The following is a 92841-nucleotide window of genomic DNA, read 5'->3' as shown; positions in this document are numbered from 1 at the left end:
GTTCACGAGTAGAGCGTGCCGCCGGCGTACCAGGCGCAGATCTTCTCTTCTTCGAGCTTGGTCACCTGGCCCGCTGTGCGGACCTGCGGCACGCCCTCGAAGCGCGACGAATGGAGCGAGGCCACCATGATCCAGCGCGGCTGAACCTTGGTCAGCTGGATCGGCACGAGGCGCTTGCCCGAGCCATGCTCGGCTTCCAGTTCGTATTCCAGATAGCGGACTTCCTGTTCGCCCTCGTCGATCCACATGTCGGTGCAATGCCCGACGACCTGATCGTCCTTCGAGAGGATCGGCATGCCGCGCGGGTCGCGCCCGGCCGAGATGAAGAAGCTCTCATGCCCCGCCATCGGCGTGATCTTGGGCTTGCCGTGGGCGTCGAGTTCCGGCGCGTCCTCGCGCGGGGCCCAAGAGGCCGGGCCGACACCGTCGGCCATCGCGTCGCCCGTGGGCATCTGCGGGAAGCCTTCCGAGACGGCCATCTTCTCGAGCGCCAGACCGTCGCGGCGATGCGCGGCCTCGTTCTCGGGCGAGGGCACGGTGATCGAACGGCCGTCGATGGTCTCGAAGGTCTTGGGCTTCGGCACCGGGAACGGTCCCTGGTTGGGCGACGGCGAGCCGTCTTCCATCTCGAGGGGGTAGCCCTCGCGCATGTTTTCGGTCTGGAGATAGAAGACCAGCCCCGCGAAGAAGAGCCAGAAGCCCCATATCGCGGCGCTTGCGAGATCGAAATCTCCGAAGAAAGTAACACCTACCATGTCGTATCCTTCCGTGGGTTAGGTCGGGAAATCGGCAAGCCCGATCCTGCCGTTTTCCGTGGTGGGTTGGTTTGGTTTCAGGAAAGCGAGGCGCACCAGCGGGCCGAGGACGACGAGCGTCCCGAAGAGAAGTGCGATCTCGATGTGATACACGACCGAATAGCCCGTGCCGGGCGTGTCGAGCGTGGGGCCGAGCGCCCCGGATTGTGCCAGCGCGCCGACCGCATCGCGGAGCGTGCCGCCGATGGCGATGGCGAGGCCGGCCGCCGTGGCCTGTGCGGCGCCCCATGCGCCGAGGGCCAGGCCCTGTCCGGCGCGCGCGCCCATGGGCAGCGTCATGGCGGCGGTGAGCGTAGATACGGCGAAGAGCCCGCCGCCGAGGCCGATACCGAAGGCGCCCGCGAAGAAGAGGGCAGGGGAGTTCATGGGATCGGCGAAGATCACCGCCGAGAAGGCGGCGAGGCCCACAAGGATGCCCCGGACGCACATGTGATAGGGGCTGAGCTGCCGGGCGAGCCAGCGCGCGGCGAGCGCGAAGCCCAGAAGCGCGCCGGTGGCCCAGATCGCCGTCAGAAGCGTTGTGGCCGAGACCGAGAGGCCAAGGATCTCGCCGCCGTATGGTTCGAGCAGGACGTCCTGCATGTTGAAGGCCATGGTGCCGAGGAAGACCACCGCCAGAAGCCGCCCGGCATCGCCGCCCGAGGTGAAGTCGGCCCATGCGTCGGCGAATCTGGGGCGCGGCTGGCTGCGCTCTTCGCGGCTCATGGGGCGGACGCTTTCCTGTTTCCAGAGCGCCACGATATTCAGAAGGATCGTCACGACGGCGGTGCCCTGCACCACCTGAATCAGGCGCAGGTTCGAGAAATCGCGCAGCAGGAACCCGACGATGACGGCCGAAATTCCCATTCCGATCAGGAACATGACGTAAAGGAGCGCCACGACGCGGGGGCGTGTCTCATCCGTGGCCCGGTCCGAGGCGAGCGCCAGACCGGCGGTCTGGGTCATGTGGATGCCGATGCCGGTCAGGAGGAAGGCGAGGCCCGCGCCGATCTCGCCCGCGAAGCTGGGGCCGAGCGTCTGGCTTCCGCCGAGGATGATCAGAGCGAAGGGCATGATGGCGAGGCCGCCGAACTGCCAGAGCGAGCCGAACCAGAGATAGGGGATGCGTTTCCAGCCGATGGCGCTTTTGTGGGTGTCCGAGCGGAAGCCCAGAAGCGCGCGGAACGGGGCCGACAGGACCGGGAGCGCGATCATCACCGCGACGATGGTGGCGGGGACCGAAAGCTCGACGATCATCACGCGGTTCAGCGTGCCGAGCAGCATCACCGTCGCCATGCCGACCGAGATCTGGAACAGCGACAGGCGCAGAAGCTGGCCGAGCGGCAGGTCATCGCTGGCCGCGTCCGCGAAGGGCAGGAAGCGGAGCGACAGGCGCTTGACGAGGCTCTGCGGGATGATCATGCGCGCGCCTCCATCGCCTGACTGATGTAGAAGCCGCGGGAGATGCGGGCGTGGACGGACAGGTCCGCCGAAGAGCCGAGTTTCGCGAGATGGTTCGAGATCGTGGCGGCCTTGTGCGGCTGGATCGCGGGGGATCTGTCGGAGCGGGGGAAGGCCTTGCCCGCCCACCACATCGCGGTGAGAAGCGCGGTCTTTGGCGCGACGGTGAAGGCGACCGGGCCGGATGACTGGCGAGTCAGACGGTCGAGCGCGCGCGCGATGTCGGCGGCGGTGTAATGGATCAGGCTGTCCATCGCGATGACGGCGTCGAAATGGCCCAGTTCGGGGTCGAGCATGTCGCCCGGACGATAGGAGATGCGGCCCTTCAGGTGCTCGGGCGTCCGCCGCTCGGCCACGGCCAGAAGAGAGGGCGAGATGTCGATGGCGGTGACCATCGCGCCGCGTTCGGCCAGTTCGATCGACATCTGGCCCGCGCCCGCGCCTGCGTCGAGCACATGGGCGCCGCGGAGGTCGGTCGGCAGGATCGACAGGAGTTCCGCCCGCATGGCGTCACGCCCCTCGCGCACGGTTTGCCGGATGCGGCTTACCGGTGCGTCCGAGGTCAGCGCCTCCCACGTGCGGGAAGCTGTCCGGTCGAAATAGGTTTCCAACCTGTCGCGGGTGTCCTGATAGGTCATCAATCGAATCCCAGGAGTTCGAAGATCTCGCGGTCAGGCAGCGGCGAGGGCGTCAGCGGGTCGTCGCCCACGGAGTTCCAGAGCTTTTCGGCCAGCGAGATGTATTCGGCGCGCGCGGCGAGGATGTCGTCCTCTTCGGGCATCTCGAAAAGCGTCTTCTTCTTCAGCCGCGAGCGGCGGATCGCGTCGTAATCGGGCATATGCGCGATCCGCTTGAAGCCCACGGCGTCGCAGTAGCGATCGACCTCGTCGGTGGCTTTCGAGCGGTTGGCGACGCAACCGGCGAGGCGCACGCCGTAGTTCTTCGACTTGGCCTCGACCGCTGCGATGATGCGGTTCATGGCGTAGATCGAGTCGAAGTCGTTCGCGGTGACGACGAGGGCGCGGTCGGCGTGCTGAAGGGGCGCGGCGAAGCCGCCGCAGACCACGTCACCCAAGACGTCGAAGATCACGACGTCGGTGTCTTCGAGCATATGATGCTGTTTCAGAAGCTTGACGGTCTGGCCCACGACATAGCCGCCGCAGCCGGTGCCGGCGGGCGGGCCGCCCGCCTCGACACACATGACGCCGCCGAAGCCTTCGAACATGAAATCCTCGGGGCGCAGTTCCTCGGCGTGGAAATCGACTTCCTTGAGGATGTCGATGACGGTCGGAACGAGGCTGCCGGTCAGGGTGAAGGTGCTGTCATGCTTCGGGTCGCAGCCGATCTGAAGCACGCGCTTGCCGAGCGTCGCGAAGGCGGCGGAAATGTTCGACGAGGTCGTGGATTTGCCGATACCGCCCTTGCCGTAGACGGAAAAGACCTTGGCCCCTTCGATCTTCATGGAGGCATCCATGTGGACCTGAACGGAGCCTTCCCCATCCTCGCCACGGCGGGTCTGTCCACTGGCCGCGCGAAGGCGGGGTACGTCGATTTCGTCACGGGGGCTCATACGGGCCCTCCTTTCGGGTTTTGTGTGTCGGTGGACGGGCGCCCAGCATTCGAACGGGGTGCGACCGCAATTGGCTTTGCCAATCGCTTTCCCGCACTGGGCCGATATTTCATATCGTCCCTCATTCTGCTGCTATCCCTTCCATCCGGTCTTCAAGGTCGTCGGCGGCATCCTGAAGCGCCGCGAGCGTCGCGTCGTCGGGTTGCCAGTAGTTGCGGTCGGAGGCTTCGATCAGGCGGTTCGCCATGCGGACGCTGGCCTCGGGGTTCAGGGCCGAAAGCCGGCGGCGCATGTCCTCGTCCAGAACGAAGGTCTCGGACAGGCGCTGATAGACCCACGGCTCGACCTGACCGGTCGTCGCCGACCAGCCGAGCGTATTGGTCACATGCGCCTCGATCTGACGGACGCCTTCATGGCCGTGCTGCAGGAGCGGCTCGAAGAATTTCGGGTTCAGGCTGCGCGACCGGGTTTCCAGCGCGATCTGGTCCTGAAGCGTGCGGACCTTGCCCGCGCCGCGCGTCTGGTCGCCGATATAGACGGGCGCATCGGTGCCCTTGGCGCGCTTCACCGCGCGGGCGATGCCGCCGAGCGTGTCGAAGTAGTGGTCGACCGAGGTGACGCCCAGTTCCACGGATTCGAGGTTCTGATAGGCGAGATCGACGTCCTTAAGCGTATTCTGCAGAAGCTCGGCGTTCTTGGCGGCCTTGCCGAAGCGGGAATAGGCAAAGCTCTTCCTTGCCTCGTAGGCGTCGGCCAGTTCTTCCTCGTCCCCGAAGGCCGAGCTGTCGACCAGTTGGTTGACGTTCGAGCCGTAGGCGCCCTCGGCATTCGAGAACACGCGGAGCGCGGCAGTTTCCATGTCGGCGCCGGTCTGTTCGATATAGGCAAGCGCATGGGCGCGGACGAAGTTCTGAGCGACGGGTTCGTCCGCCGTCGCGGCCTTCCACGCGGCTTCGGCCAGCATCCGGGTCTGCAAGGGCAGGAGATCGCGGAAGATACCGGAGAGCGTCATCACCACGTCGATCCGGGGGCGGCCGAGGGTTTCGAGCGGGATCAGGTCGGCGCCCGACAGGCGTCCGTAGCTGTCGAAGCGGGGTTCCGCGCCCATCAGCGCCAGTGCCTGCGCGATGGGGCCGCCGTCGGACTTGATGTTGTCCGAGCCCCAGAGGACCAGAGCCACCGAGCGGGGCAGGGTGGCGTGGGCTTCGAGCAGGCGGTCGGCCTGTGCCTTGCCATCGCTAAGGGCGAAGGCGGTCGGCATCCGGAAGGGATCGAACGCGTGGAGGTTGCGGCCCGTGGGCAGGATGCCCTGATTGCGGATCAGGTCGCCGCCGGGGACCGGCGCGATATAGCGCCCGTCTAGCGCGCGGAGAAGCGCGGGGATCTCGGTCTCGGCCTGAAGGGCGGTATCGAGGGCGGCGCGGGCCTCGGCGCTCAGGTCGGGGATCGCATCGAGCAGGTTGGCGCGCCGCGTATCGTCCATGGGTCGCCCGACCACGTGCAGCCCGTCGGGAATCAGCGCCTCTTCGGTTTCCAGAAGCGCCAGCCAGAGCGTGTCGGGGTCGGTGCCGTCGAGGTCCACCGCCTCGGCCTGGGCGCGGATCAGCTCGGCAAGATCGGGCCGCGCGGGGTCATCGGCACCGATCGAGCGCCACTTGGACACGCTGTCCTTGAGTTCCAGAAGACCCTTGTAGAGACCGGCGGAGGCCAGAGGCGGCGTCAGGTGGGTCACGGTGACCGCGTTCGCCCGGCGCTTGGCCAGCGTCGCCTCGGAGGGGTTGTTGGCGGCGTAGAGGTAGATGTTCGGCAGCTCGCCGATCAGGCGGTCGGGCCAGTCCCGCGCGCCCATGCCCGCCTGACGGCCCGGCATGAATTCGAGCGCGCCGTGCATTCCGAAATGCAGGACGGCATCGGCGGCGAAAGTGTTCCGGAGCCAGAGGTAGAACTGAACGAAAGCATGGGTGGGCGCGAAGCTCTTCTCGAAGAGCAGGCGCATCGGGTCGCCTTCGTAGCCAAAGGTGGGCTGGACACCGACGAAGACCTTGCCGAAGCGCTGGCCCAGGATGAAGACGCCGCGCCCGTCGCTGAGGTGCCGGCCGGGTGCGGGGCCCCAGACGGCTTCGATCTCGGACAGGTTGGGCGTTTTGCGCACGATCGTGTCGGCGTCGACGATGTCGGCGACATTCGCCTCCTGCCCGTGGAGTTTCGCGTTGCCGTTCAGGACCGCGTCGCGCAGAGCCTCGACGCTTGCGGGCGGATCGACGTCGTAACCCGCTGATTTCATTTCGTTCAGCGTGTTGAAGAGGCTCTCGAAGACCGACAGATAGGCCGCCGTCCCGATGGCCCCGGCATTGGGCGGAAAGCCGAAAAGTACGATGGCGACGTTCCGGTCCCCAAGCGCCTTTTTCCGAAGCGCGGCCAGCCGGGCCACTTTTTCGGTAAGCGAGGCGATCCGCTCGTGGCAGGGCGACATGGCACGGGCATCGGCGCCTGACCCCGTGCATCCCCGGTGGCATCCGGTGCACGCGCCGCCGCCATGGCGACCGGCGAAAACCGTGGGGTTCGTCGCGCCGTCGATCTCGGGGAGCGCCACGAGCATCGTGGTCTCGACCGGGCCGAGGCCGCCCTCAGAGGCGCCCCACTGCTCCAGCGTCTGGAATTCGAGCGGGTGCGCGGCCACGTAGGGCACATCCAGTTCGGAGAGGACGCCCACCGCGGCGTCGCTGTCGTTATAGGCCGGGCCGCCGACAAGGCTGAATCCGGTGAGCGAGACGAGGGTGTCCACCTTGCCCCTGAAATAGGCTTCGATCGCGGGCCGCCCGTCCAGCCCCGCCGCGAAGGCGGGCAGCACGTTCAGGCCCTCTGCCTCGAAGGCGCGGATGACCGCGTCGTAATGGGCCGTGTCGGAGGCCAGCACGTAGGACCGCATCAGCAGGAGGCCCACGGTGCCTTTCGCGTCGGATGCCGCAGGGAGTTTCGCCGCGTCAGTGGTGATGCGGCCTTTCAGGTCGGGGTGATAAAGGCCGACATCGGCGTAGTCGATGGGCGCATTCGCGGGGCGGCTTTTCCAGGTGCGGTCGCTGGCATAGCGGCCCACGAGGAAGCGCAGCATCTCTTCGACGTTGTCGTCGGACCCGCCCAGCCAGTACTGCATCGTCAGGAACCAGGCCCGCAGGTCCTGCGCCTTTCCCGGAATGAAGCGCAGGATGCGCGGGATCCGGCGGAGCATCCGCATCTGCTTTTCGCCCGACGCGCCCGAGGGCTTGGACGAGCCGCGGAGCTTTTTCATCAGGCGCACGGCGGCCGATTGCGGGCGGGACATGTCCAGGTCGCCCATCCTGGTCAGCTTGACGATCTGCCCATCCGCGATGACGCCGATAAAGGCGTCGGCCCGGTCGCGCGCGGCGCGCAGCTCGGGCAGGATCGCGGTGATGTGCTCTTCGATGAAAAGCAGGTTGGCGATCACGATATCGGCGGTGTTGACGGCGGCCTTGGCATCGTCGAGCGCGGCCTGATTTTCCGCCCATTCGGCGGCGGCGTGCACGGTGACGACAAGGCCGGGGAAGTCGCGGGCCAGCTTCTGCTCGACACGCGCTGCCGGCCCCGCCGCATGGGCGTCCAGCGTGACGATCGCCACGCGATAGGCGTCTATGCTGCCGTCATCGCGCATAATGGGCCTTTGCCTCGTAAAGCGTGTCGATGCTGATCTCGTTGACCCCGCGCTCGGCGGCGAAGGCCTCGGTGTTGCGGCGCGCCTTGCCGCGCACGAAGAAGGGTACCTTCTTCAGTTCGGTCTCGGCGTCGGCCAGCCAGATGACCTCGCCTGTCTTCGCCTGTTCCGAAATATCCCGGGGGGAGGCCGCAGGCCGGGGGGCAGAGCCCCCGTGATGCGACGGTCCCGCCTGATCGTGGAATTCGAAATCCTCGCGGAACATGGTCAGAAGGTGCTCTTCCAGCCCCATCACCAGCGGGTGCACCCATGTGTCGAAGATGACGTTCGCGCCTTCCCAACCGGCCTGCGGGCTGTAGCGCGCGGGGAAATCCTGAACATGGACCGGACTGGAGATCACGGCGCAGGGGATGCCGAGACGCTTGCCGATATGGCGCTCCATCTGGGTGCCGAGGATCAGTTCGGGCTGGAGCGCGGCGATCGCCTCTTCCACGTCGAGATAATCGTCCGAGATCACGGCCTCGACGCCGTAGTCCTTGGCGAGCGCGCGGATGGACCGGGCGAATTCGCGGTTGTAGCAGCCGAGGCCCGCCACCTCGAAGCCCATCTCGTCGCGGGCGATGCGGGCGGCGGCAGCCACATGGGTGGCGTCGCCGAAGACAAAGACGCGCTTGCCCGTCAGGTAGGTCGAATCGACCGAGGCGCTGTACCAGGGCTGGCGCAGGCGGGTCTCGTCAGCGCGCGCGGGTAGGCCCGCGAGAGAGGCGGCCTCTTCGATGAAGTCGCGGGTCGCGCCGACGCCGATTGGCACGGTTTTCGTAAAGGGCTGACCATGGGTCCGTTCGAGCCAGCGCGCCGCCGCTTCGCCCGTCTCGGGGTAAAGGAGCACGTTGAAATGCGCAGCGGCGAGGCGGGTCAGATCAGAGGGCGCGGCACCCATGGGGGCCACCACGTTCACGTCGATGCCGATCTCATTGAGAAGCGCGGTGACCTCGACGATATCGTCGCGGTGGCGGAAGCCGAGACCGGTGGGGCCGAGGATATTGGCCGACACGCGGTCCGTCCGCTCGGCCGGGCCGGCAAGGTGGCGGACAAGCTGGAAGAAGGTTTCGTCCGCGCCGAAATTCTCTTTCCGCTGGTAGGACGGCAGTTCGAGCGGGATGACCGGAATCGGCAGGCCGATGGCCTCGGCCAGCCCGCCGGGATCGTCCTGGATCAGTTCGGCGGTGCAGGAGGCTCCGACGATCAGGGCTTCCGGCCGATACCGCTCGTAGGCGTCGCGGCAGGCGCGGGCGAAAAGCTCGGCGGTGTCCGAGCCGAGGTCGCGGGCCTGAAAGGTGGTGTAGGTGACGGGCGGGCGGTGGTCGCGCCGCTCGATCATGGTGAAGAGCAGGTCGGCATAGGTGTCGCCCTGCGGCGCGTGGAGCACGTAATGCACGCCCTTCATGCCGGTCGCGACCCGCATCGCGCCCACATGGGGCGGGCCCTCATATGTCCAGAGCGACAGCTTCATGTGGCGACCTTCAGGGGGGCTGTCTGCCCCCCAGCCTCTTCGAGGCTTCCCCCCGAGGATTTTCCGGACCCAAAGAACGGATGGTTCTTCAGGAGTGACCGGCGGTTGAGGGGGCGGGCGAAGAGTTCCGCGAGGTCTCCGGCCTGTTCGTAGAAGTGGACCGGCGTGAAGACAAGCTCGATGGCCCATTTCGTGGCGAGGCCTTCCGCCTCGAGCGGGTTGGCAAGGCCGAGGCCGCAGACCGACAGGTCGGGCCGGTCGGCGCGGGCGCGGTCAAGCTGCAGGTCGACGTCCTGCCCTTCGGACAGGCGCGGACCCGGCGCGATCAGGGCGAGTTCGGGGGCCATCAGGTCGCGGTGGAGGAAAGGGGTTCCGATCTCGACGGCGGTCATCCCGCATTCGCGCGTGAGGAACCGTGCGAGCGGGATCTCGAGCTGACTGTCGGGGAAGAAGAAGACGCTTTTGCCGCAAAGCTGTTCGGCCCGGCGGGCGACGGCGGCTTTTGCGCGGGCGCGGGGCGCTTCGGTGACGCGGTCGAAATGCTCACGGGCCACGCCGAATTCCTGCGCGACGGCCCAGAGCCAGGCTGTCGTGCCTTCCTCGCCGAAGGGGAAGGGGGCCGCTATGCGGCGCGCGCCGCGCCGGTCCAGCGCCGCGGAGGTGTCACCGAGAAACGGCTGGGTCAGGGCGTATACCGTGTGCGTGCCGATGGCGGGCGTCTCGTCGACATGCCGCGCGGGGAGAACGCGGACAGTGTCGATGCCGAGCTGGCCGAGAAGCGACAGCGCCTGATCCTCGACCACGTCGGGCAGTGCGCCGACGACCAAAAGTTCTTTCGCCTCGGTGGCCGGCAGACCGGGGACCATCGCGGCAAGGCAGGCGTCTTCGCCCTGGGTAAACGTCGTCTCGATCCCCGAGCCGGAATAGTTGATGACGCGGATGCGGGGGCCGTGAAGAGCGGAAAGCCGCTCGGCCGCGCGGGCCAGATCGAGCTTGATCACCTCGGACGGGCAGGAGCCGACGAGGAAGACCTGCCGTATGTCAGGCCGCCTTGACAGTAGCTTTGCAACTTCGCGGTCGAGTTCCTCATGCGCGTCGGCCAGACCGGCGAGATCCTTCTCTTCGAGAATCGCCGTGCCGAAGCGCGGTTCCGCGAAGATCATGACACCGGCGGCGGACTGCAGAAGATGGGCGCAGGTGCGCGATCCGACCACGAGGAAAAACGCGTCCTGCATCTTGCGATGGAGCCAGATGATTCCGGTCAGCCCGCAGAACACCTCGTGCTGGCCGCGCTCCTTGAGAACGGGGGTGTCTGCGCAGCCTGACAGCGGTGCATTTCCGGGGCGCACATTCATGAGACAGCCGCCGCTTCCAGCCGCGCGAGGCGCAGCTTTCTGAGGAACTGTCCGGCGTTGACGACATAGGCCGCATAGGCCGCGAGCGCGACCGCCATCAACTGGTCGGGGGAGAGCGAACCTGTTGAAAGCGCCCATATATACAAGGTGTGGAGCGCAATGACGACGAAGCTGAACACGTCTTCCCAGAAGAACGGTTTCGCGAAGAGCCATTTGCCGAAGACGACCTTTTCCCAGATCGAGCCGGTCACCATGATTGCGTAGAGCACGAGTGTCTTCACGACGATAGACACCGTCGCCGCCTCGTAGCCGCTGCCGGTCAGAAGGTACCGGACAACAAGCGCCAGCGAGACGAGGAACACCACGAATTGAAGGGGCGCCAGCACGCCCTGAACAAGTGTCCAAGGAGAGGCATCCCGCCGCGCCCGCTCGGCCTCGGTATAGATCCGAAACCCATGCGGGGTTTGTTCGTCCAGAACGGACATCCGCAATCTCCCCATCAGGCGGTGTCCAGGAAGGTTAGTCCTCGCATGTGGAAAGTGTCAATCTAAACTTACACTTGAAATCTGACGTCAACGCCTACTTACACATTGGTCGGATTTGCGTCGGAGCGCCAAAAAATGTCCTATTTTAAAGCATTTTTGCAGATGGACGCCGGTTTGGCCCGAAACAGGCCCGCCAAAATGTCAATTCACTTTGACATTCTCCGCCCGGAGTCTGAAACTGGTCATGCTGTAGGCGCCGAGTCGTGCGGGCATCTGGTCCGCGCCGAGCAAGTCCGCAGCCTGGAAAGGTCTATGACCGACGGCCCCGAAACATCGCGCAAGGGCCAGAGAGTCGAAACCGAACGTCCGGTTGCGACTCTCGCGAGCGAAGCGCTCAGGGTTCTGGTCCGCCAACGCGGAGCCGGACCCAAAAGGCTGTCCGAAGACTGGATCGGGCTGCTTCGGACGGGCGTGCTTGGGCGGACGACAGAACAACGTGAGGATGCGATCTCGGACCTGATGGGATCCGGGCTCAAGCTGAATGAACTGATTGACCTGTATATTCCCGAGGTGGCCAGACGCCTTGGCGAGGAGTGGTGCACCGACCAGACCAGCTTTGCAGATGTCACGATCGGCGCGGCAAGGCTGCAGGGAATGCTTCGCGACCTTCTGCAGGACGTGTATCGAAAGCATCCGCCGAAAGACACGGGCGGAATAGCGGTTGCCGTGCTGGCGGGAGAAAGCCACACGCTTGGCGCGATGATCATAACGGCGCAGCTCAGACGGCTGGGCGTCTCGGTAAGGCTTGTTCTCAGCCTCGATCTTGAGGAGGCCGCGCTGAATCTCGCCGGCGAAGACCGTTTCGATGCGATAATGATTTCGGCATCGCATGTCGAAAGCCTTGTGCAAGTGGGAAAATTTGTCGAAAAGTTAAGGCAGAAAACGAACCGGAGTATCCCGATTGTCGTGGGTGGTCCGGTCATGGGAACTGGGAAGGACGTGAAGGCCGTCACAGGGGCGGACTTCGCGACATCGGATGTAGTTGAGGCACTTCGGTTATGCCAGCTGAAGATTTCCCCGCACGTCGCCGGCGTCAACGCGAAGGTGGGTTAGATGATGCAGACGGTCACTTCTCATGGAAGTTCGGGCCGATGAGTTCGCGGGGCACAAAATACTGGAGTTCGGGTTCTATTCCGCTGATAGGCCCCGATGTCCTTGGCGATATCATTGCCAAGGCGGCCGATATTTCAGTGGTGATTTCCGAAAGCGGCACTGTTCTGAGCGTGCTGATCAATCCCGACCATCCCAGTTTCGGCAAGCTCGACGGGTGGGAAGGCCGCGACATCCGCGAGTTCCTGACCATCGAGAGCGTTCCCAAGCTGGAAGCGCAGCTTGACCGTTTCATGGAAGAGCGGGCGCGTCCGTCCGCGATCGAGCTGAACCACGCGGACGACACCAATCTGGAATTCCCGATCCGCTACTCGTTCCACGGCATCGGCCCCGATGGCGCGATCCTGATGCTGGGGCGCGACCTGCGCCCGGTGGCCGAGATGCAGCGGCAGTTGATCAACGCGCAGATGGCGCTTGAGAAGGATTACGAGACACAGCGCGAATTCGACACGCGGTTCCGTGTGCTCATGGAAGAGTGCCGGGAAGCCTTCGTGTTCATCGCCCATGCCTCGGGACGAATCGTCGAGTTGAACAAGACGGCGGCAAGCCTTCTTGGCGGCTCGGTGGAAGAGCTTCAGGGCTCGGCTCTGGCGCAGGAATTCGACAGCCGCCGCAAGGGCGAGCTGATGTCGAGCCTGACGACGCAGGCCATGTCTGACGGGATGGCGCCGGTCGAGGTCGTGGCGCGCCGGTCGCGGAAGACGCTCGGGCTGTCGGCCACCGCGTTCCGCGCGGCGGGCGAACGTATGCTGCTTTGCCGTCTGTCGCCGCCGGATGACGACGATCACGTGTCCGATGAGCTGAGCGAGAACCTGTCGGCGCTTTATCAGGAAGGCGTGGAGGGCATCGTCTTCACCGATCAGGAAGGTGTCATTCAGGCCGCGAACGAGAGCTTCCTGAACTTCGTGGACGCCCCGCATCTTTCCCGTGTGAAGGGCCGGTCGCTTGGCGACTTCTTCTCGCGCGGTGCGGTCGACCTCAAGGTTATGACCGAGAATGCGCGGCGCGTCGGCCAGATGCGTCTTTACGCGACGAAGCTGACTTCGGAGTTCGGCAGCCAGGTCAGCGTCGAGATCTCTTCGGCATGGCTGAACGACCGCGCCAACCCGGCTGTCGTCTTCGTCATTCGTGATGCAAGCCGGGCGGAGGCCATCCGGAAGACGGGACCGTCCTCGAACGACGAGGGCATGCGCAGCGTGATGGAGCTGGTCGGTTCGGCCTCGCTCAAGGAAATCGTGAGCGAAACCAACGATGTCGTCGAAAAGATGTGCATCGAAACGGCCGTCGAGCTGACGCGGAACAACCGTGTTGCGGCGGCCGAGATGCTGGGGCTCAGCCGTCAGAGCCTTTATGTCAAGCTCAGGAAATACGGGCTGCTCGAACGCAGCGACTAAGCGGCCCGACCCTCAAGACTCTCCTTGCTAGATGGACAGTTGTAGTGTGTACTTTACACTATGACTGTAAGCCCAGATTTACACCTGCCTGACGCCTCGTCCCGCCGCTGGCCTGCGCCGCGCGGTTTGCTGCGGCTGACCAAGCCGGTCACGTGGTTCCCGCCGATGTGGGCCTATCTCTGCGGGATCGTATCGGCCGGGATTTCTCCGTGGGATCGCTGGCCGCTCGTCGTGTTGGGCGTCGTGCTTGCCGGGCCGGTCGTCTGCGGCATGAGCCAGGTGATCAACGACTGGGCCGACCGGGATGTGGATGCCATCAACGAACCGCACCGCCCGATCCCGAGCGGAATGGTGTCACCCGGATGGGCATTCGCTTTTGCCGTCCTACTGAGCGGGCTGTCGCTGTGGCTGGGGTCATTCCTGGGCATCTGGGGCCTCGGCGCGACGGCTGTCGCGGTTGTCGCCGCCTGGGTCTATTCGGTGCCGCCCTTCCGGCTGAAGCGGTCGGGATGGTGGGGGCCGGGGCTGGTCGGGCTGTCCTATGAAAGCCTGCCGTGGTTCACCGGCGCCGCCGTGCTGAGCGTCGGCGCGCCATCCTTTCCGGTGGTCATCGTCGCGCTGCTGTACGGCATCGGCGCGCATGGCATCATGACAATCAACGATTTCAAGGCCCTGGAGGGGGACCGCGCCACGGGTGTCCGGTCCTTGCCAGTGGTTGTCGGGCCTGATGTCGCCGCTCGAATCGCCTGTATGGTGATGACCCTGCCGCAGCTTCTGGTCATCTCGATGCTGGTCGTCTGGGGCCAGCCGGTCTTCGCGGCTGTTGTCGCGCTTGGCCTGATCGGCCAGTTCGCCGCCATGCGGGTCTGGATGCGCGACCCGGCTGGAAAAGCGCCATGGTATAACGGAACGGGCGTCACACTTTACGTGCTCGGCATGATGGTCAGCGCGGTGGCGATCCGCTCGCTCGGGGTGGCGCCATGACACTGTGCTGGTTCGCGATCGTCCGGCTTGGTCTTGTGCAGATGTGCCTTGGCGCGATTGTCGTCCTGACCACGTCGACGCTGAACCGTCTCATGGTTGTCGAGCTTGCCTTGCCGGCGGTGCTGCCCGGTCTTCTGGTGGCGCTGCATTACGGTATTCAGATCACCCGCCCGAACTGGGGGTTCCTGAGCGATCAGGGTGGGCATCGGTCGCGCTGGATCATCGGGGGCATGCTGGCGCTTGGGGCAGGAGCAATGGGCGCGGCGCTTGCCATTCCGCTGTTCGAGAGCAGTTTTCTCGCCGGGCTGGCGGCCAGTATCGTGGCCTATGCCCTGATCGGTCTGGGCGTCGGTGCCTCGGGCACATCGTTGCTGGCGCTGTTGGCAACCGCAACGGCACCCCGGCGGCGTGCGGCGGCGGCCACGATCACGTGGCTGATGATGATCTTCGGGATCGCCGTCACGGCGGCCACGGTGGGTGCGTTCCTTGATCCCTACAGCCATGCGCTGTTGCTGAAGATCGTAGCGACGGTCGTTCTGTCGGCGTTTCTGCTGACCTGCCTTGCTGTCGCTGGCATCGAGCGCGGCGTCATCGCACGGCCCGAGCCGGATGCGATGCCGTTCCGCGAAGGGCTTGCCGAGATCTGGGCCGAGCCCAAGGCGCGGCTCTTCACGCTCTTCGTCTTCCTGTCCATGACGGCTTATTTCATGCAGGAACTGATCCTCGAGCCCTATGCCGGTCTGGTCTTCGGCTTCGCGCCGGGACAATCCACGCAGCTTTCGGGCGCGCAGAATGGCGGCGTTTTCATAGGGATGCTGCTGGTAGGTATCGCGGCGACGGGTCTGCGCCTTGGCACGCTAAGGGCGTGGGTCATCGGCGGATGCCTGGGATCGGCGCTTTCGCTTACCATAATCTCTGTTATCGGCCCGATGCGGATTGACCTTTTGCTGCCCGCCACGGTGCTTCTGGGCTTTTTCAACGGGGTTTTCGCGGTGGCCGCCATCGGCTCGATGATGGCGCTGGCCGGCGAGGGCCGGAGTGCGCGCGAAGGCACGCGGATGGGCCTCTGGGGCGCTGCGCAAGCCATTGCCGCCGGTTTCGGCGGGCTCGTCGGCGCGGCCGCCGTCGATATCCTACGCCAGGTCACCGACACGCCCCTCGCCTTCGGCATGGTCTTCTTCTTCGAAGCCCTGCTTTTCGTCGCCGCCGCGCTCATGGCGCTTAGAATCATGGAGGGCCGTGCCATCGCGCCGGCCGCCGTTCCGGGAGAATGAACATGCGTTATGATGTTGTCGTCGTAGGCGGCGGCCCCGCCGGAACGGTCGCGGCCGAGGATCTGGCCCGCGCCGGGCGCAAGGTGGCATTTCTGGACCGGGCCGGACGGATCAAACCCTGCGGTGGCGCCATCCCGCCCCGTCTGATCGAGGATTTCGATATTCCCGACAGTCAGATCGTGGCCAAGATCTCGACCGCGCGGATGATCTCACCCACGCAGCGCGCCGTGGACATCCCCATTGAAAACGGGTTCGTCGGCATGGTCGACCGCGAGCATTTCGACGAGTTCCTGCGGCTCCGCGCCAAGGATGCCGGGGCCGAGCGGTTCACCGGGACATTCCTGAGGATCGAGCGGGACGAGAGCGGGCCGTCGGTCATCTACCGCGACAAGGAAACGCGCGAGGAGCGGCGACTGGAGACGACCCTGATCATCGGAGCCGATGGCGCGCGGTCCGACGTGGCCCGCGCCGAGGTGCCGGGTGGCGACACGATCCCCTACGTCATCGCGTATCACGAGATCATCAAGGCGCCCGGCAAGATCGGGACATACGACCCGATGCGGTGCGACGTGATCTATGACGGCACGATCAGCCCTGATTTCTACGGCTGGGTTTTCCCTCATGGCGCGAGCGCCAGCGTCGGCATGGGCACCGGCGTCGATGGCGTGGACCTGAAGAAGGCGACTGCGGATCTGCGCGTGGCCTCGGGCCTCGACGGGTGCGAGACGATCCGCAAAGAGGGCGCGCCGATCCCTCTGAAGCCTCTCGACAAGTGGGACAACGGCAAGGACGTGGTGCTTGCGGGCGATGCGGCGGGTGTCGTTGCGCCCTCGTCCGGCGAGGGGATCTATTACGCGATGGTCGGCGGGCGCGTGGCCGCGACGGCGGCGCAGGCGGCGCTGGTATCGGGGCGGGCGAAAGACCTGGCCCTGGCGCGGAAGCTCTTCATGAAAGAGCACAAGACCGTGTTCCGCGTCCTGCGGTCGATGCAGGATGCCTATTACAAGTCCGACGAGCGGCGCGAGCGTTTCGTCAGCCTGTGTCACGATGTCGACGTGCAAAGGCTGACCTTCGAAGCCTATATGAACAAGAAACTCGTCAAGGCGCGGCCCATGGCTCATATCAAGATCGGATTGAAGAACCTTGCGCATCTGACACGTCTCGTGCCGGAGACATATGCATGACAGAGCTTATTCCGGCATGGGTGGAGGGCGAGCTTCAGCCCGTCGAAAAGCTGGAGGTTCACCAGAAGGGGCTGCGGCACAAGGCGATCAGCGTCTTTGCGCTGGATGGCGACAGGGTCCTGATCCAGCAGCGCGCGCTGTCGAAATATCACACGCCCGGTCTCTGGGCGAATACCTGCTGCACGCATCCGCACTGGAACGAGTCCTCTGTGGAGTGCGCCATTCGCCGTCTTCGGGAAGAGCTTGGGATGACCGGTGTCTCGCCCGTCTTCCGCGATCAGGTTGAGTACCGCGCCCCGGTGGGTAATGGTCTGATCGAGCACGAGGTGGTCGACATTTTCGTCGTCCCGGATGCGGGCCGCATCGCCGTCGAGCCGAACCCCGACGAGGTCATGGCGACCCGTTGGGTAGATCTCTATGAACTGGCCGCGCATGTGAAGCGGAAGCCGGACGAATACACGCCCTGGCTGCGCATCTATCTCGACCGCTACATGGACCGCATTTTCGCCAGTCTCGTCCGCGCCTGACGCCTCAGGCGCGCGCCTCTCCGAATGCTGCGGGAACGACGCCGAGCGCTTCGAGCGCTGTGGCGGCGATATCGGATGCCGTGAGTTTCGCCTCCGCGTACATGTCCGCAGGGCTTGCCTGATCGATGAAGCGGTCGGGAAGCGTCATGGTCCGGATGCGCAGGCCGCGATCGAGCGCGCCCTTGTCCGCCAGATGGTGGAGCACCTGTGCGCCGAAGCCGCCGCGCGCGCCCTGCTCGACGGTGATCAGGGCGCGGTGCTGCTTGGCGAGCTGGCCGATCAGCGCGGTATCCAGCGGCTTGGCGAACCGCGCGTCTGCGACGGTGGTTGACAGACCGCGCGCCGCCAGCTCTTCCGCCGCCTTCAGGCATTCCGACAGATGCGCGCCGAAAGACAGGATCGCGACTGCGTCGCCTTCCTGCACGATCCGGCCCTTGCCGATCTCGATGGGCTGGCCCCGCTCGGGCATCTCGACGCCGGTCCCCTCGCCCCGCGGATAGCGGAACGCAATGGGCCCTTCGTCGTAATGGGCGGCGGTGGCGACCATGTGGACCAGTTCGGCCTCATCCGCGGCGGCCATCACGACCATGTTCGGAAGGCTCGCCATGTAGCCGATATCGAAGGCGCCGGCATGTGTGGGACCGTCTGCCCCCACCAGCCCGGCACGGTCGATTGCGAAGCGCACCGGCAGGTTCTGAAGCGCGACGTCATGGACCACCTGATCATATCCGCGCTGAAGGAAGGTCGAATAGATCGCGCAGAAGGGTTTCAGCCCGCCCGCCGCCATTGCGGCTGCAAAGGTGACGGCGTGCTGTTCGGCGATCCCCACGTCGAAGACGCGCGCCGGAAAGCGGTCGGCCATAATGTTCAGCCCGGTGCCCGAGGGCATGGCCGCCGTGACGGCGACGACCCGTGGATCGCGGGAGGCCTCGTCCGTCAGGGTCTTGCCAAAGACGCTGGTATAGCTGGGCGCGTTGGATTTCGCTTTCTTCTGGGTGCCGCTGACGACGTCGAACTTCGCGACGCCGTGATACTTGTCGGCCGAGCTCTCCGCGAAGGAATAGCCCTTGCCCTTGACGGTACAGGCATGGATCAGGACGGGGCCGTCGGCACGGGCGCGAGCGGCGCGCAGAACCGCCAGAAGCTGGTCCATGTCGTGGCCGTCGATGGGGCCGATATAGGTAAATCCCAGTTCCTCGAAAAGCGTCCCCTGCCCGCCCGGAAGGCCGGTCACGAGCTGACGCGCGCGGCGCGCACCGTCGCGGAACGGGCCGGGCAACGCCGCCTCGAACCCTTCGGCCATGCGGTGAAGCGGCGTGTTGGCGTAAAGGCCCGACAGATACGCCGACATGGCGCCGACGGGCGGCGCGATGGACATCTCGTTGTCGTTCAGGATGACGAAGAGCCGGCGCTTTTCGTGGCCTGCGTTGTTGAGCGCCTCATAGGCCATGCCGGCGCTGATCGAGCCGTCGCCGATGACGGCAATCGCGTCGCCCGTGGGCTGGCCCATGTCGCGCGCCACGGCGAAACCGAGCGCGGCGGAGATCGAGGTCGAGGAATGCGCCGCGCCGAAGGGGTCGAACTCGCTTTCCGCGCGCTTGGTGAAGCCCGAGAGGCCGTCGCGCTGGCGGAGCGTTCTGATCCGGTCGCGGCGGCCGGTCAGGATCTTGTGCGGATAGCACTGGTGGCCGACGTCCCAGACCAACTTGTCCACCGGCGTGTTGAAGACCGCATGGATCGCCACGGCCAGTTCGACCACGCCAAGCGACGAGCCGAGGTGGCCCCCGGTCTCGGACACGGCCGAAATCACCTCGGCCCGAAGCTCGTCCGCGATGCGCGAAAGGTCGTGATCGGAGAAGGCCTTGAGGTCGGACGGCCCGGCAATCCGGTCGAGAAGCGGGGTTTCAGGACGACTCATGGCGTGACCTCCGGAAGTATGATAAAAAAAGGCGTCGCGAGGGTTGAGCCCAAGCGACGCCAGTTCCCTGTAGCCAACAGGAAGGGAACCGGGGTGTGGAGGCCCCGAGGATCGGGCGCGGCTAGACGCCCGACTCCGTGGAGAGGGGCGGTGTGCTGCAAAGCCACACCGCCCCCGCTCAGACCAGGGCGCTGGCGAGAGCCGCGCCGCTTTCAAGGGCCGCGAACGGGTCCTCCGGCAAGATGCTGGAGATCGCGATCAGAGCGAAGATGAACAGCACCACTCCGAAGAAGACCAAGGCGCCCCAACCCGCTCCCGCCGCCATCTGGGTGAAGACCCACATCTTCAGCGACGGTTTCTGATCGTTTTCCAGATACCAGGGTTCGTTTCTGTCAGACATGTCAGATCACTCCGAAGGTGGCAGGTAGGGAACGAAGTCTTCAGGCGTCAGCGCCGGGACATAGTTCTCGGCGGCGCCGTAGCCATGCTCCTGAGCCCAGACGAACCAGTTGTCGACAACCGTACCCGTAAGCAGGATCCCGATGCCGCCCGTGAGCGTCGTCAGAACCGCAAACCACCAGGCCCAACGGTGGATACCTTCCATCGTGGCGTTGAAACCCATGGTCCAGCGCCAGAAGAGACCCGCCCGTTCGGACGCCGTTCCGCGGTCGTAGATCTGCTCCAGTTCGCGGTCCCCGCCCAGACGGGACACCGCCAGGATGGTGGCCCCGTGCATCGCGAAGAGAAGCGTGGAGCCGTAGAGGAACGCGATCGAGAGCGCGTGGAACGGGTTGTAGAACAGGTTGCCGTAGGTCAGCGAGAAGAGGTTCGTCCAGTCGAGGTGGGTGAACACCCCGTAAGGCACCGCCTCGGACCAGGACCCCATCAGAACCGGTCGGATCAGGCCAAGCACGAGGAACAGCCAGATAGCGCTGGCAAATGCCCAGGCCACGTGTTTGCCCATGCCAAGCTGATCGGCCAGCACGTAGGACCGGATCCACCAGCTGATGACCGCAATCAGAAGGAAGAAAGAGGAGATGATCCAGAGTCCCCCTTCCCAGAGCGGCACCGCAAGGCTGAGCCCGTATTCGGGGCCCGGCGGATCGAGCGACAGGTAGAACAGATCCCTGAAGAACACGCCCGGGCTGAACCCGGCCTGCACCCAGAAGCTGATGCCCACCATGAAGAACCACATGCCACCGGCAAAGAGCGACAGCACGCCCCACGGACCCAGATAGACGGGTCCGAGCTGCGCGTTGCCGAGCCAGCCGAAGAGCGGGCTGAAGCTGGTACCTTCGGTCCGGTCGCCAAGGTCGGCATCGCCGGCCATGCCCATTTCAGGCGGGCCTTGAACCTGCACCTGACTGAAGATGTTCATGTACTCAGCCATTGACGCCTCCTTCGAGATCGGCCCACCAGGGCAGTTCGATGTACCAATCCCACCAGACGATCCACTGGTCGAACCAGACGGTGCCCGAGATCACGATACAGATCGCGCTCCAGAAACCGGCGTTCAGCGCCAGCAGAAGACCGAGGCGGTGGATCCCGAGGGGCCCGATCGAGTAGCCGATGAAGTCACGGAAGAACGTGTCTTCGTACTCGGGCGTGCGGGACTTGTTGCCCTTGGCCGGATTGGCCGCCGACAGGATCAGAGCGCCGTGCAGAGCAAGGGCCAGCGTCGTCGTGAAGAACAGCGACACCGCGATCATATGGGCGGGGTTGTAGTGGAAGTTGCCGTACAGGTAGCCCGTGTAGCTGACCCAGTCGAGGTGGGACCAGATGCCATAGGGGAACGCATGCCCCCAGGCGCCCATCAGGACGGGACGGATCACGACAAGCGTGGTGTAGGCGAAGATGGCGAAGCCGAAGGCGATGGGGATGTGAAACCCGATGCCGAGCTTTCGGCAGATTTCAACTTCTCGTAACGCCCAACTGATGAATGCGCCATGCGCACAGATCGTAATGATCTGCCACAAGCCGCCCTCGGCCAGGGGCGCCGCTCCCAGGCCGTAACTGATCGGCGGGGGGTTCACCGAGATGAGCCACGGGTTCCAGGTGCCCTGAAGCGCCGCGCTGTAGAATATCAGAATGGTCCCGAGGCCTGCGAAAAAGACCGTCGTGACCCCGAAGAAGCCGACGAAGAAAGGTCCGACCCAGAAATCGAACATCTCGCCGCCGATAAGCGTGCCCCCCGGCACGCGATACTTCCGTTCGAAACTGAGCAAAGCCATGTCGCTACTCCGTTTTTTCAGGCTTGCCGCGGGCGACCGGAGGGGCCGCCCGCGACTGGTTTATGTGCGATCAGCCGTCCATCGATTCGGCTGCAAACGCCCGCTGGAACCAGTTGGTCTGCGGGTTGGAAAGCAGCACGAGATGGATCATCGCCGCCAACAGGAACAGGAAGACACCCTGGGCCACGAAGACGCGACGGGGATCGAAGATGAGCCAGATCTTGTAGAACTTCGACATCTTGCTTCCTTACCAGTTGAACCAGGGGAGCCAGATGTACGTGAGGATGTGGGCCACCAGCGCAATGCCGACAAATACCCACAGGCCGCTCATGTACACAGAATGTAGCTCCTGCGCCTGATCGTCGGTGAGACCTGTAAAAGACAGGTCGGTTCTATCAGCCATGTAATCCTCCGGATCTCAGACTGACGCCGCGTCCCCCGCGGCCGGGTTTCCCGTCCGGTCGAAACCTTCAGGGCATTTACCGGCTGACGTGCCGGCAAATCTCGAAGCCGCTGTTCAGGCGGCGAAGATCGTCGCACCAGAGGTGCGCTGCCGCGTCACGCGGCGAAGATCATGGGCGTGATGATCCGGGCCTGGGTCCAGGCGCGGGCCACGGGGCCCTTTTGTTTCAGATCGCCCGAGCGCAACACGCTGAGAGCCCAGGTGAAGATTGCCAGCGGCAGCGTCGCGATGAAGATGATCGCGAAGTAGACGGCGAACTCGGTCGTCGGCTTCTTGATCGCCTTCGTCTCGGCCACGGGGGCGAGGTCGATGGTCTGGTCGCTCATGGGCGCCCTCCCTCTTGGTTAACTGTCATGCCGCGGAGCGCTTCGACGGTCTCGCGCACCACACGCTCCTGGCCCCGTTCGAGGGCAGAGCGTTCGGCGGCGTCGCGCAGCGTCTTGGCGGCGGAAATTCGGGTGAGAACCGGGTGCTCGGCCACGATCCGGTCGAGAGCGGCCTGCGCGTCGGCGTCCCACGGGAAATCCCGGCGAAGCGTCGTCGGCGTGGCGTCGGCCGCATCCATGTCCGAGCCAAGCGGCAGGATGTGGAACAGCGCGTCGAACAGCCCGTTGCAGATCTCCTGCAGGAGATAGGTGGCACCGGCATAGCCCATGAACGGCGTGCCCGTGGCGCGGCGGATCGCGGCGCCGGGGAAACTTGCCGGTATGAAGGACGGGCTGGGTCCGTGTCCGGATTTCATCTCGGCCAGGTACATCTTCTCGTTGATCGACCCCATCACGACCAGGGGCCGCTTCTGGTGGATCAGCGCGCGCACTTCGTCGTTGTTGGTCTTCTTTCCGGCGGTCCGCGCGACGGCGAAGGCGCAGGGAAAGCCCAGATCGTCTTCGAGGAACAGACGGATGCCCCGCGCATAGGTCTCGTTCGCGACGATCCCGAAACTGGCGGTGGCGAAGAAATCCTGGGTGACCGAGCGCCATAGATCCCAGACCGGCTTGATGGTCGAATGCTTCTCGCGCTCGATGAACGGCTCGGGGTCGAGGCCCAGAAGCTCGCCGAGCTTTCTGAGGAACTTGGTCGTCGATTCCACGCCGACGGGCGCCTGCAGATAGGGCTTGTCCAGGACCTCGCAGAGGCCGCGCCCGAACTCGCGATACATGCAGACGTTCACATCCGCGTTCACGAGGTTCCGCATCTCGGCCAGATGGGCGCCAAGCGGCATCACCATGTTGACCTCGGCCCCGATCCCTTCGACCAGACGCCGGATCTCGGCCAGATCCGATGGCATGTTGAACGTGCCGTACATGGGTCCGAGGATGTTGACGCGGGGCGCTGCACCCTCTTCGCGCTTCTTCTCAGGCGGCATCCGCCCCTTGGTCATCCCGAACTCGGTGAAGATCCAGGTCATGGCGCGGTCGGCCGCTTCCCACTGATCCTCGTCGATGGTGCGCGGCAGGAAACGCTGGATATTCGTACCCTGAGGGGTCACGCCGCCGCCGATCATCTCGGCGATGGACCCCGTCACGACCACGGCAGGGAGTGCAGGGTCGAGCGTATCCCACGCGCGCTTCATTGCGCCCTCGGTGCCGTCGCGCCCGAGCTCTTCCTCGCCAAGCCCGGTCACCACGATGGGCAATTCGTGCGGCGGCAGCGCATCCGTGTAATGCAGAACCGACGTTACCGGCAGGTTCTCGCAGCCGACCGGACCGTCGATCACAACCTGAAGCCCCTTGACCGCGGTAAAGGCATAAACCGCGCCCCAATAGCCCCCTGCCCGGTCATGGTCCTGGATCAGCATGCCCGGGCCTCCCCGCACACTCTGTCCATTATCGGCCCGAAAATATCCCGGGGGTCTGGGGGCAGAGCCCCCAGCCGGTCGACGCCGAAGGCGGCGAAATTGGCCAAGGGCGTGCGACCGCAATCGGCTCCGCCGATCACTGCCTCGCACCATGGCGAATTATCGGGGTAATTCGCCATTATATCATCTCAGCGGCCTTGCGGGCGCGCTCCTGCTTGTCGATCTTCTTCTGATGCTGCGCCCGGAAATCGGGCCGGAGGTTCGGCGCGCCTTCCCAGACGCCTGCCGTGTCGCCCTCGCCCGTGCCTTCGAAGAACGCGCGCATCCGGCCCATCCGCTCCTTGTTCGCCATCGCCGCCGAGACGACCTCGGCCAGCGCCCCTGCCCCGGCCGGTCCCATCAGGGGTCGCGCCGAAATCAGGTTGGTGTAGTAGAGGCTCGGGATGCCCAGCTCCTTGGCGCGCTGGACGACGGGCGTGGTGCCGATGGCAAGGTCGGGCTTCACGCCCTCCATCGCCGACAGGTCGTCTTCGAGAGACGCGCGATATTTCACCTTGCAGCCATGCGCTTCCAACCAGTCGCGGTCCCATTCCGACCACGGCGTCTTCGGGCAGGCGGTGCCGACGTAAGGGACGGTCGCGCCCGACTCGATCAGAAGCCGCGCAACGAGAAGCTCGGAGCCCTCGTAGCCCGATACCGTGATGGTGCCGTCGATCGGACACGCTGCAAGCGCGCCCTTCGTGGCACCGACAAAGGCGTTCTGTGCCGCGGCCACCTTGGCGGCGGCCAAGCCGAACGCCTCGCCGATGGCGGACAGCCACTGTGCGACGCCATCCGCGCCCACCGGCGCCGAACCGACGACCGGGCGACCCGCCGCCTGAAATTCGCGGATGGACGCGGTGTAGAACGGGTGGATGGCCGCAACCGCGCCCGAATCCAGCGCCGCGTAAAGCTCGCGCCATTCGCGCGCCGGAACAACCGGACCCGCGGCAAGGCCAAGGGGCGCCAGCATCTGGCCGATCACCATCGGATCGGCTGGGAACATCTCGCCCAGAAGGCTCACGGTCGGGCGATCCTCGCGCCCGCCCGCGGGCGACTGTACCGGGCCGGCCTCGACCTCTTGCCGGGCATAGTTCAACATCGCACCGGCCAGAACGTCCTTTGCCTCCGCATGGGTCGGAATGCCGAAGCCCGGCACGTCGATGCCCACGATCCGGACGCCGTTGATCTCGTCGGGCAGAAGACGAAGCGGCACGCCCGACGCGGTCGGCACGCAGAGATTGGTGACGACGACCGCGTCGTAGCGGTCGGGATCGGCCAGGTCGTGGACCGCTTCCCGGATGTCTTCGAACAGCTTTCCCGTGACCAGAGTTTCCGAATTGAAGGGCACATACCCGACCGAGCGGCGCGCACCGTAGAAATGGCTGACGAAGGTCAGGCCGTAGACGCAGCAGGCCGAGCCGGACAGCACGGTCGCCACGCGGCGCATCCGAAGTCCAACGCGAAGCGACCCGAAGGCCGGACACATGGATTGCGGCTTGTCGTGGGGGCCTGTCGGATAGTCCTCGGCATAGCGGTCAAGCAGCTCGGACTGACCGGCGGCGCGGGCCGCGGCCTCCATCTTGTCGGCACCGGCGTGACAGCCCGTTCCGTCGCCCAAAGCCTCGGCTTCGGATGCAGGGACCGACGTTCCGGTCGACACCTCCGCCTCGTGGGCGGCGTCATATGTCACTTCGTCAGTCAGCGTTGAGCCTATTGATGTTTTCACGCACCCTGCGGCTGCGCTCCCGCAGGTCGGCGCTGGCGCCGCGGAGATGTTCGCTTGTGTGCCGAAGCACGTCGGTCTGTTCGCCGAGACGCTTCAGGCGTTGATCCATCGCCTTGAAGGCGTTCGAAACGGTCGCTGCTTTGGGATCATGCGTCGTCATAGATCACCTCGAGCGATGGTCTTGGTGCCGCGTTCTTGCCCCGCATGTCCTCGTCGGTGGCCGGTTCGAGCACGAAGTCCGCTCCGGTCTGGGACGCCGAGAAGAGGTCGAGCAGACCGTCCTGCGTCAGCGGTGCTGGGCGAAGGGGTGGCGCGTCGGCGACGTTGCGGGCCAGGCCCGAGAACATCTCGCCCCAGGGTCCGGCTTTGGTCCCGACGATCTGGTAGTTGGCCGACTTGCGGCGCAGATCCTCGTCCGCAGGGATCGAGGCCAGGACCGGAATATCCACCGCCTTGGCGAAAGCCGCCGCCTCGCCGGTGCCGTCGTCCTTGTTGATGACGATGCCCGCGACGCCGACATTGCCGCCCAGCTTGCGGAAGTATTCCACCGCCGAGCAGACGTTGTTCGCCACGTAAAGCGACTGAAGGTCGTTCGAGCCGACGATGATCACCTTCTGCGCCATGTCCCGCGCGATCGGCAGGCCGAAGCCACCGCAGACCACGTCGCCCAGGAAGTCGAGCAGCACATAGTCGAAATCCCAGTCATGGAAGCCCAGCTTTTCCAGAAGCTCGAAGCCGTGGATGATCCCGCGCCCGCCGCAGCCGCGGCCGACCTCGGGGCCGCCGAGCTCCATCGCGAAGACGCCGCCCCGCTTGAAGCAGACATCCCCGATCTTCACCTCTTCGCCCGCCAGCTTCTTCTTGGTCGAGGTTTCGATGATGGTCGGGCAGGCCTTGCCGCCGAACAGAAGACTGGTGGTGTCCGACTTCGGGTCGCAGCCGATCAGCAGGACGCGCTTGCCCTCTTCCGCCATCATGTGGCTGAGATTGGCCAGGGTGAAAGACTTGCCGATGCCGCCCTTGCCGTAGATCGCGATGATCTGGGTCTTGGACGTCGCTTCGGTCACCGGGATCTCGTCGGGGCCTTCGGAGGCCTCATCGCGAAGGCGGTCGGTGTAGTCCTTGAGATTGGGGACCTCGTCTTTCATTGCATCGTGCTCCAGTCGAGGATCATTTTCAGGCAGGCCGGATCGTCGAAGGCCTGCGGATAGGCATCGCCCGCCTCGGTTGCCGGACGGGTGTGCGTGATGAGGCCGGCAAGCGACAGCGCGCCCTGCTCGACCAGTTGCCGCGTGGCGACCAGATCGTCGGGCGTCCATTCGGCGGCAACGCGGAACCGTGCCTCTTTCATGAAGGCCGGCGGAAAGGCGAAGCGGATATCGTCGGCGTAGAAACCGGCCATGACGATCTCGCCGCCCTTGGTGATCCGCCCGATCAGCGCGTCGAGAATGCCCTCGGCGCCGGACGCGTCATAGACGACACCATAGTCGCGGCGCGGATCGTCTTCGGGATCGAGCACCTCGTATCCGACAGCACCGGCGCGTCGGGACGGGTTGGTGTCCCACACGGTCGGCGCGGGCGCTCCGGCGGCGATGGTCAGCCGTGCCAGAAGCCGTCCCAGCACGCCGTGGCCCACGATCAGTTCCGGGCAACGCTTGTCTAGACCGGCCATCGCGTGGCGCGCCGTGGCCGCAAGCGCCAGAAGCGCGCCTTCGGCCCCGAGGCCCGAATCGATTCGCGTGGCGCGGGCGGCGGGTGTCACCAGCATCGACGCGGCACCGCCGAAGAGACCGCGGGCGCCCTCGTAGCAATTCGCGCCGGGCACGAAGACCCGGTCACCGGGCACAAGGTTCGTGTTCCGGCCCGCCTCGACCACTTCGCCGGCGGCCTCGTAACCGGGCACCAGAGGATAGCCCATTCCGGGGAAAGGCGGCATCCGCCCTTCGTAGAACAGCTTTTCCGTGCCGGTGGAAATTCCAGAGTGGGAAACCGAAACGACAATGTCGTCTTCAGTGGGGTCTACCAACCCCAGCGTCCCGAGCCCCAGCTTTCGCGGTCCCGAGAGAATGACGGCATTCACGTCCACTCTACTCTCCCTCGCCGTCATCTCCGCGGATTCGCGGGTGATGCGGCATTCTGTCATTGTGTAAGTTTAAACTTACAGTCTTAGGTGTCAATCTATTTAGACATTGATATGCCAGACGGCCTGACACCGGTCACCACCGACGTCACGAAGGGACGCGATGTCCGGACCTGCCTGACATCCTCGAAGCCGGCGGCCGACATGAGCGCCGAAACCTCTTCGGCGGACCGCGTGCGCCCGGTCTCCATCGCCAGCGTATAGAGCGCGAAATAGGCATCCCCTGCACGGGTCGGCCGCGCGCCCCCCGCCATCGGCTCGGACACGATCAGACGGCCGCCGGGCGGCAGAGCGGAACGGACCTCGGCCAGGAGGCCGCGCACCGTTTCATCCGCGTGGTCGTAGAGGACCCTCACAAGAGAGATGGCGTCGGCACCTTCGGGCAGGGGCTGGTCCCGAAAGCTGCCGGGAACGATGCGTACACGGGCGCTTTGCCCGGCCGTTTCGAATCGGGCGCGGGCATCGGGCACCACGGCGGGCAGATCGAAGAGCGTCGCGCTCAGGTCGGGATAGGCGGTGAGCGCCTCGGCCAGGAAAGCGCCCGTGCCGCCGCCCACGTCCATCAGATGGGAAACACCCGACAGGGACACAGCCGCCAGCGTCTCGTCCGCGACCAGCTTCTGGCTGTCGGCCATCAGCTCCGAGTAGCGGCGCGCCGTCCCGGGATCCTGCGCCGCGCCCGCGCCGAAGACATAGGGCCAGAAATGCTTGAGCTCCGTGTCGCTTTCGCCCCGGAAGAAGGCGACCGGATCGGCAAGGTCGCGATAGAGAACCCTGTGATGGCGGATCATGCCCTCAAGACCCGGCACACCGGCAAGCGCGGCGCCCTTCCGCGAGATCGCGTAGGCGTCCGGCAGCTTCCGGATCAGGCCAAGGGCGACGCCCGCGTCCAGCAGAATGCGCGCGCGATCCGGCCGAAGATCGGCGGCGCGGGCAAGTCGATCGAGGGATGCCGGGCTGTCGAGAAGCCTGCGCAGGATGCCAAGCTCCACCAATGCGGCAAGGCACTGGCTGTGGGCGAAACCGGCGACGAGGTCGAAGATCTCTTCCCCCTCGCGACGCGTGACGCGGCGTGTCAGGGGAAATCGCGCAGCCCATTTCTGAAAGCCGGGCGATGCCACAAGCCGCATCAGCCTTTGACGAAGACTTACCGACTGGTCCCGCCATGGCGGCTGGACCTCGCCGAGGGGAAGATCACTCACCTGGCACCGAAGAGCGGTGCCCGAGGTGCTGCGCCGCTTCGGGGATGATCCGGTCAGCCGTCTTGCGCACCATCTGCGCCAGCGCCGCCTCGCCCGGACAGGACGGGATCGAAGCAATCGCACCGGCAAGGATGTCGCGCAGCCGCGCCGTGGCGCCCTCGACGCCCAGCTGGGTGACCGCGTTCGGGCGGCCATGCAGGTCGTCCTGACCCGCTGGTTTGCCCAGAGACGCTTCGTCCATCAGCGCATCGCGCAGATCGTCCGCGACCTGGAAGGCTTCGCCGATCCGCGCGCCCAGCTCGGCCCAGGGCTCGGCATCCTGCCCACCGGCAACCGCGCCCATCTCGGTCGCGGCCATGAAGAGCGCGCCGGTCTTGGCAAGGTGATACGCGGACAGGTCGACCGAGCTTTCGCTCTCCCATCCCTGCCCCGCGCAGATGCCAAGCGGCATGCCCGTGCGTTTGGCCAGCGTCAGCACCAGCTCCAGCGCCCGCGCCGGATCGGTGCCCGGCCCCCGCGCGATGGTCTCGAAGGCCAGCACGATCAGGCTGTCTCCGGTCAGAACCGCCAGAGGTTCGGAAAAGGCGCGATGGACCGACGGCTTGCCGCGCCGCATGTCGGCGTCATCGAAGGCCGGAAGGTCATCATGGACGAGGCTGGCGCAATGCATGATTTCCAGCGCCGCCGCCGCGCGGTCCGCCATCAGCGGGTCGCGGTCGCCGCAGGCCATGGCCACCGACAATAAGATCGTCGGGCGGATGCGCGCGCCTCCCGGCGTCACGGCGTAATTCAATGCCGCCGCCAGTCGCCCCGGCGCGGGCGCGGTCTGCGCGCCCCGGATGGCGGAAGAGATGGCGGCTTCGATACGTGTCTGGAGTGGCATGGCGCCTCGCGCTTGTGTGTCATTATTAAATGACATGTTTGTGTAAACTATACTGGACAGTTGCCCTTCCCGAGTCAACAATTCCCGGATGATCGCATCTGGCGCGCATATCGTGGTGATCGGAGCCGGGATGGGGGGCCTCGCCTCGGCCATCCGCCTGGCACATGCCGGATGCGCCGTGACGCTGATCGAGGCGCACGACCATCCCGGCGGCAAGATGCGGACCCTGCCCACCAGCGCGGGCCCCGCCGACGCAGGCCCGACGGTCCTGACGATGCGGCACCAGTTCGACGCTCTGTTCGCCCTCGCGGGCGAACGGATGGAAGACCACCTCGACCTTGTCCGCGAACCGCTTCTGGCCCGGCACTGGTGGGTGGACGGCTCGTCGCTCGACCTTGTGCCGGACAGCGAGGCGAACGCCGCCGCCATCGACGCACTGGCCGGCCCCGCCGATGCCGACGCCTTCCGCCGCTTCGATGCGCGCGCCAAGGCACTTTTCGCCGCCTTCGAGGCCCCGATGATGGAGACCGGCGAGCCGCGCGTCAGCCGTCTTGCCCTGACAGCGCTTGGCAAGCCCGAGCTTCTGACCGCGCTTCTTCCCGGCGTCAGCATGGCGCAAAGCCTCGCCCGGCAGTTCCGCGACCCCCGCCTCCGCCAGCTTTTCGGGCGCTATGCCACCTATGTCGGCGGGATGCCCGACCAGACCCCGTCACTCTTGCAACTCGTCTGGGAAGCCGAGGCGCGGGGCGTCTGGTGCGTGCGGGGCGGCCTCTATCACCTTGCCGAGGCGCTGCGATCTCTCGCGGAACGTCTTGGCGTCACCTGTACCTTCGGCACGAAAGCCGACCGGCTGGAGCAGCAGTCCGGCCGCATCGCCGCCGTCTGCCTTGAAGACGGCCGCCGCATCGCCTGCGACGGCGCGGTCTTCAACGGCGACCCGATGGCGCTGGCGCTCGGGCATCTGGGCGAGGGCGTCCGGGGCGCGGTCAAGCGCAAGGGCGTCCTGCCCCGCAGCCTGTCTGCGAGAGTCTGGGCCTTTGCCGCAGGGGCCGAGGGGCCAGACCTCGCCCATCACAACGTGTTTTTCGGCGCCGACCCCGAGGATGAGTTCGGCCCGATCGCCAAGGGCGCCGCGCCCGCCGACCCGACGCTCTATGTCTGCGCGCAGGACCGGATCGGCGCCGGCCCTCCGCCCGACGGCCCCGAGCGCTTCGAGATCATTGAGAACGCCGCCCCGTCCGAGACCACGGACATGAAGGAGAAAGACGAATGCCGGACCCGAGTCTTCACGCAGCTGGCCAGGCATGGTCTGACCTTCACCCCGCGTCCGACCGAAAGCGCGCTGACGACACCGGGCGGGTTTCACGCTCTGTTCCCGGGGAGCTTCGGTTCCCTCTACGGGCGGAGCCCTCACGGGACGATGGCGGCGCTGGACCGGCCACGGGCGCGGACCCCGATAAAGGGTCTCTACCTGGCGGGGGGCGGGACCCATCCGGGGGCGGGCATCGCCATGGCGGCGCTTTCCGGGAAGCACGCGGCAGAGGCGATCGTGACGGACCTTGCTTCGCCCTCGACGTCCCGCCGAACGGCTATGCCTGGTGGTATATCGACGGAGTCTCCGATTGCGGCGACTACGCCGTCTCGGTCATCGCCTTCATAGGATCGGTCTTTTCGCCCTGGTACCGCTGGTCGGGCCGGAAACGCCCCGAGAACCACTGCTGCATCAACGTGGCCACCTACGGGCGGGGCGGGCGCTTCGCCATGACCGACCGGGGCGCGGCCGCGCTTCGCCAGACCGTCGACAGCTTCACCGTGGGTCCGTCGAGCCTGACCTGGGATGGCGCGCGCCTGACCATCGACATCGACGAGGTCTCGTCCCTGCCGCTTATCAGCCGGATGCGGGGTCGCATTACTCTGACGCCCGCCGGCGTCAGTTCGGTCGAGCTTCCGCTGACTGCCGACGGCACCCATATCTGGCGGCCCTTCGCGCCCACGTCGCGGATCGACGTGGACCTCGGCAAAGGCTGGCGATGGAGCGGGCACGGCTATTTCGACGCCAATTTCGGGACGCGGGCGCTGGAGCAGGATTTCGATTACTGGACATGGGGCCGCTATCCGCTGAAGGACGGCGCGGCCTGCTTCTATGACGCCACGCTGCGCGACGGCTCGAAGCTCGCTGTGGGCGTCGGCTTCACGCCAACAGGCGACATCGTCGACGTGGACGCGCCGCCGAACACCCGCTTCGCACGTTCGCTCTGGGCCGTCCGGCGCGAGACGCGGGCCGATCCGGGCTATCGGCCCCGGCAGGTCAAGGCGATGCTGGATGCGCCGTTCTACACGCGCGCGGTCGTCCGGACGCAACTGAATGGAGAAGAAACCGAGGGCGTGCACGAGGCGCTTGACCTGAACCGGTTCCGCGGGCCGTGGCTGATGCCGATGCTGGCCGTCCGGGTGCCCCGCCGCGCGGGCTGGCGCTTCGACGACTAGTTGTTCCGGCGCCAGACCGAAAAATTCAGCGCCGAGGCGATCGTCACCCAGATCAGGTAGGGCACGAAAAGCGCCCCCGCCAAAGTGTCGAGCGCGAAGAAGGCCAGCATCGTCGCCGCCACCGTCGCCCAGAGACACAGGATCACGATCATCCCCGCCCCCATCCGGTGCAGGCCGAAGAAAATCGGCGTCCAGAGCGTGTTGAAGGCCAGTTGCGCGGCGAAGAAGGCCATCGCATGGGCAGAACCGTCCAGCACCGCAACCCGCGCCGCAGCGATTGCCATGGAAATGTAGAGGACGGTCCAGGTGACCGGAAACACCCAGTCGGGCGGCGTCCAGGCGGGCTTGTCCAGACCGTCATACCAGTCGCCCGGCTGAAACAGGGCACCGGTCGAGGCCGCCGCACAGCAGCCAAGGAAGAAGATGAAGAACAGCGACCAATCCATGACTTGTGACCTAGCTCAAGCGCCGAGGCGATCCAGCTTTCTCGACTGATCGCGCGCCTCCAGATCCGCAAGGATCGACAACAGCGCGCCGCTGCGCCCGTCGCCCCAGGCGGACCCGCGCGCGACGGGGCGCGCGGCAGCCGAGACGAGGAAGGCGCATTCCGGCAGGGGCTGCGCGTGCAGGACCGCCGAGCGCGGCATGACGGTGGTGACACCGGACCTCAGCGTTGCCAGCGCGAGCCAGCCGATCTTCTGCGATTTGTATGTCCGCGCGCGGTAACTGATCGTGTCGTGACCGTTCTTCGCGATGGCGGCCCCGATCCCGGCATAGACATGCCGCGCGGCAAAGATGCCGGGCCGCACCGACAAGGGCAGCGCCGCTATTCCGGCCTCGGACCGGGCATAAAGACGATCCGCCTCGCGCAGAAGGCGCTGCACCAACCGGCGGATACGGTCATCTGGCACCGGGTCGGCAAGGAACGCCTCGGGCGCGATATGCTCGGCGTCCAGCCAGTCGAGTGGCAGATAGATACGCCCGGCGCGCGCGTCCTCGCCCACGTCGCGGGCGATGTTCGTCAACTGCATCGCGACGCCAAGGTCGCAGGCGCGCGCCAGGGCATCGGCGTCACGGACACCCATGAGCACCGACATCATGGCACCAACGGCGGCGGCCACCCGGGCGGAATAGTCGATCACCCCCGAGAGCGAGCGATAACGCCGCTCCTGCGCGTCCCAGGCGAGCCCTTCGAGCAGCGCGTCGGGCAGCGCCTTGGGCATCTCGTGCATCTCGACCACGGCGGCAAAGGCCCGATCGGCGGCCGCATCATTGGGCCGCCCCTCATAGATCGCATCCAGCCGGTCGCGAAGCCGGAGGACCGCGGAAATCTTCTCGTCATGCAGGTCGACCGCGTCATCGGCCAGCCGGCAGAAGGCATAAAGCGCCAGCGCCGGGTCGCGGACCTTTGCCGGCAACAGCTTGGACGCGGCGTAGAAGGACAGCGAACCCTGGCGGATCGCGTCGCGGCAGATATGCAGGTCGCGCGGATTGATCATTCTGCGGCCATCCTTGGGGTCTCGTGTCCACGCATGTCGGGGACGAGCTTTTCCAGTACCTCGGCTGACGACACGACGCCGGGCAGCCCCGCGCCCGGATGGGTCCCGGCGCCCACAAGGTAGAGACCGTCAAGCTCTTCGCTGACATTGTGCGGTCGGAACCAGGCCGATTGCAGGATACGCGGCTCGATCGAGAACCCGCAGCCATGGGGCGACAGGTAGCGGTCGCGGAAGGTCTCGGGCGTGAAGACCTCAGACACGGTCAGGTGACTGGACAGACCCGGCAACAGACGCTCTTCCAGCGTCGCCAGAACGGAGGCGCGATAGCTCTCGGCCTGTCGCGACCAGTCCACCGGATCGGCATGGCCCAGATGCGGCACCGGAGACAGCACATAGAACGCATCGTCGCCCGAGGGCGCGACCGTCGGGTCGGTCACCGATGGGCGATGGACGTAGAGGCTCATATCCTCGGCCAGCCGCCCGCGTGTGAAGATGTCGTCCAGCAGCCCCTCGTAGCGTGGGCCGGACAGAATCGTGTGATGTCCCACATCCTGCCACTTGGCCCGCGTGCCGGACGTTCCGAAATACCAGACGAACAGACCCATGGACCATTTCGTCCGGCTCAGCTTCGCGGGCGACCAGCGGCGCTTGGCGCGGTCGGACAAGAGGTTCTGATACGTATGCCCGGCATCGGCATTGGACACGACCAGATCGGCGTCGATGACCTCGCCCGTGTCCAGCTCGACACCCGTGGCGCGCCCGTTCTCGGTCCGGATGCGGGACACCGTCGCTTCATAGCGCAGACGCCCCCCCTGCCCCACAACGGCGCGCGCCATGGCGCTTGCAATCGCGGCAACGCCGCCGATGGCGTAATGGACGCCGAATTCCTTTTCGAGATGGCTGACAAGCGCGTACATCGACGTCACATGACGCGGATCGCCCCCGATGAAGAGCGGATGAAAGCTGAGCGCCATGCGCAGCCGCTCGTCCCGGACCCTCTTGCGCGCCAGTCCAAGGATCGAGCGGTCGGCGCGGAGGACTGCGAATTCCGGCAGCACCTTGGCCGTCTCGCGGAACCGGTGCATGGGCTTGGCAACCATGCCTTCGAAGCCCACGACATAGCGGCGCTCGGCATCCCTGAGGAACGCCAGATAGCCTTTGACGTCACCGGGCGACAGACGTCGCACCTCCTCCACCATCGCCTCGGTCGAGCCGCGCGCGGTGAAGTGCGAACCATCGGGCCAGCGGATCTCGTAGAAGGGATCGAGCGCCCTCAGATCGACCTCACTGTCAAAATCGCGGCCAACGGCACGGAAGAGATCGCGAAAGACCTGCGGCACAGTCACGATGGTCGGGCCCAGATCGAAGCGGTACCCGTCGCGCGTGAGAGCCGAGCCGCGCCCGCCCGGACTGTCCAGCCGGTCGATGACCGTCACCGACCAACCCTTCGCGCCAAGGCGCATCGCAGCGGCAAGCCCGCCAAGGCCCGCGCCGATCACGACCGCTCTGTTCCCAGCGGGGCTCTTCATGCGAGGCACTCCATCATTCCTGAACGATACACTGTCCATTCAAATTTACAATTACGACTATACCACTTCTAATATTTGGGTTTTCACTTCAAAAAACTGTCCATGCGTGTAACACTAACCTGACAGTTGCTGTGGAGAGCTGCTATTCAAACCGTTTCCGTGAGCTTTTTCCGATTCGATTCGGTTCTGGCGCGCGTCTGGGTCCTGGGCCAGATGGGTGCGGCGCGGCTTGATTTTGCCCGGATGCCGGATGTCACCTTCTGGAAGCTCTGCGGATCGGGGGTGGGCGAAGGCTTCACGCCCAAGCCCAACACTGCCGTCTGGGCCATTCTGGCGGTCTGGAAGGACGAGGACAGCGCGCGCCGCGCAATCGACGCGGCAGCCGTCTACACGCGCTGGAGATCGCACGCCTCGGAAAGCTGGACCGTTTTCCTGTCGACGCTGAGCGCGCGGGGCGAATGGTCTGGCAAAGCCCCTTTTTCAGAGACTGAAACGCGGCGCGACGGCCCGCTGGCCGCGCTCACGCGGGCGACGATCAAGCCCACCGCGCTCAGGCATTTCTGGGGACAGGAACCAGCGATCAGCGCGGCCATCGGCCGGAACAGGGACGTTCTCTTCAAGATCGGCATCGGTGAGGTGCCTTTCCTGCACCAGGTGACGTTCTCGATCTGGCCCGACGCAAAGAGCATGTTCGAGTTCGCCCGCGCCGGCGGCCCCCATGCGGAGGCCATCCGGCGCGTACGCGAAGGCGGATGGTTCCGCGAAGAACTCTACGCGAGGTTTCAGGTGCTGGGGGCCACCGGCACCTGGGCCGGCATGAACCCCCTCGCCCAATCAGAAAGGACTGCGGCATGAAGCAGCCTTACCCGTTTTCCGCCATCGTCGGACAGGAGGACATGCGCCTTGCCATGATCCTGACCGCGGTCGATCCCGGCATCGGCGGCGTCCTCGTCTTCGGCGATCGCGGCACCGGCAAATCCACCGCGGTCCGCGGTCTGGCGGGGCTTCTGCCCCAGATAGACACCGTCGAGGGCTGCCCGGTGAACGCGCCGGACCCGGCGTCTTGTCCCGACTGGGCCGAGGTCCGCTCGACCCGCATCGTGAAACGCCCGACGCCCGTGATCGACCTGCCGCTCGGCGTCACCGAGGATCGCGTCCTTGGCGCGCTCGACATCGAACGCGCGCTCAGCCGGGGGGAAAAGGCGTTCCAGCCCGGCCTTCTGGCGCGCGCCAATCGCGGATACCTCTATATCGACGAGGTCAATCTGCTGGAGGACCATATCGTCGATCTGCTCTTGGACGTGGCGCAGTCGGGCGAGAACGTGGTCGAGCGCGAAGGCATGTCGATCCGGCACCCTTCGCGTTTTGTCCTGGTCGGGTCAGGCAACCCGGAAGAAGGCGATCTCAGACCCCAGCTTCTGGACCGGTTCGGTCTGTCGGTGACGGTCGAGACCCCCTCCGACATAGAAGAACGGGTCGAGGTTATCCGCCGTCGGCAGGCCTATGAAAACGACACCGTGAAGTTCATGAAACGCTGGCGCAGCGCCGATACCAAGCTGAGAAACCGTATCCTTGCGGCGCGCGAGCGGCTGTCAGCGACCGAGACGCCCGAGGACGCGCTCAGGGACGCCAGCCTCCTCTGCATGGCGCTCGGCTCGGACGGCCTGCGCGGCGAACTCGTCCTGCTGCGCGCCGCCCGCGCGCTTGCCGCATTCGAGGATGACGACCGCGTGTCGCGGGCGCATCTGCGCCGTCTCGCCCCGATCGCGCTGTCGCACCGCCTGCGGCGCGACCCGCTCGACGATGCCGGGTCCGGCGCCCGTGTGGCCCGCGCCGTCGGCGAAGCCTTCGGGTCCTTCCAGACCGCCGCGGAATGACCGAAGCGGCGGGTGTGATAAGCGGACGCGCCCATCTCGTCGGGCGCCTTCTCGCGATCAACCCGACAGGACTCGGCGGCGTATGGCTGCGCGCGCGCCACGGCGCGCCGCGTGACAGGCTGACGGCACCGCTGTTCAAGGAGCTTGGTGAAATCCGGACGGTGTCCGGAACGGTGGACGACCTCGCCCTGTTCGGTGGCGTGGACATGACCGAAAGCCTCCTGAGGGGGGTGCCGGTCATGCGCAAGGGGCTGGCCGAGGGGTCCGGGCCGCTGGCTGTTCAGGGTGCCGAAAGACTGACAGCAGACCGCGCAAGCCGGCTGGCCGCGTGTTGCGACCAGAGACGCGCTCTCGTCCTGCTCGACGAGGGCAGCCAGGACGAGGCGCTGCCCCATCGCGCGCTCAGGGACCGGCTGGCCTTCATGCTCGACGAATGCGCGCCGGACAGCCTGTCCGACCCTGTCAGCGCCCGGTCGACGCTCGACGCGGCGGCACGCCTCGCGGAATGCCGCCTGACGGACAAGGAAACCGACGCGCTGGTGTCCGTGGCCGCGCGCCTCGGCCTCTCCGACCTTCGTGCGCCTCTCCTTGCCGCCGAAACCCTGCGCACTCTGAAAGCGCTCTCCGACACCGCCGCACCCGAGATACTCCTCGGCTGCGCCGCTCAGCTCGTCTTCGGGCATCGCGCCCTGCCGCAGGACGAGGCCGCCACGCCACCACCCCCGGCTGAGGAGCCCTCCCAACCGGACCGGCCCGACGACGGCGGGGACGCTGACGCCGATGCCGCCTTCGCCCAGAACATGCTTGTCGATGCCATCAGCACCAGCCTGCCGGCGGATGTCCTGATCTCTCTCACAAGCCGGTCCGCCGTCGCGCGCGGACAGGGCAAGGGTATTGCGCGGCGGTCGGTCCTCCGCGGACGCCCCCTGCCGTCGCGCGCGGGCAAGGTCTCGTCCGGCAGCCGGGTCGATCTTCTGGCGACGCTCTCGGCGGCGGCCCCTTGGCAAGCCCTGCGCAACGCGACGCCGGGCCGGACAGCGGTGCGCCCGGAAGACATCCGTATCCGGCAGTACAAAGAGCGCTCCGAGCGGACGATCATCTTCGCGGTCGACATGTCCGGCTCTGCCGCCTTCGCACGTCTCGCCGAAGGGAAAGGTGCCATCGAACACCTGCTCGGCCGCGCCTATTCCGAGCGTGACCGCGTCGCGCTCGTGACCTTCCGCGATGCCGGCGCCGAGCTTGTCCTGCCGCCCACCCGCGCGCTGACCCGCGCCAAACGCAGCCTGCAGGGGCTGCACGCGGGCGGCGCGACGCCGCTTGCTGCGGGCATGAAGGCGGCGCTGGACGTCGCGGCGCAGGCCGTCCGCGCCGGGCAGACACCGCATCTTGTCATCATAAGCGACGGCCGCGCGAATTGCGCGCTCGACGGCAGCAACGACCGTCAGCAGGCCCGGTCCGACGCGCTTCTTCTGGCGCGCCATGTCCGGTCGGCGGGCATCCCGGTGACGCTTCTGGACAGCGGGGCCAGAACCTCGCCCGCCCTTGCGGAACTGGCGCAGTCGCTCGGCACAGAGGTCCACAGCCTGAAACGTTCGTCCGCAAGCGCGGCTTTGGACGGCCTGGTACCCACCCTATGACGCCTGCCAAACTCGGACGGCGCCGTGTCGCATCCGATCCCCATGACTGGCTCGTCATCGACGAGGGCGAGGGCAAGGCCGAAACCCTGCTCTTTCTGCACGGCGCGGGATCCTCTGCCAGCAGCATGGAAGGCATGATGCGCGACCTCTCCGGCCGCTACCGGGTGATCGCGCCCGATCTGCCGGGGCACGGATCGACCCGCGCCGGTCGGCGCGACAGGTTCGGCCTGAAAAGCATGGCCGAAGACTGCGCGACCCTCGTCGAGACGCTCGGCGCCGATATCGCCGGGATCGTCGGGCATTCCGCCGGCGCCGCGATCGCGCTTGCGCTGGACGCGCGCCTCACGCCACGGGGTCACGTCCTGATCAATCCCGCTCTCGAGCCGTTCAAGGGCGTGTCCGCGTGGCTCTTCCCCGGCATGGCCCGCGCCCTGTCCGCCCTGCCCTTCGCATCCGCCGGACTCTCGCTGGGGCTGGGGCGTCCGGCCGCCGTGACGCAGCTTCTTCTGGCGAATGGCGCCACACCCTCGGACGAGCTGGTCGACCGCTACCGGGCCCTTGCCGGTTCGTCCCGCCATATCGACGGGACGCTCAGCATGATGGCGCAATGGGACCTGACCCGCGATCTGCCGCCCCTGGCGGGCATCCGCACCCCTGTCCTTCTCCTCAGCGGCGAGAACGACCCCACGGTTCCGACCGGATCAGTCCGCCGCGCCGCCGGCGAACTGCCCCACGGCGAGTTCCGCGCCATACCGGGCGGGCATCTGGTGCAGGAAGAAAATCCCGGTTTCATTGCCGAAACCGTCGAGGCTTTTCTCGACACGCTCGACGCAGACCGGGCCCGGCCGGCCCTTTGAAAAGCGCGGAACTTTCCTCCGACACATCCGTTCCGAACCTGTTAAATAGATTAAACATCCGGGAACGGCTCCGATCCGACGCCGCGCGTCGGGCCAGAGCCATTTCCGAACGCGCCCGGCGACGTCCGCCACCGAAACGGTGACGGCGCCGTCGGCGTCATAGCTGGGGACATGACATGGCCGACGACCGCAAAGAGCTGCAATTTCAGGACGATCCCGGCGCGCAGCGCTCGTTCTGGATCGCGCTTGGCATCCTTGTCGCCGTTGTCCTCTGGATGGGCAGCGGCGTTGTCTTGCCGTCCTCCGGCGGCGATCAGACCACCGCCGGGGCCGAGACCGAAACCGCCCCGGTCTCGGTCGCCACGCGCATGTCACGCGCCGAAACCGTGCCCCTGTTCTTCCGGGCCGAAGGTCAGGCGCAGCCCGACAGGGATACCGGCATCCGCGCCGAGACCTCGGGCGACGTCACCGAGGTTCTGGTCTCCAAGGGCGCCGATGTCACCGCCGGTCAGGTCATCGCCCGGCTGACGACAAGCCGGCTCGAAGCCGATCTCAACCGCGCGCAGGAAGAGTTCGACGCGGCGGAACGCGAATTCGACAACGCCACCGAGCTTCTGGACCGGGGTGTCGCGACCGTCGACCGCGTGACTTCGGCCCGTGCCGCACTGGCCGCTGCGCGCGCTCAGAGGACCGCCGCGGAAGACGCGCTCGACGCCGCCCGCATCGAAGCGCCTTTCGGCGGGCGGATCGAACAGCTCTCGATCGACGAAGGCGAGTTCGTCACCGCAGGGGCCGAGATCGGCCGCATCGTCGACAATCAGCCGCTGACCGTGTCGCTTCAGGTGCCGCAACGCTCGCTCACCGATCTGGAAGGCGCCGACGCGGCCGAAGTGACCTTCATCACCGGACAGACGCGAACGGGCAGCGTGGCATTCGTCGGCTCGGCGGCCGCGGCCGAGACGCGCACCTTTCTCGTCGAGGTCGTCGTCCCGAACGAGGACGGCGCCATCCCCGCCGGCATCTCCGCCGAGATCCGCATCCCCACGGGCGAAAGAAGGGCCCATTTCGTCGCCGCCTCTATCGTGTCGCTGGACGAAGAAGGGCGTCTCGGCGTCAAGACGGTTCAGGACGGCCGGGTCGCGTTCGAGCCCATCGAGGTCGTCCGCGCAGAAGTGGACGGCGTCTGGGTGACGGGCCTGCCCGACGAGGCCGAAATCATTACCATCGGTCAGGGCTATGTGCGCGACGGCGAAGAGGTCACCGTTCGGCCGGAAGTCGACGCCGCTCCGCAGGCGGCCCGGCAATGAACGCTCTGATCGACGCCGCCTTCTCGCGCACGCGGGTCATGTTCCTTGCTCTGGCGGGCATCCTCACCGTCGGCGCGTTCGCCTATATCGCGATCCCCAAGGAAGCCAACCCCGAGGTGCCGCTGCCGCTTGTCTACGTCTCGACCGGCCTCGACGGCATCAGCCCGGGTGACGCCGAAGAGCTGCTGATCGAACCGATGGAGGCCGAATTCGGCGCGCTGCAGGATCTCGAAAAGATGAGTTCCGAAGCCGCCGAGGGCTTTGCCAGCGTACAGCTTGAATTCGCCGCCGGCGGCGACGTGGACGAGGCGATGGACCGCGTCCGCGAAGCCGCCGACCGGGTCGAAGGCGAATTGCCCGACGACGCCTATGACCTGACCATCACCGAGATCAACACCGCGCTCTTTCCGGTCATCACGGTCGTTCTCTCGGGCCCCATCCCCGAGCGCGCGCTCAACAGCATCGCGGACACCGTCCAGACCGAACTCGAAGCGCTGCCCGGCATTCTCGAAGTCGATATCGGCGGCAAGCGGAACGAGTTTCTCGAGGTCCTCATCGACCCGACGGTCCTGCAGACCTACAATCTCGGCTTTGACGAAATCGTCTCTCAGGTCCAGCGGAACAACCGCCTGATCGCCGCCGGCGCCATCGAAAGCGCAGGCGGGCGGATCGTGCTGAAAGTGCCCGGCCTGATCGAAGACCTCGAAGACGTGATGCGGATGCCGATCAAGGTGCGCGACGGAACGGTCGTCACTTTTGGCGACGTGGCCACCGTCCGCCGCACCTTCGAAGACCCGACCAGCTTCGCCCGGATCGACGGTCAGCCCGCGCTGTCGCTCGAAGTGACCAAACGCTCGGGCGCCAACATCATCGAAACCGTGGCCGCCGTGAAATCCAGGATCGGGGAACTGGGCAGCGACTGGCCCGACGCGGTCGAGGTCACCTATCTTCAGGACCAGAGCGAACAGGTCAAAACCATGCTGTCGGATCTCGAGGCGAACGTGATCGCGGCGGTGATCCTCGTGATGATCGTGATCGTCTTCGCCCTCGGCCTGCGCTCGGCGGTTCTTGTGGGGCTGGCCATTCCGGGCGCGTTCCTCGCCGGGGTCACCGCGCTTTGGGCGCTGGACTACACGATGAATGTCATAGTGCTCTTCTCGCTGATCCTCGTCGTCGGCATGCTGGTCGACGGCGCCATCGTGACTGTCGAGCTTGCCGACCGGAAACTGCAGGAGGGCGCGACCCGCCGCGAGGCCTATGCGTTCGGCGCCAAGCGCATGGCATGGCCCATCATCGCATCGACGGCGACCACGCTCTCGGTGTTCTTCCCGCTTCTCTTCTGGTCCGGCGTCGTGGGCGAATTCATGAAATTCCTGCCGATCACGGTGATCCTGACCCTGACGGCATCCCTTTTCATGGCGCTCTTCTTCATCCCGGTCGTGGGTGGCGTGATCGGCAAGCGTCAGCCGCAAAGCGCGCGGAGCAAGGCCGTTCTCCACGCCGCCGAGCGGGGCGATCCCCGCGACATGGGCGGCGCGACCGGTGCCTATATCCGGGTGCTCGAACGCGCGATCCTCAGGCCGGGCGCGACGCTTCTTCTCGCCATCGCGCTTCTGATCGCCATGTTCGCCAGCTACGCCCAGTTCGGGCGCGGCGTCACCTTCTTCCCCGAGATCGAGCCAGAATTCATGCAGGTGCAGGTCCGCGCCCGCGACAACCTCTCGATCTGGGAACGCGATGAAATCGTCCGCGCCGTCGAAGACCGGCTGGAAGACTATGACGCCATCGAAAGCATTTACGCCCGCTCGACCCTCAGCGCCGGGCGTGGCGACGAAGAGACGATCGGGGTTCTCCAACTCGATCTCGTCGACTGGGACGAGCGCCCGACCGCCAAAGAAATCGGCGAGGACATCCGGCAGGACCTTGGCGACATCGCCGGTGTCGACATTCAGGTGCAGACCGCCAGCGACGGCCCCTCGCAGGGCAAGCCCGTAAATCTCGAGATGCGCACGCGAAGCCCCGAGAAACAGGAAGAGGCGGTCGAAACCGTCCTGTCCCTGATGGAGGATATCAGCGGCTTCACCGACGTGACCGACACGCTGCCCCTTCCGGGCGTCGAGGTGTCGATCCGCGTCGACCGGGCCGAGGCCGCGCGCTACGGCGCCGATGTCAGCCTGCTCGGGCAGGCGGTGCAGCTTCTGACACAGGGCATCACCGTGGCCGATTACCGCCCCGACGACGCCGAGGGCGAACTCGACATCCGCGTGCGGTTCCCGCGCGAGGAACGCTCTCTGGCCGAACTTGTGAACCTCCGGGTGCCGACCGCCGCCGGGCTCGTCCCGGTGTCCAACTTCGTCACCTTCGAGCCGAGCGAACGCGTCGGCACCATCCGCCGGGTCGACGAATCCCGAGTCGTGACGATCGAGGCCAATGTCGGGCCGGGCGTGCTCGTGGCCGACCAGATCGCCGCGCTCCGTTCGGCGCTGGATGGCGCCGAGCTGCCCGACGGCGTCACCTACAGCTTCGCCGGCGAGGCCGAGGATCAGCAGGAATCGGCGCAGTTCCTCGTTCAGGCCTTCATCGCCGCGATCCTGCTCATGGTCCTGATCCTTCTGATCCAGTTCAACTCCTTCTACCAGGCGGCCATCGTGCTCAGCGCCATCGTCTTCTCGGTCGCGGGCGTCCTTCTCGGGCTTCTGGTCACCGGGCGGCCCTTTGGCATCGTCATGGGCGGGATCGGCGTCATCGCGCTTGCCGGGATCGTCGTGAACAACAACATCGTCCTGATCGACACCTACAACGACCACAGGCGGAACGGCCTGCCCCCGCGCGAGGCCGCGCTCCGGACCGGGGCGGAACGCCTCAGACCCGTGGTTCTGACATCCGTCACGACGGCACTCGGCCTGATGCCCATGGTGATCGGGGTAAATCTCGACTTCTTCCGCCGGGAAATCGTATACGGCGCACCGTCGACCCAGTGGTGGACCGAACTCTCCAGCGCCATCGTCGGCGGCCTGTCCGTCGCCACGGTCCTGACGCTGGTGCTGTCGCCCGCGATGCTGATGCTGGGCGAGAACGCAAGACAATGGTTGCAGCGGCGGCGGCAGTCGCCGTCACCGGCCGAGCCGGACGCCGGCTAGTCCCACCCCTTGGCCGTCCGGCCGGCAGGATTGCCGCATCCGCCCGCCATCCCGGTCCTTCGCCGTCATCAGCGATTGACAAGCGGCCGCCTTGGCCCCATGTGCGGGGCACGTCATCGCTCTGCCGCGTGAGCAGGCGGGAATATCCCGCCCCCGGCCGTGACGTACCGTTTTCCCACATCACGCAGGGGGGACGCCGCCCAGGGCGGCTTGCGGCGCAATCCGGTGTCGCGGGCGATGGCCTCGGGCGCACCCCGACCGACCGATCGCATTGGCATCGGTGAGACCCGGACACGTGTCCGGACAAGGAACGATATGAACTTCAATGAACTCGGGCTGAACGCCCGCATGGTCACCCGGCTCGAAGGCCTGGGGATCACCGAACCGACGCCTATTCAGGCCAAGGCCATCCCTGAGGCGCTTTCAGGCCGCGATATTCTGGGCATCGCCCAGACCGGCACCGGCAAGACCGCCGCCTTCGGCATTCCCCTCGTGACCGCCCTGTCGAAACGGCAGGAAAAGGCAGCGCCGAGAACGGCCCGCGGGCTGATCCTCGCGCCCACACGGGAACTGGCGAACCAGATCGTCGACACCCTGCGCGACCTGACCTCGGACCAGCGCATCACGCTGGTTGTCGGCGGCAAGTCGATCAACGCACAGGCGCAGAAGCTGTCCCGCGGCACCGACATCCTCGTCGCCACGCCGGGACGCCTGATCGACCTGATGGAGCGCCGCGCCGTCGACCTCCGCGCCACGCGTTTTCTGGTTCTCGACGAGGCCGACCAGATGCTGGACATCGGCTTCGTTCACGCGCTGCGCCAGATCGCGCCGCAGCTTGGCAAGGACCGGCAGACGATGATGTTCTCGGCCACCATGCCCAAGGCCATGGCCGAACTGTCGCGCGACTACCTGACCGACCCGGTGCGGGTCGAGGTCTCGCCTCCGGGCAAGGTCGCCGACAAGGTGGCGCATTCGGTGCATTTCGTGCCGAAGGAAAAGAAACAGGAGCTGCTGATCGACCTGCTCGACGGGCATCGCGACGACCGCGCACTCGTCTTTTCCCGCACCAAACATGGGGCCGAGCGGCTGATGAAGACGCTTGAGAAGGTCGGCTTCGCCGCCACGTCGATCCACGGCAACAAGAGCCAGGGTCAGCGCGACCGCGCCATCGCGGCCTTCAAGGACGGCTCGGTCCGCGTGCTGGTGGCGACGGATGTCGCTGCCCGCGGGATCGATATCGAGGGCGTCGGGCATGTCTACAACTACGACCTGCCGAACGTGCCCGAGAACTACGTCCACCGCATCGGCCGGACCGCGCGTGCGGGCCGGACCGGGCGCGCCGTCGCCTTCTGCTCGGCCGACGAAATGGGCGATCTGAAAGCCATTGAAAAGACCCTGGGCGCCCGCATCGAGGTCGCGGGTGGCGCCCCCTGGGGCGGCACCGCCGACGCGGCGAAACCCAAGGCCAAACGCCGCCCCCGCCGCCGCAACGGACGGCGCGGCGCCAACAAGATGGCCGCCTGACGCCTCAGGGGCCGGCAAAGCGGGCGGGCAACCGCCCCGCGCCGGACCCCGCTGAGGAAACGTGGGTCAGACGCGCCCGGCCCGGCGGCGCTCGGCATAGTCCTCGCCGGCAAGGGGCAGACCCGGCACGTCCTGACGCGTCCAGCCGGTCTCACCGACCGTGCAGCTCGTCCGCTCGGCGCGGCGAAATCCGTCCTCATCCGCCACCATGCGCGTGACCACCACTTCGCGGGGCGCGCAATCGAGAATGGCGAAATCGTTCGGCTGCCCCCGCAGCCGCTTTGACAGACCCGTGCCGCAATGCAGTTGCAGCGTCATGTTCGCGCCTTTCCGCCGGATGAACGGCTCGAACAGCCACTGATGCAGATGCCCCGACAGGATGATATGCGGTCCGCAATCGGCCCAGTGATCCAGCGCCCGCGGCGCACCGACCATGAGTTTCTTCTCGATATCCGGCGTGTGATGAAACGGATGATGCGCCACGATGACCGGAAGCCGCTCGCCGGCGGCGGCGATCCGCTCTCCGATCCGCCGGATATCCGTCTCCGAGACACGGCCGCGCTGATGCGCAAGGGGGTCGCTCGTGTTCAGCCCCAGCACAAGGGCATGGTCCAGCTCCAGCATCGGCTCCAGATCATCCGCGATCCAGCGGCGATAGGCGCGATAGGGATCGACGAGGCGCAGGAACAGGTTGAAGAGCGGAATGTCGTGATTGCCCGGCACGCCGAGCCATGGACGGCCGATATCCGCCATGAAGCGCGCGGCAGGCTCGAATTGCGTGTTCCGGGCGCGCTGCACGAAATCCCCCGCCATGACGACAAGGTCCGGCCGAGCCTCGTCGATCGCCGCAAGGAGCGGGCGCAGAAGCTCCGGGTCCTCGCGCCCGAAATGCAGATCGCTGATGAGGACCAGCCGGGTCATGCCGCCTGCCCCCTGTCCGCCGCCTCCCCGGGCAGGCGCACGGAAAGCGCGTTCTCCAGCATTTCGAATTCGAAGGGCGCACGCATGGCCTCGCGCTCGCCGTCGATGGCCACGAGGGCGCGCGACCGGCGCGTCCCGACCGTCACGCGCCGCCCCGAGACCAGCGTGAAGTCCGGGCCGCGCCGCACGCCGCGCATCGCCACGCGCAGCGCCTTCCAGATCAGCATGAAGCGCCCGCAATCCGGCGCGAGAAGCAGGGCGAACTTGCCCTCGCGGATCGCATCGGCGCCCTCGATCCCGAACTCGTCGAGCTGATACGCGCTCATCGCCACGAACAGGTTGGGCGACTTTTCCGAGCGCGCCTCGCCGTCCACGTCGATATGCATGGTCAGTGGCCGGGAGACCGTCGCCATCGCGACCAGAACAGACCAGTAGGCGGCAAGACGGGACCGCCCCCACCGCTTGTAGACGTCCTCCCGCTCTTTCAGGATCGACGGATAAAGCCCGAGGCTCGCATTGTTCAGAAAGACCCGCCCGTTCACAGTCCCAAGCGCCATGGGCCTGGCAGTCCCCTGGCAGATCACCTCGATCGCGCGCTCATGGTCGTCCGGAAGACCGAAACGCCGCGCGAAATAGTTGAAGGTGCCAAGCGGGATGACCCCAAGCTCGATCTCCGTGCCCTTCAGCGCCTCGGCCACGGCACAGATCGTGCCATCGCCCCCGGCCGCCACGATGCAGGCCGGCGCCGCCTCAACCGCCTCGGCAATGCGCGCTGCGATCTCGTCGCCTTCCGATACCGTCAGGACGGACACGGTCCTCCCGTGATCCGAAAAGGCGCGCTCGATCTCCGACGGACCCGGTTTGTCCTCGGATTTTCCCGAACCCTGGTTCAGAATGACAATGCAATCGGTCCGTTTCGCCATGGCGTCACCTCACACGGCAACACAACCGCGGCAGGGCCATCCTGTTCCGTCCGCCCGGCACTATCCGCCGGACGCCGGCCGGGATCAGTCGCCCATCTGCCGCGCCCGGCGGAATTCCTCGTCCGAAAGCCCCATCGCGATCATGCGTCTCTGCATCAGAAGCGACAGGCGATAGGTGTCCTCCAGAAACCCGGTCGAGGCGATCAGGATGCGCTTCTGGTCGACGCCGATCCGGTCATCGGTCCGGCGCGCCAGGATGCCACCGAACCGCAAATCCTCGATCAGCTTCTCGGTGGTCTTGGGCGACATCTCATCGATCAAGAGGTGGCCGTATTCGTAGATGGCGAAAACCGGCATCCTGAGCGTCCGGATCGTATCGAGGATCTTGGCCTTCCGCTCGGCCCGGAACACCGCCTTCCGGTATTCGTTCCGGCTTTTGCTGAAGTCCGGATCGTTGATCAGACCTTCGATCCGCGCGTTATGCGCCTCGATGTAATTGGCGATCTGGTCGGCGTCCGTACAGTCCAGCGCGCGGAGGAAGAACAGGAACTGCGTGAAGTGCAGCAGATAGTCATGGCCATTCGCCCCCATGACCGTCGGGAAATCGGACAGGGGCGCAGTTTCGGCCAGTTTCCCGCGCACCGTCTCAAAGAACCAGTTCTCGGCCCGCAGACTCGCCTCGACCGTCATGAAGGCAAGGCGAACGCTGTCATCGGCGCCCCCTGCCTCGCCGGCCACATCGCCCATCGCATCGGTCATGTCGCGCCCTCCTTCCCGCACTCTCAGCGGGGTGTCCCGATCGGTCAAGTCGGAGCAGAAAGGCCGGTCCTCATTCGTGATCAGCGTCAGGCTGGGCGGAGATTTGTCACTCACAATATCGGTCCTCCGAACCAGACGATTGCTGCTGCCAGCGCCAGGGCCGGGGCGAAGGCGCCGGTGGTCCGGCGCATCAGAATGCACTGAACGCCAAGCAGGATCGCGGCAAGGATCAGAACATCCGCCATCAGCCACGGCCCCAACCATGCCGTCACGCCCGCAAACAGAAGCGTGTCGCCGCTACCGATCGCGCCTCTGTCGTCGGTGTACCAGCCCTGAAGCACGCCCACGGCCAGAAGCCCGAGCGCGGGCACTGCATGAAGACCAAGCGCCCCGCCCATGGCAGACGTCGTCACCAGACCGCTCAGGATCAGCGACAGCGTCAGGACATCCGGCACCGTCTCGGTCCGGGCGTCGAAGACCGCCAGCGCCGCGAGAAGCCCGAAAAAGATCGCCGCCGCAAGGGCGGACCCCTCTCCGCCTCCGCCGAGGATCACGATGCCCCCGGCAATTCCTGCCGCCAGAAAGCCCGCGCCGATCAGGTCACGAACGGCGCGCCTGATGTCCCGCACCACACCGAAAGAGCCGTTCATGTGCATCATGTCTCTCCTTCAGCGGTAAAGAACGGAAAGAGCGCGATGCGCGCGCCACTCGTGCGCACCGCATCCCAAAGCGCACCGGCATCCCGCGTCCCGTCGATCCGGGCAAGCGCGGCCCGCAGCGTGTCGGGCTCTGCCACGCTCTCCAGAGCCAGAACGTGATCCGCGCCGAAGGGCGGCGCGACGGCCACGCGGAAACCCATCCGCGCATCGGGGTCAACGGCATCCGGATCGCCGAAGTCGCGCCTCGGATAGATCAGCGACAACGTCCCGTCCGGCGCAATGCTCACGAGCGTCAGAAAGCGTGTCGCGCGCCCCTCGATCTCGATGCCAAGCGTCGTTCCCGCCCGGTATGTCCGGTCGCCCCTGTCGAACCTGACGTCCAGACGCGGGTCCGCCAGACGCTTCAGCGCGGCCGCAAGGCGGTGCGTGTCGATCACCGACTGAAGCGCAGGCCCATCGGTTGCGACCGCAACCACGTCACCGACGGCGGACCGGACGATCCTTCCGTCCATCCTCAGGCTCCCGGTCGGGTTCTCCAAGATGCCCGCCCGCCCTGACCATGCCGGGTCGCGCGTGACGGTCACCGGCGGAAGCGCGCCGAACCCGGTCTCGCGAAGATCGGCGACGCCGGCTTTCTCCGCCGCCTGAGTCCTCGCGACCCGGACAAGTGCGCGTGTCTCCGCACCCGTCGGGCTCGATTGCGGCGCCTGAACGCCGTCGCTCACCCGGCGAACGGTGCGCCGCACGTGCAGTTCCAGTTCGCCCTTCGTGACGATGCCGTTCCTGTCGAAATCCGCTCCGCCGCGCAAACCGTCCGCGAAGGCATAGCTCAGCGCGCCTCGGGCCGCGCCATCGACCATGACCTCGGGCACTTTCTCTTCCTCGCGCACGGCGGCCAGGAACAGGTCGATGGCCTGAACATCCGCCCCTTCGCTGCTGTTGGGCGGTGGCGGCGGCAACGGGTCTTCCTCGATCCCCGCCTGATCGACATAGCGATAGCCAAGCGCCGGTTCGACATTTCTGGTCACCGTCCCCGCATGGCAGGCGTCGGCCACGAAGATGACCCGCAAGCCTGCGCTTTCGGACAAGAGCCCGGCGATCTCGTCATCCCGGATACGCTCGCCCGCCGCCGGACCGCGCGGCGCGAAACCCGACAGAAGGAAGTTCTCGTCCCGCCCGTCCTCCTCGCTGCCCGGCACCGCCTCGGGCTCGTTCGACCCGTGGCCCGCAAAGCTGACGACCAGCCGGTCGCCCGGTGACGCCTTGTCCAGAATGGCGCGCCACGCCTCGAAAATGGCCGCCCGCGTCGCCTCCCCGTCCAGAAGAAGCGTCACCTCGGCATCGAGACCCTCAAGCGCATCGGCTATGTCGCGCGCATCGTTCACCGCGCCATGCAGATCGGGCACGAAAGCATAGTCGTCGATTCCGATGACCAGACCCCACATGCGCTCGGCCGACGCAGGCCCGGCAAGGACCGCGACCGCCAGCAGGGCTGCAAGACCCCGCCGCATCATTCGGCGGAAAACGCGACGCGCCGGGCAATGCGGAAGTGCTCCGGCGAATTCGGCTCGATCCCCGGCGGCGCGGGCGGCAGCATCGTCTCGCCGTGGCCCTCGACCGTGATCTGACCCGCATAGCCCTTGGAAAGCAAAAGCTGCCGGACCGTCTCGGCCCGCGCCTCCGACAGTGCAAGATTGTAATCCTCGCTGCCGAGCGGATCGGTATGCCCGCCAAGCCGGATCGCGGGGGGTGCGGCAAGGGCAATATGCTCCACAAGCGCATTCGCATAGTCCCGGCCCACATCGTCGAACTCGGTCGAGTCGTATTTGAAGGTGATGGGCAGGCTCACCTCTTCCACCTCGAAGCCCCGGAAGGAGGTCTGGAAAATCCCGCCCGTCTGCCCCGACCGGGTCTTCGGCATATCGACCGCGGTCTCGGCCAGCGCGACCGCCGCCGTGGCCAGGTCATAGACCTCGGCGATCTCTTCCGGTGCGGCGGCATGGCTCTGATCGCCCTCCGACAGCTCGTTCAGCGCAAGCTGAAGGTTGCGCGCCGCATCGGGATAATCGCGCGCCTCCCAGCTCAGCCGCCCCAGCTCGGCATAGCTCCGCCAGTGTTTCTCGAAGGTCAGCGCCTCTTCCAGAAGCGCCCGCTTCCGCGCCGGGTCGGTCGCGTCCCGCGCCGCGAAAAAGCTCTCCCGCGCCAGGTAATCGCCCACCCATTCGCGGATTGCGTCGTCGCAGGCGGCACTGAACACGATCTCTTCATAAAGAACCCGCGCCCCGGCAGTGTCCTGTCCCTGCACGGCCGAGACGATGGTGTCGTATTGCGGGCATGCCGCGGCAGGAAGCGCGGCGGCGGCAAAGGTCAGTGTGGTCAGAACGCGGAGCATGGGACGATCTCCTCTCATTTCGCGTGAATGCGGTAAGGCAGATAGGTGGCGGACCACGCCACGGGCGCGTCCGGATCGGCGGCGCGCGCAAGAAGGGTCTGGCTCAACTCGAAAAGCGATTGCGACGCATTGGAAACCCCGCCGCCATCGAGCCCTGCAGGCAGAAGCGGCGTCAGATCCTCCAGATCGCCCTCGATGAAGACGCCCAGCAGAACCCCCTGCCCCGCCGGTTCGGTCACGCGCATCAACAGCGGCGCACCACTCGCGCCGACGGCGTTCGGGATGCGCAGGGGGGCGCCCGGCTCGATCCGGCTTCCCTCCGCCGGAGACAGAACCGACGGATAGATCTGTGACAACGCACCAGTCGGATCGACGTCGAGCAGAAGAAGCGCGCCCGCCCGCTCGGATGTCGCCGAGAAGGTGACCGTTTCTCCCACCGTCAGGGCCTCGCCCCCCACGATCGACAGGGTCAGCCGCGCATCGTTCGACGGCGCGAACAGATCGGTGACGAAACCGAGCGTTTCCATGTAGCCCGCCGGTGCACCGTCATCGGGCAGAAGCGGGCTCAGATCGACTTCGGAGACTGGAGATGCGGGCATCCGCGCCACGGTCGCGTCATCGCGCCCGAGGGAGACGAACGCCACCTCTGCACAGCTGTCCAGCGCGGCGCAGGCCTCGCCCATATGCGTCTCGGCAAATCGGGTCAGTTCCCCGCCCGAGATCCCGCCGTCGCCATCGGCATCCGCGGCCCCGCTCACGCCCTCCGCCAGAGCGGCGGTCAACAGGCCCGCGCCCGGCGTCTCGGCAGCAGGCAAAGCGCCATCGCTCGCGATCCAGCCCATGTCGACAGAGGACAGGACCACCGGACCGGTCGGCGCATCCGACCCGAAACCACGCGTGCCCGCGCCTCCGCCGTGAAAGCCTGTATCCAGGATGACCGTGATATCCCGGTCCGGGATCACCCCCAGCATCTCGTCGAGCGTGGTCAGCGGGATGCGGCCCAGAACGCTGTCGCCGTCATGCGCCACAAGCGCCGGCTGACCGTCCCGCGTCGTCGTCCCGTGACCCGCGAAATACAGCACCACGCGGTCGCCCGCCGTCGTGCCGGAAATCAGATGATCGATCAGGCTGGTCAAGATCGCGTCATAGCTCGCCCTGCCGTCCGTCAGCACCACGATGTCGCCGGCGGCAAAGCCAAGCCGCTCGACCAGCAGCGCCTCGATCCGCCCGGCATCCGCCACCGCGCCCGTCAGACGGGACGCGCCCGCCACCGCGTCATAGTCGTCGATCCCGACGACAAGCGCCCGGTCGGCCTCGGCCACGCCCGCACTCACGGCAAGGCCCGCCGCCATCGCCAGCGCCCTCATGGCCAGACCTCCAGATCGCGCGCACAGCGGAACCCGAAATCCACGCCGGGCGCGTTGCCGGGCACGATCAGCCGGGCCGAAATCCGCAGATCCGCCGGGTTGACCGTGTTCCAGGACCCGCCTTTCAGGACGCCGCCATCATGGCCCAGCACCCATTCGCGGGCATTCCCCGAAAGACCCACATGACCGTCCGGCCCTTCGCCGCCCGCCGCACCAACCGGCGTGGGAAGCCGCCGCGCCGCATCGGGCGCGCCGCGCCAGACCGGCGCGCTGTCGGACCACTCGCCCCAGGGGAAAGGCTGCATCCCCGTGCCGCGCGCGGCATGTTCCCATTCCGCCTCGGTCGGAAGCCGCTTGCCCGCCCATGCGCAATAGGCATGGGCATCCCTGAGCGCGATATTCGTCACAGGCCGGTCGGGGTCTATGTCAGCCCCAGTCACGCCCTGCGGCGCGGACCAACTGTAATTCCCGTCGATCAGCCGCGCCTCTCCGTTCGAGGTCAGCGCCACGACCCGCCCCGCCTCCTCGGCCTCGGTGACGTAGCCGGTCTCATCCACGAAGGTGCGGAAATCGGCCACCGAAACCTCGGTCTCATCCAGCGCGAAGGGCGCAAGCGCCGCGCGTCTCAATGCTTCGTCATTGGGGCGGCTGTCGGGACAGTTGCCCGCTGCGACCGGGGCCGCATCGCGGCAAAGCGCGACGGCGGCGAACAGGGCTTCCGGGCTGTCCCCAAGCGTGATCTCCCGAACCGACGCCGCCGCTTTGCGCTCGTCCTTGCGCGCGACCGCCGCGAAAGCTGCCGTGAACAGCTCGACCGCCTCGGCAAAGCGCCCGGCCTCTTCCGCCGCGGCTCCGCGCTCGGCGAAACCCCTCGCAAGGATCGCAGCAGCCCCCTCGCCCTCGGGCATCGCCTCGAAACGGGCGCGCGCGGCCTCGGCCTCCTGACGTCCTGCGGCCGTGATCGCGTCGAAAGCGTCGCGCGCCCCGGACCAGGCCAGCCCGGCGGTCTCCCACCGGCCATCCAGCCGGGCGGCGTTGGCCTCAAGAATGCGACTCTCGGCATCGGCAATCGCCGCTGCGTCGGGCGCTGCAAGGCGGGCCGCCTCTGCGGCGCCAAGCGCCTCGGCCTCGGCGGCCTCCGCCCGGTCCCGTGCCAGCTCGATCTGGGCAATCGCCTCCTCCGCCTGGGCCAGCGCCGCCACCGCAGCGCTCGCGTCCTCCGGTATCTCGATCGCGGCAAGGCTCTCCTCGGCCATCCGAAGCGCCTCACCGGCGGCCTCCGACGCAACCCCGGCGCGGCGTCCCTCGGCAAGACCGATAGCCCTGTCCGCCTGCCGCAGAACCGCGACAGCCTCGTCCGCCGCCGCCCGCGCCGCGCGTTCGTCCCGGATCAGCTCGATCAGCGCCACCCGGGACGCGTTCAGGTCCGCATTCTGGAAATAGAGCCACACCGCCCCCGCCGAGCTGAAGAGGAACGCCCCGAACAGCAGAACCGCCAGCATCGGAGAGATGCCGGTGCGTGGCTCCACCGGCCGCGCAGCCGTCATGGCGAAGCCGCCCGGCATGGGCCCGCTCTCGGCCTCGGCCACGTTCGAGGGCTCGTCGCCCTTCATCACCGTCTGCAAGGCGCGCCGCGCCGCCTCGGCCGAACTGTAGCGGTTGGCGTTCGGCAATTGCCCCGTCATCCGGGCCAGCAGCCGCGCGATCTGTTCGCCCTGAGGATGCCCGTCGGGGAAGAGGGTATCGGCACCGGGCGCGGTCCGCTCCTCGCTCAGGATGGCGGCCACCACCGTCTCGCTGTCATCCGACCGCGCATTCAGCGCACGTTCCGGCCCGCCCGCGCCCATCAGGATGCGGTATCCCAGCATCCCCGCAGCATGGACATCGTCCTCCGGGCCGGGGGTCGCCGTGCGGATAACATTCTCGGACTGATAGGCGACGGGCTGCGCGGTCACGGTCGTCGCCCGGTCGCCGGAAAACGTCAGGTCGCACAGCCGCGCCTGCCCGCCCTCGCCTTCGCGGCGGATGACATCGGGCGACAGGTTGCCATGGACCAGCCCCGCACCATGGAGCGCCGCAAGCCCTTCCAGCACCTCATCGAAAAGCCGCAGCCTCGCGTCGACCCCCAGCGTGTCGAAAGCGTCGTCGAACACCGGCACCGGACAGGCCAGCACGGCGAGCGCGGGCATTTTGCGGAAGGCGCGGGCGTTCAGCAGACGCTCGCTCGCCTGAAGCCGCGGATGCCCCAGCTTCTCGTAGACCGCGAAGCGCTTGCCGATATCCGCCACGACATCCTCGTCCCGACTGGCCGAGAAATTCGGAACGTAGATCGCCACCGGCGCGCCGTTCTGCTTGCGAACGCCGGACAGGATGGCGCAATCGCCCACGGCGCGCTCAAGGCGGACACCGTTGAAATACTGTTCCAGCGCCTCGGCAAGGCGCGCGTCGATCACGTGGTTGGCGGTATCCTGCATGACTGGCACCCTCGGTTCATCGGTTTCCGCGCAACTCCAGCAGGGCCAGATCGAAGCGCGATGCAGACAGGATAGGGCAGTCGGTCAGACCCACGGGCAAAACGTATTCCATACGACGTAGCGCCTCGGACGCGTCGGCAGCCCTGTTTTCACGGGTCAGGAAATGCGCCTCGGTCAGGATGGCGCGCACCTCGCGGATCAGATCCGCTTCGGCGGCCCGCGCCGCTGCCGGATCGGACTGCCGAAGCGACACGGTCCGCCAGAACGCGCTCGACGGGTCGTCGGGCGAGATTGTCCGGGCCTGCGACCCCGCGCTCGCCAGGCACCGCTCGACCGCCGGCTCGATCGGCGCGCTTCTCTCGACCCAGCCCGTGGTGCGCATCCCGCTCTGGCCGGTCTGACCCGCGCCGGCGAACAGGACAAACCCCACCGCCGCCAGGACCATCAGACCCATCGCCGGCAATGCGACGCCCAGTGGCACGGTCTTCGGCTGTGCGCCACCCGACGGCGCGGCCTCTGTCTCAACCGGGGCGGCGACACGGCGAATGTCGATCCGCGTCTCCCGACCCAGCCGGAACCACATGCCGGGGCGCACGGCGCCGGTCCGGGGGTTTCCGCGATCCACCTCGCTGACCCCCCGGTCCGAGGTGAAGAACTCCCACCCCTTCCCGTCCTTCCGCCGCTCGAAGGTGATGTGACCCGACACGACATCCCGCGCTCCAAGGCGTAGATCGTCGCCCGGCCCGGTCCCGACCGTCACCCGCTGACCTGTCAGAACCAGCGTCCGTTCAAGGTCGATACCTTCGGTGACTTCGATGCTGAACCCCTTGGGGCCGAGAAACGCCATCATCAGAGAAACCCCTGCGACCGTATCGAGACGATCGTCGGCGCAAGCGCCCCGATGATGATCGCCATGAGCATGAGAAAGACCGGCAGGACGATATTCGTCTTCAGCCGCTCGGCGGCACGGTTGGCCATCTCCTCGCGCAGATAGCGAAGCTCTTCGGCCTGATCGGTATAGAACGCCTCCGCCTCGCCCGAGGACTTCTCGCCCTGGGCGAGGTTCTTCAGGATCGCCTTGACCGAGGGCGCGCGCACCCGCTCGATCATGCGCCGGAGCGCGTCGTCGAAACTTGTCGCGTCGGCATCCCGCGCAGTAATCGCGATCTCGCGAGATAGGGGCGTTCCGGGCGACGCTTCGACATATTTCGTCAGCGCCTTCCGCGGCGTGCCGCCCGCCTGAACCACCAGAACGGCAAGGTCCAGAAAGAAGGGAAACTCGCGCTCGATCTCGTCCGAGTTCCGCTTCGCCGCCGACGTGATGTCGGTCAGGAAGTAAAAGAACACGACAACCGCGCCCACACCCCACCACCGGACCAGCATGGCCAGCCCCGCCTGCCCCGTCAGCGCCCCATTGAGCGTGAAAAGCGCACCCACCGCCAGTCCGACCAGCACCGACAAAACCATGGCCGCGGCCAGATACTCGCGCCCGCTGATCCCGCCATAGGGCCGCCCCGCGTAAAGAAGATCGCGCTCCATCGCCGCGCTCATCGAGTGAAACGGCGCCGCCAGTGGCTGGAACGTGCGGCCAAGCGCACGGACAACACGCACACTCGCCTCCGGCCCGGCGGCTTCAGCGTCCAGATTGGTCTGGAACCGGTCACCGGTCGCCGACAGCGCATTGGCGACCACCAGCCCCAGGAACAGCGTCCCCGTGCCGAAGGCGAGGGCGATGAACAGCGCCTCCATCAGACCTGCACCTTTGTCAGCCGGTGCCCGATCACATGCGCGCCGAAAAAGGCGAGGACCGCGACACCGATCAGAAGCTGGCCGAACGGGTCGGCCAGAACCGATTGCTCGTGATCCACGACGAAGGCGGCGGCGACGGCCACCAGCGGCCCGACCAGCGACATCAGGTACAGGTTCCGCCGCCCGTTCTCGGACGCGGTGCGCAGTTTCTTGTTCAGCCGCTCGATCTCGATCAGCGTCCGCGACAGGTTCTTCAGCGCCTCGATCAGGCGCCCGCCCGAGGACGTGCCGACGCGCACGACCGACGCAGTCAGTGTAAAGCTCGGCATGTCCAGACGCCGGGCCATCTCCTCGAATGCCTCGTCGATCCCCATGATCTCGACCCGCCGCTGCAGGCGACCGATCTCGATATCGGCGGGCGGCGGCGCGGACTCTGCAACCCGCTTCAGCGCGGTCTCAAGCGTCGCGCCCGCCGCCATCTCGTTCGCCACCTGCTGAAGCGCCAGCGGCAGAGACAGTTCCAGTTCCCGCGCCCTCTGCCCCGAGGCCCGGCTGTAGAAGAACACCGGCAGGGCAATGAACAGAACAAGGATCATCAGGATCGACGGCACCGTCGCCCCCGCCGCATAGAGCGCGGCCCCAAGCGCGACAGCGGCGAAGAGAAACAGCGCCATCGTATCGACCGGATCGCTTGGGCGCCCCAGAAGATAGGTCAGCACCGCCGCGACCTTGTCCTGCCGCTCTGCGCTCTGCGCGTCCCAGATCAGCCTCAGCGCGGGCAAAAGCAGCGCCAGAAGCCCGAAGACCCCAAGGGCAAAGGCCGCGGCCATGACCAGATTGATCGGATCATGCGGCATGCTGCGCCTCTCTTTCCTCGGTCTCGTCGAAAAACGTGTCGATCCGGATCAAGCCCCGCGACGACATCTCCTCGAAAAAGCTCGGGATATAGCCCGAGATCGTGTGCCTCAGCAGGTCGCCGTCATCGGCCAGCTCGAAGATCGGGTTGACCGGAATCTGACCCGTATCGGGGTCATACGCGCCCAGCTCCGCGATCTCGACAATGGTGCGCTGCCGCGCCAGCGGCGGCGCATCGGGCGCCAGCGACGGGGTCTTCGACACCTGCACGACAAGGTCCACCGCCGCGCTGATCTGCTGGCGGATGGCGTGGATCGGCAGGTCCTGTCCCGACTGCAGCACCATCGTCTCAAGGCGCAGGATCAGGTCCTGCGGGTTGTTGGCGTGGGCCGTCGTCATCGACCCGGAATGGCCCGTATTCATCGCCTGAAGCATGTCCAGCGTCTCGCCGCCCCGGCATTCGCCGACCACGATCCGGTCGGGCCGCATCCTCAATGCGTTCTTCACCAGATCGCGGATCGAGATCTCGCCCCGCCCGTCGACATTCGCCCGCCGCGCCTCCAGCGTGACAAGGTTCCGGTTCGTCAGGCGAAGTTCCGACGTATCCTCGATCGTCACGATCCGCTCATCGTTCGGCACGAACATGGCGAGCGCGTTTAAAAGCGTCGTCTTACCCGACCCGGTCCCGCCAGAGATGATGATATTCTTCCGGGCCAGAACGGCCGCTTCCAGAAACCGCTCCATCGGAAGCGACATCGCCCGGTTCCGGCGCAGATCGCTGACCCGCCAGTGCTTCTTGCCAAACTTCCGGATGGTCAGCGACAGGCCGTTCAGCGCCGTTGGGCTGGCGACGATATTCGCCCGGCTGCCGTCCGACAGCCGCGCATCGGCCAACGGCGCGCCCTCGGTCAGCTGCTTGCCGTCCCGCCCGGCGATCCGCGCCGCCACGGTGAAGAGCTCGTTTTCCGAGGCGAAGGTCAGACCCGTCTCGAACATCCGGTTGCCCTTCTCGACGAAGATCCGGTCCGGCCCGCAGACCATGATCTCCGAGATCGCGTCGATATCGAGCAGGAACTGGATCGGCCCCAGCCGGAAGAACAGGCCCAGCACCCGCTCGCGCACCGCGTCCCGGATCAGCGCCAGCTTGAACGTCTCTCCGATCATGCCGTGGACCGCGCGGAACGCCTCGTCGAAACCGGTGCGGATACGCGCAAGATCATCCGCGGTCGCGCCATGGGTCATCGACAGCTTCAGCTCCGACGCCAGCTCTTCGCGCAGCTCCACCGCCCGCGCCCGCTGGTCGGGGTTGAGCTGCGAATAGGCCAGCTCCACGTCGCCCCGCGTCCCGCTCATCAGACAGGCCGAGATCAAGGGCCGCCTCAGCGCCTCGGCGGTATAGCGGTTGATCGTGCCGACCTTGCCCGGCCCGCTGACCGAGGCCAGCTCGACATCGATCAGCCGGTCGAGCTCGGCCGACAACAGCGCCTCGCGCTGCCCCGCGCTCCCGTCGAACAGATCGCGGCGGCGATCCTCGAAATCGAGAAGCGCCTCGTTCATCATCAGTTCCAGATCGCCCAGGTCCGGGTTCGAGATCGTCTCGCTCACCGACCGGTTCGGCAGCATGAGCTGGACGAGGTTGTTCCCCAGCCACAGCTCGGCCCCGCTGGTCAGGTCGGCGGCCACGTCCTTGCCGACCTCCCGCCGCCCGATCCGCGCGCCAAGGGGGGTCAGCGGCGTGACCTGCCACACCTCGCCCATGTGCATCAGACGCGCATGGCGCGGCGACACGCCCGAACCCGACAGGTACACGTAATCCGGCGCGCCCATCCGCGCCTGATCGCTGCCCAGCTCGTAATAGGTGCCGTCCAGAACCTGCGCCGCCTTGCGGTTGCCATAGGCGTCCGAGACCCTCAGATGCGCCCGCGCGGTCGTCATTGACCCAGACCGATGCAGTCGGCGGTGCCCTCGCAGGGGTTCCGCAGAACCAGCGTCAGATCCGACACGGTCATCACCTCGGCGGCCAGAAACGCCTCCACCGCCGGGGCAGGCGCCTGAAGCGTCACGTTCTGATACTCGGGCAATTCGCCGTCCTCGGCGCGGTCCGTGCCCTGATCGTATTCGCCCACGGCCATGACCTCGGCGTTCTCGATCAGCGCGCGCACCTGAACGGTCTCGTCCTCGCCGATGAACGCGCCCACCACGTCGACCCGCGCGCCGGGGTCGAGGAACACGCTTACCCCCCGATCCGGCTCGACCGGGATCGAGAATGCGCGGTTGCCCGGGTCTATCCGCATGTCGAAGGCAACCGACCGCTCGGCAAAGAAATGGGCGCGTTGCAGGAAACTGCCGGCCGCCACATCCTGCCCGAAGACCATCCCTTCAAGATTGATCCGGGTGACCGGATCATCCCCGAGCGCCCAGGCGAAATCCTCGGCCAGGGCGCGCGGCATTGTCTGAGAGACGACGTATTTCTCGAAAAACGCCTCGTCGATCTCGGTGCCCGCCCGGATCACCAGCCCGTCCTGGGCGACAAGGCGCAGCTTCGACATGGTCGCCGTCTGCTGGGCGACCTGGGCATAGTAGAACCAGCCGACACCGAACGACAGAAGCGCCGCGAGAAGATAGAAGATATTGCGCATCACACCTCCGAGAATTGGGCGACAACCACGGTCGCCCCTCCGTCCGCTTCAAAATACAGCGTCACGCTGCACCCCGGCCGGTATCCGACAAAAAACGACACCCCCGCCAAACTGTGACCGTCAAAGCGGTAACCCTCTGATTCGAAATAGGTTTGATACAGCTCCGCGGTCTCGCCGCGCGGCAGATCGTGACTGACCACCACCTGCCCCGCACAAGGCGCCGCGCCGCGACCGTCCAGCAGAACGACCGCACCGGCGGGAAGGCCCGTCTCGTCCGCCGTCAGCCGCGTCAGGATCAGAAGCGCGCCCTCGGTGCCGGCGTCGGCCGCCCTCAGTGTCACCGCAAGCGTCACTGTCCGTCCGGGGGCCAACAGCTCGGCGTCCACGTCGGGAAAGGCCGTCACAAGGAACGACCTCAGCGCGTCGGGCACATGGCTGCCGCTGTAGGACACAGTCGCCTTCGTCCCGGATGCCGCCATGGGCGCGGCGTCGGGCAGACGCGCCTCCAGATGGCGGACGATCTCGGCCAGCGGCGTCGAGGTCTCGGCATGATATTGCTTCATGCTTTCCCCGGTCGAACCAAGGCTCAGCGCCGGGATCATCAGGAAGATCGCGAACAGAACCGCGCGGATCAGCATCGTGCCGGCCCTCCGTTGGGAAAGACGTTCGGAAACAGCTTCCATGTGGTCGACCGGCAGAGCTCGTCCCAGATCGCGTCGTCATGCGCCCGCGCATAGCGCCGCGTGCCATGATCGAACCGGTCCCGCGACGGGGCGACATAACTCTGCCGGGACGGAACCGCGCTCTGCTGGCGCAGGAACTGCGGCCCGGTCGAGGATACGCTCCCCGCGACCGTGCCGACCACGTCGCGCGGCCCCCGCCGCGGCTTCACGTCCCTGAGGATCCCCCGCCAGGACGACGCCCCGTCATCCAGCGCCTTCCACACGGCCTTCTGGTTCCCGAGCCGGGCCTCGGCATCCCGCAACGCGCAGCGCGCAGTCGCGGTCTGGCCCACATCGATCCGGTCGGTCAGGTCGTCCCCGTCAAAGGAACAGCCCGTCGGCCGCCACCTGACATCCAGCGCCCGCGATACCGTCGCCTCCCGCGCGAAGACCGCCGTCTCCTGCCGCGACAGCGACGCCTCAAGGATGAACTGCGCCAGAAGGATCATCACGATCGCCACCGGAAGCGCCATCAGCGCCTCGACCGAGACCGAGCCGCGCCGGTCAGTGCGCATGGACCCGCCCCCAGCTTGCCACGTCGCCCACGCTCAGCAGGTCCTCGGCCAGCTCGTCAAAGACGCCCGTCGCCTCCCGGTCCAGCGCCCGCGCCGCACCCCGCGGATCGTCCAGACGGGTGGCCGGCATCAGTACCGACATCCAGTTCTGGGAATACAGCGTCGCGCCATCGGGGTTGAAGACACCCACCTGCCCATAGCCCGTATGCGCCGTGACGCTTTCGGGCAGCACCGCCGCGCCAAGCCGGCGCGACTTGGCCTTCCGCGAATAGGCGAGGATACGGTAGGGGTCGGTCATCGCATCGACATCGGCCGGAAAGGCGACCGACGCGATGTCGCCCACGCTTTCGATGTCGCCCAGGCTCCCGCCCATGTCGGCCAGCGTCATGTCCTTCAGCGCGAACATATGCGGCACCGGCGCGGCCATGATCACCAGCTGCCCGCCGTCGAACTTCAGGTCGATGCCCACGGGTATCTTCTCGCGGTTCGCCCCCGCCGCGACGGACAGATGCGCGACCGTGAAAGCGCGTGTGAAACTGTTCGGCCCGCGCCGGTTCTGGTTCCGCTCGATCTTGAAGCCCGGTGAGATCCGGTCGTAGCCGATCGGGATCTTCCGCAGCACCTTCAGCACCGCCTCGGTCACCTCCTTCGCGCCGCCGACCGCGTCGACAAGCCCGTCCAAGATGTCCTTGGTGTCGTCGTCGAAGGGGACTTCCTCGTCCTCTGGCTGCCCCGGCGCATCGGGCTGCGCGCCGATGGCGGTGCCCGGTCCGTTCAACGGATGGCGCGGCATGTCCGAGATGCTCCGGTCATAGAACCGCCGGAACTCGTAGAGGTCGTCCCCGATCCCGGTGATCGCGTTGATGAACTCGCGCAGATGCCGGTGGCGGCCGCGTCCGCCGTCGCTCAGCGGCCCCTTCCCCATCGCGAAACCGCGTTTCCGGAACGTCGTGTCGATCCCGAGCGATCCGGTCTCCATCACCTGACCAAGCCGCACAAGCTGCTCGAAATCCTGCGGATCGAGAGGCAGCGCCATCCCGAAATCCGTATTGGTCCGGCGGCACTGCCTCAGACCGGCACCGTTACACGGATCGGCGAAATGATGGGCGTCGATCTCCAGAAGCGTGTGATAGCCCCGCGCGATCTCGGCCATGGCCTCGGGATGTCGCGCCACAAGCGCCCGGTTCATCCCGTCGATCGCCTTCAGCGCACGTGTCGCCACGTCGACGCCGTGGGCCGGGTCGAAATCCTTGTTGATGTCCACCATCCTCAGCCCGGCATGAACCGCCGGCAGCGCGATACCCGCGTGCCAGGCGGTGCAGGGCGCGGTCCAGAGAATGGCCTCGATCCCGGCGGCGATGGGGTTCTTACTCTTTGGCGGGCATTGCGCTGCGCCATGAGCGGTGACATGGCCCACCATCAGCGACGCCTTCATCGCCAGATAATTCGTCGTGAACAACAACGCTTCCGACCCGACCGCCACGCTCATCAGCTGCGCGGTCGTGACGTTGTTCATCGAGATGATGTTGAGCGACCGCGCCGTCCACGTCCCGTGCAGCGCCGCCAGCGCGTCCGCCGCATCCTGCGTCTGCCGCCGGTCGTCGACCATCTGGCTTGCGTTCATGTTGGACGAGATCATGCCCGAGACCGGCACCATCGCGGCCACGGCCACCATCGCCATGGCGCCCCGCCGGGTGCGTCTGACCAGACGCCCGATCATAACAACGTCACCGACGCGGTGCTCGTCTTCCAATAGGTGCCGTCGCCCCGCTCGCCATCACGGACAAAGCGGCGGAAAGGCGTGGACAGCGGCATCCGGAAGGTCACCGTCGCCCGGATCGGCCAGGCCGTCGCGCCCGCGGCCAGCGCCTGATAATCCGGCTGCCATGCCAGATCGACGGTCACGTTGCCCTGCTCGAAGACGTAACACATCGCATTGATCGCCGCCTGATCGCGGCCCGCGATGCTGTCTCCGTTGGTGATGATCTGTTCACCCGCCAGAACGCGGTCGCAGCCGCGTGCGGCCGCCTGCCCCGTCGTGGGTGCGGCGGCGATCAGCGCCCACCGCGCGGCGTCCTCGGCCTTGGCCTGCGCGGCCCGGTTCCTCGGACCCGGATCGGTCAGGCACGCACCGGGCCGCGGCAGGGCAGATCCGGTCATACGCACCAGCAGGATTTCCCTCGGCGGGCACATATGGGCCAGCGCGCTCCGCGCCGCCGCATAGGCCGCCTGTTCCAGATAGATGCGCCCCTGCGCACTGATCAGCACCTGCGCCACGGCGCCGAACAGCACCAGAACCGCCGGAAGGATCAGCGCCGCTTCCAGCGACGCGCTGCCGCGCCGGATGCCCGGCCCCCGCGTCATCGCGCCAGATCCCTCAGATCCTGAACGTCCTGCTTCCAGCCGGACTGGGTGGCCTTGCGGTCGGTCACCATGTCCCTCGACAGCGCCGTGACGGTCGTGAACACCGCCAGGGCAAAACCGAAGATCAGGATCTTTTCGAGGGTCATGGCCGCCCGCGCCTACATGTTGCCGAGGTCGTCGAGGCCGGTCTGCAACTTGCCCTCGCTTGACTGCCGCTCGGTCCACATGGACGTGCCAAGCGTCGTGACCGTCAGAAGAACGGCAAGGGCGAAACCGAAGATCAGAAGTTTTTCCAGGGTCATGTCTCTTTTCCTTTGCATGAAGGCAGGTGGTTTCATTGCCGAGCTCCCGCTACTTCAGAAGGTCCCGGATCGTATCCATCACGAAGGTGGCGATATCGGTGCCCATCGTGACCAGAACCGTGGTAACGGCGAGACCGAGGCCAAAAATCAGAAGATATTCCAATGACATGATCTCTTTCCCTTCGCGGAAACTCGCTTTCGTCACAGGAACCTTAGCGCGGCGTGACGGGGCCGAAGGCGACGTCGTATCCGATGCGACGGGCCGCGCTCAGACCCGCTCCAGGGGGGCGTCGGCATCGCGTCTCAGGAATACCGGCGTCATCGCGTAGCCGCCGGTCGCTTCCGTGTCCTTGACCGTCTCGGCGATCTCCATGACCAGCCGCCTGCCGTGGGTGCGGCGCACCTGCACCACGAGGTCGATCGCTTCGACGATCTGCCGCCTGACCGCGATTAGCGGCACGTCGGCATCCGACATCAGGCACAGCGTCTCCAGCCGTGACAGCGCCCGGCCCGGATCGTCGGCGTGGACCGTCGACAAGGACCCCGCATGTCCGGAATTCATCGCCTGGATCATGTCGAGCGCCTCACCGCCCCGGCATTCCCCCACGATGATCCGGTCTGGCCGCATCCTCAGCGCGGCGCGGAACAGATCGCGGATGGTGATCCCGCCCCGTCCCTTGGCATCCGGCATCTGGCTTTCCATTGCCACCACATGCGGCATTCTCAGGTCCAGCTCCGCCACGTCCTCGATGGTCAGGATGCGCTCGGCGGGGTCCATCATCCGGCAGAGAATGCCCAGAAGCGTCGTCTTGCCGGTGCCGGTGCCGCCCGAGATGATGATGTTCCGGTGCCCCAGCACCTGCTCGCGCAGCCATGCGATGGCCTCGCCCGACAGCGACCCGCTCGCCTCCAGATCCTCGATGCTCGGCGGGTCCTGCGCGAACTGCCGGATGGCCAGCGTGATCCCCGCCCGCGCCGCCGGGTCCTGCACGATATGCACCCGCGCACGGCTCGGCGTCCGCGCCTCCAGCGACAAATCCAGCGGATCGAGCCTCTTGCCCGAGAACTGCAGGATCACCCGCGCCAGCGCCCTCAGCGCCGCACTGTCCTCCAGCCGTTCGGTCACGGCTTGAACGCCGCCGCGGCCATCGACGAAAACCTCGTTCGGCCCGTTGATCATGATCTCGGTGACGGTCGGGTCGTCGTAATAGCGCACCAGCGGCCCCATCAGGTGCCGGATCAGCGCGTCATACACGGTATCCTGGATCATCGTCTCACCCCAGTGGCAGGGAATAGACGAAGGCCTTGATCGCCATCGACCCGACAAGCGCCTCCATCAGCATGTAGGAGATCGTCAGAAACCCGATCACATAGGCGCCCACGGTCAGCAGATAATCGAGGCTCATCTTCAGCCCTTCGCTTTTGTCATGTCCCCTCAGAGATACGCCGCCGCGCCCGGCCGCTCGCCGCTGTCGTAATCCATACGACGCCGCGCCGATCCGCCCCGCCCTCGCCTAGCCTCCCGCCAAGCGCCGCCCTATGCGGCCCGACCCGAGAGGAGCACCCATGCGGAACGCTGCCGCAGCCCTGGCCATCGCGATGACCGCCACCGGTGCCGCCGCCGACGACTGCCCCAGCTTCGGGCTCGAACCCGGCTATCTCACGGACTTCTTCTGCAACGCGCTGACCGACATTCAGCCGCCCCGCACCCGCGCCGTCGGCGACCGCGCGGGCATCGGCACGGGCCCGGACGCCGAAATCGCGCCCGATTGGCTCGACCTGCCGCTGGTGGACGAGGCCTGGCGCTCGGATCCGGCCAAGACGCTCCTTCTGATCGAGCGCATCCGCGCCGCCGGCGGGAGGCCGCTGAAATGATCCCCACGAAAAAAGTTAACGAACCGTTAACGGCTGTGACGCCCGTCACTGATACCGCCCCGGCGAACGGGCAAGGCTCGGTCCATCAAGGAGGACCCGCCATGGTTTCCACACGTCTCGTTTCGCATTTCGACGCACCCGGCACGGCACAGACCGGCTGCCGGCACCGCGTCGACCCGCTGAAGCTTCTCGACCTGATCGAACGCATCAGGACGGCGGGCGGCAGCACCAAACCGGTGCAGATCGCACCAGCAAAACCATCCGCGACCCGCAAGGCCGGATGATCCCAACCAACAGGAAAGGACCAGACATGAAACGTCCCATCTATACCATCGCCTGCCTCGGAGCGGCCTTCGCGCTCTCCGGTTGCGGCTTTCCCTATTTCACCGAGACCGCCGAGGAAACGGTGACCGCCGCCCCGGCGCCCGCGCGCACCGCGGCCCCGGCCCAGGTCGCCCGCACCACGACGGCGGCGGTCGAGGCGCCCGAGGAAGACGAAGCCACCGGCGGCCCGGTCCCCTTCTTCGGCCGTCACGTGCCCCTCGGCATCGACCGGAGCAGCGACGGCAACGGCGGCGGCGGCGGCAGCTTCAGCGGCGGTGACGAAGGCGGCGGCTGGGGCTGAGGGGGAGCAGGAGCAATGACACGACACATCCGCCTCGCCGCAGTTCTGGGCGCCTCCCTCCTGACTGTCGGCGGGGCGGAGGCGCAGGTCGGCTCCTACCTCGACCGCCTCGTCAGCGGTTCGGCAACGATCACGCCGCTCAGAAGCATCGACACCTCTGTCCGCGCGTCCAAACGCTATGCCGTGGTCATCGGAAACGGTAATTACCAGGCCATTCCCCGGCTCGACAACGCGGTGGCCGACGCCTCGGTCGTGGCCGAGTTCCTCCGCGGTCAGGACTACATCGTCCAGCACCGCACCAACCTGACCAAGCGCGGGTTCGAGGATGCGCTCCGCCGTATCCTCTTCGACGTCGACAAGGAAACAGAGGTCGTCATCTTCTTCGCGGGCCACGGCTTTCAGATCGGGTCCGAGAACTATCTCGTGCCCGTCGACGCCGATCTCGACAGCGTCTACGACATCCCCTTCGAGGCGGTGTCGCTCGGCTCTCTCGTCAGCATCGTCGGCGCCCGCGCCCGGCTTCAGGTCGTCATACTCGACAGCTGCCGCGACAACCCCTTCGCGGGCAAGGCCGCGATGACCGAAATGGGCGTGTCCCTCCGCGAGACGAAAACCGGCTTTTCCTCGCTCGCCGCACCGCTCAATTCCATGCTGATCTATTCGACCTCGCCCGGCGCGCTCGCCTTCGACGGCGAAGGCGACAACAGCCCCTTCACCGCCGCTCTGGTGCAAGAGGCGTCGGCCCGCCCCGATGACGAGATCAAGGACGTTTTCGAAGGCGTCCGGCGCGCCGTCTATCAGGCGACGAACGGCCAGCAGGTGCCGTGGGATTCCTCGACCCTGATCGAACCGGCCAGCTTCGGCATCGGTGCGGCGCTCTCGCGCCCGCTCGCCGTCAACAGCACCGGCACCGGCCAGACGCGCGGCCTCGCGCGGATCGCGGCCACGGAAGAGGCCCCCCTCATCCTTGCCGCGTCGGAGGACGTGTCCGCCGTCATCGACGCCGACTTCGTGCCCGAGGTCTCCATCGGCGCGGCCCTCGCAGAGGCGCTCGATCTCGCACCCGAAACGCCCGTCACTGTCACCGCAGCGCCTGATGCCGGGCGCCTTGTCCTCACGGGCGACGACGGTGTCGCCCGCAGCGTGGTCAATCGCCCGCTTCTGGCAGCGGACCTTCGCGACCTCGTCCTGATCAACGAATCCGTGCAAACCCCCGCCCTCTCGCTCGACGACGGCATCCTGCACGACCGGCTTCGCCTCTTGGTGAACGGCGACGACCGCGAGGTCGCGCTCCGCCTCTCCCCCCAGGCCTGCGACTTCCACGCGGGCGACCATCTCGATCCCGACGGCATGGGGCTGACCCGCTACCCGAACGAACTGGAACCCGAAGCCGCACTCGCCGCCTGCGAAGCCGCCGTGGCCGAAAACCCCGACACCGGCCGCTTCCACTACCAGCTTGGCCGCGCCCGGCTGGCGCTCAAGGACATGGCCGGGGCGGAGACCGCCTTCGAGACGGCCCGCGATCTCGGCCATGCCCGCGCGTGGTATGCGCTCGGCAATATCGCCTTTGAGAAGGCCAAGGCCGAGGGCCGCGTCATCGACGGCAAAAGCCCCGAAGACGTGCTGGCCTTCCATGCGCGCGGCACCGACGCGGGCGACCCGTACGCCTTCTACGCACTCGGCCGTCAGCTGATGCGCTTCGGCGCGACCGAAGCGATCGAGGTCGAGGGCTACGACCTCGTCATGCGCGCGCTCGAGGTCGGGCATACCTTCGCGATGAACGACCTCGCCTTCTTCTATCTCAATGAGAACTCGGAATATTTCGACGGCGAGCGCGGTCTCCGCTATCTCCGCGAAAGCGCCGCGCGCGAGGATATCTACGGCTACAACAGCCTTGGCATCGCCTATCTCCGGGGGCAGGCCGGCCTCGACGTGGACGAGGCGCGCGCTTACGAGCTCTTCACCCGCGCCGCTGCCGACGGTCACCCGACGGCCCCCTTCAATATCGGTCGGATGTATCTCGAAGGCCGCGCCCCCGGCGGCGCGAACGCGAACGAGGCGGTGGCGTGGTTCGAAACCGGTCTCTCGCGCGGCCACGCCCGGTCTGCGGCATGGGCCGCCGACGTGATCCTCGTCGATCAGCCCGGCAACTACGACGTCTTCGACGCCCCCGCGCTCGCGTCCAAGGGCGCAGTCCTGACCGGCAACCCCTTCGTGCACGAGGCCGAGAGCATCCTCGCCGGTATGCCTGCGGGTCTCGTCGACGGCGGCGCGCAACGGCTCATCAACGAGCTTGCCGATGCCGGCCTGACCGTCGACGGCGCCTTCGGCCCGTCAAGCCAGACCGCCTACGAGGCGGTGCTGGCCGACTTCGGCGGACTGGAGCCGGAAACCGACTCCCATGCCCGGATCCGGCAACTCGCCCGGCTCACATGGCTCCGCAACCCGTTCCGCGTCGATCTCTACTGATGTCCCTCCGAGTAACGAGTGCGGGCGGCGCGGCCCGGTGCCGCCCGCCCAGGTTCCCTCACCGCAGTTGACAGAACTCATGCCCTGCCGGACGATCTTCTGACATGCTTCGATACATATGCCTTTCCGACCTGCACGCCGGCGCCACGACCTCCCTTCTCAGCCACGTGCCCGAGGGGCCTGACCCGTCGACGCCAAGCCCGACGACAACCACCTTCGCGACCGCCCTCGGCGACTTCCTCGCCGCCGCCGGCACGAAACCCGGCCTGATCCTCCTCGGTGACGTGCTCGACCTGCAGTTCTCCGACCGCGCGACTTCCTTTCTCACCGCTCTCGGCTTCCTGAAGGCGCTCAAAGACACCGGCGGCCTCTCGGGCGAGGTGATCGCCACCGCCGGCAATCACGACCACGCCCTCTGGACCGATGCGCGCCTCTCGGTCGAGGCCGCCACGCTCCGCCGGTCGGACGGCACGCCCACCTACCTCTCCGCCACCCGTGCATGGTCGTCCGACACCGAGCCCCCGGCGACAAGCCCGCTCCTCACATCGCTCCTTGAACGCGCGGGCTTCGACGCGCCCGAAATCCGCTACCCCAATATCGGCTTCGGCGACCGCTCCCGCGCCGTCCTCCTGCATCACGGCCATTTCGTCGAGGCGCCCTATCACCTGATCTCGACCATTCTCGACCGCCTCGGCACCAACCCCGGCCCCCTGACCGTCGAACGGCTCTCGGCGGAAAACGCCGGCTGGATCGACTTCTTCTGGTCCACCTTCGGGGATGCCGCCGATCTCGGACCCCGGTCCGAGGCGCTCTACCAGAAACTCCTGACCTCCGTCGGCTTCCGCAATCTCACCGCCAGATGGGCCGAGGCCGCCTCCGACGCCCTGGGCGAGCGTCTGCCGCTCTCCGGCGACCGCGAGGTCCGCGCCGCCCTCCATGCCGCGATCCGCATCGCGCTCGACGCCTCTCTCGGCGCGTTCCGCGACAGCGAACGCCAGGCCGTGGTCGATGCGCTCACCACCGACGGCCGCGCCGGTCTCACAAGCTACATCGCCGGTCCGACCGCCCGTCAGATCACCGGGGAACTGGACGGCCCGCCCGACGACCTCACATTCGTCTTCGGCCACACCCACAAACCCTTTTCCGACCGCGTGCCCGTCCCCGGCCTTTCCCCGGTCAAGGTCTACAACACCGGCGGATGGCCCCTGAACGGCCCGCGCCTCGACAATGCCGAAGGCGCCGCCATGGTCCTGATCTCCGACGACTTCCGCACCGCGTCCGTCCGGCTCTTCAAGACGCCCGACAACGGGATTGTCCCGGTCGCCCATCTCGACCATCTGGGCGACGGCTCCGCCGGGGACACGGCGTTCCGGGCAGAGGTCCAGCGCTGGCTCAATGAGAGCGCCCCCGCCTGGGACAACCTAGCCACGGTGGTGGGCGACGCCTACCGCGCCCGGCAGGACCTGCTTCTCGGCGCCACCTCCCGCGCCTTCGGGGCGGCCGCCGAATGACCTATCCATGGACCCCCCTGTCGCGCCGCTTCACCGACGCCGACACAGACGCCGAGATCGTGGTCGTCGGCTCGGGCTATGGCGGCGGCGTCGCCGCGTCCCGCCTGGCGCGGGCGGGCCGCGATGTCATGGTCCTCGAACGGGGCCGCGAGATCGCCCCCGGCCACTATCCCAAAACCGGCGAAGCGGCGGCGGACGCCTTCCAGATCACACTCAGCCATTCCGGCGACACCGTCGGCGCGCGCGACGGGCTCTACGACCTGCGCGTCGGGGATGACGTCAACGTGCTGGTGGGCTGCGGCCTTGGCGGCACGTCTCTCATCAACGCCAACGTGGCGATAGAACCGCTCCGCGAAGTGCTGAAGACGTGGCCCGAACCCTACCGCGAGGATACCGGCATCCTCGCCCCCTACTACGACCGCGCCCGCGCGATGCTCGGCACCACGACCTATCCGGCGGACAAGACGCTCCCCAAGCTCGACGCGCTCGAACGCGCCGCCGAGGGGCTGGGGAAACCCTTCCGCCGCGCGCCCATCAACGTCACCTTCGAAGACGGCTATAACGCCGCCGGTCTCTGGCAGCCCGCCTGCACCGATTGCGGCGACTGCGTGTCGGGCTGCAACTACGGCGCAAAGAACACCACCCTGATGAACTACCTGCCCGACGCCAAGGCGTTCGGCGCCACCCTTCTCACCGGGGCCGAGGTCATCCACCTCACCCGGAACGACGATACCGCACAGCGGAACTGGACGCTCCACGTCCTCTGCCTCGACACGGGCGACACACGCGACGTCACCGCCGATGTGGTCGTCCTCGCCGCCGGGACTCTCGGCTCGACCGAAATCCTCCTGAAAAGCGAACGCGCGGGCCTGCCGCTGTCCGACACGCTCGGCAGCCGGTTTTCGGGCAATGGCGATGTCTGGGCCTTCGGCTACAACGCCAACATCCCCGCCGGGGCGGACCGCGCGCCGGTCTTCGCCGTGGGCGCGGGCCCGAACGCGCCCGACCGGCCGCATTTCCAGCCCGGCCCCTGCATCACCGGCGTGATCGACCTTCGCGATACGCCCGAACTGACCGACGGCCTCATCATCGAGGAAGGCGTGATGCCCGGCGCGCTCGCCACCGCCTATGCCGTGGCCTTCCCCGCGCTCGACGCGCTCATGGGCGACCCCTCGCGCTTCGGAGATCTGCCCGAGCGTCTCATGGACGCCCGCGACATGGGCGCCGTGCTCGAACAGCACCCGGAACGCCTGCCCGACATGGCCTATCAGGGACCGGTCTCGCGCACCGTGCCGTTCCTCGTGATGGCGCATGACGCCTCCGCCGGGCATCTCGAGATCGAACAGGACCGCGTCGTGGTCAGATGGCCGGGCGGCGGCCTGGACCCGGCCATCCTCCGCGATGAGACCTGGGTCAGACGCGCCTCCGACGTGCTCAGGGCCGAATACCTGCCGAACCCGCTCTGGCAGGACGCCTTCAACAACCGCGTCACCACGGTCCACCCTCTCGGCGGCTGCCCCATGGGCGACGATGTGACGACCGGCACGGTCGACGCCGACTGCCGTGTCTTCGCGCGCGACGGCACCCTCCATCCCGGCCTTCTGGTCTGCGACGGGGCCGCGCTTCCCGGCGCGGTGGGCGTCAATCCGCACCTCGCGATCACGGCGGTGGCCGAGCGCGCGATCGAACGCTTCGCCGAGGCCAACGCTTGGCACATCGACTGGTCCCCCGCTCCGCAGCAGGACCGCGCCATCATCCCCGTCACCCCCGCCTTCGACATCGTCGCGATGCTCGACAGCGCGCTCGCCACGCTCGACACGCTGGAAGATGTGATCCGGGGCGGAAAGGCGTTCGTCATTTACGCCGCCTTCGTCAAGGCATGGACGACGCTGGCCGAGTATCTCGAACCGCTCGACCTGCCCGACGCGGCCACGGCGGTCAAACCCCTGACCGAGGGAGACGCGCCCGATACCATCGTCCTTCCCGTCCTCAAACAACTCCGCACGGTCCTGGCCGATATCCGCGACGCGGTGGCCAACGACGACCTGCCCTGGGCCATCACCACAGCCGAGGACTTCATCGGTGACCCCTCCCCCGCCGTCCACTTCCCCGAGCGCATGACCGGCCACCTCTCGGCCATCGGCACCCATGACGCTCCCCCGCCCTCCGACCCCTACGGCGCGGCGGTCGCGGGACCGGTCAACTGTACCCTGGACGACACGCGGATCTTCGCGCCCTCAGTCAAGACCGCGATCACGCCCCCCGATGGCACGGCACAGATCCTGTCCGGCACGCTCTCGTCCGACGCCCTTGGCGGCACGTTCGGGATCAAAGGCACCTTCCGCTTTCTCATGCCCGACGCGCAGGACATCGACGCGTGGGAGATGATCTACGACGGCACCCTGACCCCTGACAAAGGCACCGGCAAACCTCTGCACTTCCTCGGCAAGAAGCGCCTGCAACGCCGCGAGGGCTCGCACTGGTGGCGCGACCTGACCGAGCTTTTCGTCACCGTCAGCGACGACACCGGCACGCCTGTCGCCCATGGCATCCTGAACGTCGGCTTCGAAGACCTGATCGGTCAGGCCCGCACGCTCACCTTCGAATATACTGACGACGCGCTCGCCCAAAGCTGGGCGCACGTCCAAAGCCTCATCGCAAACGCCCCACCCGCCGACTGGCCCGATACCGTCGCCGGCCACGACTTCCGCAGCGCCTTCGTCAAGGCCTGCCTCGCCACGACTCTGGCCCGCAACGTCGATGCCGCCGGGACGGCCGAGACCTACTACCGGGGCACCGTCTTCGCGCGCATGGGCGGCCTCGTCCTCCGCTCCTATGGCGGCATCTTTTCCTACATGGCGAACGCCACCGCCGCCGAGGCGGGCGAGGACATGCCCCAACCCGACGGCCTCCCCCGGCCCGAGCGTCATCACCCGCGCGTCGCCCCCGGCCGCTACCTCGCGCTGACCCGCTACCGCCGGGACGAGACACCCGCCAACGGCGCCGTCATCCTCGCGGGCGGCTTCGGCACCAAGGCGTCCTCCTTCGCCATGCCCACGGTCGACCGCACCATCGTGCACGAGCTTCTCGACCACGACTTCGACGTCTGGCTCTTCGACTACCGGGGCAGCGGCGCCATCGACGCCAGCCTGCACCCCTTCACCCTCGACGACGTCGCGCGCGAGGACTGGCCCGCCGCGCTCGACCTGATCCGGGACATCGCCCAACCAAAGCGCCTCCAGGCCGTCGTCCACTGCATCGGGTCCATGTCGCTCTTCATGGCGATCCTCGGCGGCCATGCCCGCGTTGACGGCATCGTCGCCTCGCAACTGGCCGCCCACCCGATCACCAACTGGTTCAACTACGCCAAGGCCGACGGCGACGTCGCCCGCGCCATCGCCCACGGCCTGCCCGACCGCGCCCTCGCAATCCTCAAGGGGCTGGGCCTGCCAGCCGACATGATCGAACTCGCAAAGCGCGGCCTGCCCGTGGTCGACCCCCGCTCGCCCGGCCCTCTGGACCCCGGCATCCTCTTCGGCGCCACGCTCGACGCGCTGCTCTACACGGTCCCCAGCTTCTCGCCCGTCCCCTGTAACAGCCCCACCTGCCACCGCATCAACGGCATCTTCGGCCCCAGCTACCGGCACGAGAACCTGAACGACGCCACCCACACCGCCATCCGCCACGTCTTCGGCCCCGTCTCGACCGAACCCTTCATCCACATCTCGCGCATCTTTGGCGCGGGGCACCTCCTGTCGATGGACGGCAAGACCGACTACCTCGCCAACCGGCACCTGATCGACATGCCCGTCACCTTCATCGCCGGTGCGAAGAACCCCGAAATGCTGCCCGAAGCGACCCTCCGCACTCAGAAATGGCTCGCTGACGGTCCGTCCCCGCCGCCCCTCGACCGGATCGTGTTCCCCGACTACGGCCACATGGACTGCTTCATCGGCAAACATGCCGCACGTGACATCTTCCCCCGGATACGCGAAAGTCTCCTTCGTATTTGACGTAAGGGAATTCACGTGGACGGAACGTCCGGCGACAAGCGGTGGGCGGCCATCATGTCCAGCGACATGGTCGGCTTCACGCAAACCACACAGGACCTCGGACAGGAACGCGCCTTCGCGCTGACCCAGCACGCGCTCGCCCTTGCCGAAAAGACGGTCGAGGCTCACGGCGGCCGGATCGTGGACACCGCCGGCGACGGCTTTCTCGCCGCCTTCGGCGCGCCGGTCGCCCTTGAAAACGCCACCGTCATGGCCTGTCGTGCCGCCCTCGCCTTCCACCGCGCGCTCGATGCCGAAGCCGAGGCGCTCAGGGCCGAATACGGGTCCGTCCCGTCCTTCCGGACGGGCCTGTCCGGCGGCCCGATCATGGTCGCCCATGTGAACGACGCGCGCGTCAAACTGATCGGTGACGCAGTGAACGAAGCGGCCCGGCTCGAGGCCGAAGCACCGCCGGGCGGCATCATCGCCTCCGACACCATCGTCCGCGAAAGCGAGGGCTTCGTCCTCACCGGTGACACCGGCACGCTGGTGCTCAAGGGCTTCGCCAATCCCGTCACCTGGCATCGCCTCGAAGGGCTGACCGACCCCGCAACACGGTTCGAAGGCACGGCCAAGCGCGGCCTTTCCGGTTTCGTCAGCCGCAAGCCCGAGCTTGACACGGCACTGGCCGCGCTCGCCGGTGGCAGACCCGTCGCCCTCTCCGGCGTGCCCGGCATCGGCAAGTCCCGCCTCGCCTACGAGATCACGACGGCGCTTTCCGACCGGAAGACCATTGCCACCGGACAATGCGCCCCCACGGACACTGCTTTCGCGCTTGTCTTCGACCTCGTGCGGGACGCCGCCGGTTGCCCCCGCGACGCCACACGCGCCGACATCGTGGCGGCGGCGACCGAACGTTTCGGAAGTGACCTGACAGGCCCGCTCGTCGCCGTTCTGGACAGCGACGGGCCGAAATCCGACGACAAGAGCCGCGCGATCCGCACGCGCGAAGCGCTCGGCGCACTCCTGACCGGCATCGCGGGGGGCTTTGGAATCGTGTTTCTCGTCGAGGATGCGCACTGGCTCGACTCCGCCTCCTCGTCGGTTCTGGCGATGCTGCTCGACAGGGGCGCGCCCTTCATCGTCACGCACCGCCCCACCGCCACCGCGCCGTGGCTTTCCAGCCCGGCACTCTGCCGGATCGCTCTGGCACCGCTGGCCTCCGCCGATATCGAAACGCTTGTCTCCATGCGCCTTCCGGGCCGGATCAGCCCGGCCTTGACGCAGCTCATCGCGGAAAAATCGGGCGGCAATCCCCTCGTGGCCGAAGAAATCACCCGCGCCCTGTCCCTACCCGGTCGTCTGGCCGCCTCGCCCGACGGGCTCGACCTCGCCGGCGAAACCGCATCCCTCCTGACCGGCACGCTCGAACAGCTCATACTCAGCCGCGTCGACCGGCTCACGGCAGAGGATCGCGAGGCGATCGAGACCGCTTCCGCCATCGGCCGGGACTTCTCCGAAGACCTCCTCGACGCGGCCCTCGGCCGGGCCAGCACTCTCGGACAGATGGCCGATACCGACCTGATCGAGCCCACCGGCCCAAGACAGTGGCGCTTCTCGCACGCCCTTGTCCGGGACGCGGTCCACGGCAGTCTTCTGACCCAGAGACGCCAGAGCGCGCACAAGCGGATCGCCGGGGCGCTCGAAGCATCGACCGGCAGCGACGGGCAGGACTGGGCGCGGCTCGCCTATCATCACGACGCCGCAGGCAACGCCCGCGACGCGGTCCGCGCCTTCATCAGGGCCGGTCAGGCGGCGCTTCGCGACTACGACCTGCCGACAGCGGACCAGACCCTCGGACGCGCCTTCGCCCAGCTCGAACATGCGCCCGACCTTGCCGACGAGGCGCAATACCGCGATCTCGTGCTGACCTGGCTCAGAACACTGCTCCAGATGGGCGACTTTGCCCGCCTGAAAAACACGGCCAGACGCGCTTTGCCCCGCATGGAGCGCGAGGGGTATTCCTCCGCTCTCAGCATCACCCGGACCCTAACCGCCATCGCCATGTGTCAGGCCCGCGACTATGCGGGCGCCGAGGCGCTGGCGCAGGCCACGCTCACCGACGCCGAGGCCGCCGGCGATCCCGGCGGGGCGGCCTGGGCTAAGACCGCGCTCATGCGCGTCTTCGACGAGACGGGCTGGCAGACCATCGAAACCATCGAGCGTCTGGCCGCGGAAATCCGCCCCGTCGCCGAGGCCATCGACGACCGGCACCTCGCCATGACCGCGCTCTACCAGCTTTCCTCCGCCTATCGCAGCGTGGGCCGCAAGCAAGAGGCGCTTGCCGCCGCCGAACGCATCCTGACCTTCGCCAAACGCTACGACGACCGCCGCGCACTCGCCTTCGCAGCATGGTCCAAGGCACTGATCTTCGGCATCGAGGGCGACCCCGAGCGCGCGCTCGACGCCGTGGCCGAAGGCCGCCGCAACGCGATCCCCGGCTCGGGCGACGAATCCGTCTGCCGCACTGTCGAACTCTTCAGCGCCACGTTCCTCGCCCAGCCCGAAACGGTCCGCGACGAGGTCGAGGCATCCATCGCCAAATACCGCCATATGGGCGATCACAATCTCCTTCATTCCATGGAGTGGATCGGCACCGTCATCGAATTCCGCTCGGGCCGCCTGCATGCCGGATGGCAGCGCCTCAACCGCCTCCTCACCGAGGTCGCGCCGCTTGGCAACGTCAACGTCGAACGACAGTTCCGCCTTCTGAAAGCCGAGGTTCTGCTCTCCGCCGCCGGACTGATCGACCCCGACAGCGAAGCGCCGCCGGACCGGCCGAAACCGCACCGCGAAAGGCCCGAGGCCGCCGACATCATCACCTTCCTGCGGATCAGGCCCACCGCGCTCCGCCACGCCCGCACCGAGCTTCAGCGCTGCCTCGAACTGGAACGCGAGGCGGGCGGCGCCCATTTCGCGCGGGCCAAGATCGGGCTCGGCCTCGTCGCCCTCGCCCGCCGCCGCCGCAAGGTGGCGCGGGATCACCTTACCGCGGGCCACGCCGCCGCCCTGGCCGAAGGCGTCCCTGTCCTGGTCGCCCGCGCCGACCGCGCACTGGCGAAACTCCGGCCCTAGCCGCCCGCCTCCAGCATCCGCTCCAGCGCGTCCATGTCGTGCAGTACGATGATCCCCTCGGTCACCGACAAGACGCCGTCCCGCGTCAGCCGCGCCAGATGCCGGCTTACGTTCTCGCGGGCAAGACCGGCCAGCGCGCCGATCTCGGACTGCGAGAAAGCCAGCATGATCGTCACATCGCCATCCGCGTCCGCCTTGCCCCATTTCTCGGCAAGCCCCAAGAGACACGAGGCAAGCCGCGCGCCCGCATGGGTGATCGCCACCGTGGCGAACCGGTCCGACGCGTTCCGGATCCGCGCGCAAAGCGCCTCGATCAGCGCCTGCATCGCCTCGGGGTTCCCGGCCAGATAGCCCAGCAATTCGCTCCGATGCACCATGCGCCCGACGCCCGGCTTGACCGCCACCGCGTCCGCGCTCCGCGGCTTGCCGTCCAGCGCCGAGATCTCGCCCAGAACCTCGCCCGGACCGCAATGGGCCAGAACCGATTTACGCCCTCCCGCCGACGTCACGCTGATCTCGATCAGCCCCTCGTCGACGACGAAAACGAACTCCCCCGGTTCGCCCTGCCGAAAAAGCGGCTCCCCCCTGGCAAGAGTCCGGATATGACCCACCTTGCGCAGCCCCTCGCGAAGAGCGTCGCTGAAAATCTCGGCCGACGGTGTCCTATCCGGCATTCGCTGGATTCCCTTCAACGCAACGGGACCGTTCAAAATCACGGGGTGAAAGCGAGGTTATAAGATGGTCCTGGTCTGCGCAGATTATCACTATGGAGCCGCGAATGCATTGGCGCATTACATTGAAAGCCGTTGACCCGATTGAGAATGAATATCGCAAGGAATTGATGATAGTGACGGATCTTGATCGTGTGGCCAACGGTAAGCTCGGCTGATCGATCGAAGGCGGCAATGCGATCATGAAAGAGGTTCAGAAGACCATCATTGAGCGGCAGTTGGACCATTGAGTTCGTTCTGCCGTGCCTGTCCGACCTGCAACGGACTGATGCCGATCAAGGATTGCAAACATAGAAAGATACTGACCGTCTTGGGCGAAATTCCTGCGCGCTTCCCTCGCCTGATGGTCTGCCAGAAGTGCCACCCGGCATGGTGTTTCACCATTTTCCCCTGCAGCTGACATCTGCAAGGACCGCTTCCCGCCCTCTCTGCAGGAAGTGGCTGTTTGGAGGATGCTCTGCAGTCTTGGCAGTCGCAGTGTATGTGTGTTAGAAAACCTCAGACGAAAATCGATTTTGTCCGAGGTTATCTATCAATGCCCCGAGATCCGACACAGAGGCAGCGCCTCCTTGAATATCTGGAGTCCCATGCGCCGGCGCGGGCACGGGATCTTGAGGCTGTGGGCGTGTCAGCGGCAACAATCTCCCGCTCGGTGCAGTCCGGAGACATCCTCCGGCTTGGTCGAGGACTCTATAGCCTGCCCGACAGCACCCCCGATACGCATGAAACTCTCATCGAAGTCGCCAAGCGCGCGCCCAAGGCCGTCATCTGCCTCACATCGGCACTGGCGTTCCACGGCCTGACAGATCAACTTCCGCGACGTGTCTGGATCGCCATTGGCGCCAGGGACTGGGAACCAAAGATCACCTATCCGAAAATCCGAACCGTCCGGTTTCGCGAACCCTATTTCTCCAGCGGTATCGAGGACCACCAGATGGGCGGGGCGACGATCAGAATGTACTCGATACCCAAGACGCTGGCCGACGCATTCCGAAACAAGCGCCTCGTCGATCGATCGGTCGCCATAGAGGCGCTCAAGGCCGCGATCGAACAGCGCAAGGCGACCCCGTCAGCCATTGCCGAGGCTGCGCGCACCTACAGCGCCTGGAACCAGATGCGTCCCTACCTTGAGGCCGTGACGTCGAATGGCTGACAAACACAGGAATGTCGCCGCATCGGTGCGTCAGAGACTGCTGAACCTCGCACGATCGGAGGGACAGGCCTTCGACGTGGTACTGGTCGCATTCGGACTGGAACGGCTCATCTACCGACTGTCGGTGTCGGCACACCGCGATCGGTTCGTCTTGAAGGGCGGGATGCTCGTGACTCTCTGGACGAAGGACAGAGGCCGGTTCACCCGAGACATCGACTTCCTGTCGTTCGGCGCCGAGGACGAGGCGACCCTGAAAAAGACCATCGGCGAAATTCTCGCAATCGACGCGGATGACGGCCTGATCTTTGACGACGCCAGTCTCACGGCAGCCCCGATCCGCGAAGATCAGGTCTACGGCGGTATGCGCCTCAGGACGGTCGCCTACCTAGAGAAGACGCGCATCCCGATCACGATCGATGTCGGGTTCGGAGACGCGCTCGGAAATCCCGACTACACGCTCGACTATGGCTCCCTGCTCGACTTTCCCACGGCAACGGTGCGTGCCTACTCGCCTGAGACGGTCATCGCGGAGAAGTTTCAGGCAGTCGTCGCACTCGGTGTCATCAACGGTCGGATGAAGGACTACTACGACCTTTGGGCGCTGCCGAAAGCCATCGATCTCCATCCAGATGACATGCTAGCCAGCATAGAGATGACTTTTGAGCGGCGCCAAACGGAGGTGCCGCACGAGCGGCCACCGGGCCTGTCCCAGGCGTTCGCAACCGACGCGACGAAGGCCGCACAGTGGCGTGCCTATTCCGAGGCGACAGAGATCGAAGGCGTCAGCCTCGCAGAAGTCGTGGATGACATCTGGACCACCCTCGAACCGATCTGCGCGCGCGCCGATGCTGCGAACAGGAAATAGGGATGTCTGCTTGGTTTCAGCGGACCTGCTCAAGCCCCCGTTGCAGACAACACCCCTGCATCTTCCAGCTGCTCCCGATCAGGTAAGTCATTGAGCGACTCTAGGTCGAAGGCGACCAAAAACTGCTCGGTCGTCACATAGGTATAGGGCGCCCCCCTCTGCGGCGACCGCGGCCCCGTCCCGATCAGCCCGCGTGCATGAAGCCGCCCGATCAGGTCGCGGCTGATGTCTTTGCCGAAGATCTCCGCCAGCCCGTCCCGCGTGACCGGCTGGTGATAGGCAATCGCCGCCAGAACCGCGACATCGAACTCGCCAAGGTCGAGCATCTGACCGCCCACATCCGCCGCCGCCCTGACGGCAGCGCCATATGCCGCCCGCGTCCTCAGAACCCAGCCCCCCGGCACATGCGCCACCTCAAAGGCCCGCCCTTCCAGATCGGCGGCAAGGTCCTGCAGCACCAGATCGACGGAAACCCCCTGCCCCACGACGCGCGCCAGATCCTCGCGGGGCACCGGCGACGCGCTGGCGAACAGCACAGCCTCGACGCGCCGCATCCATTCGCGCCAGCGCAGATCGGGCGGCAGGTCGTCCAGCTCTCGGTCCAGATCGTGTTCGGCGTTGTCCTCGGTCGCCTTTCTGGGTCGCATGTCCGAACCGCGAAACCGGTTCCCACTTTCGCTGGCCATGCTCATACGACTCAGACCCCGTACAGCCGGAACGAGTCGCGCCCGGTCAGCTCGCGCACCGCGCCAAGCTCCACCAGCCTGTCGCAGAACCGCCGCGCCGCGCGCGGGGACCGGAGCGCGGTCAGCGCGGCGGGCGCGACGGCGTCAGAGGTCAGGAACAGCGCTACGGCCTCCCCGGCCCCCTTCGCCCTCAGCTTGGGCGCAACAGCCGTCAGGCGCGCCGCCCGGCGCGTCAGGTCCGACGCCTCGCGCGTCACCACGGCCTCCGCCGACGCAATCGCCCGATGACAGACCAGCCGCAGATCGTCCGCCGTTCTGCGCAGGTCCGCGCGCCTCAGCCCAAGCGTCAGAACAGGCAGCGTTCGGGACCAGCCAAGCGCCGCCGACAGGGCCGCTTCGGCACATAGCAGCGCCGCAACCGGATCGCGTGGCTGGCGCTCGACAACCCGCTGCAACACGGATGCCGCACGCCGCACCGGGCCGCCCTCGGTCTCGCCAGCCCACGCACGGACCTCCTGCGGATCATATCCCGGCAATGCCCGCTCCAGCGAACCCATTGGCCCGCGCCGCCCGATTGCCAGATGCCACGCCCGATAGACCTCGCCCGCCGGTCCGGGGCTGTCTCCGGGCTGCAGAAAGGCCAGCGCATCGCGTAACTCCGCCACCCGCTCCGGTCGACCCTGATGTGTCACGCAGGCCTCAGCGGCGGTCAGTGCAAGCCGCTCTCTCAGCAACGACAGAGGCACATCGGGCCGCGTCAGCAAAAGATCGAGACGCGCCAGCGCCGCACCTGACAAAAACGCCACATCTTCAAGCGTTTCGCCATAGCCGGGCGTGACCTGGGACCGGGGCTGGGATACTGTCTGATCACCCGCCGGGATGTCTGTGGCCTGATATGTCATGCCACAAGACTAACGTAAGGCGGCGCTTTCTCCTACAAGATACTGTATAAACCGCCCTACCCTGCCGGATTCGTTTATGTCCAATAATCTTGCATTATCGGACATGAATGGCTTAAGGTCGCAACCATGCGCAAATGCACCCCAGAACGCCTTCCACACCACCACTTTCGGCCATGGTTCCGCGCATTCAACGCCTTTCGTCCGACGCGGCAAGGACCCTGCCCTTGAGCACAGATACCGACGACACTGACGGAAACGATCCCGCGGACGAGCCCTCCCTGCCCGCGCATGTTGCCGGGTCCGGCGCGCTCGACCGGCTTGTTGAAACGGCGCGCGACTATGCGCTGGCTTCGACTGCCGAAAACACCGCCAAGGCCTATGCCGCCGACTGGGCGCATTTCGCGCGCTGGTGCCGCCTTCGGGGAACCGGCCCTGTTCCGCCCTCACCGGAACTGATCGGGCTTTATCTGGCCGACCTCGCCGCACCATCCGACGGGTCTCCCCGCCTCTCGGTTGCAACGATCGAGCGGCGCCTCTCCGGCCTTTCCTGGAATTACGCCCAACGCGGGATGCCGCTGGACCGTGGGAATCGGCACATCGCCACCGTTCTCGCGGGCATTCGCCGGAAACACGCGCGACCGCCCACTCAGAAGGAAGCTATCCTTCCGCATGAGATCCTCGCCATGGTCGCGACACTGCCCGCCGACCTTCGCGGACTGCGCGACCGCGCAATCCTTCTGATCGGTTTCGCAGGCGGCCTCAGACGTAACGAAATCGTAAGCCTCGATATGCACCGCGACGACACGCTCGACAGCGCCGGCTGGATCGAAATCGAAGACGGCGGCGCGGTTCTGACCCTGAACTCCAAGACCGGCTGGCGCGAGGTCGAGATCGGCCGCGGCTCCAGCGACCGGACCTGCCCCGTCCACGCGCTCGAGCAATGGCTGCACTTCGCCCGGATCGACTTCGGCCCCGTTTTTGTCCGGACCTCGCGGGATGGTCAGAAGGCACTGGACACCCGCCTCTCCGACAAACACGTCGCCCGGCTCATCAAGGCGACCGTGCTGAAGAGCGGCATTCGGTCCGAGATCCCCGAAGCCGAGCGCCTCGCCCTCTTTTCCGGCCATTCGCTCCGCGCAGGTCTCGCAAGTTCCGCCGAGGTGGACGAACGCTTTGTCCAAAAACATCTCGGTCACGCGTCCGCCGAAATGACCCGCCGCTATCAGAGACGGCGGGACAGGTTCCGGGTGAACCTGACGCGCGCTGCCGGTTTGTGAAAAGTTCACAACTGTGAACTTTGACGGTGCGAGTTCACAGCTGTGAACTTCCACCATCCGGCCGATTCAACAACGCCATGACCATCGGGCCGGGTGAGAATGCATCCTCTGCCGCCTTTCGTGTCAGATGCCTCAAATACCCGCCCGGAGTTGAGATCTCCTCGAACCGCTCCAGCATCGCCGCCAGAACGACCGCTGCATTCTCAGGTCCCATGACCCGGCAAGCCTCGTCCCAGGCACTGGGAGAAATGCCCATCTGCGGCCTCAGGACATCCGCCGCGCGCACGAAATGGTGCCAATGGCCAATTCTGTTCGGTGACATCGCCAGGAATTCCGGACAGGCCTTTAATACAAGCCCCAGTGGCAGACGGGGCAGGGGCGCGTCGTCCAGATCACGAATGGTATCGCCGGAGTCCGGAACCGGACCTTCGTCTATAGCCTCGCTTCCGGCCTCCCGATCGGCGGTCTCAGACGCTTCGGCTTCAACCGGCGCCCCTTTGCTTTCTAAGCAAGGTTCAAGGGCATAAGAGTCTGTATTTGAAGTCTGATAGTGCCGCTCAGAATGAACGTCTTTGGCGACCATAATCTTTGCATCAGTCTCTGAACAAGGCTCTAACAACGCGGACGCCGTCTTGAGTGCTGCGTCGAGCGCCCGCTCCAATGCCTCCATCTCGTCCCAGACCGGAACGCGGCGGAGAGCCTGGCTGACGCTTTGGGCGAGTTCGTTCAGCTCCTGCCAGAGAGAGCGCCTGTCAGGGCGCGTCTCGGCGCCGTAGGAGGCCAGAGAAGCCAGGTCGCGGCGCATGAGGCTGACGGTGCGGCGGAGGCGCTCCAGACGCTCTGTCTGGGCGCGGATCGCCTCGGCCATCCGGCAGAACTCGTCGTAGCGGTGGACGAGGGGTGAAAGATCGAAGCCGAACGCCTCTTTCTCGCCGTCGTACCGCCGGGCAAATCGCTTGCCGTTGGGGCTGTCGCGGCGGACGATCAGACCGGCGCTCACAAGTGCCGCGAGATGGCGCCTGAGGGTCGATTCCGGCATCCCGTTGGCCCGCTCGGAGATCGCGGCGTTCGATGGGTAGACAATCAGGTCATGATCGTTACCGCCGAGCGCGGTGGAGGGATGGAAGCTGAGGAGAGTCTGAAGGACCCCCACAGCACGGTCGGACACTCCAAGCGCCACACGCGCCGCCGCGATTTCGCGGAGCACTTCCCACTTGTTCACGCCCTTTGGGGGCAGGGGTGCCTGAGCCGCGGTTTCATGGGCCAGAAGGCCAGCCTCTACCGGTCGCCTGAACGGCGTTCTGGGAACGTAAGTCATGTGATGTCACACTCAGGCACAGAAAATCCGCGCCGCGAATCACTTAGGACTTGCGGGAACGAAAGCCGACCACTACCTTGAGGGTGCAAAACGACAAGTTAGGGTCTCGTGGGGCGTCCGCTCTGCGGGACCTTTTCTTTACCTGCTCGTGCCTCCTTTTTTCTCTGCTCTACCTCAGTCTTCGGCGCCGGTTTTCCACCGGTCGTGAAGCTCTTGAATGACTTTGTCGCTATGCCGGTCCAGCCAGTCCGCGAAGCCGCCCTCGGGCAGATCGAGCCGGAGACCGGTCTTTGTCCGCGTCAGCCGCGCCGCACGCTCGCCGTCGATCACGAGATCGCGGCGAAGGGGGGCAGGGCCGCGATCGGGCTTGTCCTTGGTCCTGACGGGTTCGGGGCGGGCCACCTCGGCGGCGACCGCCTCGAACGCGGCGACGGATGGATGGGTCAGGTCTTCTGACGTATCTTCAAGCACGACGGCGGCTTCCGCCGTCACATAGGCCCGCTCGGCCACGTCGATCAGAACCGCCTCGCTGATGCGGCTGGCGGTGATGTCGCGCGCCAGCGCCTCCCACCGGGGACGGCCGATACCGGGCGCGGCACCGATGGCGCGCACAAGCTCGACACCGACGCTGTCGACCACCGCCAAAGCCATCGAAATCGCCGATTTCGTGACTGTCAGCACCTCGGCGATATGCGCCTGGGTCCCGAACCCCTCATCCACGAGAGTGCGGGCGAAGAGCGCCTTTTCGATGAAGGTCAGGTCGCGCCGCGCCATGTTTTCGGAGATCTGGGCGCGAAGTGCATCGTCATCGTTCATCGACGTAACGATGGCACGGACCTTGTCGATCTTGTCGGAGAGGCGGATCGCCTCAAGGCGTCGGCGGCCATAGACGAGGTGAAACCGCTCGGGGTCCGTTGGGTCGCGGCGAACAAGGATCGGCACGGTCTGACCGTTCGCCTCGATCGCGTCGCGGAGGTCGTCCACGTCATCGGTGTCGAGACGGTCGGTCGGGCGGTTGTCGACGATTGCGGCCGGATCGAGTTCCCACACGTGGTGGGCATCGACGGCGTCGCGGGCCGAGCGAAGCGCCCGGTTGGTGGCCATCATGGACGGCGCCGTCGCCGGGGCGGCGGAGGCGAGCGTGTCGAGCATCGACATGCGCTTTTTGCGGCTGTCGTTCATGTCCGGCCCCAAGTCTGCTGAATCAACTGCGCGATCTCGTCATTCACCGCGTTCAGGCTTTCGATGGCGCGGTCATAGGTGGTGCGGGTGAAGGCCGAGCGTTCGACCTCGTAGAGGGTCTGTTTCGTCAGGCCCGCATCAGAAATGGCGGTGGATTTGAGCATGGGCGCATTGAGCACCTTGTCGCCGTACATGGTGCGGAGGAAGGCAACGATGCGGTTCTGGGGCGCATCCGTCGGCTCGTACCGGGTGAGGACGTAGCGCATCCAGTCATGGCTCATGTCGGCGCCCGATTCCGCGATTACGTCCATCAGGTCGGCGGTCATGCGGAGAAACTGGCTCATCGACATGACGTCCAGCATCTCGGGGTGGATGGTGACCAGAAGGCCGGTGGCGGCGGAAAGCGCCGACATGGTGAGAAAGCCAAGCTGCGGCGGGCAGTCGATTACGACGACGTCGTAATCGCCCTCGACCTGGGCCAGAACGTCTCTAACGCGGAAGAAAAAGAGACCTGCGTTGCCCTGAGAGAGGGCGCGGGGTGTCTCGTGCTCGAACTCCATCAGTTCGAGATTGCCCGGAATTAGGTCGAGATTGGGGATGTAGGTCTTGCGGATCACGTCCCGGATCGGGGCAGGGGAGGTGTAGCGGATCGCGTCGTAGAGCGTGCCGCCCTCCAACAGGTCGAACTCGGGCTGGACGCCGTGGAGCGCGGTGAAGGACGCCTGCGGATCGAGGTCGATGCCGAGGACGCGGTAGCCGGTGAGCGCGAGGCGTTGGGCGAGGTGGGCAGACGTCGTGGTCTTGCCCGAGCCGCCCTTGAAGTTCATGACGCCGATCACCTGGAGATGGTCGCCCTCGCGCCGGCCGGGAAGGTAATCGCCCGGTTTGCGGGCGGTCTTCTCAAGCAGGTGACGGAGCGCGTTGATGTCCTCGGCCGAGTAATGGCGGCGGTTGCCGCGGGAGATCTCGGGCGAGGGGCCGCGACCCTCGAGGTGGAGCTTTCTCAGGTAGCTGTCATTGACGCCGAGAAGCTGCGCGGCCTCACCTGAGGTGAACTTCCGCATCTCCTTGGCGGCGTCGGGTGGAAAGAGGCTTTCGCGCTGCGCATGGAGTTGCGCCGCGAGTTGCTCGGAGTGTTGCCGGATGACGCTGTTCAGGTCATCCTGGCTGAAGGTCATGTTCATCTGCTCGCTGCCCGCACCGTGTTCACGGATTTTGTCGTCTATCCGCTCTTTTCCGTGACTATCACCCTGTGGATAGATTCGCGCAAGGGTAAACTGAGGCCGCGGGGCAGGGGGGGCAGGGAGATTAGGCGGGTCCGAGACATGCCGGGCCCGGTGCGGAGGACCGCCAAAGGAAAAGGGCGCCCGCCTGGGACGCCCTTTCCGAAGTGCCTCACCGCCAAGGCTTAGCTGGCGGCGATCATCTCGGAGGCCTGCGCGAGGTACTCTTCCATGCGCTGGCGCGCACGGCCGCGCTGGCGGACTTCGCCGGCGGCATCCAGCATCTCCTGGGTGACGTCGCCCACGAGGATCAGGCCCACCATGCCGGCCGACTGGTGCGGCGTGCAGTGGTAACCATAGACGCCGGCCACTTCGAACTTGTGCTCGACATCGTCGTTGATCTTGCCACTCCAGCCTTCGGCGCCCTCGGGAAGCATGTCGTCATTGGCTTCCGAGTTGTGGCCGCGGTCGGTGGCCACGAACTTGACCGTGTCGCCTTTAGCGATCTGAAGCACAGGCGGGTTGAACACCTGACGCTCGTTCGAGTCGGGTGCCTTGTTCAGCATTTCAACCTCATGCATGGCACCATGGCTGCCGGCAAAAGCCTTCATCGGGCCGGTTGCCAGTGCGGTCGCACCCATCAGTTTGAGGCCGTCACGACGCGTGATCTTCATATTCATATCTCCTTCCATTGTTCGTCGGCGCACCGCTTTTCCAAGGCAGTACGCCGCTCATTCACGCCACTTAGGCGATAATTCGGATCAGGCAACAGCGCGAGCGATCGCGCAGCGCTGCCAGAGGGAATTCAATGCCTCGACAAGATATGCAATATCATCGTCGCTATGGAGCGGTCCGGGGGTGATCCTCAGCCGTTCCAGACCTTTCGGCACTGTCGGATAATTGATCGGCTGCACGTAGATGCCCCAGTCATCCATCAGCATGTCCGAGATCATCCGGCATTTCACCGGGTCTCCGATCATCACGGGGATGATATGGCTGGGATTGGGCATGTGCGGGATGCCCTTCTCGTCCAGCAGCCGCCTGAGAAGCGCCACCTGACGCCTCTGGCGTGCACGCTCCAACTGGGACCTCTTCAGGTGCTTCACCGACGTACAGGCGGCCGCCGCGACGGCCGGGGGCAGGGCGGTGGTAAAGATGAAGCCGCTGGCAAAACTCCGGATGAAGTCGCACAGCGCCGCCGAGCCGGTAATGTAACCGCCGAAGGTGCCGAAGGCCTTGCCGAGCGTCCCTTCGATCAGCGTGATCCGGTCCATCAGACCCAGTTCCTCGGCCACGCCGCCGCCGCGGGGGCCGTACATGCCCACGGCGTGGACCTCGTCGATATAGGTCATCGCGCCATGGGCATCCGCCACGTCGCAGATCTCGGCGATGGGGGCGATGTCGCCATCCATGGAATAGACGCTCTCGAAAGCCACGATCTTGGGCCGGCCCTCGGGAATGGCGGCCAGACGGCGGTTCAGGTCCTCGGGGTCGTTGTGCTTCCAGATGACCTTCTCGGCGCGGCTGTGCCGGATGCCTTCGATCATCGAGGCGTGGTTGAGCGAATCCGACAGGATCACCGCGCCGGGCAGGCGGCTCCCGAGCGTCGAGAGAGCGGCCCAGTTCGACACATAGCCCGACGAGAACAGAAGCGCCGCTTCCTTGCCGTGCAGATCGGCAAGCTCGCGTTCCAGTTCGACATGCTGATGCACGGTGCCAGAGATATTCCGCGTGCCGCCCGCGCCGGTGCCGCAGGCCTCGGCCGTCTCGACCATGGCACGCACGACGTCCGGATGCTGGCCCATGCCCAGATAGTCGTTCGAGCACCAGACGGTGACCTCGCGCTTGCCATCGGGTCCGTAATTGTCGGCCTTCGGGAACGCGCCGCAGCGCCGTTCCATCTCCGCGAAGATGCGATAATTGCCTTCCTCTTTCAGCTCGGTCAGCTGATCCCGGAACAGTTTTTCAAAATCCATGTCGCACCTTCAGTCTGCAGTCGTCGTGTTCGGTTTCGGTTGCGGCAGCATCCAGCGCCACAGTTTCGCATCCGGCAATGGCAGCACCATCAGCCAGTGTTCGAGCGTGGCGAGCGCCGTCAGCGCCGCCAGAAGGGAAAATCCGACCTCGCCCGTCACCACCAGCCGTTCCAGCCAGCAGGCGGTGGCGAAGGAGAGCGCCGTGATCGAGATCGGGAAGAGCCAGTTGATCTTCCGGATACGGAAATACGAGGGCAGATGCGCCAGCGGGCCGGGTATGAATTCCAGGTTCACCCGCGGCACGCCCAGATAGAGGTTCAGCTTGGCCGAGATGCGGGCGAAGAACAGGACCGCGAAGGTCCAGAAGGCGACCTGCGTCTCGGCGCCCTGGCTGATCCCCCAGAGCGCGACAAGCGCCACCAGAAGCAGAAGCTCGTGATAGAGGATCGTGCCCACCGCGCTTGAGAACCGTGTCCAGCCCGAGGCCTCGGCAGGGCAGGGGGCGCGGCGCGGCCCGGTGACCAGCCCCGACAGGAACGACAGTTCGATCCACCCCCAGATGGCGAGCGCCGAGACGAAGCCGATCCACGCGCCGGGCGCACCGGCGGTCTCGAGCGACATCATCAGCCCCACGACTCCGGCAAACAGCACCGGCATCGACAGAAGCGAGGCCCAGACATGTCCGTCCGGCCCGTCGCCATCGGCCCGGCGCACCACGAACAGGATCGCCCCGGTGGAAAACCACCAGAGAAAAAGCGCCATGAGCGCGGCGATCCACGGGTTCTCTAGCACCTCTGCCCTTCGCCTGTTTCAAAATATCCCGGGGAGCGCGAGGGGCTGGCCCCTCGCACCGCGACGCCGGAGGCGGCGCAATCCCTCAATATGCCGGCTCCAGCCGGACGTTTTCGGGCACCGCGTTCCGCTTCGACGGGATCGTATAAAGCCCCGCAAAGGCGAGAGCGGCCCGCGCGCCCGCCGTCATGCGACCCACGGCGCCCGCGATACCGCCCCGGCGCTTCGCGGCGTCCAGATCGGTGAAGGCGCGTTCCAGCCGCCTCAGCGTCGGTTTCCAGCGCGGGTGGTCGATGTCCAGCTCCAGCGGGAAGACCTGGCGCGCGATGGTCGATGTCTTGCGGAACACTTCCTGGTCATACCACTCGATGTCGACGCCAAGCGCCTCGTGGAACCGGGGCCGGGCGTGATCGCGGACCCACATGGTGCCGTAGACCGCCGTCAGGAAGAACTTGATCCAGAGCTTGTTGACGAAGCTCTCGGTCAGCTTGGGGTCGGTCTTCATCAGAAGCGCGAAGGCCTCGCCATGGCTGAACTCGTCGTTGCACCATTCCCTGAACCACTTGAAGATCGGGTGGAAGCGGTGCTCGGGGTTCGCCTCGAGGTGGCGATAGATGGTGATGTAGCGGGCGTAGCCGATCTTCTCGGAAAGATAGGTGGCGTAGTAGATGAACTTGGGCCGGAAGTAGGTGTATTTCTTTTCCTTCGTCAGGAAGCCGAGGTTAACCGCGATCCCCGCCTCGCGGAGCGCGTCGTTAATGAAGCCCGCGTGGCGCGCCTCGTCGCGGGACATGAAGGAGAACAGCTCGCAGATATCGGGGTTGTTGCCGCGCCGCTTCATCTCCTTGTAAAGGACGCAGCCCGAGAACTCGGCGGTGCAGGAGGAGACGAGGAAGTCGATGAACTCCTTCTTCAGCTCCGGCTCCATGCCGTCCCAGTCGATCTGGTCCCAGTCCTCGGTCTTCTTGAAGTGGCCCTTGTTCGGGTCGGACCGCATCTGGTCCAGAAGCTTGTCCCAGTCCTCGCGGACGGGCGTGACGTCGATCGCGTCCATCTCGTCGAAATCGGTGGTGTAGAAGCGCGGCGTCAGGATGGTGTTCTGCATCGCCAGATCGGTGGAGGACGTCGTGTCGGGTGCGTCGGTGGTTCCGTGGCGCGACACGGGCGAGGGGGCGCCGTTCAGACGGTCGGTCGATTGCACGTTCATAGCGTCACCTCTTCCGAGAAGGAAAACTCGCAGAGCTCGATGAATTCGAGATCCCCCGTCATCCGCGTCCAGAGCCGTTCGACGGCGCTTGCCCGCGTGATGGTCGCTTCACGCGCCTCGCGGACGATCTCGCCGAAGGGGGCCATGACGGGCTCGCCATGGACCAGAACGCTGTCGCCCGGATGGACGACCGCGCCGTTGTCGAAGCGCACATGCGCCGACAGTTCCTCGAAGCGGTGGCTGACCTCGACGGTGCAGGGCACCTTTTCGGTCTCTCGTGTCAGAAGTCCCATGTTTTGGTTCCCTTTTTGATTTTATTTCAGCAGTTCGAGCCAGACGCCCCGGTTGCCCGGGCCGAAGGACGACAGTTCCATGCTCCACCCCGAGCCGGTGTCGAAGAGCGACAGGCGGCCGTTCTGGTAGAGCGTCAGCTTGACCGGTGGGTTGCCCTCGGTCCCGTGGACGATGCGGGCGCGTTCCAGCCCGTCCGTCACCACCGAGACGAAGCCGCCATTGTCCACGTTCAGGACGACGTCGCCGGTGTTGGCATCCGTGACCCGCATCGCCTTGCCGGCGGGGTCGAGCACGAGGAAGCGTTCGGTGAAGATCGGCGCCGCCTTGGGTTGCCCCACAAGCGGGCGGTCCGTGATAACGGCGAAGCTGACCAGCAGCACCACCGCGATGGCGAGCGAAAACATGGCGATGACAAGCCGGCGCGGGATCAGCTCGCGGTCGCGCCGTTCCATGGCGCGGGCCTCGGCGTCGAAGTAAAGGCCGGTATCTGTGCGTTGCGACATCTGTCCGTCCTCCTATTCGGCGGCCACGGCGCCCGGATGGGCGATGGCGACGCGTTCGAGTGTGGGCCGGCTGACCCGCGTTTCCGCGGCCTCGGCAAGGATCGCGGCCACCTTCGCGGCATCGGGGATGCAGCGGAGCGCGGGTTGCGTTTCCTTCAGGTGCCAGGGCCGGACATGGGGCCAGAGGATCATGTAGCTGAGCCGGGCCTGCCCCATCGTCCTGAGCGCAATCGTCCCCGTCCCGTTCCGAGACAGCGACAGGTCCGCCGCCGCAATCTTGGGGAAGGGGAGGTTGAGCGTGATGGTCAGCGCAGCGCCGATCCGCATGGCGATCCGCTCGGAGGTGATGGTGTAGACCGTCGCCCGCGCCTGAGCGAGCGCGATCAGGTAGAGGATCGCCGTCACCACGCCCGCCAGGATCAGGAAGGGCAGTCCGGTCAGAAGCGCCTGGCCGAGCGGCAATGTCGTGGTCGACACGCCGACCCGCCAGACGATCAGAAGCGCGAAATAGCCAAGTACCCAGTTCAGGGACAAAGCCTCGCGCAGGAGGGGCCAGACCGAGGGCCGGCCTTGCCACAAGATCACTTCGCCCGGTGGAAGGTCCTCTGGGAGTCCCTTCACCGGCTCCACGGTCACGTCGTCATCATGTGGCATGGCAGTGCCTTTCTGTTCCCTTTTGGTCATAGACGCCCCGGTCGAGCGGGGCGCCCGGTCTTGTCAGTTCACGAGTAGAGCGTGCCGCCGGCGTACCAGGCGCAGATCTTCTCTTCTTCGAGCTTGGTCACCTGGCCCGCTGTGCGGACCTGCGGCACGCCCTCGAAGCGCGACGAATGGAGCGAGGCC

General features: G+C 66.3%; 82 protein-coding genes and 1 pseudogene. 25 read left to right on the top strand and 58 right to left on the bottom strand.

Translation table 11 applies throughout. The features are described from left to right. Positions 1–2: 2 nt before the first annotated feature. The 8 genes and pseudogenes from puhA to bchF form a co-directional block, all read right to left on the bottom strand. Positions 3–755 (bottom strand): photosynthetic reaction center subunit H, encoded by a 753-nt coding sequence (puhA, locus tag GQ651_RS18190; RefSeq protein WP_160765709.1) that lies wholly within the window; start codon positions 753–755, stop codon positions 3–5. Positions 756–773: 18 nt separating this feature from the next. After that, positions 774–2216, bottom strand: a complete 1443-nt coding sequence (locus tag GQ651_RS18185; RefSeq protein WP_160765708.1) for a PucC family protein — start codon at positions 2214–2216, stop codon at positions 774–776. Beyond that, entirely contained in the window at positions 2213–2893 is a 681-nt protein-coding gene (bchM, locus tag GQ651_RS18180) for a magnesium protoporphyrin IX methyltransferase (RefSeq protein WP_160765707.1), read from the bottom strand. The genes GQ651_RS18185 and bchM overlap by 4 nt, the downstream gene beginning before the upstream one ends. Then, positions 2893–3729 carry a ferredoxin:protochlorophyllide reductase (ATP-dependent) iron-sulfur ATP-binding protein gene (gene bchL, locus GQ651_RS18175; RefSeq protein WP_227258365.1) on the bottom strand — a complete coding sequence of 279 codons (837 nt, stop codon included), beginning with the start codon at positions 3727–3729 and terminating at the stop codon, positions 2893–2895. Before bchL ends, bchM begins: the two co-directional genes overlap by 1 nt. A 217-nt stretch (positions 3730–3946) precedes the next feature. Next, the gene (locus tag GQ651_RS18170; RefSeq protein ID WP_160765705.1) at positions 3947–7495 is read right to left on the bottom strand and encodes a magnesium chelatase subunit H; all 3549 of its coding nucleotides are present in this window, start codon (positions 7493–7495) and stop codon (positions 3947–3949) included. Beyond that, entirely contained in the window at positions 7485–9008 is a 1524-nt protein-coding gene (gene bchB / locus GQ651_RS18165; RefSeq protein WP_160765704.1) for a ferredoxin:protochlorophyllide reductase (ATP-dependent) subunit B, read from the bottom strand. The genes GQ651_RS18170 and bchB overlap by 11 nt, the downstream gene beginning before the upstream one ends. A gap of 86 nt (positions 9009–9094) precedes the next feature. After that, a pseudogene (locus GQ651_RS18160) lies at positions 9095–10363 on the bottom strand (ferredoxin:protochlorophyllide reductase (ATP-dependent) subunit N); the annotation flags it as partial. Then, complete coding sequence (bchF, locus tag GQ651_RS18155; protein WP_160765702.1) at positions 10360–10848, bottom strand: 2-vinyl bacteriochlorophyllide hydratase; 489 nt, start codon at positions 10846–10848, stop codon at positions 10360–10362. The pseudogene GQ651_RS18160 and the gene bchF, both read right to left, overlap by 4 nt. A 135-nt stretch (positions 10849–10983) precedes the next feature. Here bchF and GQ651_RS18150 point away from each other — a divergent pair, with 135 nt between their 5' ends. From GQ651_RS18150 to idi, 6 genes are read left to right on the top strand one after another with little or no spacing between them, the layout of a single operon-like run. Beyond that, positions 10984–11961: a cobalamin B12-binding domain-containing protein gene (locus tag GQ651_RS18150; protein ID WP_160765701.1), complete on the top strand. Its 978-nt coding sequence runs from the start codon at positions 10984–10986 to the stop codon at positions 11959–11961. Positions 11962–11999: 38 nt separating this feature from the next. Then, positions 12000–13412 (top strand): transcriptional regulator PpsR, encoded by a 1413-nt coding sequence (ppsR, locus tag GQ651_RS18145; RefSeq protein ID WP_160765700.1) that lies wholly within the window; start codon positions 12000–12002, stop codon positions 13410–13412. Between the two features lie 60 nt (positions 13413–13472). Further along, on the top strand, positions 13473–14396 hold the full coding sequence (chlG, locus tag GQ651_RS18140; RefSeq protein ID WP_160765699.1) for a chlorophyll synthase ChlG: 924 nt from the start codon (positions 13473–13475) through the stop codon (positions 14394–14396). Next, positions 14393–15670: a BCD family MFS transporter gene (locus tag GQ651_RS18135; protein ID WP_160765698.1), complete on the top strand. Its 1278-nt coding sequence runs from the start codon at positions 14393–14395 to the stop codon at positions 15668–15670. The genes chlG and GQ651_RS18135 overlap by 4 nt, the downstream gene beginning before the upstream one ends. Positions 15671–15672: 2 nt before the next feature. Further along, entirely contained in the window at positions 15673–16854 is a 1182-nt protein-coding gene (locus GQ651_RS18130) for a geranylgeranyl diphosphate reductase (protein WP_160765697.1), read from the top strand. Next, on the top strand, positions 16851–17381 hold the full coding sequence (gene idi / locus GQ651_RS18125) for an isopentenyl-diphosphate Delta-isomerase (protein WP_160765696.1): 531 nt from the start codon (positions 16851–16853) through the stop codon (positions 17379–17381). Before GQ651_RS18130 ends, idi begins: the two co-directional genes overlap by 4 nt. A gap of 4 nt (positions 17382–17385) precedes the next feature. Here the strand turns inward: idi and dxs are convergent, their stop codons facing one another. The 13 genes from dxs to GQ651_RS18060 form a co-directional block, all read right to left on the bottom strand. Then, complete coding sequence (gene dxs, locus GQ651_RS18120; protein ID WP_160765695.1) at positions 17386–19299, bottom strand: 1-deoxy-D-xylulose-5-phosphate synthase; 1914 nt, start codon at positions 19297–19299, stop codon at positions 17386–17388. A gap of 178 nt (positions 19300–19477) precedes the next feature. Continuing rightward, positions 19478–19699, bottom strand: coding sequence for an RC-LH1 core complex protein PufX (gene pufX, locus GQ651_RS18115; RefSeq protein WP_160765694.1), 222 nt, complete (start codon positions 19697–19699; stop codon positions 19478–19480). A gap of 6 nt (positions 19700–19705) precedes the next feature. Then, the gene (gene pufM, locus GQ651_RS18110) at positions 19706–20689 is read right to left on the bottom strand and encodes a photosynthetic reaction center subunit M (protein ID WP_160765693.1); all 984 of its coding nucleotides are present in this window, start codon (positions 20687–20689) and stop codon (positions 19706–19708) included. After that, positions 20682–21530: a photosynthetic reaction center subunit L gene (gene pufL, locus GQ651_RS18105; protein ID WP_160765692.1), complete on the bottom strand. Its 849-nt coding sequence runs from the start codon at positions 21528–21530 to the stop codon at positions 20682–20684. The genes pufM and pufL overlap by 8 nt, the downstream gene beginning before the upstream one ends. A gap of 70 nt (positions 21531–21600) precedes the next feature. Beyond that, a complete protein-coding gene (pufA, locus tag GQ651_RS18100; RefSeq protein ID WP_160765691.1) occupies positions 21601–21768 on the bottom strand; it encodes a light-harvesting antenna LH1, alpha subunit in 168 nt (55 codons plus the stop codon). 9 nt (positions 21769–21777) lie between these two features. Continuing rightward, positions 21778–21933 carry a light-harvesting antenna LH1, beta subunit gene (gene pufB / locus GQ651_RS18095; protein WP_160765690.1) on the bottom strand — a complete coding sequence of 52 codons (156 nt, stop codon included), beginning with the start codon at positions 21931–21933 and terminating at the stop codon, positions 21778–21780. A gap of 155 nt (positions 21934–22088) precedes the next feature. Continuing rightward, a complete protein-coding gene (gene pufQ, locus GQ651_RS18090) occupies positions 22089–22319 on the bottom strand; it encodes a cytochrome PufQ (RefSeq protein ID WP_160765689.1) in 231 nt (76 codons plus the stop codon). Further along, complete coding sequence (gene bchZ / locus GQ651_RS18085; RefSeq protein ID WP_160765688.1) at positions 22316–23791, bottom strand: chlorophyllide a reductase subunit Z; 1476 nt, start codon at positions 23789–23791, stop codon at positions 22316–22318. The genes pufQ and bchZ overlap by 4 nt, the downstream gene beginning before the upstream one ends. Before the next feature lie 178 nt (positions 23792–23969). Then, the gene (gene bchY / locus GQ651_RS18080) at positions 23970–25535 is read right to left on the bottom strand and encodes a chlorophyllide a reductase subunit Y (protein ID WP_160765714.1); all 1566 of its coding nucleotides are present in this window, start codon (positions 25533–25535) and stop codon (positions 23970–23972) included. Between the two features lie 170 nt (positions 25536–25705). Continuing rightward, positions 25706–26707: a chlorophyllide a reductase iron protein subunit X gene (locus tag GQ651_RS18075; RefSeq protein WP_160765687.1), complete on the bottom strand. Its 1002-nt coding sequence runs from the start codon at positions 26705–26707 to the stop codon at positions 25706–25708. Next, entirely contained in the window at positions 26704–27645 is a 942-nt protein-coding gene (gene bchC, locus GQ651_RS18070; RefSeq protein WP_160765686.1) for a chlorophyll synthesis pathway protein BchC, read from the bottom strand. Before bchC ends, GQ651_RS18075 begins: the two co-directional genes overlap by 4 nt. A gap of 92 nt (positions 27646–27737) precedes the next feature. Then, complete coding sequence (locus GQ651_RS18065) at positions 27738–28829, bottom strand: methyltransferase (RefSeq protein WP_160765713.1); 1092 nt, start codon at positions 28827–28829, stop codon at positions 27738–27740. 64 nt (positions 28830–28893) lie between these two features. After that, positions 28894–29784 (bottom strand): polyprenyl synthetase family protein, encoded by an 891-nt coding sequence (locus GQ651_RS18060; RefSeq protein ID WP_160765685.1) that lies wholly within the window; start codon positions 29782–29784, stop codon positions 28894–28896. Positions 29785–29872: 88 nt separating this feature from the next. On the opposite strand from GQ651_RS18060, the gene crtD reads away from it, so the two are divergent. Both crtD and crtC read left to right on the top strand, forming a co-directional pair. Then, the gene (gene crtD / locus GQ651_RS18055) at positions 29873–31444 is read left to right on the top strand and encodes a 1-hydroxycarotenoid 3,4-desaturase CrtD (RefSeq protein WP_160765684.1); all 1572 of its coding nucleotides are present in this window, start codon (positions 29873–29875) and stop codon (positions 31442–31444) included. Further along, entirely contained in the window at positions 31390–32271 is an 882-nt protein-coding gene (gene crtC / locus GQ651_RS18050) for a carotenoid 1,2-hydratase (RefSeq protein WP_160765712.1), read from the top strand. Before crtD ends, crtC begins: the two co-directional genes overlap by 55 nt. Here crtC and tspO read toward each other — a convergent pair. Genes tspO through GQ651_RS18035 form a run of 3 tightly spaced genes read right to left on the bottom strand, consistent with a single transcriptional unit; the run spans position 32268 to position 35299 of the window. Further along, positions 32268–32717, bottom strand: coding sequence for a tryptophan-rich sensory protein TspO (tspO, locus tag GQ651_RS18045; RefSeq protein ID WP_160765683.1), 450 nt, complete (start codon positions 32715–32717; stop codon positions 32268–32270). The two genes, crtC and tspO, sit on opposite strands and share 4 nt — an antisense overlap. Positions 32718–32732: 15 nt before the next feature. Continuing rightward, positions 32733–33770: a 15-cis-phytoene synthase gene (gene crtB / locus GQ651_RS18040; RefSeq protein WP_160765682.1), complete on the bottom strand. Its 1038-nt coding sequence runs from the start codon at positions 33768–33770 to the stop codon at positions 32733–32735. Further along, positions 33767–35299 (bottom strand): phytoene desaturase, encoded by a 1533-nt coding sequence (locus tag GQ651_RS18035; RefSeq protein WP_160765681.1) that lies wholly within the window; start codon positions 35297–35299, stop codon positions 33767–33769. The genes crtB and GQ651_RS18035 overlap by 4 nt, the downstream gene beginning before the upstream one ends. A 159-nt stretch (positions 35300–35458) precedes the next feature. Here GQ651_RS18035 and crtA point away from each other — a divergent pair, with 159 nt between their 5' ends. The 7 genes from crtA to GQ651_RS18000 all read left to right on the top strand — a co-directional run bounded on the left by crtA (position 35459) and on the right by GQ651_RS18000 (position 45641). After that, positions 35459–36154 (top strand): spheroidene monooxygenase, encoded by a 696-nt coding sequence (crtA, locus tag GQ651_RS18030; RefSeq protein ID WP_319637483.1) that lies wholly within the window; start codon positions 35459–35461, stop codon positions 36152–36154. Further along, positions 36151–37176: a magnesium chelatase ATPase subunit I gene (gene bchI, locus GQ651_RS18025; RefSeq protein ID WP_160765680.1), complete on the top strand. Its 1026-nt coding sequence runs from the start codon at positions 36151–36153 to the stop codon at positions 37174–37176. Before crtA ends, bchI begins: the two co-directional genes overlap by 4 nt. Continuing rightward, a complete protein-coding gene (locus GQ651_RS18020) occupies positions 37173–38813 on the top strand; it encodes a VWA domain-containing protein (RefSeq protein WP_160765679.1) in 1641 nt (546 codons plus the stop codon). Before bchI ends, GQ651_RS18020 begins: the two co-directional genes overlap by 4 nt. After that, on the top strand, positions 38810–39670 hold the full coding sequence (gene bchO / locus GQ651_RS18015) for an alpha/beta fold hydrolase BchO (RefSeq protein ID WP_160765678.1): 861 nt from the start codon (positions 38810–38812) through the stop codon (positions 39668–39670). Before GQ651_RS18020 ends, bchO begins: the two co-directional genes overlap by 4 nt. Positions 39671–39846: 176 nt before the next feature. Beyond that, positions 39847–40977, top strand: coding sequence for an efflux RND transporter periplasmic adaptor subunit (locus tag GQ651_RS18010; protein ID WP_160765677.1), 1131 nt, complete (start codon positions 39847–39849; stop codon positions 40975–40977). After that, complete coding sequence (locus GQ651_RS18005) at positions 40974–44117, top strand: efflux RND transporter permease subunit (protein ID WP_160765676.1); 3144 nt, start codon at positions 40974–40976, stop codon at positions 44115–44117. Before GQ651_RS18010 ends, GQ651_RS18005 begins: the two co-directional genes overlap by 4 nt. A 315-nt stretch (positions 44118–44432) precedes the next feature. After that, the gene (locus GQ651_RS18000; protein ID WP_160765675.1) at positions 44433–45641 is read left to right on the top strand and encodes a DEAD/DEAH box helicase; all 1209 of its coding nucleotides are present in this window, start codon (positions 44433–44435) and stop codon (positions 45639–45641) included. 66 nt (positions 45642–45707) lie between these two features. Here the strand turns inward: GQ651_RS18000 and GQ651_RS17995 are convergent, their stop codons facing one another. The 21 genes from GQ651_RS17995 to GQ651_RS18995 all read right to left on the bottom strand — a co-directional run bounded on the left by GQ651_RS17995 (position 45708) and on the right by GQ651_RS18995 (position 65688). Further along, positions 45708–46562, bottom strand: a complete 855-nt coding sequence (locus tag GQ651_RS17995) for a metallophosphoesterase family protein (RefSeq protein WP_160765674.1) — start codon at positions 46560–46562, stop codon at positions 45708–45710. Then, positions 46559–47485 carry a diacylglycerol/lipid kinase family protein gene (locus GQ651_RS17990; RefSeq protein ID WP_160765673.1) on the bottom strand — a complete coding sequence of 309 codons (927 nt, stop codon included), beginning with the start codon at positions 47483–47485 and terminating at the stop codon, positions 46559–46561. The genes GQ651_RS17995 and GQ651_RS17990 overlap by 4 nt, the downstream gene beginning before the upstream one ends. A gap of 84 nt (positions 47486–47569) precedes the next feature. Next, positions 47570–48244 carry a hypothetical protein gene (locus GQ651_RS17985; protein ID WP_160765672.1) on the bottom strand — a complete coding sequence of 225 codons (675 nt, stop codon included), beginning with the start codon at positions 48242–48244 and terminating at the stop codon, positions 47570–47572. A 110-nt stretch (positions 48245–48354) separates the two neighbouring features. Then, a complete protein-coding gene (locus GQ651_RS17980; RefSeq protein WP_160765671.1) occupies positions 48355–48903 on the bottom strand; it encodes a prepilin peptidase in 549 nt (182 codons plus the stop codon). Continuing rightward, positions 48900–50417 (bottom strand): caspase family protein, encoded by a 1518-nt coding sequence (locus GQ651_RS17975; protein WP_160765670.1) that lies wholly within the window; start codon positions 50415–50417, stop codon positions 48900–48902. Before GQ651_RS17975 ends, GQ651_RS17980 begins: the two co-directional genes overlap by 4 nt. Further along, a complete protein-coding gene (locus GQ651_RS17970; protein WP_160765669.1) occupies positions 50414–51295 on the bottom strand; it encodes an OmpA family protein in 882 nt (293 codons plus the stop codon). Before GQ651_RS17970 ends, GQ651_RS17975 begins: the two co-directional genes overlap by 4 nt. 14 nt (positions 51296–51309) lie before the next feature. Beyond that, a complete protein-coding gene (locus tag GQ651_RS17965) occupies positions 51310–52662 on the bottom strand; it encodes a caspase family protein (RefSeq protein WP_160765668.1) in 1353 nt (450 codons plus the stop codon). Then, positions 52659–55136 (bottom strand): SUMF1/EgtB/PvdO family nonheme iron enzyme, encoded by a 2478-nt coding sequence (locus GQ651_RS19000; RefSeq protein ID WP_160765667.1) that lies wholly within the window; start codon positions 55134–55136, stop codon positions 52659–52661. Before GQ651_RS19000 ends, GQ651_RS17965 begins: the two co-directional genes overlap by 4 nt. 16 nt (positions 55137–55152) lie before the next feature. Continuing rightward, positions 55153–55986 (bottom strand): hypothetical protein, encoded by an 834-nt coding sequence (locus GQ651_RS17955; protein ID WP_160765666.1) that lies wholly within the window; start codon positions 55984–55986, stop codon positions 55153–55155. Then, a complete protein-coding gene (locus GQ651_RS17950; protein ID WP_160765665.1) occupies positions 55986–56885 on the bottom strand; it encodes a type II secretion system F family protein in 900 nt (299 codons plus the stop codon). Before GQ651_RS17950 ends, GQ651_RS17955 begins: the two co-directional genes overlap by 1 nt. After that, positions 56885–57742: a type II secretion system F family protein gene (locus GQ651_RS17945; protein ID WP_160765664.1), complete on the bottom strand. Its 858-nt coding sequence runs from the start codon at positions 57740–57742 to the stop codon at positions 56885–56887. The genes GQ651_RS17950 and GQ651_RS17945 overlap by 1 nt, the downstream gene beginning before the upstream one ends. Next, positions 57732–59675, bottom strand: a complete 1944-nt coding sequence (locus GQ651_RS17940; RefSeq protein ID WP_160765663.1) for an ATPase, T2SS/T4P/T4SS family — start codon at positions 59673–59675, stop codon at positions 57732–57734. Before GQ651_RS17940 ends, GQ651_RS17945 begins: the two co-directional genes overlap by 11 nt. Then, the gene (gene cpaB, locus GQ651_RS17935) at positions 59672–60379 is read right to left on the bottom strand and encodes a Flp pilus assembly protein CpaB (RefSeq protein ID WP_160765662.1); all 708 of its coding nucleotides are present in this window, start codon (positions 60377–60379) and stop codon (positions 59672–59674) included. Before cpaB ends, GQ651_RS17940 begins: the two co-directional genes overlap by 4 nt. Beyond that, complete coding sequence (locus GQ651_RS17930; protein ID WP_160765661.1) at positions 60379–61017, bottom strand: hypothetical protein; 639 nt, start codon at positions 61015–61017, stop codon at positions 60379–60381. Before GQ651_RS17930 ends, cpaB begins: the two co-directional genes overlap by 1 nt. Then, positions 61011–61616: a hypothetical protein gene (locus GQ651_RS17925; RefSeq protein ID WP_160765660.1), complete on the bottom strand. Its 606-nt coding sequence runs from the start codon at positions 61614–61616 to the stop codon at positions 61011–61013. The genes GQ651_RS17930 and GQ651_RS17925 overlap by 7 nt, the downstream gene beginning before the upstream one ends. Beyond that, positions 61606–63336 (bottom strand): hypothetical protein, encoded by a 1731-nt coding sequence (locus tag GQ651_RS17920; protein ID WP_160765659.1) that lies wholly within the window; start codon positions 63334–63336, stop codon positions 61606–61608. The genes GQ651_RS17925 and GQ651_RS17920 overlap by 11 nt, the downstream gene beginning before the upstream one ends. Then, entirely contained in the window at positions 63333–63980 is a 648-nt protein-coding gene (locus GQ651_RS17915; protein ID WP_160765658.1) for a TadE/TadG family type IV pilus assembly protein, read from the bottom strand. The genes GQ651_RS17920 and GQ651_RS17915 overlap by 4 nt, the downstream gene beginning before the upstream one ends. Beyond that, a complete protein-coding gene (locus GQ651_RS17910; protein ID WP_160765657.1) occupies positions 63977–64126 on the bottom strand; it encodes a hypothetical protein in 150 nt (49 codons plus the stop codon). The genes GQ651_RS17915 and GQ651_RS17910 overlap by 4 nt, the downstream gene beginning before the upstream one ends. A gap of 12 nt (positions 64127–64138) precedes the next feature. Continuing rightward, positions 64139–64282 carry a hypothetical protein gene (locus tag GQ651_RS17905; RefSeq protein ID WP_160765656.1) on the bottom strand — a complete coding sequence of 48 codons (144 nt, stop codon included), beginning with the start codon at positions 64280–64282 and terminating at the stop codon, positions 64139–64141. A gap of 268 nt (positions 64283–64550) precedes the next feature. Continuing rightward, positions 64551–65552 carry a CpaF family protein gene (locus GQ651_RS17900; RefSeq protein ID WP_160765655.1) on the bottom strand — a complete coding sequence of 334 codons (1002 nt, stop codon included), beginning with the start codon at positions 65550–65552 and terminating at the stop codon, positions 64551–64553. Between the two features lie 4 nt (positions 65553–65556). Further along, positions 65557–65688: a hypothetical protein gene (locus GQ651_RS18995; protein ID WP_264464716.1), complete on the bottom strand. Its 132-nt coding sequence runs from the start codon at positions 65686–65688 to the stop codon at positions 65557–65559. 160 nt (positions 65689–65848) lie between these two features. Between GQ651_RS18995 and GQ651_RS17895 the strand changes: the two genes are divergently transcribed. The 7 genes from GQ651_RS17895 to GQ651_RS17865 all read left to right on the top strand — a co-directional run bounded on the left by GQ651_RS17895 (position 65849) and on the right by GQ651_RS17865 (position 77889). Further along, positions 65849–66157: a hypothetical protein gene (locus GQ651_RS17895; protein WP_160765654.1), complete on the top strand. Its 309-nt coding sequence runs from the start codon at positions 65849–65851 to the stop codon at positions 66155–66157. A 101-nt stretch (positions 66158–66258) separates the two neighbouring features. Next, positions 66259–66441: a hypothetical protein gene (locus GQ651_RS17890; protein ID WP_160765653.1), complete on the top strand. Its 183-nt coding sequence runs from the start codon at positions 66259–66261 to the stop codon at positions 66439–66441. Positions 66442–66467: 26 nt separating this feature from the next. Continuing rightward, on the top strand, positions 66468–66782 hold the full coding sequence (locus tag GQ651_RS17885; RefSeq protein ID WP_160765652.1) for a hypothetical protein: 315 nt from the start codon (positions 66468–66470) through the stop codon (positions 66780–66782). 15 nt (positions 66783–66797) lie between these two features. Next, positions 66798–69251, top strand: coding sequence for a caspase family protein (locus tag GQ651_RS17880; RefSeq protein WP_160765651.1), 2454 nt, complete (start codon positions 66798–66800; stop codon positions 69249–69251). A gap of 104 nt (positions 69252–69355) precedes the next feature. Continuing rightward, positions 69356–70762: a hypothetical protein gene (locus GQ651_RS17875; RefSeq protein ID WP_160765650.1), complete on the top strand. Its 1407-nt coding sequence runs from the start codon at positions 69356–69358 to the stop codon at positions 70760–70762. Continuing rightward, a complete protein-coding gene (locus GQ651_RS17870; protein ID WP_160765649.1) occupies positions 70759–74775 on the top strand; it encodes a GMC family oxidoreductase N-terminal domain-containing protein in 4017 nt (1338 codons plus the stop codon). The genes GQ651_RS17875 and GQ651_RS17870 overlap by 4 nt, the downstream gene beginning before the upstream one ends. A gap of 15 nt (positions 74776–74790) precedes the next feature. Next, a complete protein-coding gene (locus GQ651_RS17865) occupies positions 74791–77889 on the top strand; it encodes an ATP-binding protein (RefSeq protein ID WP_160765648.1) in 3099 nt (1032 codons plus the stop codon). Here the strand turns inward: GQ651_RS17865 and GQ651_RS17860 are convergent. Further along, complete coding sequence (locus tag GQ651_RS17860) at positions 77886–78563, bottom strand: Crp/Fnr family transcriptional regulator (protein WP_160765647.1); 678 nt, start codon at positions 78561–78563, stop codon at positions 77886–77888. The two genes, GQ651_RS17865 and GQ651_RS17860, sit on opposite strands and share 4 nt — an antisense overlap. A gap of 538 nt (positions 78564–79101) precedes the next feature. On the opposite strand from GQ651_RS17860, the gene GQ651_RS17855 reads away from it, so the two are divergent. Together GQ651_RS17855 and GQ651_RS17850 are read left to right on the top strand one after the other, a co-directional pair. After that, positions 79102–79773, top strand: a complete 672-nt coding sequence (locus GQ651_RS17855) for a type IV toxin-antitoxin system AbiEi family antitoxin domain-containing protein (RefSeq protein ID WP_319637485.1) — start codon at positions 79102–79104, stop codon at positions 79771–79773. Next, entirely contained in the window at positions 79766–80638 is an 873-nt protein-coding gene (locus tag GQ651_RS17850; protein ID WP_160765645.1) for a nucleotidyl transferase AbiEii/AbiGii toxin family protein, read from the top strand. The genes GQ651_RS17855 and GQ651_RS17850 overlap by 8 nt, the downstream gene beginning before the upstream one ends. A gap of 29 nt (positions 80639–80667) precedes the next feature. Here the strand turns inward: GQ651_RS17850 and scpB are convergent, their stop codons facing one another. Next, positions 80668–81285 (bottom strand): SMC-Scp complex subunit ScpB, encoded by a 618-nt coding sequence (gene scpB, locus GQ651_RS17845; RefSeq protein WP_160765644.1) that lies wholly within the window; start codon positions 81283–81285, stop codon positions 80668–80670. A 50-nt stretch (positions 81286–81335) separates the two neighbouring features. Beyond that, positions 81336–82226 carry a DUF1403 family protein gene (locus GQ651_RS17840; protein WP_160765643.1) on the bottom strand — a complete coding sequence of 297 codons (891 nt, stop codon included), beginning with the start codon at positions 82224–82226 and terminating at the stop codon, positions 81336–81338. A gap of 224 nt (positions 82227–82450) precedes the next feature. On the opposite strand from GQ651_RS17840, the gene GQ651_RS17835 reads away from it, so the two are divergent. Continuing rightward, a complete protein-coding gene (locus tag GQ651_RS17835; protein ID WP_227258359.1) occupies positions 82451–83503 on the top strand; it encodes a tyrosine-type recombinase/integrase in 1053 nt (350 codons plus the stop codon). A 34-nt stretch (positions 83504–83537) separates the two neighbouring features. On the opposite strand, the gene repC is transcribed toward GQ651_RS17835, so the two are convergent. The 10 genes from repC to puhB all read right to left on the bottom strand — a co-directional run bounded on the left by repC (position 83538) and on the right by puhB (position 92652). Then, positions 83538–84821 carry a plasmid replication protein RepC gene (repC, locus tag GQ651_RS17830; protein ID WP_160765641.1) on the bottom strand — a complete coding sequence of 428 codons (1284 nt, stop codon included), beginning with the start codon at positions 84819–84821 and terminating at the stop codon, positions 83538–83540. A 174-nt stretch (positions 84822–84995) separates the two neighbouring features. Beyond that, positions 84996–86003, bottom strand: a complete 1008-nt coding sequence (gene repB / locus GQ651_RS17825) for a plasmid partitioning protein RepB (RefSeq protein WP_160765640.1) — start codon at positions 86001–86003, stop codon at positions 84996–84998. Beyond that, the gene (repA, locus tag GQ651_RS17820; RefSeq protein ID WP_160765639.1) at positions 86000–87187 is read right to left on the bottom strand and encodes a plasmid partitioning protein RepA; all 1188 of its coding nucleotides are present in this window, start codon (positions 87185–87187) and stop codon (positions 86000–86002) included. The genes repB and repA overlap by 4 nt, the downstream gene beginning before the upstream one ends. Before the next feature lie 224 nt (positions 87188–87411). After that, a complete protein-coding gene (locus GQ651_RS17815) occupies positions 87412–87900 on the bottom strand; it encodes a pseudoazurin (RefSeq protein WP_160765638.1) in 489 nt (162 codons plus the stop codon). Between the two features lie 87 nt (positions 87901–87987). Further along, entirely contained in the window at positions 87988–89202 is a 1215-nt protein-coding gene (gene hemA / locus GQ651_RS17810) for a 5-aminolevulinate synthase (RefSeq protein WP_160765637.1), read from the bottom strand. Between the two features lie 9 nt (positions 89203–89211). Continuing rightward, positions 89212–89994, bottom strand: coding sequence for a putative photosynthetic complex assembly protein PuhE (puhE, locus tag GQ651_RS17805; RefSeq protein WP_160765636.1), 783 nt, complete (start codon positions 89992–89994; stop codon positions 89212–89214). A gap of 85 nt (positions 89995–90079) precedes the next feature. Then, a complete protein-coding gene (gene acsF, locus GQ651_RS17800; protein ID WP_160765635.1) occupies positions 90080–91201 on the bottom strand; it encodes a magnesium-protoporphyrin IX monomethyl ester (oxidative) cyclase in 1122 nt (373 codons plus the stop codon). After that, on the bottom strand, positions 91198–91494 hold the full coding sequence (locus GQ651_RS17795) for a hypothetical protein (RefSeq protein WP_160765634.1): 297 nt from the start codon (positions 91492–91494) through the stop codon (positions 91198–91200). Before GQ651_RS17795 ends, acsF begins: the two co-directional genes overlap by 4 nt. A gap of 21 nt (positions 91495–91515) precedes the next feature. Continuing rightward, on the bottom strand, positions 91516–91998 hold the full coding sequence (gene puhC, locus GQ651_RS17790) for a photosynthetic complex assembly protein PuhC (RefSeq protein ID WP_227258358.1): 483 nt from the start codon (positions 91996–91998) through the stop codon (positions 91516–91518). Positions 91999–92010: 12 nt separating this feature from the next. After that, positions 92011–92652 (bottom strand): photosynthetic complex putative assembly protein PuhB, encoded by a 642-nt coding sequence (gene puhB / locus GQ651_RS17785; protein ID WP_160765633.1) that lies wholly within the window; start codon positions 92650–92652, stop codon positions 92011–92013. Positions 92653–92841 lie beyond the last annotated feature (189 nt).

This window comes from Kangsaoukella pontilimi (genome assembly GCF_009830125.1).
In the GTDB taxonomy this organism is placed as follows: domain Bacteria; phylum Pseudomonadota; class Alphaproteobacteria; order Rhodobacterales; family Rhodobacteraceae; genus Kangsaoukella; species Kangsaoukella pontilimi.
The sequence above is the reverse complement of the archived record's forward strand: the minus strand, read 5'-3'. Positions and strand labels throughout refer to the sequence as shown.

Bases quoted from the DNA above. Each gene is read 5' to 3' on its own strand.
- puhA (WP_160765709.1), bottom strand. From the start codon at position 755: ATGGTAGGTGTTACTTTCTTCGGAGATTTCGATCTCGCAAGCGCCGCG.
- GQ651_RS18185 (WP_160765708.1), bottom strand. From the start codon at position 2,216: ATGATCATCCCGCAGAGCCTCGTCAAGCGCCTGTCGCTCCGCTTCCTG.
- bchM (WP_160765707.1), bottom strand. From the start codon at position 2,893: ATGACCTATCAGGACACCCGCGACAGGTTGGAAACCTATTTCGACCGG.
- bchL (WP_227258365.1), bottom strand. From the start codon at position 3,729: ATGGATGCCTCCATGAAGATCGAAGGGGCCAAGGTCTTTTCCGTCTAC.
- GQ651_RS18170 (WP_160765705.1), bottom strand. From the start codon at position 7,495: ATGCGCGATGACGGCAGCATAGACGCCTATCGCGTGGCGATCGTCACG.
- bchB (WP_160765704.1), bottom strand. From the start codon at position 9,008: ATGAAGCTGTCGCTCTGGACATATGAGGGCCCGCCCCATGTGGGCGCG.
- bchF (WP_160765702.1), bottom strand. From the start codon at position 10,848: ATGTCCGTTCTGGACGAACAAACCCCGCATGGGTTTCGGATCTATACC.
- GQ651_RS18150 (WP_160765701.1), top strand. From the start codon at position 10,984: ATGTCCTATTTTAAAGCATTTTTGCAGATGGACGCCGGTTTGGCCCGA.
- ppsR (WP_160765700.1), top strand. From the start codon at position 12,000: ATGAGTTCGCGGGGCACAAAATACTGGAGTTCGGGTTCTATTCCGCTG.
- chlG (WP_160765699.1), top strand. From the start codon at position 13,473: ATGACTGTAAGCCCAGATTTACACCTGCCTGACGCCTCGTCCCGCCGC.
- GQ651_RS18135 (WP_160765698.1), top strand. From the start codon at position 14,393: ATGACACTGTGCTGGTTCGCGATCGTCCGGCTTGGTCTTGTGCAGATG.
- GQ651_RS18130 (WP_160765697.1), top strand. From the start codon at position 15,673: ATGCGTTATGATGTTGTCGTCGTAGGCGGCGGCCCCGCCGGAACGGTC.
- idi (WP_160765696.1), top strand. From the start codon at position 16,851: ATGACAGAGCTTATTCCGGCATGGGTGGAGGGCGAGCTTCAGCCCGTC.
- dxs (WP_160765695.1), bottom strand. From the start codon at position 19,299: ATGAGTCGTCCTGAAACCCCGCTTCTCGACCGGATTGCCGGGCCGTCC.
- pufX (WP_160765694.1), bottom strand. From the start codon at position 19,699: ATGTCTGACAGAAACGAACCCTGGTATCTGGAAAACGATCAGAAACCG.
- pufM (WP_160765693.1), bottom strand. From the start codon at position 20,689: ATGGCTGAGTACATGAACATCTTCAGTCAGGTGCAGGTTCAAGGCCCG.
- pufL (WP_160765692.1), bottom strand. From the start codon at position 21,530: ATGGCTTTGCTCAGTTTCGAACGGAAGTATCGCGTGCCGGGGGGCACG.
- pufA (WP_160765691.1), bottom strand. From the start codon at position 21,768: ATGTCGAAGTTCTACAAGATCTGGCTCATCTTCGATCCCCGTCGCGTC.
- pufB (WP_160765690.1), bottom strand. From the start codon at position 21,933: ATGGCTGATAGAACCGACCTGTCTTTTACAGGTCTCACCGACGATCAG.
- pufQ (WP_160765689.1), bottom strand. From the start codon at position 22,319: ATGAGCGACCAGACCATCGACCTCGCCCCCGTGGCCGAGACGAAGGCG.
- bchZ (WP_160765688.1), bottom strand. From the start codon at position 23,791: ATGCTGATCCAGGACCATGACCGGGCAGGGGGCTATTGGGGCGCGGTT.
- GQ651_RS18075 (WP_160765687.1), bottom strand. From the start codon at position 26,707: ATGAAAGACGAGGTCCCCAATCTCAAGGACTACACCGACCGCCTTCGC.
- GQ651_RS18065 (WP_160765713.1), bottom strand. From the start codon at position 28,829: ATGCGGCTTGTGGCATCGCCCGGCTTTCAGAAATGGGCTGCGCGATTT.
- GQ651_RS18060 (WP_160765685.1), bottom strand. From the start codon at position 29,784: ATGCCACTCCAGACACGTATCGAAGCCGCCATCTCTTCCGCCATCCGG.
- crtD (WP_160765684.1), top strand. From the start codon at position 29,873: ATGATCGCATCTGGCGCGCATATCGTGGTGATCGGAGCCGGGATGGGG.
- tspO (WP_160765683.1), bottom strand. From the start codon at position 32,717: ATGGATTGGTCGCTGTTCTTCATCTTCTTCCTTGGCTGCTGTGCGGCG.
- crtB (WP_160765682.1), bottom strand. From the start codon at position 33,770: ATGATCAATCCGCGCGACCTGCATATCTGCCGCGACGCGATCCGCCAG.
- GQ651_RS18035 (WP_160765681.1), bottom strand. From the start codon at position 35,299: ATGAAGAGCCCCGCTGGGAACAGAGCGGTCGTGATCGGCGCGGGCCTT.
- bchI (WP_160765680.1), top strand. From the start codon at position 36,151: ATGAAGCAGCCTTACCCGTTTTCCGCCATCGTCGGACAGGAGGACATG.
- GQ651_RS18020 (WP_160765679.1), top strand. From the start codon at position 37,173: ATGACCGAAGCGGCGGGTGTGATAAGCGGACGCGCCCATCTCGTCGGG.
- bchO (WP_160765678.1), top strand. From the start codon at position 38,810: ATGACGCCTGCCAAACTCGGACGGCGCCGTGTCGCATCCGATCCCCAT.
- GQ651_RS18010 (WP_160765677.1), top strand. From the start codon at position 39,847: ATGGCCGACGACCGCAAAGAGCTGCAATTTCAGGACGATCCCGGCGCG.
- GQ651_RS18005 (WP_160765676.1), top strand. From the start codon at position 40,974: ATGAACGCTCTGATCGACGCCGCCTTCTCGCGCACGCGGGTCATGTTC.
- GQ651_RS18000 (WP_160765675.1), top strand. From the start codon at position 44,433: ATGAACTTCAATGAACTCGGGCTGAACGCCCGCATGGTCACCCGGCTC.
- GQ651_RS17995 (WP_160765674.1), bottom strand. From the start codon at position 46,562: ATGACCCGGCTGGTCCTCATCAGCGATCTGCATTTCGGGCGCGAGGAC.
- GQ651_RS17990 (WP_160765673.1), bottom strand. From the start codon at position 47,485: ATGGCGAAACGGACCGATTGCATTGTCATTCTGAACCAGGGTTCGGGA.
- GQ651_RS17985 (WP_160765672.1), bottom strand. From the start codon at position 48,244: ATGACCGATGCGATGGGCGATGTGGCCGGCGAGGCAGGGGGCGCCGAT.
- GQ651_RS17980 (WP_160765671.1), bottom strand. From the start codon at position 48,903: ATGATGCACATGAACGGCTCTTTCGGTGTGGTGCGGGACATCAGGCGC.
- GQ651_RS17975 (WP_160765670.1), bottom strand. From the start codon at position 50,417: ATGATGCGGCGGGGTCTTGCAGCCCTGCTGGCGGTCGCGGTCCTTGCC.
- GQ651_RS17970 (WP_160765669.1), bottom strand. From the start codon at position 51,295: ATGCTCCGCGTTCTGACCACACTGACCTTTGCCGCCGCCGCGCTTCCT.
- GQ651_RS17965 (WP_160765668.1), bottom strand. From the start codon at position 52,662: ATGAGGGCGCTGGCGATGGCGGCGGGCCTTGCCGTGAGTGCGGGCGTG.
- GQ651_RS19000 (WP_160765667.1), bottom strand. From the start codon at position 55,136: ATGCAGGATACCGCCAACCACGTGATCGACGCGCGCCTTGCCGAGGCG.
- GQ651_RS17955 (WP_160765666.1), bottom strand. From the start codon at position 55,986: ATGATGGCGTTTCTCGGCCCCAAGGGGTTCAGCATCGAAGTCACCGAA.
- GQ651_RS17950 (WP_160765665.1), bottom strand. From the start codon at position 56,885: ATGGAGGCGCTGTTCATCGCCCTCGCCTTCGGCACGGGGACGCTGTTC.
- GQ651_RS17945 (WP_160765664.1), bottom strand. From the start codon at position 57,742: ATGCCGCATGATCCGATCAATCTGGTCATGGCCGCGGCCTTTGCCCTT.
- GQ651_RS17940 (WP_160765663.1), bottom strand. From the start codon at position 59,675: ATGACGACCGCGCGGGCGCATCTGAGGGTCTCGGACGCCTATGGCAAC.
- cpaB (WP_160765662.1), bottom strand. From the start codon at position 60,379: ATGCGCAATATCTTCTATCTTCTCGCGGCGCTTCTGTCGTTCGGTGTC.
- GQ651_RS17930 (WP_160765661.1), bottom strand. From the start codon at position 61,017: ATGCTGATCCGCGCGGTTCTGTTCGCGATCTTCCTGATGATCCCGGCG.
- GQ651_RS17925 (WP_160765660.1), bottom strand. From the start codon at position 61,616: ATGCGCACTGACCGGCGCGGCTCGGTCTCGGTCGAGGCGCTGATGGCG.
- GQ651_RS17920 (WP_160765659.1), bottom strand. From the start codon at position 63,336: ATGATCGGGCGTCTGGTCAGACGCACCCGGCGGGGCGCCATGGCGATG.
- GQ651_RS17915 (WP_160765658.1), bottom strand. From the start codon at position 63,980: ATGACGCGGGGGCCGGGCATCCGGCGCGGCAGCGCGTCGCTGGAAGCG.
- GQ651_RS17910 (WP_160765657.1), bottom strand. From the start codon at position 64,126: ATGACCCTCGAAAAGATCCTGATCTTCGGTTTTGCCCTGGCGGTGTTC.
- GQ651_RS17905 (WP_160765656.1), bottom strand. From the start codon at position 64,282: ATGACCCTGGAAAAACTTCTGATCTTCGGTTTCGCCCTTGCCGTTCTT.
- GQ651_RS17900 (WP_160765655.1), bottom strand. From the start codon at position 65,552: ATGATCCAGGATACCGTGTATGACGCGCTGATCCGGCACCTGATGGGG.
- GQ651_RS18995 (WP_264464716.1), bottom strand. From the start codon at position 65,688: ATGAGCCTCGATTATCTGCTGACCGTGGGCGCCTATGTGATCGGGTTT.
- GQ651_RS17895 (WP_160765654.1), top strand. From the start codon at position 65,849: ATGCGGAACGCTGCCGCAGCCCTGGCCATCGCGATGACCGCCACCGGT.
- GQ651_RS17890 (WP_160765653.1), top strand. From the start codon at position 66,259: ATGGTTTCCACACGTCTCGTTTCGCATTTCGACGCACCCGGCACGGCA.
- GQ651_RS17885 (WP_160765652.1), top strand. From the start codon at position 66,468: ATGAAACGTCCCATCTATACCATCGCCTGCCTCGGAGCGGCCTTCGCG.
- GQ651_RS17880 (WP_160765651.1), top strand. From the start codon at position 66,798: ATGACACGACACATCCGCCTCGCCGCAGTTCTGGGCGCCTCCCTCCTG.
- GQ651_RS17875 (WP_160765650.1), top strand. From the start codon at position 69,356: ATGCTTCGATACATATGCCTTTCCGACCTGCACGCCGGCGCCACGACC.
- GQ651_RS17870 (WP_160765649.1), top strand. From the start codon at position 70,759: ATGACCTATCCATGGACCCCCCTGTCGCGCCGCTTCACCGACGCCGAC.
- GQ651_RS17860 (WP_160765647.1), bottom strand. From the start codon at position 78,563: ATGCCGGATAGGACACCGTCGGCCGAGATTTTCAGCGACGCTCTTCGC.
- GQ651_RS17855 (WP_319637485.1), top strand. From the start codon at position 79,102: ATGTGTGTTAGAAAACCTCAGACGAAAATCGATTTTGTCCGAGGTTAT.
- GQ651_RS17850 (WP_160765645.1), top strand. From the start codon at position 79,766: ATGGCTGACAAACACAGGAATGTCGCCGCATCGGTGCGTCAGAGACTG.
- scpB (WP_160765644.1), bottom strand. From the start codon at position 81,285: ATGCGACCCAGAAAGGCGACCGAGGACAACGCCGAACACGATCTGGAC.
- GQ651_RS17840 (WP_160765643.1), bottom strand. From the start codon at position 82,226: ATGACATATCAGGCCACAGACATCCCGGCGGGTGATCAGACAGTATCC.
- repC (WP_160765641.1), bottom strand. From the start codon at position 84,821: ATGACTTACGTTCCCAGAACGCCGTTCAGGCGACCGGTAGAGGCTGGC.
- repB (WP_160765640.1), bottom strand. From the start codon at position 86,003: ATGAACGACAGCCGCAAAAAGCGCATGTCGATGCTCGACACGCTCGCC.
- repA (WP_160765639.1), bottom strand. From the start codon at position 87,187: ATGAACATGACCTTCAGCCAGGATGACCTGAACAGCGTCATCCGGCAA.
- GQ651_RS17815 (WP_160765638.1), bottom strand. From the start codon at position 87,900: ATGAAGATCACGCGTCGTGACGGCCTCAAACTGATGGGTGCGACCGCA.
- hemA (WP_160765637.1), bottom strand. From the start codon at position 89,202: ATGGATTTTGAAAAACTGTTCCGGGATCAGCTGACCGAGCTGAAAGAG.
- acsF (WP_160765635.1), bottom strand. From the start codon at position 91,201: ATGAACGTGCAATCGACCGACCGTCTGAACGGCGCCCCCTCGCCCGTG.
- GQ651_RS17795 (WP_160765634.1), bottom strand. From the start codon at position 91,494: ATGGGACTTCTGACACGAGAGACCGAAAAGGTGCCCTGCACCGTCGAG.
- puhC (WP_227258358.1), bottom strand. From the start codon at position 91,998: ATGTCGCAACGCACAGATACCGGCCTTTACTTCGACGCCGAGGCCCGC.
- puhB (WP_160765633.1), bottom strand. From the start codon at position 92,652: ATGCCACATGATGACGACGTGACCGTGGAGCCGGTGAAGGGACTCCCA.